Annotated in this window: 68 protein-coding genes and 1 pseudogene; 33 read left to right on the plus strand and 36 right to left on the minus strand. The window is 71.8% G+C overall.

What is annotated here, in order from left to right; genetic code table 11:
* Positions 1 to 1,081 precede the first annotated feature (1,081 nt).
* Positions 1,082 to 3,871, plus strand: a complete 2,790-nt coding sequence (locus ACWC91_RS29930; protein WP_225079501.1) for a SpoIIE family protein phosphatase — start codon at positions 1,082 to 1,084, stop codon at positions 3,869 to 3,871.
* Between the two features lie 135 nt (positions 3,872 to 4,006).
* Here the strand turns inward: ACWC91_RS29930 and ACWC91_RS29935 are convergent, their stop codons facing one another.
* The 3 genes from ACWC91_RS29935 to mdlC are packed head-to-tail and all read right to left on the minus strand — an operon-like array spanning position 4,007 to position 8,372.
* A complete protein-coding gene (locus ACWC91_RS29935; protein ID WP_450643883.1) occupies positions 4,007 to 5,257 on the minus strand; it encodes an MFS transporter in 1,251 nt (416 codons plus the stop codon).
* A gap of 49 nt (positions 5,258 to 5,306) precedes the next feature.
* Positions 5,307 to 6,761 carry a benzaldehyde dehydrogenase gene (locus ACWC91_RS29940; protein ID WP_376501136.1) on the minus strand — a complete coding sequence of 485 codons (1,455 nt, stop codon included), beginning with the start codon at positions 6,759 to 6,761 and terminating at the stop codon, positions 5,307 to 5,309.
* 30 nt (positions 6,762 to 6,791) lie between these two features.
* On the minus strand, positions 6,792 to 8,372 hold the full coding sequence (mdlC, locus tag ACWC91_RS29945) for a benzoylformate decarboxylase (RefSeq protein WP_450643884.1): 1,581 nt from the start codon (positions 8,370 to 8,372) through the stop codon (positions 6,792 to 6,794).
* Between the two features lie 94 nt (positions 8,373 to 8,466).
* On the opposite strand from mdlC, the gene ACWC91_RS29950 reads away from it, so the two are divergent.
* From ACWC91_RS29950 to ACWC91_RS29960, 3 genes are all read left to right on the plus strand, one after another.
* Positions 8,467 to 9,402 carry a LysR family transcriptional regulator gene (locus ACWC91_RS29950; protein WP_376501132.1) on the plus strand — a complete coding sequence of 312 codons (936 nt, stop codon included), beginning with the start codon at positions 8,467 to 8,469 and terminating at the stop codon, positions 9,400 to 9,402.
* A 212-nt stretch (positions 9,403 to 9,614) separates the two neighbouring features.
* Positions 9,615 to 11,294, plus strand: a complete 1,680-nt coding sequence (gene ctaD / locus ACWC91_RS29955; protein ID WP_376501130.1) for an aa3-type cytochrome oxidase subunit I — start codon at positions 9,615 to 9,617, stop codon at positions 11,292 to 11,294.
* Entirely contained in the window at positions 11,291 to 11,647 is a 357-nt protein-coding gene (locus ACWC91_RS29960; RefSeq protein ID WP_225079507.1) for a cytochrome C oxidase subunit I, read from the plus strand. The genes ctaD and ACWC91_RS29960 overlap by 4 nt, the downstream gene beginning before the upstream one ends.
* A gap of 117 nt (positions 11,648 to 11,764) precedes the next feature.
* On the opposite strand, the gene ACWC91_RS29965 is transcribed toward ACWC91_RS29960, so the two are convergent.
* The 3 genes and pseudogenes from ACWC91_RS29965 to ACWC91_RS29975 form a co-directional block, all read right to left on the minus strand.
* Positions 11,765 to 11,959 carry an antitoxin gene (locus ACWC91_RS29965; RefSeq protein WP_225079508.1) on the minus strand — a complete coding sequence of 65 codons (195 nt, stop codon included), beginning with the start codon at positions 11,957 to 11,959 and terminating at the stop codon, positions 11,765 to 11,767.
* Positions 11,960 to 12,065: 106 nt separating this feature from the next.
* The gene (locus ACWC91_RS29970) at positions 12,066 to 12,494 is read right to left on the minus strand and encodes a hypothetical protein (RefSeq protein ID WP_225079509.1); all 429 of its coding nucleotides are present in this window, start codon (positions 12,492 to 12,494) and stop codon (positions 12,066 to 12,068) included.
* A gap of 121 nt (positions 12,495 to 12,615) precedes the next feature.
* Positions 12,616 to 12,726 (minus strand): annotated as a pseudogene (locus ACWC91_RS29975) (IS982 family transposase); the annotation flags it as partial.
* A 70-nt stretch (positions 12,727 to 12,796) separates the two neighbouring features.
* Between ACWC91_RS29975 and ACWC91_RS29980 the strand changes: the two are divergent.
* Positions 12,797 to 13,186, plus strand: coding sequence for a hypothetical protein (locus tag ACWC91_RS29980; protein ID WP_376501126.1), 390 nt, complete (start codon positions 12,797 to 12,799; stop codon positions 13,184 to 13,186).
* A 115-nt stretch (positions 13,187 to 13,301) separates the two neighbouring features.
* Here the strand turns inward: ACWC91_RS29980 and ACWC91_RS29985 are convergent, their stop codons facing one another.
* A complete protein-coding gene (locus ACWC91_RS29985; protein ID WP_450643885.1) occupies positions 13,302 to 14,837 on the minus strand; it encodes an MFS transporter in 1,536 nt (511 codons plus the stop codon).
* A 236-nt stretch (positions 14,838 to 15,073) separates the two neighbouring features.
* On the opposite strand from ACWC91_RS29985, the gene pgm reads away from it, so the two are divergent.
* Both pgm and ACWC91_RS29995 read left to right on the plus strand, forming a co-directional pair.
* A complete protein-coding gene (gene pgm / locus ACWC91_RS29990) occupies positions 15,074 to 16,714 on the plus strand; it encodes a phosphoglucomutase (alpha-D-glucose-1,6-bisphosphate-dependent) (RefSeq protein ID WP_450643886.1) in 1,641 nt (546 codons plus the stop codon).
* 124 nt (positions 16,715 to 16,838) lie between these two features.
* Positions 16,839 to 20,213 (plus strand): pyruvate carboxylase, encoded by a 3,375-nt coding sequence (locus ACWC91_RS29995; protein ID WP_450643887.1) that lies wholly within the window; start codon positions 16,839 to 16,841, stop codon positions 20,211 to 20,213.
* Between the two features lie 899 nt (positions 20,214 to 21,112).
* On the opposite strand, the gene ACWC91_RS30000 is transcribed toward ACWC91_RS29995, so the two are convergent.
* Positions 21,113 to 22,159 (minus strand): LysR family transcriptional regulator, encoded by a 1,047-nt coding sequence (locus tag ACWC91_RS30000; RefSeq protein WP_450726108.1) that lies wholly within the window; start codon positions 22,157 to 22,159, stop codon positions 21,113 to 21,115.
* Between the two features lie 195 nt (positions 22,160 to 22,354).
* Here ACWC91_RS30000 and snpA point away from each other — a divergent pair, with 195 nt between their 5' ends.
* Positions 22,355 to 23,056 (plus strand): snapalysin, encoded by a 702-nt coding sequence (gene snpA / locus ACWC91_RS30005; RefSeq protein ID WP_225079515.1) that lies wholly within the window; start codon positions 22,355 to 22,357, stop codon positions 23,054 to 23,056.
* A 58-nt stretch (positions 23,057 to 23,114) separates the two neighbouring features.
* On the opposite strand, the gene ACWC91_RS30010 is transcribed toward snpA, so the two are convergent.
* A complete protein-coding gene (locus tag ACWC91_RS30010) occupies positions 23,115 to 24,521 on the minus strand; it encodes an amino acid permease (RefSeq protein ID WP_376501118.1) in 1,407 nt (468 codons plus the stop codon).
* A gap of 348 nt (positions 24,522 to 24,869) precedes the next feature.
* Here ACWC91_RS30010 and ACWC91_RS30015 point away from each other — a divergent pair, with 348 nt between their 5' ends.
* Positions 24,870 to 25,250, plus strand: a complete 381-nt coding sequence (locus ACWC91_RS30015) for a DUF2511 domain-containing protein (protein WP_225079517.1) — start codon at positions 24,870 to 24,872, stop codon at positions 25,248 to 25,250.
* 102 nt (positions 25,251 to 25,352) lie between these two features.
* Here the strand turns inward: ACWC91_RS30015 and ACWC91_RS30020 are convergent, their stop codons facing one another.
* Complete coding sequence (locus tag ACWC91_RS30020) at positions 25,353 to 26,114, minus strand: DeoR/GlpR family DNA-binding transcription regulator (protein ID WP_225079518.1); 762 nt, start codon at positions 26,112 to 26,114, stop codon at positions 25,353 to 25,355.
* 396 nt (positions 26,115 to 26,510) lie between these two features.
* On the opposite strand from ACWC91_RS30020, the gene ACWC91_RS30025 reads away from it, so the two are divergent.
* The 6 genes from ACWC91_RS30025 (at position 26,511) to ACWC91_RS30050 (ending at position 34,612) form a co-directional block, all read left to right on the plus strand.
* The gene (locus ACWC91_RS30025; protein ID WP_376501114.1) at positions 26,511 to 28,046 is read left to right on the plus strand and encodes an APC family permease; all 1,536 of its coding nucleotides are present in this window, start codon (positions 26,511 to 26,513) and stop codon (positions 28,044 to 28,046) included.
* A complete protein-coding gene (locus ACWC91_RS30030; protein WP_225079520.1) occupies positions 28,043 to 29,476 on the plus strand; it encodes an FGGY family carbohydrate kinase in 1,434 nt (477 codons plus the stop codon). Before ACWC91_RS30025 ends, ACWC91_RS30030 begins: the two co-directional genes overlap by 4 nt.
* Positions 29,473 to 30,909: an NAD(P)/FAD-dependent oxidoreductase gene (locus ACWC91_RS30035; RefSeq protein ID WP_376501112.1), complete on the plus strand. Its 1,437-nt coding sequence runs from the start codon at positions 29,473 to 29,475 to the stop codon at positions 30,907 to 30,909. The genes ACWC91_RS30030 and ACWC91_RS30035 overlap by 4 nt, the downstream gene beginning before the upstream one ends.
* Positions 30,906 to 32,159 carry an NAD(P)/FAD-dependent oxidoreductase gene (locus ACWC91_RS30040; RefSeq protein ID WP_450643771.1) on the plus strand — a complete coding sequence of 418 codons (1,254 nt, stop codon included), beginning with the start codon at positions 30,906 to 30,908 and terminating at the stop codon, positions 32,157 to 32,159. Before ACWC91_RS30035 ends, ACWC91_RS30040 begins: the two co-directional genes overlap by 4 nt.
* Before the next feature lie 153 nt (positions 32,160 to 32,312).
* Positions 32,313 to 33,821 (plus strand): glycine betaine/L-proline transporter ProP, encoded by a 1,509-nt coding sequence (proP, locus tag ACWC91_RS30045; RefSeq protein WP_450643770.1) that lies wholly within the window; start codon positions 32,313 to 32,315, stop codon positions 33,819 to 33,821.
* A gap of 107 nt (positions 33,822 to 33,928) precedes the next feature.
* The gene (locus ACWC91_RS30050; protein ID WP_450643769.1) at positions 33,929 to 34,612 is read left to right on the plus strand and encodes an adenosylcobinamide amidohydrolase; all 684 of its coding nucleotides are present in this window, start codon (positions 33,929 to 33,931) and stop codon (positions 34,610 to 34,612) included.
* A gap of 169 nt (positions 34,613 to 34,781) precedes the next feature.
* Here the strand turns inward: ACWC91_RS30050 and paaE are convergent, their stop codons facing one another.
* From paaE to paaN, 10 genes are all read right to left on the minus strand, one after another.
* Positions 34,782 to 35,903, minus strand: a complete 1,122-nt coding sequence (paaE, locus tag ACWC91_RS30055; protein WP_225080348.1) for a 1,2-phenylacetyl-CoA epoxidase subunit PaaE — start codon at positions 35,901 to 35,903, stop codon at positions 34,782 to 34,784.
* On the minus strand, positions 35,903 to 36,415 hold the full coding sequence (gene paaD / locus ACWC91_RS30060; RefSeq protein WP_141364782.1) for a 1,2-phenylacetyl-CoA epoxidase subunit PaaD: 513 nt from the start codon (positions 36,413 to 36,415) through the stop codon (positions 35,903 to 35,905). Before paaD ends, paaE begins: the two co-directional genes overlap by 1 nt.
* A complete protein-coding gene (gene paaC / locus ACWC91_RS30065) occupies positions 36,409 to 37,275 on the minus strand; it encodes a 1,2-phenylacetyl-CoA epoxidase subunit PaaC (RefSeq protein WP_376501104.1) in 867 nt (288 codons plus the stop codon). Before paaC ends, paaD begins: the two co-directional genes overlap by 7 nt.
* A gap of 13 nt (positions 37,276 to 37,288) precedes the next feature.
* The gene (paaB, locus tag ACWC91_RS30070) at positions 37,289 to 37,591 is read right to left on the minus strand and encodes a 1,2-phenylacetyl-CoA epoxidase subunit PaaB (RefSeq protein ID WP_225080350.1); all 303 of its coding nucleotides are present in this window, start codon (positions 37,589 to 37,591) and stop codon (positions 37,289 to 37,291) included.
* Positions 37,588 to 38,601, minus strand: coding sequence for a 1,2-phenylacetyl-CoA epoxidase subunit PaaA (paaA, locus tag ACWC91_RS30075; RefSeq protein WP_450643768.1), 1,014 nt, complete (start codon positions 38,599 to 38,601; stop codon positions 37,588 to 37,590). Before paaA ends, paaB begins: the two co-directional genes overlap by 4 nt.
* A 162-nt stretch (positions 38,602 to 38,763) precedes the next feature.
* Entirely contained in the window at positions 38,764 to 39,600 is an 837-nt protein-coding gene (locus ACWC91_RS30080) for an enoyl-CoA hydratase/isomerase family protein (protein WP_450643767.1), read from the minus strand.
* Positions 39,594 to 40,451: a 3-hydroxyacyl-CoA dehydrogenase family protein gene (locus ACWC91_RS30085; RefSeq protein WP_450726110.1), complete on the minus strand. Its 858-nt coding sequence runs from the start codon at positions 40,449 to 40,451 to the stop codon at positions 39,594 to 39,596. The genes ACWC91_RS30080 and ACWC91_RS30085 overlap by 7 nt, the downstream gene beginning before the upstream one ends.
* Complete coding sequence (locus ACWC91_RS30090; protein ID WP_225080354.1) at positions 40,448 to 41,203, minus strand: enoyl-CoA hydratase/isomerase family protein; 756 nt, start codon at positions 41,201 to 41,203, stop codon at positions 40,448 to 40,450. Before ACWC91_RS30090 ends, ACWC91_RS30085 begins: the two co-directional genes overlap by 4 nt.
* Positions 41,200 to 42,423, minus strand: a complete 1,224-nt coding sequence (locus ACWC91_RS30095; RefSeq protein ID WP_225080355.1) for a thiolase family protein — start codon at positions 42,421 to 42,423, stop codon at positions 41,200 to 41,202. The genes ACWC91_RS30090 and ACWC91_RS30095 overlap by 4 nt, the downstream gene beginning before the upstream one ends.
* A complete protein-coding gene (gene paaN, locus ACWC91_RS30100; RefSeq protein WP_450643983.1) occupies positions 42,416 to 44,128 on the minus strand; it encodes a phenylacetic acid degradation protein PaaN in 1,713 nt (570 codons plus the stop codon). The genes ACWC91_RS30095 and paaN overlap by 8 nt, the downstream gene beginning before the upstream one ends.
* Before the next feature lie 95 nt (positions 44,129 to 44,223).
* Between paaN and paaI the strand changes: the two genes are divergently transcribed.
* Together paaI and paaK are read left to right on the plus strand one after the other, a co-directional pair.
* A complete protein-coding gene (gene paaI / locus ACWC91_RS30105) occupies positions 44,224 to 44,655 on the plus strand; it encodes a hydroxyphenylacetyl-CoA thioesterase PaaI (RefSeq protein WP_225080357.1) in 432 nt (143 codons plus the stop codon).
* The gene (paaK, locus tag ACWC91_RS30110) at positions 44,652 to 45,998 is read left to right on the plus strand and encodes a phenylacetate--CoA ligase PaaK (protein ID WP_225080358.1); all 1,347 of its coding nucleotides are present in this window, start codon (positions 44,652 to 44,654) and stop codon (positions 45,996 to 45,998) included. The genes paaI and paaK overlap by 4 nt, the downstream gene beginning before the upstream one ends.
* A 55-nt stretch (positions 45,999 to 46,053) precedes the next feature.
* Here the strand turns inward: paaK and ACWC91_RS30115 are convergent, their stop codons facing one another.
* The 3 genes from ACWC91_RS30115 to ACWC91_RS30125 form a co-directional block, all read right to left on the minus strand.
* Entirely contained in the window at positions 46,054 to 48,396 is a 2,343-nt protein-coding gene (locus ACWC91_RS30115) for an FG-GAP-like repeat-containing protein (RefSeq protein WP_450643982.1), read from the minus strand.
* 261 nt (positions 48,397 to 48,657) lie between these two features.
* Entirely contained in the window at positions 48,658 to 48,855 is a 198-nt protein-coding gene (locus tag ACWC91_RS30120) for an antitoxin (RefSeq protein ID WP_225080360.1), read from the minus strand.
* A 117-nt stretch (positions 48,856 to 48,972) separates the two neighbouring features.
* Complete coding sequence (locus tag ACWC91_RS30125) at positions 48,973 to 51,396, minus strand: endonuclease/exonuclease/phosphatase family protein (RefSeq protein WP_376501089.1); 2,424 nt, start codon at positions 51,394 to 51,396, stop codon at positions 48,973 to 48,975.
* Between the two features lie 439 nt (positions 51,397 to 51,835).
* Here ACWC91_RS30125 and ACWC91_RS30130 point away from each other — a divergent pair, with 439 nt between their 5' ends.
* From ACWC91_RS30130 to ACWC91_RS30150, 5 genes are all read left to right on the plus strand, one after another.
* On the plus strand, positions 51,836 to 52,393 hold the full coding sequence (locus tag ACWC91_RS30130; RefSeq protein WP_225080362.1) for a DoxX family protein: 558 nt from the start codon (positions 51,836 to 51,838) through the stop codon (positions 52,391 to 52,393).
* Between the two features lie 390 nt (positions 52,394 to 52,783).
* Entirely contained in the window at positions 52,784 to 53,668 is an 885-nt protein-coding gene (ypfJ, locus tag ACWC91_RS30135) for a KPN_02809 family neutral zinc metallopeptidase (protein WP_225080363.1), read from the plus strand.
* A gap of 934 nt (positions 53,669 to 54,602) precedes the next feature.
* Positions 54,603 to 56,324, plus strand: coding sequence for a PHP domain-containing protein (locus ACWC91_RS30140; protein ID WP_225080364.1), 1,722 nt, complete (start codon positions 54,603 to 54,605; stop codon positions 56,322 to 56,324).
* A complete protein-coding gene (locus ACWC91_RS30145; protein WP_450645024.1) occupies positions 56,321 to 56,965 on the plus strand; it encodes a hypothetical protein in 645 nt (214 codons plus the stop codon). The genes ACWC91_RS30140 and ACWC91_RS30145 overlap by 4 nt, the downstream gene beginning before the upstream one ends.
* Positions 56,966 to 57,097: 132 nt before the next feature.
* Entirely contained in the window at positions 57,098 to 58,066 is a 969-nt protein-coding gene (locus ACWC91_RS30150) for a LysR family transcriptional regulator (RefSeq protein WP_225080366.1), read from the plus strand.
* Between the two features lie 41 nt (positions 58,067 to 58,107).
* On the opposite strand, the gene ACWC91_RS30155 is transcribed toward ACWC91_RS30150, so the two are convergent.
* The 3 genes from ACWC91_RS30155 to ACWC91_RS30165 form a co-directional block, all read right to left on the minus strand.
* Complete coding sequence (locus ACWC91_RS30155; RefSeq protein ID WP_450644343.1) at positions 58,108 to 59,403, minus strand: MFS transporter; 1,296 nt, start codon at positions 59,401 to 59,403, stop codon at positions 58,108 to 58,110.
* The gene (locus ACWC91_RS30160) at positions 59,400 to 60,020 is read right to left on the minus strand and encodes an isochorismatase family protein (RefSeq protein ID WP_450644347.1); all 621 of its coding nucleotides are present in this window, start codon (positions 60,018 to 60,020) and stop codon (positions 59,400 to 59,402) included. The genes ACWC91_RS30155 and ACWC91_RS30160 overlap by 4 nt, the downstream gene beginning before the upstream one ends.
* A 204-nt stretch (positions 60,021 to 60,224) precedes the next feature.
* Positions 60,225 to 61,430: a cytochrome P450 gene (locus tag ACWC91_RS30165; RefSeq protein WP_225080368.1), complete on the minus strand. Its 1,206-nt coding sequence runs from the start codon at positions 61,428 to 61,430 to the stop codon at positions 60,225 to 60,227.
* Between the two features lie 462 nt (positions 61,431 to 61,892).
* Between ACWC91_RS30165 and ACWC91_RS30170 the strand changes: the two genes are divergently transcribed.
* Both ACWC91_RS30170 and ACWC91_RS30175 read left to right on the plus strand, forming a co-directional pair.
* Complete coding sequence (locus ACWC91_RS30170; RefSeq protein WP_450644340.1) at positions 61,893 to 62,564, plus strand: GntR family transcriptional regulator; 672 nt, start codon at positions 61,893 to 61,895, stop codon at positions 62,562 to 62,564.
* A gap of 9 nt (positions 62,565 to 62,573) precedes the next feature.
* Positions 62,574 to 63,581 carry a 1-aminocyclopropane-1-carboxylate deaminase gene (locus tag ACWC91_RS30175; protein WP_376501079.1) on the plus strand — a complete coding sequence of 336 codons (1,008 nt, stop codon included), beginning with the start codon at positions 62,574 to 62,576 and terminating at the stop codon, positions 63,579 to 63,581.
* Positions 63,582 to 64,231: 650 nt separating this feature from the next.
* On the opposite strand, the gene ACWC91_RS30180 is transcribed toward ACWC91_RS30175, so the two are convergent.
* On the minus strand, positions 64,232 to 64,984 hold the full coding sequence (locus ACWC91_RS30180; RefSeq protein WP_450644338.1) for an SDR family NAD(P)-dependent oxidoreductase: 753 nt from the start codon (positions 64,982 to 64,984) through the stop codon (positions 64,232 to 64,234).
* A 301-nt stretch (positions 64,985 to 65,285) separates the two neighbouring features.
* Between ACWC91_RS30180 and ACWC91_RS30185 the strand changes: the two genes are divergently transcribed.
* Positions 65,286 to 65,651: a hypothetical protein gene (locus tag ACWC91_RS30185; RefSeq protein ID WP_376501074.1), complete on the plus strand. Its 366-nt coding sequence runs from the start codon at positions 65,286 to 65,288 to the stop codon at positions 65,649 to 65,651.
* A 44-nt stretch (positions 65,652 to 65,695) separates the two neighbouring features.
* Here ACWC91_RS30185 and ACWC91_RS30190 read toward each other — a convergent pair whose 3' ends face one another.
* From ACWC91_RS30190 to oxc, 5 genes are all read right to left on the minus strand, one after another.
* Positions 65,696 to 66,871 carry a CapA family protein gene (locus ACWC91_RS30190; protein ID WP_450644336.1) on the minus strand — a complete coding sequence of 392 codons (1,176 nt, stop codon included), beginning with the start codon at positions 66,869 to 66,871 and terminating at the stop codon, positions 65,696 to 65,698.
* 44 nt (positions 66,872 to 66,915) lie between these two features.
* Positions 66,916 to 67,377, minus strand: coding sequence for a hypothetical protein (locus tag ACWC91_RS30195; protein WP_225080373.1), 462 nt, complete (start codon positions 67,375 to 67,377; stop codon positions 66,916 to 66,918).
* A gap of 20 nt (positions 67,378 to 67,397) precedes the next feature.
* Positions 67,398 to 67,631, minus strand: a complete 234-nt coding sequence (locus ACWC91_RS30200) for a hypothetical protein (RefSeq protein ID WP_141364837.1) — start codon at positions 67,629 to 67,631, stop codon at positions 67,398 to 67,400.
* A gap of 175 nt (positions 67,632 to 67,806) precedes the next feature.
* Positions 67,807 to 68,679, minus strand: a complete 873-nt coding sequence (locus ACWC91_RS30205; protein WP_225080374.1) for an NAD(P)-dependent oxidoreductase — start codon at positions 68,677 to 68,679, stop codon at positions 67,807 to 67,809.
* A 555-nt stretch (positions 68,680 to 69,234) separates the two neighbouring features.
* Entirely contained in the window at positions 69,235 to 70,968 is a 1,734-nt protein-coding gene (gene oxc / locus ACWC91_RS30210; RefSeq protein ID WP_450643913.1) for an oxalyl-CoA decarboxylase, read from the minus strand.
* A 282-nt stretch (positions 70,969 to 71,250) separates the two neighbouring features.
* Here oxc and ACWC91_RS30215 point away from each other — a divergent pair, with 282 nt between their 5' ends.
* Positions 71,251 to 71,619: a hypothetical protein gene (locus ACWC91_RS30215; RefSeq protein ID WP_281156211.1), complete on the plus strand. Its 369-nt coding sequence runs from the start codon at positions 71,251 to 71,253 to the stop codon at positions 71,617 to 71,619.
* A gap of 152 nt (positions 71,620 to 71,771) precedes the next feature.
* On the opposite strand, the gene ACWC91_RS30220 is transcribed toward ACWC91_RS30215, so the two are convergent.
* Entirely contained in the window at positions 71,772 to 71,945 is a 174-nt protein-coding gene (locus ACWC91_RS30220; RefSeq protein ID WP_225080377.1) for a hypothetical protein, read from the minus strand.
* Positions 71,946 to 72,186: 241 nt separating this feature from the next.
* Between ACWC91_RS30220 and ACWC91_RS30225 the strand changes: the two genes are divergently transcribed.
* A complete protein-coding gene (locus tag ACWC91_RS30225; protein WP_225080378.1) occupies positions 72,187 to 72,870 on the plus strand; it encodes a GntR family transcriptional regulator in 684 nt (227 codons plus the stop codon).
* A gap of 118 nt (positions 72,871 to 72,988) precedes the next feature.
* Here ACWC91_RS30225 and ACWC91_RS30230 read toward each other — a convergent pair whose 3' ends face one another.
* On the minus strand, positions 72,989 to 75,145 hold the full coding sequence (locus ACWC91_RS30230; protein WP_450643914.1) for an acetate--CoA ligase family protein: 2,157 nt from the start codon (positions 75,143 to 75,145) through the stop codon (positions 72,989 to 72,991).
* A gap of 3 nt (positions 75,146 to 75,148) precedes the next feature.
* Complete coding sequence (gene frc, locus ACWC91_RS30235; RefSeq protein ID WP_141364847.1) at positions 75,149 to 76,378, minus strand: formyl-CoA transferase; 1,230 nt, start codon at positions 76,376 to 76,378, stop codon at positions 75,149 to 75,151.
* A 290-nt stretch (positions 76,379 to 76,668) separates the two neighbouring features.
* On the opposite strand from frc, the gene ACWC91_RS30240 reads away from it, so the two are divergent.
* From ACWC91_RS30240 to ACWC91_RS30260, 5 genes are all read left to right on the plus strand, one after another.
* Positions 76,669 to 77,421 carry an acyl-CoA dehydrogenase family protein gene (locus ACWC91_RS30240; RefSeq protein ID WP_450643915.1) on the plus strand — a complete coding sequence of 251 codons (753 nt, stop codon included), beginning with the start codon at positions 76,669 to 76,671 and terminating at the stop codon, positions 77,419 to 77,421.
* Positions 77,422 to 77,697: 276 nt separating this feature from the next.
* Entirely contained in the window at positions 77,698 to 78,168 is a 471-nt protein-coding gene (locus ACWC91_RS30245) for a formate dehydrogenase subunit gamma (RefSeq protein WP_450643916.1), read from the plus strand.
* A 2-nt stretch (positions 78,169 to 78,170) separates the two neighbouring features.
* Positions 78,171 to 79,778 (plus strand): formate dehydrogenase beta subunit, encoded by a 1,608-nt coding sequence (locus ACWC91_RS30250; protein WP_450643917.1) that lies wholly within the window; start codon positions 78,171 to 78,173, stop codon positions 79,776 to 79,778.
* Entirely contained in the window at positions 79,775 to 82,591 is a 2,817-nt protein-coding gene (gene fdhF / locus ACWC91_RS30255) for a formate dehydrogenase subunit alpha (protein WP_225080383.1), read from the plus strand. The genes ACWC91_RS30250 and fdhF overlap by 4 nt, the downstream gene beginning before the upstream one ends.
* Before the next feature lie 31 nt (positions 82,592 to 82,622).
* Entirely contained in the window at positions 82,623 to 82,829 is a 207-nt protein-coding gene (locus tag ACWC91_RS30260; protein WP_225080384.1) for a formate dehydrogenase subunit delta, read from the plus strand.
* Positions 82,830 to 82,937: 108 nt separating this feature from the next.
* On the opposite strand, the gene ACWC91_RS30265 is transcribed toward ACWC91_RS30260, so the two are convergent.
* Positions 82,938 to 83,954 carry a 2-dehydropantoate 2-reductase gene (locus ACWC91_RS30265; protein WP_225080385.1) on the minus strand — a complete coding sequence of 339 codons (1,017 nt, stop codon included), beginning with the start codon at positions 83,952 to 83,954 and terminating at the stop codon, positions 82,938 to 82,940.
* 188 nt (positions 83,955 to 84,142) lie between these two features.
* Here ACWC91_RS30265 and sucC point away from each other — a divergent pair.
* Positions 84,143 to 85,098 (plus strand): ADP-forming succinate--CoA ligase subunit beta (gene sucC / locus ACWC91_RS30270; protein WP_450643918.1); only part of this gene is annotated, 956 nt, incomplete at its 3' end.

An 85,098-nucleotide genomic window follows, 5' to 3' on the forward strand; every position in this document is an offset into this window, starting at 1 on the left:
CTCGTGTGGAGTTGACGTCCGCGCCGCCTGTCCGGGGATGTGGCTCGTGTGGAGTTGACGTCCGCGCCGCCTGTCCGGGGATGTGGCTCGTGTGGAGTTGACGTCCGCGCCGCCTGTCCGGGGATGTGGCTCGTGTGGAGCTGACGCCCGCCGCCACCTGCCCGGGGATGAGGCTCGTGTGGGGCTGGCGGGCCGTGACGACTGCCCGGGTTGTGCGGTGCGGTGAGTCGGACTGCCCGTACACGGCTGTGGCGCCTCCACGTCGGCTGCGGGTTGTCCCGCGGTCCGGGTCGCCTGTCGGGCTATGACGTCCGCAGGCCGCGTGCGGGTGGGCGCGCCTCTGGTGGCGGTCGTGCGGTGGAGCGGTGCGGCAGCCCGCCCCAGTGCGGCTGCGGCCGCGTATCCCGATGTGCCTGCACGCTGCCGTGCTGCAACGCGACCGTGCCGACTGACCGGTCGTGGGGTCCACGTGGGCCGCGTGCGGATGAACGCGCGTCCGGTGGCTGCCGTGCCTGCGGTCGCGCGTGGTGCGGTGAGTCCGCGTGTCCGCGCGCGGGTGCGGCGCGCATGGTCTGTGCGTTCGGGGTGCCGCGCGGCGGTCCGGCCCGTGCTTGACGCGGCGTTCGGTGCTCGCCCGCGATGACCCGAGTGCGGCCCCGGTCCCAGCTTGCCGGACGGTTGCCGTTCTGGGTCGTGGGCGGCCCCGCTGAGCCGGTGTTCTGGCCTCTGTACCGGCCCAAGGCCCAGCGCGCCTCCTCACGCACCGGACCATCGGCGACGGTGTCGACCTCGGCCGCTCGGCAGGTGCCGTCCACGCCGACCGGTCGCCCGGCCTGTCGGCGAGGGAGCGCGGACGCTACGCTCCGTTGCCGCGAGTGAACGTTCCGCAGCCGGTGCCGAGGTCCACCGTCGCGTCGGCGACCACCTCGCCGAATTCGTCTCCGCTGTCGCCGGACAGCGCTTTCACCTGCCGCAACGCTTGGGATTCGGGGGTTCCCCGCACGGTTCCCGCAGGGCTCCCGCTGAACGATCAATCGTGGAAGTCGTGACGATGAGGGAGGGCGGATGTTACAAATGCCGGATGGTCGACCGTTTTACCCGTCTTCGACGCATATCGCTGCGCTCGCTGCTGGGAAAGAGCCCGCGAAGCGTCGCCGGACAGGTGTTCGTTCTGCAGGTGGCGCTGGTGGCGCTGCTTGTGGCTTTCGCCGTCTTCTCCCTCGTCCTTCAGTCGCAGCGGGACGTCAACGCCGAGGCCAAGCGCCGTTCCGTGGCGGTGGCGCAGACCTTCGCGCACTCCCCGGGTGTCGTGAGCGCACTGCGGACGCCCGGCCCGTCGAAGGTGCTCCAGCCCCTCACGGAGGCGGCGCGCAGGTCCGCGGGGGTCGACTTCATCGTCGTCATGGACACGAACGGCATCCGTTACACCCACCCCCTGCCGGACCGCATCGGCCACCGTTTCGTCGGCGACATCGAGCCGTCGCTGGCCGGCAAGGTCTACACCGAGAGCGTCCACGGGCCGCTCGGCGAAGAGGTACAGGCCACCGTTCCCATCAGGGACGGCAACCGCGTGGTGGCGCTGGTCTCCGCAGGCCTCCAGGTCAAGCACGTGACCAGCCAGGTGAACCGGCAGATCCCGATCATCCTGGGCGCCGGGGCGGCGGCGCTGGGCCTGGCCACCGGCGTGACGGCGCTGGTCGGCAGGCGGCTGCGGCGGCAGACCCACAGCCTCGCCCCGGACGAGATGACCCGCATGTACGACCACCACGACGCGGTGCTGCACTCCGTACGCGAAGGTGTGCTCATCGTCGGTGACGACGGGCGGCTGCTACTGGCGAACGACGAGGCCAAGCGGCTGCTGGAGCTGCCGTCGGACGCCGAGGGCAGGCAGGTGGCGCAGTTCCCGGCGCTGGAACCGGAAACCGTCGAACTGCTCACCTCGGGCCGCATGGCCACCGACGAGGTGCACCTCGCCGGATCCCGGCTGCTGGCGGTCAACCAGCGGCCCACGCACAGCGACGGAGGCGGGCGGCGAACGGTGGTGACGCTCCGCGACTCCACCGAACTCCAGGCCATCTCCGGCCGGGCCCAGGTGGCCCGGGAACGGCTCGAACTGCTCTACGACGCCGGCCTGGGCATCGGCACCACCCTCGACGTGTCCCGCACCGCCGACGAACTCGCCCAGGTCGCCGTCCCCCGCTTCGCCGACTACGTCTCCGTGGACCTCGCCGAGGGCGTACTGCGGGGCGAGGAGCCCGCCGGTTCCGCGACGGGCCTGCGCCGCATCGCCGTACGCGGTGTCCAGGACGACGCGCCGCTCTACGAGAAGGGCCGGCTGATCGACTTCCTGCCGTCGACGCCCCAGGCCCGCAGCTACGGCACCGGCCACGTGGAACTGGTGACGGACCTGTCGTCGGCGTACGGCTGGCGGGCGCAGGATCCGGAGCGCACCGAGGCGATCGTCGACCACGGCATCCACTCGCTGATCTCGGCCCCGATCCAGGCCCGCGGTGTCGTGCTGGGCATGGCGAACTTCTGGCGCTGCAAGGAGCGCGGTCCGTTCGACGAGGAGGAGCTGTCCCTGGCCGAGGAGCTGGTGGCCCGGGCCGCGGTCAGCATCGACAACGCCCGCCGCTACGCCCGCGAGCACGCGCTCGCGGTCACCCTCCAGCGCAGCCTGCTGCCACGGGCCCTGCCCGAGCTGAGCGCGCTGGAGGTCGGCTACCGCTATCTGCCCGCCCAGTCGGGTGTGAGCGGTGACTGGTTCGACGTGATCCCGCTGCCCGGCGGACGGGTCGCCCTGGTCGTCGGGGACGTGGTCGGGCACGGCCTGCACGCCGCCGCCACCATGGGACGGCTGCGCACCGCAGTGCACAACTTCTCCACGCTCGACCTGCCCCCCGACGAGCTGCTGAGCCACCTGGACGACCTCGTCGGCCGCATCGACCAGGACGAGGCCTCCACCGGCGCCGGCGCGGCCGTCGTCGGAGCCACCTGTCTGTACGCGATCTACGATCCCGTGACGCGTCGCTGCGCCATGGCGCGCGCCGGTCATCTCGCGCCCGCGCTGGTCAGCCCGGACGGCAACGTCACCTTCCCGGACCTGCCGCACGGGCCGCCGCTCGGCCTGGGCGGCATGCCGTTCCGGACGGCCGAGCTGGAGCTCCCCGAAGGCACCCAGCTCGCCCTGTACACCGACGGTCTCATCGAGGACCGCCGGCGAGACCTGGACGTCGGCATGGAACTGCTGCGCGAGGCCCTCGCGGGCCACCCCGACCGCTCGCCGGAGCAGAGCTGCCAGGCGGTGCTGGACGCGCTGCTGCCCGCGCGTCCCAAGGACGACGTCGCCCTGCTGATCGCCCGGACCCGGGCGCTGCCGTGCGACCGGGTCGCCGAGTGGGACGTGCCGCCCGACCCGGCCGCCGTCGCCCGGGTCCGCGTCGCGGCCGCCCGCACACTCGACGAGTGGGGCCTGTCCGAGCTCGGCTTCAGCATGGAACTCGTGCTGAGCGAACTCGTCACCAACGCCATCCGCTACGGCGGTGAGCCGATCCATGTCCGGCTGATCCGCGACCGCACGCTGATCTGCGAGGTCTCCGACGGCACCAGCACCTCGCCGCACCTGCGCTACGCCGCGACGACCGAGGAGGGCGGCCGCGGTCTGTTCCTGGTGTCGCAGATGACCGAGCACTGGGGCACCCGCTACTCCCCGCACGGAAAGGTGATCTGGGCGGAACTCGCCCTGCCCGAGGGCGGCGAGAGCCCGGGTACGACCGTGTCCGGGACGATCGCGTCTCCCGTCGACGGCTGGCCCACCGTCCCGCGGACACCCGTGCTCCCCGGCCAGACGACGGGCGACCGGGCCGGATGACAGGTGATCCCCGCCCTGCCCCGGCGCCCGGCGTCATGCGCTCGGGCGCGGTCGATCGGCCCGGCCTCGAAGCGGTGACGGCGCGGGGCCGCCCGGTGGGCGGTCCCGCGCCGTCGCAAAGGGTGAACGGACGCGTCAGGCGGTGACCCCGGCGGCCTCCGGCCGCGGAGCGTGCCGCGGCAGGGTCAGCACGGCCAGGAAGCCGAGAACCGCGACCGAGGCGAAGAAGTAGAAGCCCCACGGGTGGCCGATGCCGGAGGCGACCAGGGCCCCGGTGATCGTCGGGCCGACGATCGAGCCGATCCGGCCGATGCCGGAGGCCGAGCCGAGGGCGGTCCCGCGCACCGCGGCCGGGTAGAAGTGCGTCACGTAGGCGTAGACGAGCACCATGGCGGAGAAGACGAACACGCCCGTGAGGAAGACGACGACGTTGAGCAGGAGGTCGCTGTTCATCTTGATGCTCAGGCAGCCGAGCATGACCACGGACACCGCGAACCAGCCGAGTATGGTCCCCTTGATGCCCCGCCGGTCGGCCACGAAGCCGCCGACGATCAGGCCGACGACGCCGCCGACGTTGAGCACCAGGAGCTGGGTGACGGCCGTGGGGACGGGGTAACCGGCGTCGTTCATCAGCTTGGGCAGCCAGGTGTTCAGGCCGTAGACCAGCAGCAGCCCCATGAACGAGGCGACCCAGATGCCGATGCCCGCGCGCAGGTAGGCCGGCTTGAGCAGCTCGGTGAACGGGACCCGCTGCGCCCCGGTCGCCTGCTTGGCCCGCATGAAGGCCTCCGACTCCGGCAGGCGGAACCACTGGATGACGGCGACGACGATCCCGGCCACGCCGAGGACGTAGAACAGGATCTGCCAGTTGTCGGTCACCTGGAGGGCCAGCAGGGAGGTGATCACGGCACCGGTGTGGTAGCCGGTCATGGTCAGGGTGCTGGCCCGGGCACGCCGACTGGCCGGCATGTGCTCGGCCATCATGGTGAGCGACACCGGCATGCAGGCGCCCAGGCCCAGACCGGCGATGAGCCGGAGGACGGCGAACATCGTCACGGAGCCGGCCAGCGGCACCACGATGGTGAACACCGAGAACACCACCACCGACGCGATGAGCAGCAGGCGGCGCCCCAGCCGGTCGGCCAGCGGGCCGACGCAGACGGCGCCGATGGCGACGCCGACGAGCGACAGTGTCGCGATCATGGTGGCGTCGCCCGCGGTCATGCCGAGGTGACGGGTCTTGAGGAGGGTCGGGATGATGGCGCCGAGGACGACGAGGTCATAGCCCTCCAGCATGACGGTGATCCAGCACAGGACCACGGTCCAGGTGCTTCTCCCGGCGGTGCCGGACTGCGCGGTCGTCGGGGACGAGACGGCGGATGACATAGGGACGTTCCCCCCTGGGGACGGGAGCGGACGGGCGAGGACGGGCGGGTCAGAACGGGTAGTCGGCGATGTCGGGCCGGACGGTGACCCACTGGGTCTCGGTGAAGGCCTCGACGTTGGCGGCGGCGCCCCCGAACCGGGACCCGGTGCCGGAGGCCTTGACCCCGCCGAAGGGGGCGTTGGGCTCGTCGCTGACGGTCTGCTCGTTGATGTGGACCTTGCCGGAGTCGATCCGGTCGGCGAGCTTCATCGCCGTCCCCACGTCGCCGAGGATCCCCACGGACAGCCCGTACTCGCAGTCGTTGACGATCCGCGCGGCCTCCTCCAGCGTCGAGAAGCCGATGACGGGCGCGACAGGCCCGAAGATCTCCTCGCGCCAGGCCGGCATGTCGGTCGTCAGGCCGCTCAGCACGGTGGCCCGGTAGCCCGCGCCGACGATCTCGCCGCCCGCGGCGAGGGTCGCCCCCGCGGCGACGCTGTCGGTGACGATGCCGTGCACCCGTTCGAGCTGGCGCCGGTCGATGATCGGGCCGAGCGCGACGTCCTCGCGGGCCGGATCGCCGACGGGCAGGGCCGCGGCCTTCGCGGCGAGCGCCGCGGTGTACTCCTCCAGCAGCGACTCGTGCACGATGTGGCGCCCGGTCGTCATGCAGATCTGGCCCTGGTGCAGATAGGAGCCGAAGGCGCCGGCCGAGGCCGCCTTCGGCACGTCCGCCCCGGGCAGCACGACCAGCGCGTTGTTCCCGCCCAGCTCCAGGTGGGCCCGCTTGAGCAGGCGTCCGGCCTGCTCGCCGATCGCCCGCCCCACCGGAGTCGAGCCGGTGAAGGAGACCACCCGGACCTCGGGCGCCTCGACGACGGCCCGGCCGACCGAGCCGTCGCCCGGCAGCAGGTGCAGCACCCCGGCCGGCAGGCCCGCCTCCTCGAAGACGCGCGCGATGACGACACCACCGCTCACCGCGGTGCGCGGGTCCGGCTTGAGCAGCACCGCGTTGCCCAGGGCGAGCGCCGGCGCCACCGAGCGCAGGCCCAGGACGAGCGGGAAGTTGAAGGGCGCGATGACACTGACGACACCGGCCGGGCGGCGTCGGGAGAGGGACCAGCGGGCGTCCTCGGAGGTGAGCACCTCGCCCTGCGGGTGTGTCGGCAGGCCCGCGCACTCGAAGCACTCGCCCACGGCGAGCTGGGCCTCGAAGGCCGCCTTGGCCCGTACGGACCCGGCCTCGCGCACCAGCCAGTCCTCGATCTCGGCGGCGTGCTCGGCCAGCAGCTCGCCCGCCCGGCGCAGTACGGCGGCCCGCCGCTGCGGCGAGGTCGCCGCCCAGTCGCGCTGCGCCTCGGCCGCGCGGGCGGACGCACGCCGTACGTCCTCGGCGGTGGCCAGGCCCGCCGTCGCGAGCTGTTCGCCGGTCGCGGGTTCGACGACCGGCTGCTCGCCGGAGGCGTCCCTCCAGCCGTCGCTGAAGAACTTCTTGGCCCAGACGTCGCTGTCCAGGAGTGCCATCGCGTTTCCTCTCTTCTGCACAGGGGCGGATCAGGACGGGGTGGTGAGCGCGGTGTCCACCTGGAGCAGCCGCGGGTGGTCCGGGCGCTCGGCGAGGGCGGCCCGCAGCTCCTCGGCGTCGCCGACGTGCCGGGCTCGGACGCCGTATCCCTCGGCGATACGGGTGAAGTCCAGGCCGGGGATGTCCAGGCCGGGGGCGTCCGGCACGCCCAGCAGTCCGCCGAACCAGCGCAGTGCCCCGTACGTGCCGTTGCGCAGCAGTACGACGGTCAGCGGGAGGCGGTGCTGGGCGGCCGTCCACAGGGCGGTGATGCCGTAGTTGGCCGAGCCGTCCCCGACGACGCCGACCACCGGCCGGCCCGGCTGCCCCATGGCTACCCCGACCGCGCCGGGCAGCCCGAACCCGAGTCCGCCTGCCGCCGGGAAGTAGTAGGAGCCGGGCCGGCGCAGGTCCATCTGGCGCCACCAGGAGGCGTTCGTCGACGTCGACTCGACCACGTAGGCGGTGTCCTCGGGCAGTTCGTCGCGCAGCGCGGCGAAGACCTGCTCGGGGTGCAGCCGGGAGCCGTCGCCCGTGGGCGGCTCGGGCGCGGGCCGGAAGGCGCCCGAGGGTGCCTCGCGGCCGTCGAGCAGCTTCAGGAGCAGGCCGATGACCGCTCCGGGGTCGGCGACCAGGGCCTCGCCCATCGGCGCCCGCGCGGCGGCGGAGGCGTCCTCGGTCACCTGGATCAGCCGGGTGCCCTCGGGCAGGTAACGGCCGGGGAGGTGCTCGTGGTAGCGGAACACCGGCGCGCCGAGCACCAGGACCAGGTCGTGGCCCTCGAAGGCCTCGCTGACCGGCGCGATCCCGGCGGGCAGTACCCCGCGGAAGAGGGGGTGCCGGTTGGGGAAGGGCAGCCGGAACTGCGAGGGGGCCGCCCACACCGGGCCGCCCAGGCGCTCGGCCAGCCGGACGGCGTCGTCGAACAGGCCGGCCGAGTCGATGTCCCCGCCCAGCACGAGCGCGGGCCGCCGGGCGGAGGCGACCTGCTCGGCCAGCCGGCGGCCCTGCTCCCCGTCGGGGACGGAGGCGCGGCCGACCCGCCGGTCGAGGACCGCCAGGGCGTTGTCGCCGGCGTCGGCCGCCCAGTCGTCGTAGGGGACGGACAGATACGTCGGGCGCCGCTGGAGCTGCGCCTCGAAGACGGCCTGCGCGAGGGCGCGCGGCACGTCCTGGGCGCACGCCGGCTCGGCCGCCCAGCCGACCAGCGGCCTCATCAGCGCCGGGGCGTCCACGTTGGACAGGTTGGCCTCCGGACCGACGGCGGAGCGCACCTGCTGGCCGGCGACGATCACGAGCGGGGTGCGGGAGGCCACGGCGTTCGTCAGCGCGCCCATCGCGTTCCCGGAGCCGGACGCCGCGTGCAGATTGACCAGGACGGGCCGGCCGGTCGCCTGCGCGTACCCGTCGGCCATGCCGACGACGGCGCCCTCGTGCAGGCCCAGGACGTAGCGGAAGCCGGCGGGGAGTTCGGCGAGGAAGGGCAGCTCGTTGGAGCCGGGGTTGCCGAACACGGTGGTGAGGGCCTGGCGCTCCAGGAACTCGTGGGAGAGGCGGCGTACGGAAGGCACAGACGTTCCTTTCGGAGTGACGCACGCCACGCTAGGGAAGCGCCGACATGAGCACCAATAAATCTTTTACCTTCGCGATATAGAGTGGTTCGATATGAGGACCTTCGACCTCAACCTCGCCCGCGTCTTCGTGCTGCTGTACGAGACCGGCAGCGTCACGGTCACCGCCGACACCCTCCACGTCACACAGCCCACCGTCAGCTACAGCCTGGGCAAGCTGCGCCGGCACTTCGGCGACGAGCTGTTCCGGCGCACCGGACGCGGACTGACGCCGACGGCCGGCGCCCTCCGGCTGTACGAGCCGTTGCAGCGCGCGCTGGCCGACATCGACAGCACGGTCCGCCAGGCCGACGTCTTCGATCCCGAGGTCATGTGCGGGCGGTTCACGCTGGCCCTGTCCGACCTGGGTGAGGTGACCCTGCTGCCGCGTCTGCTGGCCGCGGCCCGTGAACGGGCGCCCGGGGTGTCCTTCACCGTGCGGCCGCTGGACGTCGACGAGGCGGAGCACCAGCTGCGCCGCGGCGACCTCGACGCGTTCGTGGCCACCCCGGTGCTGACCTCCCACCGGACCGTGCGGATCCCGCTCTTCCACGAGCGCTACGTCGGCATGGTCGCCGCCGACCACCCGCGGGTGCGGGGCGAGTCGGTCACCCTGGCCGAGCTCGCGGCCGAATCCCACGCCACCGTCTTCGGCCCCAGCGGGCACGTCGTCCCGCGTGCCGTGCTCGCCGCGCACGGGCTCCTGGACCGGGTGGTGGTGGACGCCACCCGCTTCTCGATGCTGCCCTACCTGCTGGAGCAGACCGACCTGATCGCCATCGTCCCCGAGTACGTCGGCGAGGTCTTCGCCTCCTCCCACCAACTGCGCATGGTCCGGCTCCCGTTCGACACCGAGCCGATCGAGGTGGCGCTGTACGCCCGGCACGAGTCCTCGCGCAGCCCCTCCCAGCGGTGGCTGGTGCAGTTCATGTCCGAGGTCCTGGGGGAGCGGGTGAGCCCGGCCCAGCTGCCCCCGTCCGCCGCCCCGTAGGCCACGCCCGCGCGTCGTGCCCGCGCGCCGTGCCCGCCATCGGCGTGAGGCGCGTAGGCCAACCGGGTGCAATACGCCGGGCGTTACTCCGTCTCGGCGACGGCCGCGGGCCGGTTCGGCGGCGCGAGGCGGAAGGATGGAGCCGGGCCCTGCGGTTCACCGCGTGGACCTTCGCGTACCCATCTCCTGAGAGAAAGCGTGTCACGGGCCGCATGACAGACGTCCAGAACACCACGCGGGAAACCGCCGCTCCCCGTCGTCGACTGCGGCCCGGTGCCGTGGTGGTGAACTGGGTGACGACGACCGATCACAAGACGATCGGTTCGCTGTATCTGATCACCTCCTTCACGTTCTTCCTGATCGGCGGCATCATGGCGCTGCTGATGCGCGCCGAGCTGGCCCGGCCGGGCCTGCAACTGCTCTCGAACGAGCAGTTCAACCAGATGTTCACGATGCACGGCACGGTCATGCTGCTGATGTTCGCGACGCCGCTGTTCGCCGGGTTCACGAACTGGATCATGCCGCTTCAGATCGGCGCCCCGGACGTGGCCTTCCCGCGGCTGAACATGTTCGCCTACTGGCTGTACCTGTTCGGCTCGCTGATCGCGGTGGCCGGCTTCCTCACCCCGCAGGGCGCCGCCGACTTCGGCTGGTTCGCCTACGCCCCGCTGAACGACGTGATCCACACCCCGGGCCTGGGCGCGGACCTGTGGATCCTCGGCCTGGGCATGTCCGGCTTCGGCACCATCCTCGGCTCGGTCAACTTCATCACCACGGTCATCTGCATGCGCGCGCCGGGCATGACGATGTTCCGCATGCCGATCTTCACCTGGAACGTGCTGCTCACCAGCGTCCTGGTGCTGCTGGCCTTCCCGGTCCTGGCGGCCGCGCTGCTCAGCCTGGAGGTGGACCGCAAGTGGGGCGCCCACGTCTTCGAGGCGGCCAACGGCGGTTCGCTGCTGTGGCAGCACCTGTTCTGGTTCTTCGGCCATCCCGAGGTGTACATCATCGCGCTGCCGTTCTTCGGCATCGTCACTGAGATCATCCCGGTCTTCTCCCGCAAGCCGATCTTCGGCTACATGGGCCTGGTCGGCGCGACGATCTCGATCGCGGGTCTGTCCGTGACGGTGTGGGCGCACCACATGTTCGTCACCGGTGGTGTGCTGCTGCCGTTCTTCGCCTTCATGACCTTCCTGATCGCCGTCCCGACCGGTGTGAAGTTCTTCAACTGGGTCGGCACCATGTGGAACGGTGCGCTGTCGTTCGAGACGCCGATGCTGTGGTCGACCGGCTTCCTGGTCACCTTCCTCTTCGGTGGTCTGACCGGTGTCATCCTGGCCTCGCCGCCGCTGGACTTCCACGTCTCGGACTCGTACTTCGTGGTGGCCCACTTCCACTACGTCGTCTTCGGCACCGTGGTGTTCGCGATGTTCGCCGGCTTCCACTTCTGGTGGCCGAAGTGGACCGGCAAGATGCTCGACGAGCGCCTGGGGAAGATGACCTTCTGGACGCTGTTCGTCGGCTTCCACACCACGTTCCTGGTGCAGCACTGGCTGGGCGCGGAGGGCATGCCGCGCCGGTACGCCGACTACCTGGCGACCGACGGCTTCACCACGCTCAACGAGATCTCCAGCATCGGCTCGTTCCTGCTGGGACTGTCGATGCTGCCGTTCTTCTACAACGTCTGGAAGACGGCCAAGTACGGCAAGAAGGTCGAGACCGACGACCCCTGGGGCTACGGCCGCTCCCTGGAGTGGGCGACCTCCTGCCCGCCGCCGCGCCACAACTTCGTCACCCTGCCCGTGATCCGCAGTGAGTCCCCGGCCTTCGACCTGCACCACCCGGAGGTCTCGGTCACGGACAAGCGGGAGAACCTGGGCCTGCCCGGATGACCGACGCGGCGAAACGCCCGGAGGGACCCGCCGGACTGGTCGAGCAGGTCGAAGGCTATCTGCTGTGGCAGGCCCGCGTAGCCGAGGCCGAGCAGCGGGCCCGTGCCTTCACCGAGCCCATGCAGTGGCTGACCACGGCGCAGCGTGAGGAGATCGAGGAGCACTACGTCTCCGACTGCCTGCTGCGGGCCCGGGCGGACCTCCAGCGGGTCGCCGAGCGGTGCCGGGCGCTGCGCGGCGAGTACGAGGAGCGCTACCGCCAGTTGCGGGCGCGGTGCTTCGCGTTCGCCCTCACCGCCCTCGCGGTGCTCGCCGGGGCGGCGGTCCTGGTCCTGGCCTTCGCGCGGCCCTGAGACCCCGGATCCGTCCCGGCCGGCCCGTGCCGGAACGACTCGGGCCGCCCTCCTCGCGGGGGCGGCCCGAACTCCTCGCACCGGCCCACCGGGCCGGCGGTCGTGATCATTGGAGCGTCACTGCGGCGGCTGGTCCTGGCCCGGGTCCGGCCGGCCGAGCTGCTCCTTGAGCTTGTCCTGACCGGTGTCGACCTGGCTCCGGTACTTTCCCTGGGTCCGCTCGTCGGCGTAGTCACCGGCTTTGTCGATGCCCTTGCCGGCCTGCTCCTCGTGACCTTTCAGCAGTCCCTTGAGCTTGTCCAGCATGCTCATCGCATACTCCTTAACACCGTGGTTCCTCCCAGGATGGCCGACGGCGACAGGGACTGCATCCGCAACCGGAACGGCCGGGATCACCTGCGGAAACCTCGGTTCACCGTCAGCGTGCGCACAGGTTCTCGGCCGGTGGCACACCGTCGAGCAGCCGGCGGCCGTCCCGCTCGGTGATGTACCAGGCCGTGCACACGGAGTCGCCCTGCGCGGAGCGCAGCAGCAGGAAGTCGTGGCCGTCACGGTGCTCCACCCGGGCCTGCAACCGGGGGGCTTGCTCTCCCAGCCGGTCCAGGTAGTGCGCGGCGTAGTCGTCGGAGACGGTGTCCTCGTCGAACAAGGTCTGGAAGCCGTCCGCGTCCCGGTCGGCGGCGGCCTTCTGGACCCCGTCGGTCAGCGCGGCCACGCTCGGCGCGCCGGGCGGGGCCTCCGTCGCGATCGAATAGCACACAAAGCCCAGCCAGGTGCCCAGACCGACGATCAGCGCGATCACCGCGAGACGCGACTTGCTCGAACGCTTCGGGCGCCGTTCCGGCACTGCTCTTCCTCCCGACATGCCTTGTGTAGGGGACCACTCTCCCATGGCGGACGACCCCGGTGAGCACGAGGCCCTGGGTCCTGTCGTCACACGGCAGGCGGGAACGTGAGGACAGGGCCAGGGGCGTAATGCCGACCGGCGGGCGCCACGGCGCCAGGTCGGGATGCTCCTTCAGCATGTCGTCGGTCGTCGCATAGAGTGCTGTCGCGAGGGTGTCCACGTCGTTCGTCACAAAACGATCTTGGACAGCCTCGTTCTCGTCTCCGCAGGCACCCCTTGGACCACACCACCAGGAGGAACCAGTGGCATACCCGCAACTGCTCACCCCCGAGGAGAAGCTCGCCGACGCGAAGAAGCTGTTGAGCCTCCCGCGTATCATCGTGATCTGCGGCTCCACTCGCTTCATGACCGAGATGAACGAGGCCGATCTGCGGGAGACCAAAGCCGGAAAGATTGTCGTCAAACCGGGCTGTGACATGAAGTCGCCGCACGAACTTTGGTCCGATCCTGTCGAGGCCGAGGCGCTGAAGGTTCGACTCGACGATCTGCACCGGGCGAAGATCCGGCTCGCTGATGAGGTGCTCGTAGTCGGCGACTACATCGGAGACAGCACCCGAGCCGAAATCGCCTACGCCCGGTCGTTGGGCAAGCCCGTGCGGTTCACGCATCCCGAAGTCGACCCTGACTCCTGACCGCCCGCTGCCACCTCGACCACCAGGGCCGGCAGCCCGCCGCCTGACCGTCTCGTGGTGGCTTCGGCCGCCGCCCACCCCACACCCTCCGCAGGCATTTCGTGGAATTGATCATCTAGGGTCCGGACGTGTTCCGGGCGGCTTGGTACAGGGCCCGCGTGGTGGTGAGCAGTTCGCGCCGCTCCTGCGCGGAGCCCACCATCGGCCGGGAGCCGCTGAGCGGCACCTGGGCGCTCTCCGGCAGGAACCTCACGGTCACCAGGCCGATCACGCCGGCCAGCATGAGGTAGAGGGCGGGCATCATGTCGTTGCCCGTGACGTCGACCAGGGCCGCGGTCACCAACGGAGTGGTGCCGCCGAACGCGGCGACGGCGAAGTTGAAGCCGATGCCCATGGCGGCGTAGCGCACCGCGGTCGGGAAGAGCGCGGGCAGGGTGGCGGCGCTCGGCGCGGCGAAGCAGGCCAGCAGGGTGGACAGGATCAGCACGCCGCAGACCGGCGCCCAGGTCCCCTCCGCCTTGATCAGCAGGAACGAGGGGACCGCGAGGACGATCATCGCGGCGGCCGCGACCCCGTAGACCGGGCGGCGCCCGACGTGGTCGCTGAGCCGGCCGATGAAGGTGATCAGCAGCACGATCCACACCATGCCCAGGAGCACCAGCAGATCGGCGGAGCCGCTGGAGCGGTGCAGGGTCTCGGTCTGGTAGGTGGGCAGGTAGCCGGTGACCATGTAGTTGGTGACGTTGTAGAGCAGCACCAGGCCCATACAGATCAGCAGACCGCCCCAGTGGTCCTTGACGATGGTGCGCAGCTCGCTGCCCGCCGACTTCTGGGCCAGGCTGCGCTCGTGCTCGTCCAACTGCTGCTGGAAGGCGGGCGACTCCTCCAGCCGGAGCCGCATGTAGAGGCCGATCACGCCGAGGGGGCCGGCGATCAGGAACGGGACCCGCCAGCCCCAGGAGATCATCTGGGCGTCGGTGAGGAGCAGGTGCAGCGTGGTGACCAGGGCGGAGCCCAGCGCGTAGCCGACGAAGGTGCCGAAGTCGAGCCAGCTGGAGAGGAAGCCGCGGCGGCGGTCGGGGGAGTACTCGGCGACGAAGGTGGTGGCGCCGCCGTACTCGCCTCCGGTGGAGAAGCCCTGGACCATGCGGGCGAGCAGCAGGAGGACCGGGGCGGCGATGCCGATGGTTCCGTAGCCGGGGATCACGCCGATGGCGAACGTGCCCGCCGCCATCATGATCATCGTGGTGGCGAGCACCTTCTGCCGGCCGATCCGGTCCCCGAGCGGACCGAACACCAGGCCGCCCAGCGGCCGTACCACGAACGCCGCGGCGAAGGTCGCGAAGGAGGAGATCACCTGGGCGCCCGGGGAGGCGCCGGGGAAGAAGACCTTCCCGATGGTGGCGGCGAGGTAGCTGTAGACGCCGAAGTCGAACCACTCCATGCAGTTGCCGAGGGCGGAGGCGCCGACCGCGCGCCTGAGCAGCGGAGGCTCGACGATCTGCACGTCATCCTCGCGCAGGGCTCGCTGGTTGCGGCGCAGCCTGCGGGTCAGCTCCTGGCGGACCTGCCGCGGAAGCCGCGCGGCGGCCTCCCGCGGCCCGGGCGGGCCGGAGGAACCGGCCTGCCCGTCGGGTGTCACGTTCACCACCGCGTCACCTTGCCCTTTTGTGCGTATGTGCGAGGTATCGGCATTCTGCGGAGAACCGGCTCCGGGTGCGTGTTGGAGCGGCTGCCCCGAACGGCGTTCTTCACGCTTGCGGCCACCGGCCACCGGCCACCGGGGACCGGCGTGAGCCCGACTCGCGTCCCGCGTACGGGGGAAGATGACATCGCGAGCGGACAGTGGACAGCGGACGCACGACGACGCGGAGGAGCGTGGGTGCCATGCAGCACGAGCGAGCGGGCAAGCCGGCCGGACCCGAGGATCTGATCGACGTCGCCCGGCTGGTGACGGCGTACTACGCGCTGCACCCCGACCCGGCCGAGGTGGGACAGCGCGTGGCGTTCGGAACCTCCGGGCACCGCGGATCGTCACTGGCGACGGCGTTCAACGAGGACCACATCGCCGCGACCAGCCAGGCCATCTGCGAATACCGCGCACGACAGGGCACCGACGGCCCCCTCTTCCTGGGCGCGGACACCCACGCCCTCTCCGAGCCCGCGCGGATCACCGCGCTGGAGGTCTTCGCCGCCAACGACGTCACCGTCCTCATCGACACGGCGGACGGCTACACCCCCACCCCGGCCGTCTCCCACGCGATCCTGACGCACAACCGATCCCGCCCCTCGGGCCCCGCTGACGGTGTCGTCGTGACCCCGTCGCACAACCCGCCCGGCGACGGCGGCTTCAAGTACAACCCGCCCAGCGGCGGCCCGGCGGGCTCGGAGGCGACCTCCTGGATCCAGGACCGGGCCAACGAGATCATCGCGGGCGGCCTCAAGGACGTACGGCGCGTCCCGTACACCCGCGCACTGGCCGCGCCCGGCACCGGCCGTCACGACTTCCTCGGCGCCTACGTCACCGACCTGCCGAGCGTGCTCGACCTCGACGCGGTCCGGGCCGCCGGCGTGCGGATCGGCGCCGACCCGCTGGGCGGAGCCTCCGTCGCCTACTGGGGCCGCATCGCCGAGCAGCACCGTCTCGACCTGACCGTGGTCAATCCGCTCACCGACCCCACCTGGCGCTTCATGACGCTGGACTGGGACGGCAAGATCCGTATGGACTGCTCCTCGCCGTACGCGATGGCCTCGCTCATCGGGCAGCGCGACCGCTTCCGGATCGCCACGGGCAACGACGCCGACGCCGACCGGCACGGCATCGTCACCCCGGACGCCGGGCTGATGAACCCCAACCACTACCTCGCCGTGGCCATCTCCTACCTCTACGCCCACCGCACCCGGTGGCCCGCCGAGGCGGGCGTGGGCAAGACGCTGGTCTCCTCAGGCATGATCGACCGGGTCGCCGCCGACCTCGGCCGCCGGCTGGTCGAAGTGCCCGTGGGCTTCAAGTGGTTCGTGGACGGGCTGATCGACTCCTCGCTCGGCTTCGGCGGCGAGGAGTCCGCCGGGGCGTCGTTCCTGCGCAGGGACGGCTCGGTGTGGACCACCGACAAGGACGGCATCGTCCTGGCCCTGCTCGCCTCCGAGATCACCGCCGTCACCGACCGGACGCCGTCCCAGCACTACGCGGAACTCACCGCCCGCTTCGGCGAACCCGCCTACGCCCGCGTCGACGCGCCGGCCTCCCGCGAGGAGAAGGGACGCCTGGCCAAGCTGTCCCCGGCCCAGGTCACCGCCGACACCCTCGCCGGGGAGCCGGTCACCGCCGTCCTCACCGAAGCGCCCGGCAACGGCGCGCCCATCGGTGGCATCAAGGTGACCACCGAGAACGCCTGGTTCGCGGCCCGCCCCTCGGGCACCGAGGACGTCTACAAGATCTACGCCGAGTCGTTCCGGGGCCCCGACCACCTCTCCCAGGTCCAGGAGGAGGCCGAACGCGTCGTCCACGCGGCACTCGGCGGTTGACGACGGCGCCACGACAGCGGCGGGAGCACGGGAGACAATCGGGATGAGTGGCCCGGCTCACATGGCATGACGAGGGCATGCCCGACACCATGGTCCTTTCACCGGCAGGCCGAAGGGATAGAGCATGTTCCGCAAGGTGCTGGTCGCCAACCGCGGCGAGATCGCGATCCGCGCGTTCCGCGCCGGCTACGAACTGGGCGCGCGAACCGTGGCCGTCTTCCCGTACGAGGACCGCAATTCGCTGCACCGGTTGAAAGCCGATGAGGCCTACCAGATCGGCCAGCCGGGACACCCGGTCCGCGCCTACCTCTCCGTCGAGGAGATCGTCCGCGCGGCACGCCGGGCGGGCGCGGACGCCGTCTACCCCGGCTACGGTTTCCTCTCCGAGAATCCCGAACTCGCCCGCGCCTGCCATGAGTCGGGCATCACCTTCGTCGGACCGGACGCCGGCACGCTGGAACTGACGGGGAACAAGGCCCGCGCGGTGGCGGCCGCCCGCGCCGCCGGCGTGCCGGTGCTCGGCTCCTCCGCGCCCTCCACCGACGTCGGCGAACTGGTGTGCGCCGCCGGGGACATCGGCTTCCCCCTCTTCGTCAAGGCGGTCGCGGGCGGGGGAGGGCGCGGCATGCGCCGGGTGGAGGACCCCGCCGCGCTGCGCGAGTCCATCGAGGCGGCGTCCCGGGAGGCGGCGTCCGCGTTCGGCGACCCGACCGTCTTCCTGGAGAAGGCCGTCGTCGACCCCCGCCACATCGAGGTGCAGATCCTCGCCGACGGCCAGGGCGACGTCATCCACCTGTTCGAGCGCGACTGCTCGCTCCAGCGCCGCCACCAGAAGGTCATCGAACTCGCCCCCGCGCCGAACCTCGACCCCGCGCTGCGCGAGCGCATCTGCGCCGACGCGGTGCGCTTCGCCCGGGAGATCGGCTACCGCAACGCGGGCACCGTGGAGTTCCTGCTCGACCGCGACGGCAACCACGTCTTCATCGAGATGAACCCGCGCATCCAGGTCGAGCACACGGTGACCGAGGAGGTCACCGACGTCGACCTGGTCCAGGCCCAGCTCCGCATCGCCGCCGGCGAGACCCTGGCCGACCTCGGGCTCTCCCAGGACACCGTCACCCTGCGCGGCGCCGCTCTCCAGTGCCGGATCACCACCGAGGACCCGGCCAACGGCTTCCGCCCGGACACCGGCCGCATCAGCGCCTACCGCTCCCCGGGCGGCTCCGGCATCCGCCTCGACGGCGGAACCACCCACGCGGGTACCGAGATCAGCGCGCACTTCGACTCCATGCTCGTCAAACTCACCTGCCGCGGAAGGGACTTCAAGGCCGCGATCGGCCGGGCCCGGCGCGCCGTGGCCGAGTTCCGCATCCGCGGGGTCGCCACGAACATCCCGTTCCTCCAAGCCGTACTGGACGACCCCGACTTCCAGGCCGGGCGGATCACGACGTCGTTCATCGAACAGCGCCCGCACCTGCTCACCTCACGCTCCTCCGCCGACCGCGGAACCAAGCTGCTCACCTACCTCGCCGACGTCACCGTGAACAAGCCCCACGGCGAACGGCCCGAGGTGATCGACCCCGTCACCAAGCTGCCGCCGCTGCCCTCGGGCGAGCCGCCCGCCGGCTCCCGGCAGAAGCTCGTCGAACTCGGCCCGGACGGCTTCGCCCGCCTCCTGCGCGAGTCGCCGACCATCGGCGTCACCGACACCACCTTCCGCGACGCGCACCAGTCGCTGCTCGCCACCCGGGTGCGCACCAAGGACCTCCTCGCCGCCGCCCCGGTCGTGGCGCGGACCCTGCCCCAGCTGCTGTCCCTGGAGTGCTGGGGCGGCGCCACCTACGACGTCGCGCTGCGCTTCCTCGCCGAGGACCCCTGGGAACGCCTGGCCGCCCTGCGCGAGGCGGTGCCCAACATCTGCCTCCAGATGCTGCTGCGGGGCCGCAACACCGTGGGCTACACCCCGTACCCGACCGAGGTGACCGACGCCTTCGTCCAGGAGGCCGCCGCCACCGGCATCGACATCTTCCGCGTCTTCGACGCCCTGAACGACGTCGGTCAGATGCGGCCGGCCATCGACGCCGTACGCGAGACCGGGACGGCGATCGCCGAGGTGGCCCTGTGCTACACGGGGGACCTGTCCGACCCCGCCGAGCGCCTGTACACCCTGGACTACTACCTGCGCCTGGCCGAGCAGATCGTGGCCGCCGGAGCACACGTCCTGGCCGTGAAGGACATGGCCGGGCTGCTGCGGGCGCCCGCCGCGGCCCGGCTCGTCTCGGCGCTGCGCCGCGAGTTCGACCTGCCGGTCCACCTGCACACCCACGACACCGCCGGCGGCCAGCTCGCCACCTACCTCGCCGCCGTCCAGGCCGGCGCCGACGCCGTGGACGGCGCGGTCGCCTCCATGGCCGGCACCACCTCCCAGCCGTCGCTGTCGGCGATCGTCGCCGCCACCGACCACTCCGACCGGCCCACCGGCCTGGACCTGAAGGCGGTCGGCGACCTGGAGCCGTACTGGGAGAGCGTCCGCAAGATCTACGCCCCGTTCGAGGCGGGACTGGCCTCGCCGACCGGACGCGTCTACCACCACGAGATCCCCGGCGGTCAGCTGTCCAACCTGCGCACCCAGGCGGTCGCGCTCGGCCTCGGCGACCGCTTCGAGGACATCGAGGCGATGTACGCCGCCGCCGATCGCATCCTGGGCCGCCTGGTCAAGGTCACCCCCTCGTCCAAGGTGGTCGGTGACCTCGCCCTGCACCTGGTCGGCGCCGGTGTGGCGCCGGAAAACTTCGAGGCGGCGCCGGACCGGTTCGACATCCCCGACTCCGTGATCGGCTTCCTGCGCGGTGACCTGGGCACGCCCCCCGGCGGCTGGCCGGAGCCGTTCCGCACCAAGGCGCTCAACGGCCGCGCGGACGCCAGGCCCGTCACCGAACTCACCGCCGAGGACCACGCCGGCCTGGAGAAGTCCCGTCGCGCCACGCTCAACCGGCTGCTCTTCCCCGGTCCGACACGGGACTTCGAGGCCCACCGCCAGGCCTACGGCGACACCAGCGTGCTGGACAGCAAGGACTTCTTCTACGGGCTGCGCCCCGCCGACGAGTACGCCGTCGACCTGGAGCCCGGCGTACGGCTCCTCATCGAGCTCCAGGCCATCGGCGAGGCGGACGAACGCGGTATGCGCACCGTGATGTCCACGCTGAACGGCCAGTTGCGCCCGATCCAGGTGCGCGACGCCGCGGCGGCCTCCGACGTTCCCGTGACCGAGAAGGCCGACCGGGCCAACCCCGGCCATGTGGCGGCGCCGTTCGCGGGTGTGGTGACCCTCGCGGTCGCCGAGGGCGACGAGGTGGCGGCCGGTGCGACCGTGGCCACCATCGAGGCGATGAAGATGGAGGCCGCCATCACGGCCCCCAGGGCGGGCCGGGTGACCAGGCTGGCCATCAACCGCATCCAGCAGGTGGAGGGCGGCGACCTGCTTGTCGAGGTGGGCTGAGCCGACCCGCCGCGTCGCCCCCGCACCGCCGGCCCCAAGCCGCCGGCGGCGCGGGGCCGGCGCGCCAAGTACGGCGCGCCAAGTACGGCGCGCCAAGTACGGCGCGCCAAGTACGGCGCGCCAAGTACGGCGCGCCAAGTACGGCGCGCCAAGTACGGCGGGTCAGGCACGGCGGGTCAGGCACGGCGGGTCAGGCACGGCGGGTCAGGCACGGCGGGTCAGGCACGGCGGGTCAGGCACGGCGGGTCAGGCACGGCGCGCCAAGCACGGCGGGTCAGGCACGGCGCGCCAAGCACGGCGGGTCAGGCACGGCGCGCCACCGGCCCGGCCGGTTCCGGCGCCAGGCGCCCGGGCGGGAGGCCGCCGCCCGCGCCGGGTGGCGTCCGGTACGCGCGGCTGAGTACCGGGCGTCGGGACCGGCATCTTGTTGACGTCGGGCGTGGGTGGTTGTGCATCGGGCGTCGGGACCGGCGCTGGGGGCGTCGGGCGTGGGTGGCTGAGCCATGTGCGTTTGGACCGGCGCTGGGTGGCGGGCGGCATGGGTGGTTGTGTACAGGGCGTCGGGACCCGCACCGGGCGGTGAGGGCGCGGTTGGCTGAGCACCACGTGCCTGGACCCGCACCGGGTGGCTGAGTACCGGGCGTCGGGACCGGCACCTTGTCGACGTCGCGCGGGTGGCTGAGTACTGGGCGTCGGGACGGGTGCCTTGTCGGCGTCGCGCAGGCGGCAGGGCACCGCGTGCGAGGACCTCGGCGGAGCACCGCGTGCGCGAACCGCGTGCTGGGACCATGCGCGCGTCCCCGCCGTGTGCCCGGACCGTGTGCCCGGACCACGTGCTCGGACCGGGCGTCCCGGCCGTGCGTCCGGGGCGGTTGGGCCGTTCGTCGTGCCGGGATCGACTACGGGCCGACCGTCACCGGTCGTCTGCGGCGGAGGGCGTCCGCGTGCGTGTCCGCGCGGGACGGCTGTGCGACGCGGGCGGACTGAGGTCGAGGCGTGCCGCGCGGGTGAGCGGTCGCGCCGGAACGGGCCAGCCACTCCTGGTAGGCCGGCGCCTGATGGGCCGCCTCCCAGTAGGCCTCCTCCAACTCCTCGTAGGCGTGGTCGAGTTCGTCCTCGGTGCGGGCCGCGAGCAGCAGCCGTACCCCTATCGGATCACCCTCCAACGGGCGGATGGCGAGTTCGGCGCGTGGGCGCGCCGTGGGCTGACTGACCGTCACCACCTCGCCGGTGGCGGCCAGTGAGTACGCGGTGAGGTAGTCGCCGTGCAGCATGTCGGCCTCGATCCCCGCCTCGCGCAGCACGCGGCACAGGGCGTCCCATTCCCCGTCGACCGTGGAATCCACCATCCATCGGTCGCCCGCGAGGTCGGCGAGCCGCACCTCGGGCAGCGCGGCGGCCGGATGGTCGGCGGCGAGGGAGACGAACTGCGGTTCGCGCTCGACCAGTACGCGCAGACAGAGCCCGGGCGGGATGCGCAGCGGGCTGCCCTCGACCTCGTGCACGAAGGCCATGTCCAGCCGCCCCGCGGCGACCAGGCGCAGCAGGAAGTTCGCGGACGCGTCCATCTGGAGGGTGGGTTCGGTCCGCGGCACGCGGGTGCGCAGCAGGCGTAGCCAGCCCGGCAGGGCCCGGCTCGCGGTGGCGCCGATGCGCAGCCGTGTGCCGCCGGCGGCCCGGGCCGCGGCCGCCCGCGCCTCGGTGACGAGGGCGGCCAGTTCGGCTACGAGGGGTCTGGCCCGGCCCAGTACCGCGTGTCCCAGCGGCGTGGGGCGGCAGCCCGCACGGGTGCGCAGGAAGAGCTGCCCGCCGAGCGCGCGCTCGATGCGGCGCAGCTGGGTGCTCAACGAAGGCTGCGCCATGCCGAGTTGCCGAGCCGCCTGGTGCAGACTGCCGTGGTCGGCGATGGCGCACAGCACACGAAGGTGCCTCACCTCGAGCTCCATGGGAGGGAGCGTAGGGGGGCCCGTGACGCCGCACCAGACGTTCAAATCCCAACGGAACCAGCGGAATCGTACGAGTCGGCCCCGATAGCTCGGCGCTATCCCCGGTTGCCATCATCCGCAGGCCCGTTGGTGTGCCCGAAACTCCTGCGTGACCGATCGTTCACCACCCCACACGAACGAGTAGGAGCCCCCCACATGAAGGCGTCCCGCATGGCCTCCACGTCCACGAAGACCTCCAGGAGGCTGCTGGCCCTCGCGCTCGGCCTGGGTCTGGCCTCCGCCGCCCTGGGCACCGCGAGCCCGGCGAGCGCCAGGACCGACGACTCCGCGCCGTCCGCCTCCGCAGCCGCGTACGCGCGGTACGCCGGTTCCGCGGAGAGCGCCGCCAACAACAAGGCGTTCTTCGACGCCGTGCTGAAGTCGGTCGCCGAGAAGCAGGCCGCCCATCCGAGCCTCCAGGCGGTGACCGTCTCCTACAACGCGTCCCAGGCGCCGAGTTTCGCCTCGCAGATATCGAACGCGGCCTCCATATGGAACAGTTCCGTGTCCAACGTCAAGCTCCAGGCGACCTCGGGCAGCGCCGACTTCGCGTACTACGAGGGCAACGACTCGCGGGGCTCCTACGCCTCCACGAACGGCCACGGCAAGGGCTACATCTTCCTCGACTACGCGCAGAACCGGCAGTACGACTCGATCCGCGTCACCGCCCACGAGACCGGCCACGTGCTGGGCCTGCCGGACCACTACAGCGGCCCGTGCAGCGAGCTGATGTCGGGCGGCGGTCCCGGCACGTCCTGCACCAACCGCTACCCGGACGCCAACGAGCGCGCCCGCGTCAACCAGCTGTGGGCCAACGGCCTCGCGAAGGCCCTGAAGGAGCTGGCCAAGACGAACTGACGTCCCGCCCCCCACTGATGCGGGCCGCCCACCCCACAGGGCGGCCCGCATCGCGGGATCAGGCCGCCGCCCTGCTCCGGCGGGCGGCCATCACCGCGTAGACGAGGACGCCCGCGAAGAGGAACAGGACGCCCTGGTAGACCGCCGCGTACCCGGCGCCCGCGACGAGCCACAGCGAGAAGGCGGCCGCGCCGCCCGCCACCACGGCGTCGCGCACCAGCCGTGCCCGGTCGACCCGTTCGCGCCGCCCCGAGACGAGGTGGAAGATCTGCGCGGCGGTGGCCAGCAGGTACGGCACGGTCGCGGTGAACGTGGTGACGAGGACCAGGACCTCGAAGACCTTGGCCGAACCCGAGGTGTAGTTGTAGACGGTGAGCAGCGAGGCGAGGACGACGGTGACGGCGACGCCGAAGGTAGGGACGCCGCGCCGCCGGCGCGCGAACGCGGCGGGGAACAGTCCGTCCCGGGCGGCGGCGTACGGGGTCTGCGCGCTCAGCAGGGTCCAGCCGTTGAGGCAGCCGGTCATCGACACCAGCGCGGCGAGCGCGACGGCCCATCCGCCCCAGGAACCGCCGAACATGGCGTTCACGGCGTCCGAGAAGGGCGCGGTGGACTTCACCAGGCGATCGTGCGCCACCGTGCCGAACACCGAGAGCGTGCCCAGCAGATAGACGAGCGCCGCGCCCGTGGTCCCGATGACGGTGGCCCGTCCCACGTTGCGCCGGGCGTCCTCGACCTCGCCCGCGCTGACGGCCGCGGACTCCACGCCGAGATAGGAGAAGAGCAGGATCGCGGCGGCGGCGGACACCGCGCCGATCGTGCTGCCGCCGCCCTCGTGGAACGGTCCGAGGTTCTTCGGGTCGAAGAAGAACAGCCCGCCGACGGCGACGAGCAGCAGCGGCACGAACTTCAGCACGGTGGCGACGATCTGTACGGCGCCCACGTACCGGGTGCCCGCGAAGTTGGCGAGCGCGGGCAGCCATTGGAGGGTGAGCGCGGCCAGACACGCCGTCCAGCGGTGGCCGTTGACCGGGATCAGTACGTCGAGGTAGCCGACGGCGGCCACGGCGAGCGCCGCGTTCGACACCCAGGTGGTGATCCAGTACGCCCACGCGGCGAGGAAGCCGGCGAAGTCGCCGAAGGCCTCGCGGGCGTAGACGTAGGGTCCGCCGGTGCTCGGGTTGCGCTCGGCGAGGCGGCCGAAGACCAGCGCCAGGGCGATGGCGCCGAGGGTCAGGACACCGAAGGCGACCAGGCTGACCGTGCCGTACGGGGCGACGGAGGCCGGGAGCAGGAAGATCCCGCCGCCGATGATGTTGCCCATGACCAGGGCGGTGGCGACGGGCAGCCCGAAGCGCCGGGCGTGCCGGCCGGAGTTCCCGGTGGGGTCCTCGGCGGGGGTGTGGGCCGCGGGGGTCTCCCGCGGTGCCGGAGCCGACGGGGGGACGGTTCCGGTGACGTGCATGGGGTGGTGCGCCTCTCTTCGAACTGGTGCCCGGGATGGCCGGGGCGGACCCCATGGTCGGCCATGGTCCGACACGGCTCCAAATCGCACACTTTTGTCCTGTATCGACTGGTGCGGCACCGCAAAAGATGAGCCACCGTGGGCCCCTGGCCGCCAATTGTTTCGCGTCGTCCCCGCCCTCCGGCGGAACCGCCGCCCCCTGTCCGGCCGGACCGCGGACCCCCTGCCCATGGCCGCCGCTTCAACCGACCGTCACGATCCCATCACAGAGCCGACATCACATCCGCCATTGTTGTTAACCGGCCAGATGATGTTGTTTCCAGCCCCACGACATGTCCAAGGGGGATCATGCGCATCCGTGTCACCGCCGTTGCGGCCGCAGTCTTCGGTTGTCTCGCCCTGACCGGCTGCACCGACGGCACCGGCACCGCCGACCGCAAAACCACCGACAACGCCGAGTCCGCCACCACCCAGGGCGACGACGACTCGACGGGCTACATCACCGAACGGACCATCACCCCTTGGCCGTTCACCGTCGCCTCCGGCAACCTCGCCTGCGCCGGCGAGGCCGTCACCTTCATCACCGCCGAAGGTACCTACGGTCTCAACAGCCGTGCCCGGCAGAAGCACCCCGGCCCCGACCCCATCTGGGCCGGCGACCCCAACAACCCCGGCAAGAACATCTCCCTGGACGCGGTCATCAACCGCGGCCTGGAGCTCTGCAAGTAGTCCGGCCCCGCCTTCCGCTCCGGGCGCCCCACCCCTGGCGCCCGTGGCGGCGGCCCGGGCTCGCCGGCCCCTGCCGTGCGGGCCGGCCGGAGTCCGGGCGGATCAGCCCACGACGACCGTCGCCCCGGCCCGGGTGAGGGCGGTGCGCAGATCGGCCGGGCAGGGCTGGTCGGTGATGAGGGTGTCGAAGCCGTCCAGCTCGCACACGCGATGGGCGGCCGTGCGGCCAAACTTGCTCGAGTCGGCCAGCACATAGCGGTGGGAGGCGTTGGCGAGCATGGTCCGCTTGGTGGCGACCTCGTCGAGGTGGAAGTCGGTGAGGCCGTAGGGGGCTATCCCGCCGGACCCGAGGAAGACGGCGTCCGCGCGCAGGTTGCCGAAGAACTCCACCGCCTGGGCGTTCGAGCAGGCGAGGTCGCCCGCCCTGAGTCGACCGCCGCTGACCAGGACCTCCACCCGGGGGCGTGTGCTGACCTCCGCGGCCACGAGCAGGGACGGGGTCGCGATGACCCCGGCGTGGTCGGCGGGCAGTGCGCGGGCCACCTCCAGGGCCGTGGTGCCGACGTCGATGACGACGGTCTGGTTCGGCTCGATGAGCGCCGCCGCCGCCCGGCCGATGTTCTCCTTCTCCAGGGCGAGGCTGCCGCTGCGTTCACTGAAGGGCGCCTCCTCCCCGACCGGTGCCTGGGTGCTGGTGGCGCCGCCGTGAACCCGGGAGAGCTCACCGCGCCGCTCGAGCAGGGCGAGGTCCCTGCGGACCGTTTCGTGGGAGACGCCGAGCAGCGTGGTCAGGTCGTCGGTGGTGACGAACTTCAGCCGGGCGATCTCGGCGACGATTCTGCGGTGGCGCTCGGCGGCGAGCACGTCCCACCTCCTTGGGCGAGTGACCGTTTCTGTGGATCTGTGACTGCATTCTACGGGCGGCAGGCGCCGGGTCGAGCCGAGCTCCCCCCGCCTTCGTGCATGCCTGCATGCCTCCGCCGTCGCTGTGCACGGTGAACAACCCTTGACGAGAGACGGGCAAGGGTCCACACTTCCGGTAACGCGCGGTCAAGGATCCACAAAACCGGTCACGTGGTGGGTTGCCGAGACCGCTTCGGCCGCGGCCCTGTGCACCATCGCGGGCCCCGCCGCCGCACAGCGGACAGGCCCCGGCAGACCCCGCGCGGGGCGTGTCCGCACAGCCGACCGAGTTCGGTTGCTCACGTTCACTGGCTCTCGCACTCCACGGCGGGGCACTCTGAAGCAGGGAAAAGAGTCATGGCACACGCAGAATCAGGTCCCCACAGATCAGGAACGGGCGCCCCGGTCGAGGGCGAGCCCAAGCCGCGGATGGCGCGGGAGCTCGGCTGGTACGCCTCGTTCTCCGTGGCCTTCGGGTTCGTCTCCATCGCCACCGGCATCTTCACCACCTACGGCTCGGTGCTCGCGACCTCCGGCCCGCGGGGCATCTGGGCATGGCCGATCTCCGTGGTCGGCCAGCTCTCCATCGCCCTGGTCTTCGGCGCCCTCGCCGCACGCATCCCGATCAGCGGCTACTCGTACCAGTGGGTGTCACGGATCGTGGGCCCGGTATGGGGCTGGATCATGGGATGGATCTCGTTCGCCTTCCTGGGCGTGGTCCTGGTCGCCGTCGACTACACGATCGCCTCCACCATCCTTCCGGAGCTGTTCCGCTACGTCGGCACCACACAGAACGCCTGGGTGATCACCGCCGGCGTCGTACTGCTCCAGGCCCTCCTCGTCGCCGCCTCCACCCGCACCACCCACCGGGTCAACAGCGTGGCCGTGACGGTGCAGCTCGTCGGCATGATCGCCCTGACCGTGCTGCTGTTCGTGGTGGGCGCCTTCACCGGCAAGCTCGACCTCGGGCACCTCTTCGACACCGGGACCGTCCCCGAGAGCGGCTACTACGCCCTGGGCGGCGGCACCACGGCCGGACCGTTCGCCCTGGCGTTCCTGCTCGGCGCGTTCACCATCGTCGGCTTCGAGTCGGCGGCCAACCTCGCCGAGGAGACCAAGAACCCGGCCCGGGTCATCCCCAAGGCCATGGTCCAGGCCGTGCTCTCGCTGGGCGTGCTCGGCTTCCTGTTCCTGGTCGCGGTCACCGCGGCGGCCGGCCGGGTCGACGGTGTCGGCGCGTCGGCCACTCCCGTGGCCACCGTCATCACCGCCGTGCTCGGCTCGGTCGTCGGCAAGATCCTGCTGGTCCTGGTCGTCGTGTCGATCTTCTCCTGCGGACTGGTGATCACCCTCAGCGGCACCCGGCTGGTCTACGCGATGTCCCGCGACGAGCGCTTCCCCGGCTGGCGGCTGCTGCGGCGCCTCGACCGGCGTACCGCCACGCCCCTGAACGCCTCACTGTTCATGATGCTCATCGCGCAGATCATCCTCGCGGTCTTCTCCCGCTCCACCGACGCGCTGTTCCAGTTGTTCTCCGCCGGCACCCTGCTGCCCGCCCTCATCTACGCCGGAACCGTCGCGATGTACGCCGTCAAGCGCCGTTCCCTGCCCGCGTCCCAGGGCTTCTCGCTGGGCCGCTGGGAAGTGCCGGTGCTGGTCGTCGCGGGCATCTGGCTGGTGTACGAGCTGCTGATCTTCCGGGATGCTTCCTTCCGTGCCCCATGGACCTACGTTCTCGTGCTGTTCGCGATCGGTGCCGTCTACTTCACGGGTCTGCTGATGCGGCGCGGGCGGGACGGGCTGACCATGCCGGACATGGCCGACGTCGACCGCGCCCTGGACGCCGTCGACGGCACGTCCGCGGACGCCGCCGCGGAAGGGAGCGCACGATGACCGCGATCCTCGCCATCGACCAGGGCACCTCGGGCACGAAGGCCATCGTGGTCGACCCCGAGGAGGGCACCGTCGCCATCGCCGAGGAGACCGTCCGCCCCACCTATCTGAACGGCGGCGGGGTCGAGCAGAACCCGCACGAGCTGCTCGACTCCGTCCTCAACGCCGGCCGCCGCGCCGTGAGCGCGGCCGGCCGTCCGATCGCCTGCGTGGCCCTCGCCAACCAGGGCGAGACGGTCCTGGCCTGGGACCCGGCCACCGGAACACCCCTGACCCAGGCGCTCGTGTGGCAGGACCGGCGCGCGCAGACCGTCTGCGACGAACTGGCCGAGCACGCCGAGAGCGTCGCCCGGCGCACCGGCCTCGTCCTCGACCCGTACTTCTCCGCGCCCAAGATGGCCTGGCTGCGGCGCAACCTCACCCGCGACGGGGTGGTGACGACCACCGACACCTGGCTGGTGCACCACCTCACGGGGGAGTTCGTCACCGACGCCTCCACCGCCAGCCGCTCACTCGTCCTCGACCTGGACACCGCCGCCTGGGACGAGGGACTCCTGGACCTGTTCGGCCTCGGCGGCGAACGGCTGCCCCGCATCGCCGCCTGCGACGAGGTCGTCGGCACCACCCGGGCCTTCGGCCAGGAGGTGCCGGTGGCCGGGCTGATCGTCGACCAGCAGGCGGCCCTGGTCGCGGAGCGCTGCCTGGAGCCGGGCACCGCGAAATGCACGTACGGCACCGGCGCGTTCCTGCTGGCGAACACCGGCCTGAACCCGGTGCGCTCCAGCGCCGGACTGACCACCTCGGTGGCCTGGCGGGCGGCCGGACGGACGCCGTACTGCGTGGACGGCCAGGTCTACACCGTCGCCTCGGCGGTGCGCTGGCTCCAGGACCTCGGCCTCATCCAGTCCGCGACCGACCTGGACACGCTGGCGGCGGCCGACGCCGAAGGGGTGCTGTGCGTGCCCGCGTTCGCCGGCCTCGCCGCCCCCTGGTGGGCACCGGAGGCCACCGCCTCCTTCACCGGCATGACCCTGGCCAGCCGACGCGAACACCTCGTCCTCGCCGTGCTCCAGGGAATCGCCGCGCAGGTCGCCGAGCTGGGCAGCCTGGTCGCCAAGGACCTCGGCCGGCCCCTGACCCGGCTGCGCGCGGACGGCGGACTGACCAACTCCGCCGTGCTCATGCAGGCCCAGGCCGACATCGCGCAGATGCCGGTCGACATCTACCCCCACGCCCACGCCACCCCCCTGGGGGCGGCCGCACTGGCCCGCTGCGCCCTCGATCCGGCGCTCGGGCTCGAAGAAGCCGTCGGCGACTGGCAGCCGACCACCGTTTACGAACCCCGCTGGTCCGCCGACCGGGCCGAGGAGTTCCGCACCGCATGGGCGCAGGCCGCGACGGCCCGCGCCACCGAGGGAGACCATTCATGACCGCCACCCCGCACCGCCCCCACGACGACGTCTTCGACGTCGCGGTGATCGGCGGAGGCATCGTCGGCGCGGCGATCGCACGCGAACTGTCCGGCTACGACGTCCGCGTCGCGCTGCTCGACGCCCGCGACGACGTCGGCGACGCCACCAGCAAGGCGAACACCGCGATCCTGCACACCGGCTTCGACGCCAAACCCGGCACACTCGAATCCCGCCTGGTCGCCCGCGGCTACCACCTGCTGAGCGCCTACGCCGAAGCCACCGGCATCCCCGTCGAACACACCGGTGCCGTCCTGGTGGCCTGGACCGACGAAGAACTCGGCGCGCTGCCCGGACTGAAGGAGAAGGCCGAGGCCAACGGCTACACACACTGCCGGATCATCGACGCCGACGACGTCTACCGGCTGATCCCCGACCTCGGCGAGGGAGTCCTGGGCGGGCTGACCGTGCCGGACGAGTCCATCATCTGCACCTGGACCACGAACCTCGCCCTGGCCACCGACGCCCGGCAGCGCGGCACCGCGATCCTGCTCGAACACGCGGTGACAGGCGTCGACGAAGGGGACGAGACGACCACCCTGCACACCTCGGCCGGTGACGTACGGACCCGCTGGGTGGTGAACGCCGCCGGTCTCGGCGCCGACCACGTCGACCGGCTCTTCGGCCACGACCGCTTCACCGTCACTCCCCGCCGCGGTGAACTCTTCGTCTTCGACAAGCTCACCCGCCCCATGGTGAACAAGATCGTGCTCCCGGTGCCCACCTCCCGGGGCAAGGGCGTACTGATCTCCCCGACCATCTACGGCAACGTCATGCTCGGCCCCACCGCCGAGGACCTCACCGACCGCACCGACACCGCCACCTCCGAGGACGGTTTCGACTTCCTGCTCACCAAGGGCGAACGCCTCATGCCGCGCCTGCTGGCCGAAGAGGTCACCGCCAGCTACGCCGGGCTGCGCGCCGCGATCGACCACCCCGACTACCTCATCGAGGCCACCCCCCGGCAGCGCTACCTCCTCATCGGCGGGATCCGCTCCACCGGCCTGACCGCCGGCATCGCCATCGCCGAACACGCCCGCACCCTGCTGGAGGAGGCCGGCCTGGCCCTGCGCCCGCGCGCAGACCTGCCCGAGCCGCCGCGGATGCCCAACATCGGCGAAGCCACCCAGCGCCCCTACCAGGACGCCGGCCTCATCGCCCGCGACCCCGCCTACGGCACCATCGTCTGCTTCTGCGAGCGGGTCACCGAGGGCGAGATCCGCGACGCCTGCCACGCCCCGGTACCCGCCCGCAGCCTGGAGGGACTGCGCCGCCGCACCCGCGCGATGAACGGCCGCTGCCAGGGCTTCTTCTGCGGCGCGGCCGTCGCAGCCCTGCGCGAGAAGCACCACACCCACGACGGCTGCCGCAGCCAGCACAAGGACAACCGATGACCCACCAGCCGCCCCTGACCACGCCCGACGTCCTCATCATCGGCGGCGGGCCCGCGGGCCTGACCGCCGCGGCCGAACTGGCCGGACGCCGGGCCGGCCGTGTCCTCGTCGTCGACCGGGAGCAGGACGCCGGCGGCATCCCCCGGCACAGCGACCACACCGGCTACGGCGTGCGCGACCTGCGCCGCGTGATGACCGGACCCGCCTACGCCCGCCACCTCGTGCGGCAGGCCACCCTGGCCGGAGCGGAGATCCGCACCCGCACCATGGTCACCGGCTGGGCCGACGAGGACACCGTCGACGTCACCAGCCCCGACGGCCGCTACCGCATCCGGCCGCGGGCCATCGTGCTGGCCACCGGCGCCCGCGAACGGCCCCGCACAGCACGCCGCATCCCCGGCGATCGCCCCCACGGCGTCTACACCACCGGCCAGTTGCAGAACCTCGTCCACCTGCACCACCAGCCCGTCGGCGAGCGGGCCGTCATCGTCGGCGGCGAACTCGTCAGCTGGTCCGCGGCCGTCACCCTGCGCGAGGCCGGCTGCACCCCCGCCCTCATGGTCAGCCAGTACCCGAAGGCGGAGTCCTACGCCGCCTTCAACGCGGCCGGACGCACCGTGCTGCGCGTCCCCGTCGCCACCCGCGCCCGTGTCACCCGCGTCATCGGCAAGGGCCGTTGCCAGGCCGTGGAGATCGAGCACCTCGACACCGGGCGGCGCCGCACGGTCGCCTGCGACACCGTCGTCTTCACCGGCGACTGGATCCCCGACCACGAACTCGCCCGCTCCGCCGGCATCACCCTCGACGAAGGCACCCTCGGCCCGCTCACCGACACGGCGCTGCGCACCAGCCGCCCCGGCGTCTTCGCCGCCGGCAATCTGCTGCACCCAGTCGACACCGCCGACGTCGCCGCCCTCGACGGCAGGCACGTCGCCCAGCAGGTCGTCCACCACCTGAACGGCGAGGACCGGCCGGCCGAGGGCGTCCGGCTGACCGCCGACGCCCCCTTCCGCTGGGTCGCCCCGCAGATCCTGCGGCCGAACGACCCCGCGCCCGCCAGGGGGCGCCTGCTGCTGTGGACCGACGAGTTCGTCCGCTTCCCCAAGGTGACCGTCCGTCAGGACCGACGAACCCTCGCCCGCCGAACCCTCGCCTGGCCGGCCGCGCCCGGCCGCGTCTTCCGCGTCCCCGCCGGCCTGCTCGACGGCGTCTCGCCCACCGGAGGCCCGGTCCACATCGGTCTGCACTGATCCCGGGACCGTCGCTCGCGGGCACACCCGGTGCCCGTGTGGGGAAAGTCGCTCTCTCCCGGGTGAACCGTTTGCTGCCGGCATGAGTGAGCAAGCGGACCCATGGACGTCTGCTCGCCCAGGAGACGCCCGGGAGAGAGGAGAAGACCCCAGATGGTGGACAAGGAAGCCGGGGCCGCCGCGGCGGATGCCGATCCCGAGGCCCTCAAACGCCACCGCACGCTGTTCAGGGCCGTCAGACGGCGCCGGAACCCTCCACTGCGGCGCACCGACATCACCGTCACCGACGAGGCCGCCGTCCAGCGGGCCGTGAAGGCCGCCTCGCTCGGCAACGCCATGGAGTGGTTCGACTTCGGCATCTACAGCTACCTGGCGGTCACCATCGGGCACGTGTTCTTCCCGTCCGGGAACGGCACCGTCCAGCTGCTGTCGTCGTTCGCGACCTTCGCGGTGTCCTTCCTGGTGCGTCCCCTGGGCGGCATGGTCTTCGGCCCGATGGGCGACAGGATCGGCCGCAAGAAGGTCCTCGCCCTGACCATGATCATGATGGCCGTCGGCACGTTCGCCATCGGCCTGATCCCGTCCTACGCCACCATCGGCTTCTGGGCCCCGGTCCTGCTGATCCTCTTCCGGCTGGTGCAGGGCTTCTCCACGGGCGGTGAGTACGGAGGCGCGTCCACGTTCATCGCCGAGTACGCGCCGGACCGGCGGCGAGGCTTCTTCGGGAGCTTCCTCGAACTCGGCACGCTGGCCGGTTACGTCGGCGCGGCCGGCCTGGTGACGCTCCTGACCGCGCTGCTCGGCAATGACGGCATGGACTCCTGGGGCTGGCGCGTACCGTTCCTCGTCGCCGGCCCGATCGGGCTGATCGGCCTGTACCTGCGGCTGCGACTGGACGAGACGCCCGCATTCCGGAAACTGGAGGACGACTCCGTGCACCGGGCGTCCGAGGCGGCCTCCACCGTCGAGGCGACCGCCAGGGGAGACGTGGCGAGGATCTTCCGGAACCACTGGCCGACGCTCGTCCTGTGCGTCTGCCTGGTCGGCGCCTACAACATCACCGACTACATGCTGCTGTCGTACATGCCGACCTACCTGTCGGACCGGATGGGGTACTCCGAGACGCACGGCCTGCAGATCCTCATCGCCACCATGGTGGTGCTGATGCTGCTGATCAACCAGGTCGGCAGGCTGTCGGACCGGCTCGGCCGGAAACCGGTCCTGATGACCGGCATGCTCGGCTTCCTGCTGCTCTCCGTCCCGGCGTTCCTGCTCGTCGAGCAGGGCAGCCTGGTCGCGGTGTCCGCGGGGATGCTGATGCTGGGCCTGTCGCTGGTGTGCCTGCTCGGGACGATGTCCGCGGCGCTGCCCGCCCTGTTCCCCACCCAGGTGCGCTACGGCTCGCTGTCCATCGGCTACAACCTCTCCGCCTCCCTCTTCGGCGGGACGACCCCTCTGGTGATCACCGCACTGATCTCGCTCACGGGCAGCGACCTGATGCCCGCGTACTACTCCATGGCCGCGGCGCTCGTCGGCGTGATCTCGGTGGCGTGCATGAAGGAGACGGCCCGCCGACCGCTGGAGGGCTCCCCGCCGTCCGTCGCGACCCCGGAGGAGGCCGCGGAACTGGTCGAGAGCCGGGCACCGCTGCCCAAGTTCTGACCGGCCGCCGCGAGAGTGCGGGCGGGCAGCCGGACCCGGGCCGTAGGCCCCGGGTCCCTCCGCGTACGATCAGCGGGCCCGTTCCGTCAGCAAGGAGTGCCGAGTCCGTGACCTCCGTCGTCGCGCCGTCCACGGCTGCCGGCCTGCCGGCCCCGCGGTGGCTGACCCGCACCGAGGACGGGCTGCGGCTGCCCGCGCTGCTGTGGCACGCCGGCCCGGGATGGCGGATGATCAGCAACGCCGTGCTCGGCGGCGGCATCGGAGAGCGCGGCTGGATCCTCAACGCGCAGGTGGCCCACGGCTATCGGCGCACCGACCCCGAACGCCACCTGGCCGGCCTGGCCGACGCGGCCGGCCTGCACGGCCCCGGCGTCGGCCTCATGACCGCCGCCGACATCGCGGCTCACGGCAGCGCGGGCGACGGCGGAGCCACCGCGGTCGCCACCGCGGGCGTCCGGGTACGTGGTTGGGCCGCTTCCCCGGCCGCGGGAACGACCGGCCCGAACGCGCCCGGCACCATCAACGTCGTCGCCGCGCTCCCGGCCGCCCTGTCGGACGCCGCACTGGTCAACGCCGTGGTCACCGCGACCGAGGCCAAGGTCCAGGCGCTGCTGGAGGCGGGCTACGACTGCTCCGGCACCCCCACCGACGCCGTGTGCGTGGCCGCCCGTACGCCGGGCGCCGGCGACGAACTCCACACCTTCGCCGGACCACGCTCGCTCTGGGGCGCCCGCCTGGCGCGCGCCGTGCACCGGGCGGTGAGTGAGGCCCTGCCGACTCCCGGGGAGTGAGGAGCGGAGCACGCCGCGACTGCCCCCGGATGCCGGGTTCCGGCGTGGAGGGCGCCTCACCGAGAGCAACGCGGCCGCCGAACCGACGAGTTCGAACCCGTACGGGACGCCCGGCTGACAGGCGGCCGCCACCGCGCCTCCGGCGCCGCCCACGACGCTCAGGTGGGTCTCAGCTGTCGAAGTCGACGGTCAGGGAGTCGGACACGGGGAACGTCTGGCAGGTCAGGACGTAGCCGGCGTCGACCTCGGAGGGCTCCAGCGCGTAGTTGCGGCGCATGTCGGCCTCGCCGTCGGTGACCAGCGCGCGGCAGGTGCCGCACACGCCGCCCTTGCAGGCGAAGGGCATGTCGGGGCGTACCCGCGTCGCCCCGTCCAGGATCGTCGTCTCGCGGGAGAGCGGGGACGTGGTGGAGCGGCCGTCGAGTGTGATGGTGACCTGGCTGACCGGGCCGTCGCCCGTGGCGTCCTCGTGGCGGACCGTGCGGATCGGCTCGTCGTCGGCGAAGAACAGTTCCTGGTGGACGCGGTCCGCCGGGACGCCGAGGTCCCCGAGCAGCTTCTGCGCGTCGCGGACCATGCCGTGCGGGCCGCACAGCCACCAGTGGTCGGCGCTCTTCACGTCGACGAGCCCGTCGATGAGCGCGGCCAGGCGCTCGGCGTCCAGGCGCCCCGAGAGGATTTCGGCCTCGCGCGGTTCGCGGGACAGGACGTGCCCGAGCTGGAAGCGGGTGGGGTAGAGGTCCTTCAGGTCGGCGAGCTCGTCGGCGAACATCACCGTGTCGGTACGGCGGTTGCCGTAGAAGAGGGTGACCCGGGAGCGGGAGTCGGCGGCCAGCACGGACTCGGCGATGGACATCATCGGGGTGATGCCGGAGCCGGCGGCGATCAGGACGTGGTGGCCCGGTTCGGCGAGGTCGGGGGTGAAGGCGCCGGTGGGGGCCATCACCTCGATGGTGTCGCCGGGGCGGACCTCCTCCACCAGCCAGGAGGAGAACAGGCCGCCGGGCACCACGCGCACGCCGATGCGGGGGCGGGCGCCGACGGGGGAGCAGATGGAGTACGACCGGCGCTCGTCGCGCCCGTCGACCTCGCGGCGCAGCGTGAGCGACTGGCCGGGCCGGTAGGCGAACTCCTGCGCCAGCTCCTCGGGTACGTCGAAGCTGACGGCGACCGCGTCTGCGCACAGCGGCTGCACCGCGGCGACCCGCAGCGGATGGAAGGCCGGACGGCGGCGCCGCCGCGCGGGGGCGGCGGACGCGTCGGTCTCCGTCGTCGTGGTGGTCGGAGCCATCAGATCTCCTTGACGTACTCGAACGGCTCAAGACAGCTGCGGCAGCGCCACAGTGCCTTGCAGGAGGTGGCGGCGAAGCGGGACGTCTCCTCGGTGTCCGACGACCCGCAGCGGGGGCACGCCACCGCCCGCCGGATGGCGGACAGCTCCAGCGGCACGGGGCCGCCGGAGCGGCGGGGCGCGCTGCCGGGAGGCGCGATGCCCGCCTCGGTGAGCTTGCGCCGGCCCTCGGCGGTGATCCAGTCCGTCGTCCACGGCGGGTCGAGGACGGTACGGATCTCCACCCGCGCGAACCCGGCCGCACGCAGCCGCGCGGCCACGTCGGCGCGCATCTCCGCCATCGCGGGACAGCCGGAGTAGGTGGGGGTCAGCCCGGCGACCACCGTGCCGTCCGGCCGCAGCTCGACGGCGCGCAGCACGCCGAGGTCGGCCAGGGTGAGCATGGGCAGCTCCGGGTCCGGGACCTGCTCGGCCACGTGCCGCGCACGCCGCTCGTCCAGTGCCGTCACCATGTCGCCTCCGGGTGCGCGCGGGCCACGCCCTGCAACTCCTCCAGCAGCGGAGCCAGATGCTCGGTGTGGTCGCCTTCCCGGCCCTGACCGGGCAGCGCCTCGGCCTCGGGCAACTCCAGTCCGGCGGCGTCGAGGACCTGCCCGAGCACGGCCGCCGTCTCCTCCCGCACGTCCGCCGGGTCGACGCCGAAGTCCGGTCGCGGTGCGAAGAGTTCGGCCGTGTACGGGGTGACGGCGGCCAGCGCCGCCCGCATCCGCCGGTGGGACTCCTCCGTGCCGTCGCCCAGGCGCACCACCCAGTCCGCCGCGAACTGCCGGTGGTAGGCGAGCTCGTTGACGCCCTTGGCGGCGATCGCCCTCAGGACCGGGTCCTGCGTGGTGGCGGCGAGCCGCTGGAAGACGGCCAGGCGCCAGCAGGACAGGACCAGCAGCCGGGTGACGGAGAACGCGAAGTCCCCGTTGGGGAGTTCGGCGAGCCGGACGTTGCGGAAGTCCGCCGCGTCCCGGAAGTAGGCGTAGGCGTCCTCGTCCCGGCCGGTGCCGTCGGCCTGGCCGGCGCGTGCGTACAGCAGCCGTGCCTGGCCGAGCAGGTCGAGGCCGATGTTGGCAAGGGCGACCTCCTCCTCCAGCTCCGGGGCCCGGGTGCACCACTGGGCCAGGCGCTGCGCACCGACCAGGGCGTCGTCGCCGAGGGCGAGGCAGTACGCGGCCAGCTCGGCGGCCTCGACCGAGTCCGGCACGGTGGTGTCGACGCCGTGCAGCGGGTCCTCGAAACCGGTGCCGAAGGCCCAGCGGGCGTCCGACTCCCCGTGGTCCTCGGCCAGGGACAGGTAGACGTGGTCGTCGGTGACGTCGCTCATGTCCGTCCTGCTCCTAGATGTGCGGGACATCGTCGGGGATGTCGTAGAAGGTGGGGTGCCGGTAGACCTTGTCGGCGCTGGGCGCGAAGAAGGGGTCCTTCTCGTCGCGGGTGGAGGCGGCTATGTGCTCCGAGCGCACCACCCAGATGCTCACGCCCTCGTTGCGCCGGGTGTACAGGTCGCGGGCGTGGCTGAGCGCCATGGCGTCGTCGGCCGCGTGCAGCGAGCCGACGTGCACGTGGTTCAGGCCGCGCTTGCCGCGGACGAACACCTCGTACAGCGGCCAGCTGTCCTTCGTCCCCTCGGTGTTGCTCATGCCGCCGTTCCTTCCTCGTTGTTCCGGGCGTCCCGGGTGGCCCCGGACCGGGCGTCCCGCTTGGCCGCGTGCGCGGACGCCGCCTCACGCACCCAGGCACCGTCCTCGTGCGCGGCCTTCCGCCGTGCCACACGTTCCTCGTTGCACGGCCCGTCGCCGCTGATCACACGCTTGAGCTCGGACCAGTCGGGGGTGCCGAAGTCGTGGCGGCCGCGCTCCTCGTTCCAGCGCAGTTCGGGGTCCGGCAGAGTGACGCCCAGCTTGGCGGCCTGCGGGACGGTCATGTCGACGAAGCGCTGGCGCAGTTCGTCGTTGCTGTGCCGCTTGATCTTCCAGGCCATCGAGGCGGCTGAGTTGGGGGAGTCGCCGTCGGGCGGGCCGAACATCATCAGGGACGGCCACCACCACCGGTCCACCGCGTCCTGCACCATCTCGCGCTGGGCGTCGGTGCCGCGCATCATCGTCATCAGCAGTTCGTAGCCCTGCCGCTGGTGGAACGACTCCTCCTTGCAGATCCGCACCATGGAGCGGGCGTAGGGGCCGTACGAACTGCGGCACAGCGGCACCTGGTTGCAGATCGCCGCGCCGTCGACGAACCAGCCGATCACGCCGACGTCGGCGAAGGTCGGCGTCGGGTAGTTGAAGATCGACGAGTACTTCTGCCGGCCCTCGATGAGGCGGTCGGTGAGGTCGGCGCGGTCGGCGCCCAGGGTCTCGGCCGCCGAGTACAGGTACAGGCCGTGCCCGGCCTCGTCCTGGACCTTCGCGAGGAGGATGGCCTTGCGGCGCAGCGAGGGGGCCCTGGTGATCCATTCGCCCTCGGGCTGCATCCCGATGATCTCCGAGTGGGCGTGCTGCGCGATCTGCCGGATCAGCGTCCTGCGGTAGCCCTCGGGCATCCAGTCCCGGGGCTCGATCCGCTGGTCCTTCGCGATCGTCGCGTCGAACTGCTCCTGGAGCCGCTGCTCCGCGCTGTCGCCGCTCGACACTGCGCCGTGTGACGTGGTCATCGATACCAGCTTCCCTACCGACCATTCGTTCGGGTAATAGTCTGTCGAATTTTCCCGGCCCCGGCAACCCCTGAATCCGGGATCGCCCCGACCGCGCACGGCCGCCCGGCGGTGCGAGGGCCGCCGCCGCGTGCGGCGGCCCTCGCTTCGGCTGCCTTCTGCTCAGCGGCCCTCGAAGGACGGCTTCTCCTTGGCGAGGAAGGACCGCACGGCGCCGCGGTGGTCGTCGGTGGCGCCGAGACGCTCCTGGGCCGCCGCCTCACGCTCCAGTGCCGCGCTCAGCCCCGCCCCGGCCGCCGCGTACCGCAGCAGCGCCTTGACCTCGCCGTACGCGGCGGTGGGCCCCGCCGCCAGCCGCCGGGCCAGCGCCAGCCCCTCGGCCGCCGCCTGCCCGGCGGGCACGACCTGGTGCACCAGTCCCCAAAGCTGTGCGTCCCCGGCGTCGAAGCGGTCGCCGAGCAGCATGAGGGCGGCGGCGCGCGACGGGCCGACCGCCTGGGCCAGCGACAGGCTCAGACCGCTGTCCGCGGCCAGCCCGATCCCGGTGAACGCGGTCGAGAAACGCGCGCCGTCCGACGCCACCCGCACGTCGGCGCACAGCGCGAGACCCAGTCCGGCCCCGACGCACGCGCCCTCCACCGCCACGACCACCGGCTGAGGCAGCGCGTGCAGCGCTTCCACCAGCGGGTTGTACTCGGCGCGCACCACGGCGAACGCCGACGCCGGGTCGCGCTCCAGGGCCTCGGCGTGCTCCTTGAGGTCCTGTCCGACGCAGAAGTTCCGGCCCTGGGCGGTCAGCAGCACCGCGCGGACCGGCTCGCCGCCCCCGTCGCCGGCCACCCGGCGGACGGCGGCCAGCAGCCCGGACCGCAGGGCCGCGTCGAGCGCGTTGCCCGCGGCGGGCCTGCGCAGTTCGACGACCGCGACGCCGTCCTCGACGCGGTAGCCGACTCCCCGCGCCGCCGCGTCGGGCGAGGCCACTTCCGGCGGCGTCACCATGTGTAGAACCCCTGTCCCGACTTGCGGCCCAGTTCGCCCCGGGCGACCTTGTCGCGCAGCAGCTGCGGCGGGGCGAACCGATCCCCGAGCGTGGCGTGCAGGTACTCGGCGATGGCCAGGCGGACGTCGAGCCCGACCAGGTCGGTCAGGCGCAGCGGGCCCATGGGGTGCTTGTAGCCGAGGCTCATCGCGTCGTCGATCGCCTCCGGCTCCGCCACCCCCTCCTCGACCATGCGGATCGCCTCCAGGCCGAGCGCCAGGCCGAGACGGCTGCTGGCGAAGCCGGGGGAGTCCTTGACGACGACGTCCTTCTTGCCCAGCGCCCGGGTCCAGTCCAGGGCGGCCCGAACGACCTCGGGCGAGGTCTCCGGCGCCACGACGATCTCGATCAGTTCGGAGGCGGGCACGGGGTTGAAGAAGTGCATGCCCAGGAAGCGGCCCGGCGCCTTCAGAGCCGCGGCCAGTTCGGTGACCGACAGGGAGCTGGTGTTGGTGGCCAGCACGGTCGTGTCGTCCACCGCCGCCTCGGCCGCGGCGAGCAGCCCGGCCTTCAGCGCCGCGTTCTCGGGCACGGCCTCGACGACCAGCCCGGTGCCCGGCGCCAGCCCGTCCGCGGACTCGGCGGTCGTGACCCGGGCGAGCACCTGCTCGGCGGGCTCGGCCAGGCGGCCGCGCTCGGCGGCCCGCCGCAGCCCGGTGGCGATCCGGTCCACGGCGGCGGCCGCGGCCTGCGCGCCGCTCTCCACGACGGTCACCGACGAGCCGGCGGCCGCGAACGACTGCGCGATGCCGGCCCCCATCCGGCCGCCGCCGATCACACCGACGACGGCGGGCACGGTCGGACTGTTCATGCCTTGCTCCCGTTCTTCCTCGCCAGAAAACGCGTCATGCGCTCCTGCTTGTCCTGGCCCTCGAAGAGCACGGCCTGCGCCAGGTCGTCGGCGACCGGGTGCGCGCCGGGCGCGTCGACGACGAGCTTGGTCAGGCGCAGCGCGGTGGCCGAGGACCGCGCCATGCGGTCCAGCAGCGCGTGCGCCTCGTCCAGCAGCTTCTCCGCCGGTACGACGTCGATGACCAGACCCGCGGCCAGGGCCGCCCGGGCGTCCAGGTTCCGCCCGGCGAGCAGCACCTGCTTGGCGACCGACTCGCCGACCAGCTCCGGGAGCCGCCAGCACGCCCCGGCCGCCGCCAGGATGCCGAGCCCCGGCTCCGGATTGCCGAAGACGGCGTCGGGTCCCGCGATACGGATGTCGCAGGCGTACGACAGCTCCGCCCCGCCGCCCAGAGCCCAGCCGTCGACGGCGGCCACGGTCGGCATGGGCAGCCTGCGCACCCGCTCGAACAGGCGGCTGTTGATTCCCTGAAGCGCCTCGTCCCGGCCCCGCCGCAGCAGCTCCGCGATGTCCGCGCCGCCGGCGAACACGTTGCCGTGGCCGGTGAGCAGCAGCAGCTTCGGATCGTCCTCCAACAGGTCGCACACCGCGTGCAGTTCACGGATCATGAGCCCGCTGATCGCGTTGCGCGCCTCGGGGCGATGCAGGGTCACCACGACCCGGTCCTCGCGCTCCTCGACGAGCAGCGTCTCGTACGCGTCCCGGCTCATACCCGCTCCACCAGCATCGCCACGCCCTGTCCCACGCCCACGCACAGCGTCGCCAGGCCCCGGCGGGCGTCCTCGCGCTCCAGGCGGCCGAGCAGCGTGAGCAGGATGCGGGCGCCCGAGCAGCCCAGCGGGTGGCCGAGCGCGATGGCGCCGCCGTCGGCGTTGACCCTGTCCTCGTCGAGCTTGAGCCGGCGTACGACGGCCAGCGCCTGCGCGGCGAAGGCCTCGTTGAGCTCGACGGCGTCCAGGTCGGCGGTCTGCCAGCCGGCCCGGCCCAGCGCCTTCTGCGTGGCGGGAACCGGGCCCAGGCCCATGAGGTTGGGCTGCACGCCGGCCGAGGCGGAGGTGACGACACGGGCGCGCGGGGTGAGCCCGTACCGGTCGACGGCCGCCGCGCTCGCCACGACCAGGGCCGCCGCCCCGTCGGACAGCGGGGAGGCCGAGCCCGCGGTGACGATGCCGTCCTTGCGGAAGATGGTGCGCAGGGAGCCCAGCTTCTCCAGCGTCGTCGACGGGCGCGGCCCCTCGTCGCGCTCCACCTGGCCGTCCTTCACCGGGACCGGGACGATCTCGCGGTCGAAGTGCCCTGCCTCCCACGCGGCGACGGCCCGCCGGTGGCTGCGCAGCGCGAAGGCGTCGGAGTCGGCGCGGGTGATGCCGTCGAGGGCGGCGACCTCCTCGGCCGTCTCACCCATGGACAGGGTCGTCCTCACCGTCTCCGGACCGGCCCCGGCGGGCACCGCGCGGTCGGCGGCGGCGAAGCGCGGGTTGGTGAAGCGCCAGCCCAGGGACGTGTCGTGCACCTCGCCCGGCTTGGCCCACGGGGTGCCCGGCTTCTCCATCACCCACGGGGCGCGGGTCATCGACTCCACGCCGCCCGCGACGACGAGGTCGGCCTCGCCGGAACGGATCGCCTGGGCCGCCGAGGCGACCGCGGTCAGGCCCGAGGCGCACAGCCGGTTGACCGTGTAGCCGGGCACGGTGTGCGGGAGCCCGGCGAGCAGGACGGCCATGCGCGCCACGTCGCGGTTGTCCTCGCCGGCCTGGTTGGCCGCGCCCAGGATCACCTCGTCCACGGCCTCGGCCGGGATCGCGGCGCGGCGCACGGCCTCACCGACCACCAGCGCCGCCAGGTCGTCGGGGCGTACGGAGGCCAGGGCGCCGCCGTAGCGGCCCTGCGGGGTGCGTGCCCCGTCGATCAGATAGACCTCGTCAGGCATGGGTGCTCTCCTCGATGACGACGGGGCGGCGTGACTGGACCGTCGCGAAACGACCGGTGACGAACGCGGGGTCGGACAGGGTGGCGCTGGCCGCGGGGTTGGCGGCGCTGCCGTGGAAGTCGCTGAACGCGGCGGACTGGTTGACGAAGACCTGGCCCGTGAGGTTCTCCGACAGGTGCACTCCCGCCTCCAGGGCCGCCGACTCGGCGGCGGCGAGGACCTCTTCGCTCGTGGAGTGCACGGCGGCGGTCAGCGCGCCGTGGGCGCGCACCGTCTCACGGAAGATCCGCAGGCTGTGCTCGGTGGAGTCGGTGGCGATCACGAAGGAGACGGGCCCGAACCACTCGCGGGTGTACGTCTCCTCGTCCGGCCCCGCGTCCAGGCGTGCCACCAGCGGCGTGCGGACGGTGGCCTCCGGGTGCTCGGGGTGCTCCACCGGCCGCGAGGCGTGCACCGTGGTGCCCACTGCCGCCGCCTTCTCCAGCCGGTCGAGGACGCCGTCGTTGACGATGGCGCCGAGCGTGCCGGCCGCCCGGTCCGGGTCGCCGAGCAGCTTGTCCAGCGCGGCGCCCAGGTCCGCGGCGAACTCGTCGGCGGTCCTGACTCCCTGGTCGGTGGCGATGCCGGCGCGGGGGATCAGCAGGTTCTGCGGGGTGGTGCACATCTGGCCGCTGTAGAGGGACAGCGAGAAGGCGAGATTGCGCAGCAGCCCGCGGTAGTCGTCGGTGGAGTCCAGGACGACCGTGTTCAGGCCCGCCTTCTCGGTGTACACGGCGGCCTGGCGGGCGTTGGTCTCCAGCCAGTCGCCGAACTCCGTGGAGCCGGTGAAGTCGATGATGCGGACGTCCGGGTGGAGCGCGAGGAGGCCCGCGGTGCGCTCGCCGGGCTCCTCGGCGGCGAGGATCACGAGATCGGGGTCGAAGCCTGCCTCGGCGAGGACCTCGCGGGCGGTGCGCACGGTGAGCGCCAGCGGCAGCACGGCGCCCGGGTGCGGCTTGATCACCACGGGGTTGCCGGTGACCAGGCTGGCGAACAGACCCGGATAGCCGTTCCAGGTGGGGAAGGTGTTGCAGGCGATCAGCAGGGAGACACCGCGTCCGACCGGCGTGAACTTCTTGTCCATCACCAGCGCCCCGCCCTTGCGCTGGGGCTTGGTCCAGCGCGCCGCGCGCGGGTGCCGCTTCTGCTCCGCCCAGGCGTAGGCGGCGGCTTCCAGGCCGCGGTCCTGAGCATGCGGGCCGCCCGCCTGGAACGCCATGACGAAGGCCTGTCCGGTGGTGTGCTGCACGGCGTGCGCGTTCTCGAAACTGGCCGCGTTCAGCCGGGCCAGGATCTCGGCGGCGACACCGGCGCGTACATCGGGGCCCGCGTCGCGCCAGGGGCCCGTGGCGGCCTTGGCGGCGGCCACCGCCTCCTCGGGCGAGACCCGGGGGTAGCCGATGCCGAGGCCGAAGCCGTAGGGGGAGGTCTCGGCGGCCTGCACGGTCCCCTCCCCGGGGTGCCCGGGCAGCGCGAACGGCTTGCCCAACTGGTCCCGGAAAGCGGCCTCACCGAGCTTCGGCGCCTCCTCGCCGTACACCGACTTGCTGGGCGACTCCGGGTACGGAGACCAGTGGTCCCGGCTCTCGGTGGCCGCGACCGCCGCCTCCAGCAGCTCTCGGTGGCGGGCGAAGAAGTCGACGGGCTCGGGAGTGGTGTGGGGCATGCGGTCCACCTCTTGACAGGCAGCGGTGATGCTTGATTACTTGGCTTTGCCGACGCTAACCGAATGTTCGGTCGGTACACAAGGTGGTGGAAAACGTGACGCAGGCCACTGACGTCGAGCCCGGTCCGGTCGAGACGATGTTCGCCGCGGACCTGGCTTCCCGGAATCTCGGCATCGAGCTGACGCACCACGGCGAAGGGACCGCCGAGGTGCGGATGACCGTGACGCCGGCGATGGTCAACGGACATCGGATCGCCCACGGCGGCTATCTCTTCCTGCTCGCCGACACCGCGTTCGCCTGCGCCTGCAACAGCCACGGACCCGTGACGGTCGCGGCGGCGGCCGACATCGTCTTCATCGCCCCGGCCCATGAGGGCGACGTCCTCGTGGCGACGGCCAGCGAGCGCACGCGGTACGGCCGCAGCGGGATCTACGACGTGAGTGTCCGGCGGGGCGACGAGGTGATCGCGGAGTTCCGCGGGCGCAGCCGCAGCCTACGAAGCGAGAAGACGAAGGAGTCGCAATGAGCAGCGAAGTGACGGCCCCGGTGGATCAGGGGCCCCGGCTGGGACAGCCCCTCCCGGACGAGCTGCTGGACAGCGGCGAGCGCATGACCCCCGAGCAGCTCCGCGATGTGCAGCTCAGCCGGCTCCGCGCGACCCTCCGCCACGCCTACGACAACGTCGAGCTCTACCGGAAGAAGTTCGACGAGGCAGGCGTCACCCCCGACGACTGCCGCTCCCTCGAGGACCTGGCCCGCTTCCCCTTCACCACCAAGGCCGACCTGCGCGACACCTACCCCTTCGGCATGTTCGCCGTCCCCATGTCCGAGGTCCGGCGCATCCACGCCTCCAGCGGCACCACCGGCCGCCCCACCGTGGTCGGCTACACCGAGAACGACCTGTCGACCTGGGCCGACCTCATCGCCCGCTCCATCCGCGCCGCGGGCGGCCGGCGCGGCCACAAGGTCCACATCTCCTACGGCTACGGCCTGTTCACCGGCGGCCTCGGCGCGCACTACGGCGCCGAGCGCGCCGGATGCACCGTCATCCCCGCGTCCGGCGGCATGACCGCGCGCCAGGTGCAGATCATCCGGGACTTCGAGCCCGAGATCATCATGGTCACGCCCTCCTACATGCTGACCCTGCTCGACGAGTTCGAGCGGCAGGGCGTGGACCCGCGCACCAGCTCCCTCAAGGTCGGCATCTTCGGCGCCGAGCCCTGGACGGAGGCGATGCGCCGCGAGATAGAGGAGCGCATGGACATCCACGCCGTCGACATCTACGGACTGTCCGAGGTCATGGGCCCGGGCGTGGCGCAGGAGTGCGTGGAGACCAAGGACGGACTGCACGTCTGGGAGGACCACTTCTGTCCCGAGGTCGTCGACCCGATCACCGGTGAGGTGCTGCCCGACGGCGAGAGCGGCGAGCTGGTGTTCACCTCGCTGACGAAGGAAGCCCTGCCGATCATCCGCTACCGCACGCGTGACCTCACCCGCCTGCTGCCCGGCACCGCACGGCCCGCCTTCCGCCGTATCGAGAAGATCACCGGCCGCAGCGACGACATGATCATCCTGCGGGGTGTGAACGTCTTCCCGAGCCAGATCGAGGAGGTCGTGCTGCGGGTGCCCGACGTCGCCCCGCACTTCCAGATCCAGTTGACCCAGCGCGGCCGCATGGACCACATGACGGTCCACATCGAGGCCCGCCCCGGCGCGGGGCCTGAGCAGCGCGAGGCGGCCGCCCGGACGATCAGCAAGGGCGTGAAGGACTCGGTCGGCATCAGCGTCGAGGTGTGCGTGGTCGATCCGGAGACCCTGGAGCGTTCGGTGGGCAAGATCCGCCGGGTCCGGGATCTGCGCCGGGGATGAGGTCCGGCCCGGCCGCCGCGGCCGGTGGACACGACCACCGGCCGCGGCGTGAGGGTCAGGGCGCCAGGTTCTGCCCGAGATGGGCGCCGGCGGGTGTGCCCAGGGCGGTGTCGCGCAGGGCGACGGTCCGGGCGAGGCCGAAGCCGCTGCCGCTGACGGGCGTGTACAGCAGGAGGCCGTTGCCCCCGTCCTCGCCTTCCGCGCCGAAGACGAGCCCCGCGTACCCGTGGCCGGTCATGTCCGTCAGGGCGACGGAGGAACCGAACCGGTCGCCCGTCTCCGCCTCGTCCAGGATCCCGGGGGTGTCCTGGTTGAGGGCGAAGGAGCCGGTGGCGGTCAGACCGGCCGCGGAACCCCGGAGCAGGGTGGCCTGCCCGGCGTCGCGGTGGTGGACTCCGTCACGGGTGAGGCCTTCTCCGGGGGCGCCTACCAGGACGTCCGCGTAGCCGTCGGCGTCGTGGTCCCCGACGGAGACCGCCTCGCCGAAGCCGTCACCGGCCCGGTCGGTGCCCGCCACGCCCACACCGTCCTGGTGGATGACCTTCATACCGGTGGTGGTGAGCCCGTTCACCGCACCGCGGACCACGGTGACCTGGCCTCCCGCCGCGCCGCCGGATTCAGTGGGGTGGGGCCGGCCGACGACGAGGTCGTCGTAGCCGTCGCCGTTGATGTCGCCCGCGGCGACGCAGCGGCCGCCCCGCACCGGGAGGACGCCCCGCTTCGTCAGTCCGCGCGCGGAGCCCGCGAACCACACCACGCGCCCGATGCCGCCGGCGTCGGTGTAGGCGAGGGCGACGTCCGCGTAGCCGTCCCCGTTGAAGTCGCCGGTCGTGGCGTCCGGATGGGAGACCGGGCCCTTGGCGGTGGTCAGCGGTCCGGAGGTGGTGGCGCTCGCGGTCAGCCGCACGCTCCACATGCCGCCGTTGCCGGTGCCGGCCGCGAAGACGTCCGCGCGGCCGTCGCCGTCGAAGTCGCCGACGGCGACCGCCGAGCCGAACCGCGCCCCGGCCGGTGTTCCGCCGGAGGCGGTGTAGGAGAACCCGGAGTCCAGACCGGGCCCGTACAGGACGGTGACCGAGCCCCGGTCGGCGTGCCCGTGACCGTCGTCCTTGCCGGGCACACCGATCGCGAGGTCGGCGTAGCCGTCGCCGTTGACGTCGCCCCACGCGGTCGCGGCGCCGAAGTTGTCGCCGGGCGCGGAGGAGCCGGGGACCCCGGGGTTGTCCTGAGTGATCGTCATCTTCGAGGCCGAGGCCGGGCCGTCGAGGCCGCCCGGGATCACCGTCACGCCGCCGGCGCCGCCCGACACCCTGGGCGTACCGGCCGCCAGGTCACCGGTGCCGTCGCGGTTGAAGTCGGAGGTGGGCGGCGCGTGCGAGATCCCCGGTCTCCCGGCCAGCTCGGCGATCCGGGCGGCCTCCCCGGCGGTCCCGCCGCCGGTGGCACGGGCACCGCTGCCGGAACCCAGCGCGACCTTGCCGGCCGGGTCGATACCGTACATTCCGAACTTCCACGCCACGATCCGCGCGATGGCGTTCCGCGCGGCCGGGCTCGGCTTTGCGGTCGTGAAGTCGCCGATGAAGGAGATTCCGACCGTGCCGGTGTTGGAACCGCGCTCGTGCGCGCCGACCACCGGCAGGTCCGCGCCGCCGCCCCGGCCCTCGAAGACCTGACCGCAGCGGTCGACGACGAAGTTGTAGCCGATGTCGTCGTAGCCGCGCGCGAGGTGACCCTGCTGGAGGGTGCGGAGCCGGGCGCGTGACTGGGCGCAGGAGAGCTCGTTGTCGCTGCCGGCCCCGGTGTCGTGGACGATCGCGGCCCGGATCCGCGTTCCGTACCTCGGCGTGCTGCCGTGCCCGGTCCAGGCTCCCCACTCCGCCTGGGTGATGACCGGCGGACGCACCACCGTCGACGGACGCGCGGCCGGGACGGTGCGCGGTGCGCCGCCCGGCGCGGACCCGGTGACCGGGGCGGACCTGTCGGCCGGGGCGGACTCGGTGGACGCGGCGTCCTCGGACGCGGTCGTGCTCCCGGACCCCGTGCCGGGGTCCAGCAGCTTGACGTCCAGCCCTGCGGGGAGCCCGGTGGCGGGCGTGCCGTCGCCCCTGAGGACGCGCACCTCCACACCGTCCGAGTCGCCGGTCCACACGGAGGCGGTGCCGCCCCGGACCCCGGCCCGCCGGGCCTCCGCCCCGTCGGCGGTCAGCGGGTCGTCCGGCAGCCTCCGCCAGTCCGACCACTCGCCGGTCTCCGCCGAGCGGGAGCGCAGTTCGGCGGTGCCGCCCAGTTCGGCGCGCGGGTCGTCCCAGGTCAGCAGCGCGGCGCTGAACCGGTCCGTGTCCCACTGCGGCAGTCCCTCGTGCCCCTCGCCCAGGTCTGCCGGCCGCAGCGTCTGCACGGACGGTATCCGCCCGTGACCCCGCGGCTGTTCGGGCGGGGACGCCACCGCGAAGGTGACGACTCCGGCCCCTGTCAGCACGGCGGCCCCGCCCGTCAGCCACACTCGCCGGTTCAGGCTCCGTAACGCGTTCGCCCGCCCAGTTCGGCGACCCACCATCCCACCCCAAGAAAGTCCCACGTTCGGCACGCGTGTCACAGCTGTCACTAGCCAAGCGCACGGACCTCACCGGGTGTCACACCCGCGGGTGCCGCCGTGCACTCAGCTCTTGTGCTTGCCCAGCTTGTCCACGGCGTCCTGTGCCTTGTCGACGACGGTGTCGATCGTGCTGCTGTGCTTGCCGCCGGTCTTGCCGTCGATGAACTCGCCGGCCTTCTCCAGTCCGTCGGAGATCTTGTCGCCGTGGGCCTCGGCGATGTCCTCGACCTTGCCCTTCAGGTTCTTCAGCTGGTCGAACATGCGTGTGCCGCTCCTCTACGGGGCTGTAGTAGCTCGGGACGCCATGATCTCACGACGCGGCCCGGCACCTCGCCTCGAGGTGCCGGGCCCGTGACCCGAACGTGCCGGGGGGAGCGGTTACTTGAACCGGACCACCTGCGGGTCGTGGTCGCTCATCTGGTCGTAGAACTCGGCGTTGATGTGGACGACCTCGTAGGAGGGCTTCTTGATGTTGGACGAGACCAGGATGTGGTCCAGCGTCTGCGAGTTGCCGTCGTACACGTAGCTGTACCGCTCGTTCGCCGGCAGGGTGTTGATCAGATCCGTGAGGATCTTGCCGGAGGTCAGCGTGGCCAGCGGCTTGGAGAACTGGTAGTCGTTCAGGTCGCCCAGGACGACGACCTTGGCCTTCTTGTCCTTGGACAGCAGGTCGGAGACGAAGGCGTTGACCTCCTTGGCCTGCTTCGTGCGCTGGACCTCGGAGCTCAGCGTCGGCGGCTGGAAGACGCCGTGCGACGGCTGGTCGCCGCCCTTGGAGTTGAAGTGGTTGGCCACGACGAAGACCTGCTCACCGCGGAAGGTGAACTCGCCGACCAGCGGCTTGCGGCTGCTCTTCCAGGCGTCGGAGGTCGGGTTGATGCGGCCCGGCGACACCGAGAGGCGGACGCCCTTCTTGCCGTCGGCGACCGCCTGGACGCCGGTCGTGGAGTCGCCGCCCGGCCGGTCCACGAAGGTCACGCGCGCGGGGTTGAAGAGGTAGACGATGCGGATGTTGCCGCCGGGCTGGCCGCCGTCCTGGTCGTTGACCGGGTCGATGGAGCGCCAGTCGTACGCCGGGCCCCCCGCCGCCTTGATGGCGTCGACGAACTTGGCGATGGTCTTGTCCGCCGCGACCGTTCCGTCGTCCGTGGCGCCGCTGTTGTCCTGGATCTCCTCCAGGCTCAGGATGTCCGGGGTGGCCAGGTTCTTGACGACGGCCTGGGCCAGCCGGTCGAACTTGCGCTGCGGGTCCGACGGGGCGAGGTTCTCGACGTTGTAGGTGGCGACGGACAGCTCCTCCGCCTTGCCCGGCTTCGCCACGTCCGGGGTCAGCCCGCCGGAGACGGTCTTGCCGAGCTTGGTGGCCTGGATGCTGTAGCCGCCGTAGTTGCCGTAGTCCAGCGGGCCGGAGGTCGTGCCGGTGAGGGTGTCACCGACATTCGCCTGGAGCTTGTCACCGGTCAGCGAGGTGAGGAGCAGACGCCCGGAGTTGGGGTTGGCGTAGCCGGTGAGGACGGTGCCGCCGTGGTACGACGGGTTCTGCTTGGGCTTGGTGGTGATCCACGTCTCGTTGTAGTCGTTGCTGGCGCCCACCACGCGGGAGTCGCCGACCTGCACCAGCATGCCCTCACGGGATTCCAGCCAGTCCAGGGCGTACTTGTCGGGCTTCAGCTCCAGGGACTCGATGCTTCCGCCCGGGACCTGCGGGGCGTAGGCCTCGGCCAGCGTCGTCGAGTTGATGACCTCCGCCGCGGGCAGCGGGTTGCCGGAGGACAGGACGACGGCCTTGGGGCCGGTCAGTTCGGTGACGGACTGCGCACCGCTGCTCTGGCCGCCGGGGTAGTACTCGCTGACCTTGCCCGACACCAGCACCGAGTCGCCGACCTTGACGATGGGGGTGGCGGAGCCCGTGTACACGAAGATGGCCTCGCTGGTGGCCGGGTTCGCGTCCGCTTCGGGGTCCTGGATCCAGTAGCCCTTCGTGCCGGTGCTGCGCACGCCGGTCACCACGCCGGGCACGTTGGTCACGGACTCGCCGTTGTGCGGGGAGATCCGGGTGGTGCCCTGGATGTCGTGGACGCGCAGGCTGCCGGGCGCGGTGTCGGTGGGCGACGGGGTGGGGGAGGGCGACGGGTCGCCGGAGCCCTCTCCGGTGCTGTTGCGCGGGCTGGGCGCGGAGCCGGTGAAGTCGGCCGAGTTGTCGTCCGTGTCGGTGAAGGAGGCGTCGCGCGAGACGGAGGTGGTGTTGCCCGCACCGGTGGCGGGGTTGCCCTCGCGCACCACGGCGGTGCCGAAGCCCGCCAGGTCCTTGATGCGGCCGTCGGCCGCGCAGTCCTCGGCGGTCAGGCAGGTGAGCGCGGTGGTGGAGTGGACCAGCGCGATGGTCCCGCTGGTCGCCGACATGCTGATGGTGCCGGTCGCGTCGGGCGTCGGCAGGGGGGCGTCGCCCGCGGTGCCCTTGGCCTCCTGGATCAGGTAGGTGCCGCCCGCGGGAATCGCCCCGGTGAGCGGGGTGACCTGCCACTTGGTGGTGGCCGAGGGCGAGCCGCTGAGGTACTGGACGGACCAGCCGCTCAGGTCGAACGATCCGGAACCGGCGTTGCCCAGCTCGACGAAGTCGTGGGTGAAGGGCGCGCCGGAGTTGCCACCGCCGCCGTAGACCTCGGAGATGACGGCGTCCGGGGACGCCGCCTGGGCGGTGAGAGGCAGCGCGATCAGTGAGCCGGCGATACCGAGGGGAAGCGCGACGAGGCCGACCTTGGCAGCTCTGCCGCGCAGGGACAGCGGTATGTGTGAAGACACGTGGGGCTCTTTCGTGGAGTTGAGAAAAAAGACGCGACTGAACCGTGGGAGGTGACAGGAGACTCGTGGGTCGGCAGGAAAGATACGCGCGTAGATTCCCCCGCAACAAGATGTAGGACGGACCAACGGGCAAGCGTTTCCACGGTTGTTGGCCGGAAAGTCACCGGAACGACCGTCTTGCCACCCGGGACAGCCGGGGCGTACGGCGACGAATCACCGCACGGTGGCAGTTGGAGAAGCCCGTCCCGGCCCATCCAGGTCCGGACGGGCCCGGCTGGATCCGGCCGGGCCCAGATGCACGACCGCGCGGGCTGCGGAAGGATCGATACCGAGGGGTGAGAGCGGGCGCGCGCCGCCGCGCGGCTCACCCCCGACCGGTGCCTCGGCGTGTCCGAGCTGGGGGCAAGACCCGTTCCGGCGCTCCTACCGGAGCACTCCCATGGTGTCGAAGCGAATTCTGTACCGGGCCCCTCGTCCCACGGAGCCGGTGGCACGGCACGCGGCCGCGGTCACGGCGACCGCCGCCGACTGCGGTCTGCTGCTCATCAGACTCACCTTCGGCCTCCTGATGGCCGGGCACGGCGCGCAGAAGCTGTTCGGGCTCTTCGGAGGGCGCGGCCTGACCGCGACCGGTCAGGGGTTCGCGGCTCTCGGCTACCGCCCGGGAAAGCTGTTCGCCGCGATCGGCGGTCTGTCGGAGTTCCTGGGCGGCCTCGGTCTGGCCTTGGGGCTGCTGACCCCGCTCGCGGCCGCCGCCCTGATCGGAGTCATGATCAACGCGATGGCGACCGTCACCGGCGTACACGGCCTGTGGGAGACGGACGGCGGAGTGGAATACAACGTGTGCATCGCCGTCGTCGCCCTGGGTATCACCGCCGTCGGCCCGGGCCGGCTGGCCGTCGACCGGTTCTTCCGATGGGGCGCGGGCGGCTGGAGCGAGGCGGCCCTCGCCCTGGCCCTGGGCGGCGCGGGCGCCGCGGTCACGCTCAGTCTCTAGTGCTGTGACCGGTGAGGTGTGCCGGGAAGCTCGCGGCGTCCGGGGCTGGGGGTACCTCCCACGCCGTTCAGGCTGTGGGGGGCATCGCAAGGCGGAGCATTGCCCGCGTACTGGATGTACTCGGGTGATGCGACGACGCGGCGAGGTGCCGTGCCGGGCGTCGCGAGCCGGTGAACCTTTCCGGTCGCAGCGCTATCCCGTCCCGCGGCGCCGGCGGACACGCCGAAGACCCCGCGGCGCGCGCGGCCCCGGGTTTCTGGGCCGCCTGCGCGCCGCGGAAGTGACGGTCTGTGAGGTGTCCGTGGAGCGTTGCCGTCCACCCTCACACGACCAGTCCACGACACCGGGCAGAATGGGGGTGATCACCAACCCCCGGGAGACGAACGACCCATGGAATTCCGCGATGACGTGGATCTTGATGCTTCTCAGGTCGAAGACCGAGGCAGCGGCGGCGGTGGCATTCCCGGAGGCGGGCTCACCATCGGCGGCGGCGTCATCGGCGTCGTCGTCCTGGTCGTCGCACTGCTTTTGGGCGTCAACCCGGCGGGCCTCCTGAACGGCGGCGGCTCGAACTCCGCCACCCGGCAGCAGGGAGAGGACCTGATCGCGAAGTGCCGGAAGGGCGCCGACGCCAACCAATCGGAGAAGTGCCACGTGGTGGGTGTCGTCAACAGCATCCAGCGCTACTGGCAGGGTGCTCTCCCCGAGCACTTCCAGCAGTCCTACACCAAGGCTGGAACCCAACTGGTCTCCGGCGCGTGGAGCACGGGGTGCGGCAGGGCCACCTCCGCCATGGGCCCCTTCTACTGCCCGGCCGACCGCGGTGTCTACCTCGACCTCGGTTTCTTCCGTGAGCTGGAGGACAGGTTCGGCGCCAAGGGCGGCCCCTTCGCGCAGGCGTACGTCATCGGCCACGAGTACGGGCATCACGTGCAGAACCTGCTGGGCACCATGAACCGCGCCGGCCGGGACCGCAAGGGAGCCGACAGCGGCTCGGTCCGGCTGGAGCTCCAGGCCGACTGCTACGCCGGGGCCTGGGCCAAGAACGCCGTCACCACCGGCTTCTTCGACAAGCCGTTCACCGACTCCGACATCCGCGAGGCCCTCGACGCCGCGGAAGCCATCGGCGACGACCGCATCCAGGAACGCACCCAGGGCCGCGTCGACCCGGAAGGCTGGACCCACGGCAGCTCGCAGCAGCGGGTCCACTGGTTCACCACCGGGTACACCACGGGCTCCCCGGCCCGGTGCGACACCTTCACCGGCGCCATCTGACCATGTGAAGGCCCAGCCGGGTTTCCCGGTCTGGGCCTTCGCCGTCCGTGCGGTGCTGTCGGGCCGGTCCAGCAGGAAGCCGAACACCGCCTGGCGGCGCCTGTCCTGGCCGTCCTGCTCTGCCCCGAGGGCGCCGCGCCCGGCACCAACACGACCTCGGCCCGCGGCGTCAGCCCCTTCTGGTCGTGAAGCCATTCCAGCGGGGTCGACACGTCCCGGCCCCCGCCGAGCAACAGGACCGGCACGCCCGGCAGCCTGCGGTGCTCCGGAGGCAGCGGCGGCACCGGCGTGCGCGGCCGGTGCGGACGGCTCGGCATCGAGCCGAGGCCGGTCGCCGTGGCGGCGTCGAAGGGGCCGTAGCCGGCCGAGTCGGCTCCGCACCGGCCTTCTCCAGCGCCCCCCTGCGTCCGGCCGGCGGAGCATCCGCCCTGTCCCGGGGGCAATGTCCGTCCAGGCACAACGTGGAGGCGTGCAGCCCCTGGCCGAGCTCCTCGGCGCTCGCCGCGCTTCTCTCCCGCACACCCGCGATCGGGCCCCGCGGCAGCCCGGGTACGCCGTCACTTCGTCAGTCCCGCCACGATCTCGTAACACCGGGGCGTACTGCGCACATCGGGTCTCGTCACCCGTGCCCGCTCCGGTCGCGCGGTGCTCCACCACCGCACCCCGGCGGGTTCCCGTCCGGCGCGCACCCGATGGGCCCGGGCGCCGGCCGTCACGCGAGCGCCGTGCTCACGCGACTCCCGAAGTGGCTTGTTCCGCCCGGTCCGGCAGCGTCGGCGCGCGTGCCGAAACCGCGGGTGGCTCCGTGCCGCGTTCGGGCGCCGCCTGCCGTACCCGCCGTTGTCACCAGCCGTTCCCGCCGTGTTGGCGGCAGGGGCCCAGCATGGGCGCCGCTCGAACACGCTTTTAACGTACAGACGGCAGGAGTTCGGACATGGGCCACGGCCACAGTCACGCCCGCGGGCACCACCATCACGACCACGGCACGGGTGGCGGGTCCCTGCCGCCGGCGCTCGACCTGGAGGTCCCGGACACCGAGTTGACGCCCGATCAGCTGTCCCGCCGGTCCATGCTGCGCCGTACCGGCCTGCTCGGCGCCGGACTTGCGGCGGGCAGCGTGCTCGCCGGCGCCGGACAGGCGGCCGCGTCCCAGGGCCAGAACCAGGGGCAGAACCAGAACCAGCAGTCCCCGCAGTCCTCCCGCTCCGGGGGATACCTGTGGCTGGCCGGCGACCACCACATCCACACCCAGTACAGCTCCGACGGCAAGTACCGGGTCGTCGACCACGTGCGCCAGGCCAACGCGCACGGCCTGGACTGGATGGTCATCACCGACCACGGCAGCGAGCAGCACGCCAAGATCGGTGTGGAGAAGGTCAACCCGGACATCGTCGCCGCCCGCGGGCAGATCTCCGACACGCTGGTCTTCCAGGGCCTGGAGTGGAACATCCCGGCCGCCGAACACGGCACCGTGTTCGTCCACCCCGGCACCAACGAGGTCGCCGTGCTGAAGGAGTTCGAGAACTCCTTCGACGGGTCCGTGAAGAAGGCCACCGCCGCCACCCCCGCCAACGAGGCGCTCGCCATCGCGGGCGTCAACTTCCTCGCCGAGCAGGTCCAGCGCCGCAAGGTCAAGGACGCCCTGTTCCTGGCCAACCACCCCGCCCGCAAGGGCATCGACTCCCCGCACGAGATCCGTGCCTGGCGCGACGCGCAGCCGACGATCGCCGTCGGCATGGAGGGCGCCCCCGGCCACCAGGCCGCCGGACTGCCCGCGCCGGGCGGCCCCGGCTCGGGCCGGGGTTACTACGACGGCAGCCCCGGCGCCGACTCCTTCTCCGGCTACCCGCTGGAGAGCTACCGCACCTGGGGCGGCTTCGACTGGATGACCGCGACCGTGGGCGGTCTGTGGGACAGCCTGCTGGCCGAGGGCAAGCCCTGGTGGATCACCGCCAACTCCGACTCCCACAGCGTCTACGCCGACTCCTCCGTCCGCGGGCCGGGCAGCGACTTCAACGCCAACGGCCGTTACGAGGACCCCGTCCACGGCGGCGCGCTGAACCTGGGCGACGGCGACTTCTGGCCCGGCCAGTACTCCCGCACCCACGTCGGTGCCGCCTCCTTCTCCTACCAGGCGGTCATGGACGGCATCCGCGCCGGCCGCGTCTGGGTCGACCACGGCGGGCTGATCAGCGGCCTCAACGCCCAACTGCGCTCCGGCGGCAAGACCGTCACCCTCGGCGACGTGCTGCACGTGCGCCGCGGCAGCCAGGTCGACCTGGTCGTCGAGATCAGCCTCGCCAACGGCCCGAACTGGGCGCAGTTCGTGCCGAAGCTGGCCCGGGTCGACGTGATCCAGGGCGACGTCACCGGCCGGGTCTCCGACAAGGACGTCTTCACCACCCCGGACACCAAGGTCGTGAAGTCCTTCGAGGTGAACAAGTCCACCGGCTCGGTGCGTCTGACGTACTCCCTCGGCCGCGTGGACAGGCCGGTGTACGTGCGGCTGCGCGGCACGGACGGCAACCGCACCGGCGTCGGTCTGCGCGGTGCCGCCGTGGACCCGGCCGGACCGGCGATGGACGTGGTCGGCGACGCCGACCCGTGGAAGGACCTGTGGTTCTACTCCAACCCGATGTGGGTCCTGCCCGCATGACCGGTACGCCCGGCGGACCCGGCGTCCCCACCGTGATCGGTGTGGACGCCGGGTCGGCGGACCTGCGCGGCGCCGATCACCTCGCCCAGGACCTGGTGGCGCGGCTCGGCCTGCCGGACGCCACCGTCGCCTGCACGCACCCGGTCCGCAGCGGCGAACGGCCGCACATCGCCGTCTCCCTGGCGCTGCCGGACGCGGACACCGCGGCCTCGGCATGGCACCGGCTCGTCGCCCTCCTCCCGCTCCTCGCGGACGAGGGGCGGCCGCCGTCCGGCGCGGCCCTCGGCGCGCTGCGGCACGGCCCGGCGCCGTACGCGGACGGCGCCGCCCTGGCGGCGGCCGAGCAGCAGACCCGCGAGCAGGGACGTGCCGTCGTCTACCCCGGAGTCCAGCGTCTCGTCGGCACGGTCCCGGTGAGCTTCCTCCTTCGGCACACCGCGATCGACCGGGTCACCGTCGTCGGGGCGCCGTCCGGCCCCGGTGGCGGCCCGGAACCGGACACCTCGGTGACGACTCGCGATCACGTGCGCCCCCTGTGGCAGGGCGGACAGCTTGTGCTGCCGCTCGTGCCCGCCGCGGGCGGCCTCCTCGCGCCCTTCGAGGTGCCCGACCCGACGCCCTGCTGCGCCGATCACGCCTGACGCCCGCCCCGGCCGGCGGCATGCGCCGGAAGAAGTCCCTCCGCCTCGCGGTCCCAGCAGGTCACAACGGGTCCGCGGGGCAGTAGGGTCCGATCCATCGAGCCCAGTGTCGTGGCCGGAGGAGGGGCAACCGTGGATCTTGAGGCGCTTCGTTCTTTCCTGGCGGTGGCCAAGCACCGCAGTATCTCCAAGGCCGCCGCCGGCTCGTACGTCACACAGCCGACGATGAGCCAGCGGCTGCGGCGCCTGGAGGAGAGTCTCGGGTTCGCGTTGTTCGAGCGGGGCTGGAAGGGCGCGGTGCTGACCCCGCAGGGCGCGTACTTCCTGCCGTACGCCGCCCAGCTCATCCGGGATCTGTCCAACGCCTCCGCGGTTCTGGGCAAGAAGGACCCGTCCCGGCCACGGAGCTTCGCCGAGGTGGCCGGTCATCCGCACAAGGTCGTCTTCGGCGTGGACAACTGGCTGTCGGAGAGGTCCGTACGGGCCGTGGTGAGCAGCGCGCTGGACGTGTACGGCGCGGACGAGTTCCGGGTGACCAGCCGGCCTGCCACGACGGTGATCGACCTGCTGGAACTCAACCAGCTGGACGCCGGGCTGTTCTACTCGACGGAAGCGGACCACCCGTTCCACACCGATGTCGTCGGCGTCGAGGACATGGCGCTCGTCCATCCACCGGGGGCGGTTCTGGAGGAGGTCAGCGCCCCGGCCCTGAAGGACCTGCTGTCCCGCTACCGGTTCGTGCTGTTCGACAATCCGGTGCTGACGCATCATGCGAGGATCACGACCACGCTGATCGAGACGTACGAGATCTCCCGCTTCCACGTGGTGGACGACTACCGGACCATGCACGCGCTGATCCGGCTGGGGGAGTGCATCACCGTGGTTCCCGCCGGTGTCGTCCTCGGCGACCGGGGGCAGCGGGCGACGGACCTTCCCTCGGCCCGGCTGCCCGGACTGCTTCCGCAGATCAGCGTCACGGTGGGGGTCAGTGACGCGGGCCGGGACCACGGGGTGACCGAGGCGTTCGCGGCGTCCGTCGGGCGGTTCCTCGACGAGGACCCGCCCGGTGCCCCGGACAGTGATCTGCCCGGGACGGGGTGACCCGCGCCGACGCGCGGGTCGTCCGCCTCCCGGGCAGGTCCTCAGCGCGTGGCGGGACCGGGTTCCGGCCGGACGCCCGCGGCCGTCGTGACGGCGGCGTCCTCGTCGCCGGTACGGCCGGTCTTCTTCGGCGCCGTCTCCTGGAGGAAGGACGCGGCCACCACGCACAGCAGCAGTCCGCCGAGTGCCAGGTAGAGGACGGTGTGGATGCCGTGGTGCTGGGCCAGGTATCCGGCGACGGACGGGGCCACGCCACCGCCGAAGATCTCCGCGACGCCCATCACGGTGCCCGCCGCGGCGGCCATCAGACCGGCGGGGACGGACTCCACGGTGACGGTTCCGGCGAGCAGGGCCAGACAGCCGTTGGCGCCGAAGGCGACGAAGAACAGCAGCAGGAACAGCAGCGGCACCACCGGCCCCTGGAGGATGAAGCCGACCAGCATGCACATCGCCATGAGCAGCGCGACGACGACCACGGGCTTGCGGCCGAACCTGTCGGACAGACCCGGAATGACCAGCTGGCCCGCGAAGGCGCCGAACCCGATGCCGGAGGCGATGACACCCATCTGGCTGGTCCCGATGCCCTGGTGGTCGACCAGGTAGCTCGGCACCATCGCGCTCAGCACGAAGATGCAGGTCATCGCGCCGCACAGGGCGAGGATGGCCAGCCGGATGTTCCGGTAGCGGAAGACGTCCAGCCAGCGGGTCTCGTCCTGGGTGGCGGGGGCGACGGCGGATTCGAAGGCCGGCAGCTGGTGGGGCTCCCGCATGGTCCGGAAGACGAACCAGGCCAGGACCAGGCCGGGGACCAGCATGAGACCGAAGACCCAGTGCCAGCTCGGCAGGACCCGTAGCAGCTGGGTGGCGATGATCGGGCCGAGGCCGATGCCGAACAGGGCGAAGGTGCTCTGCTGCATGCCCATGTTCAGTCCGCGGCGCTCCGGCCGGGACGCCTCCGCCGTGGCGGCCACCGCGGTCGGGGTGAAGGCGCCCTCGGTGACGCCCATGACGACCCGCACCATCAGGAGGCTGAGGAGTCCGCCGACGAGCCCCGTCAGCAATGAGCAGACCGAGAAGAACACGATCGAGCCGACCAGGATCCTGCGCCGGCCCAGCCGGTCGGAGAGGCCGCCCATGAGAAGGGAGGAACATCCCCAGGCCAGACCGAGAACCCCGATGATGTTCCCGAGGTCCTGATAGTCGAGCCCGAGTTCCTTCATCATCGAGGGGAACAGCGGGCTGATGATCCAGCGGTCCAGACCGACGAGGCCGAATCCGAGGGAGAGCAGCACGACCGCCGAGCGTTCGTAGCGGACGTCGTATTCTCTGGGTCTCATGCCGCTCTCCCCTCGCGGTTCGCGCGGATTTCCGTGACCAGTTCCCCGGTGGTGAGTACCCGGCCGAAGAATGTGCTGATGGTCTTCTCCGTGGCCGCCTGGGCCTCCTCGCTGAGCGCCCCGGTGGCGTCGCCGACGAAAGCCACCTTGAAGTCCCGCATGTAGGCCCCCCGTGCGGTGGAGTCGCAGCAGACCTCGGTGAGGGTGCCGACGATGATCACGGTGTCCACCTCGCGCAGACCGGAGATGCTGGTCAGCACGTTCTCCAGTTGCGTGTTGTGGAAGGCGTCGTAGCGGTGCTTGACGACGACGACGTCCTGTTCCTCCGGCTTCAGGTCGTCGACGACCTGAGAACCGAAAGTCCCCTCGCGCATTCCAGCGCTCAGCAGTGCCGGGTTGTAGGTGGATTCCAGCGGAGACACATTGAATGTGTCCAGCAGAATGTGCCGGGTGTAGACGGCCGGAATACCGGCCGCCCGGCACTCGGCGATGACCTCCTGCATCCTGGGTATCCGCCGGCGCGCCATCGGCACTTCCATCGGATATCCCTCGAGAACAAAGTCGTTCTGCATGTCGATCACGAGCAGAGCCGTCTTCTGCGGATTCACGCGCCACATCGCGTTCAACGGATGAACTCCTCTTGCGTTTCGAATACGGAAGGCCGGAGAGCATGGCCCGAGGATTGGGCCAGAGCCTAACCGTGAAACGCACCCTCCCAGTCATAGGAATTCTTTATACCGTCGCGGGGGCGGTACCGAGTGTCCGCGGTCCGATCAGCCGGGGCCGTGCGGCGTCCGAAATGCTCTGCCCGGCGGGCGTCCCTACCAGGCCACCGGCAGCTCCAGGGGGAACCGCCTGATCGTCTGCTGGTCCCAGCGCACCTCCTCCGGCGGCACCGCGAGCCGCAGCCCGGGGAAGCGCTCCATGAGCCGTCCGACGGCCACTTCGAGCTCTGCCATGGCCAGAGGCATCGCGATGCACCGGTGCCCGCCCCAGCCGAACGTCATATGGGGGGAGTTCGGCCGGTCGACGTCGATGTCGTGCGGGTCCGTGTAGCGCTCCGGGTCGCGGTTCGCCGTCAGGTACGACACGTGGACGTAGTCGCCCGCCCGGATCAGCACACCACCCAGTTCCACGTCCTCGAGAGCCACCCGGGGGATGCCGACCCCCTTGCGGAACGGGATGTGGCGGAGCAACTCGTGCAGCACGTCGGTCAGGGTCTCGGGCCGGCTCCTGACACGTTCCGCCAGCTCGGGCCGGGTCAGGAGCAGATACACGATGTCGCTGATCTCGCAGGTCGCCGTGTCCTGGCCGCTGAGCGCCAGCATGAGCGTCATGACCGCCAGCTCCCGGTCGTCCAGCTGCTCCTTGCCGTCCCGCGCCGCGGCCATCGCGCTGATGATGTCGTCGCCGGGCGACTTCCGCCGCTGCGCGACGAGCTCGCCGAAGTAATCCGTCAGGTCCTTCTTGGCGCGCGCCGCGGCCTCCTTGGTGTCCGCGCCGACGACGAGCAGCTGGTGCACGGCCTTCTGGATCCGGGGCCATTCCGCCCGCTCGATGCCGAGGAGGTCCAGGACGGTGTGCTGGGGAAGCGGGTCGGACAGGTGCCGGATCAGGTCCGCCGGCGGGCCCTGCTTCTCCATGCGGTCCAGCAGATCGTCCGCGAGCCGGACGATCCGGGGACGCATGGCCTCCACCTGAGGCTGGGTGAACGCCTGTGAGGCCAGGTGACGGACGCGGCTGCTGTACGGCGGGTCCATCACGTTGATCGACTCGGGCGACACGATGGGCTCCGGCGTCATCCGGGGGTAGTCGCGGCCGATGATGCCCGCCCGGCTGAACCGCTGGTCGGTGGTCACCTGCTTCACGGCGTCGAAGCCGGTGACCAGCCAGGCGTCCGCGTCGCCGTAGCTCAGCCGGATCCGGGTGGGGGCGTCATGACGCATCAGGTCCGCGAGGGAGGGGTCGAACTCCAGGGCTTCGCTGAAGTCGAACGGGCAGACGGCCGTCTCGTTGTCCGTGGTCATCAGTCGGTTCCTTCTGGCATGGGGACGACGTCGGTGGTGTCCACGGCCCGGCGAGGGTTTCCGGCGAGCCTCGACGGCGCCGCCGACCGCAGAGCAGGCCGAGGCGGGCCGTCCCTCGTTGGCGATCGACACCGGGCCACCGCTGAGCGCGGCGGCCCATCCGCCGCCGAGCGGTGGGAAGGTGACGGAGGCGGTGGCATCCGGCCCCCGAGGTGCGCACGATCCTCCGGGACGGCGGACGGAGCGCGCGCCGGGCCGGCACCCCGGTGAGTGCGGGCGCCAGGGCCGCCGCGGCCCCATGTCGTTGCCTCCTTGCTGATGGAAACACGCGAGCCGGTGACCCGCTCCGTCAGTGCAGCCAGGTGGGCTAACAAGCCTCTGAGCGACGGCGGCGCCGATATCGGAAGCCCACCGCCGGCGCATCCTTGACAGCTGTCTGTCATGCAGCGTGCAATATATTGCATGCCAGTGCCACAGAGCCGGGGGCTCGTCTCCAGGTCACTCCTTCGCGACAACGCCTACCGGGCCATCCGGGACGCCATCGTCGACGGCACCCTCGCACCGGGGGAGCGCCTCAACGACAGCGACCTGGTGGAGTGGCTGGGCGTCAGCCGCACACCGGTGCGGGAGGCCCTGGCACGTCTGGAGCAGGCCGGTCTGGTGCGGACGAAGCCCGGCCGCTACACCATGGTCAGCCCCCTGGACGTCCGGGCGGCGCGCGCGGCCCAGTCGGTGACGGCGGCCATGCACGACCTCGCCGTCCGCGAGGCTATGCCCAACCTGTCCGCCGCCGAGCTGGACGCCATGCGCGAGGCCAACGCGCGCTTCGCCGACGCTCTGCGCCGCAACGACGTCGACGCGGCGATCGACGCCGACGACGCCTTCCACGGCGTCGCCGTCACCGCCTGCGCCAATCCGGCCGTCCGCTCGGTCCTGGAGCAGTTCACGCCGGTACTGCGGCGCGTGGAGAGACTGCGCTTCTCCTCACTGTGCGGCCGCGGCTCGGTCGCCCAGCACGACCGGATCGTCGCGTTGTGCGAGGCCGGAGACGTCGAGGGGGCCGTGGCCGCCACCCGCACCAACTGGCAGACGCTGCTGCCGCTGCTCGACACCCTGCTCCCCGACACCGACTAGGAGCCACAGATGTCCCTTGAGTCCTTCGAGCGCACCCCCCTGCTGTTCGGCCCCAGCCCCGTCCACCCGCTGGACCGGCTCAGTGACCATCTCGGCGGTGCCCGTATCTGGGCCAAGCGGGAGGACTGCAACAGCGGGCTGGCCTTCGGCGGCAACAAGACCCGCAAACTCGAGTACCTGGTCCCCGACGCGCTCCGCAAGGGCGCGGACACCCTGGTCAGCATCGGCGGCGTCCAGTCCAACCACACCCGGCAGGTGGCCGCGGTCGCCGCGAAGATGGGCCTGAAGGCCGTCCTGGTCCAGGAGAGCTGGGTCGACTGGCCGGACGCGGTCAACGACAAGGTCGGCAACATCCTGCTGTCCCGCCTCATGGGCGCCGACGTACGCCTGGTCCAGGCGGACTTCGGCATCGGGTTCAAGGACAGCTGGCACCAGGCACTGGAGGACGTCCACGCCGCCGGCGGCACTCCGTACGCCATCCCCGCCGGAGGCTCCGACCATCCCCTGGGCGGCCTCGGCTTCGCCAACTGGGCCTACGAGGTCCAGCGGCAGGAACGGGAACTCGGCGTCTTCTTCGACACGATCGTGGTGTGCAGCGTCACCGGCAGCACGCACGCGGGCATGATCGCCGGCTTCGCGGGCCAGGACCGGCCGCGCCGCGTGCTGGGCATCGACGCCTCGGCCAAGATCGACGAGACCCGCGCCCAGGTGGAGAAGATCGCCCGCAACACCGCCGAACTCATCGGTCTCGGCCGGGAGTTGCGTGACGACGAGATCATCGTCCTGGAGGGCTGGGCCGGCGACTTCTACGGCATCCCCGTCCAGTCCACCCTGGACGCCATCCGCCTCACCGGCCGCCTCGAAGGCATGATCATCGACCCCGTCTACGAGGGAAAGTCCATGGCCGGACTGATCGACCTCGTCCGACGCGGAGACATCCCCAAGGACTCCAACGTCCTGTACGCCCACCTGGGCGGCCAGCCCGCACTCAACGCCTACAGCGGCGCCTTCCACTGACCCGGGAAGGCACCCGGTTCCACCGCGGAACCTGATCGGGTGACACCCCGCCACCGACGCATGGTCCCGGGGCCGACGACGGCCTGGCCCGGGGCCATGGGGCAGGCGGAGGTGAGGCTCTGGGGGCAGTGGGTCAGGCAGCGGTGCGGTTTCGGTGGGCTGAGGGGGCTGAGGGGGCTGAGGGGGCAGAGGGGGCTGTGGGCCCCGCGGGCCGGGGATCGGACGGGCGATGCGGCCTCGGCGGGCCCGGGGAGTCGGACGGCGGTCCGGCTTCGGCGGGTCATGGGTCAGGCGGTGCCGGGGCCCCTCCCCGCCCGAGACCAGACGGGCGATGCAGCCTTGGCGGGGGTCGGACGGCGGTGAGGTTCCGGCGGGCCATGGGCCACATGGTGCTGCGGGCCCCTGAGGGCTGGGGATCGCACGGGCAGTGCGGCCCCGGTGGGCCGAGGCAGACGGCGGTGTGGCTCCGGCGGGCCATGGGCCAGAGGGTGCTGCGGGCCCCTGTGGGTGGGGGGTTGGGGGCGTTGCGAGCCCCCAGCGGGCCGGGACAGATGGGCGGTGCGGCTGCGGCGGGCTGAGGGGGTCAGACGGTGCTGCGGGCCCACCGAGCCCGGGGCCGGAGCGGCGATGCGGGCTCGGTGGGCCGGGGGTCAGACGGCTGTGCGGCCGCCGTCCGCGGGCAGCACCGCGCCCTGGACGAAGCTCGCGGCATCGCTGGCCAGGTAGGCGATCGCCTCGGCGATCTCCTCCGGTGCGGCCGGGCGCCCGGCCGGGGCTTCCGCGGCCAGGGCGTCGAGGGCCTCGCCCATTCCCACGGTGCTCTCCGTACGGGTCGGACCGGGCTCCACGGCGTTGACCCGCACCCCGCGGGGGCCGAACTCGGCGGCCCACGCCTTGGTCAGCAGGTTCAGCGCCGCCTTGCTCGACCCGTACAGCGCCATCCCGGAGACGCCGTACTCCGCGACCATGGTGCTGACGTTCACGATCGCGCCGTGTCCGCGTGCCGCCATCGCCGGGGCGAGGGCCGCCACCAGGTGGAACGGCGCCTTCACGTTCAGGTCGTAGACGGTGTCGACCTCGTCCTGCGGCGTCTGCTCCGTGGGGCCGAACGGGTACACGCCGGCGTTGTTGACGAGGATGTCCACCCGGCCACCGCCCGCGCCGACGGCTTCCCCGGCCAGTTGCCGCACCGACTCCGCGGTGCTCAGGTCGGCGGCGACGAAGTCGGCTCTGCCGCCGCGGTCGCGGATGCCGGCGACCACGGCCTCGCCGCGGGTGCGGTCCCGGCCCGCGACCAGGACGTGCGCGCCCCGCTCGGCGAGCAGCGCCGCGGTGGCGGCTCCGATGCCGCTGGTCGCTCCGGTCACCAGGGCTACGCGTCCGGTCAGTTCAAAAGGACCCATGAGTGTCGTTCTCCGCGGTGAGACAAGTCCGGCACGAGATTCCGTTCCGCCTCATCGGCACTTCCGCCGCCCGACATGAGGCCGGGCGCCGGTGGCGCGTGCGGCCAATGGTGGGACTGCGCCTCACGACGAGCCGCCACAAAGCGAGGTACCGATGACCGAAACACGCGAGAACCGGGAAACGCCACGTACGACGTGCTCGTGCTGGGGGCCGGTCCGGTCGGCCAGAAAGCCGCCGCCCGCGCCGGCGCTGCCGGCCTCACCCCGTGGCCACCGTGGAGCGGGAACTCGTCGGCGGCGAATGCTCGTACCGGGCGAGTGTCCCCAGCAAGGCGCCGCTGCGGCCGGTCGTCGCAGTCGCCAACCCCCGCCGCGTGGAGGGCGCCGTCAAGCCGTCACCAGCCGGCTCGACACCGACCAAGTCTTCGCCCGCCGCGACCACTACGTCGCCGACTGGGACGACAGCGGGCAGGCCGAGTGGTTCAAGCCGATCGGCGCGGACCTGTTCCGTGGGCGGGGCCGGATCGACGGTCCCCGCCAGGTCACCGTCACCCGCGACGACGGTGCGTGGCAGACCCTCACCGTCCGGCACGCGGTGGCCGTCGCCACCGGCAGCCGGCCACGGCCGGACCCCCGCACCTGCCGCCGACTGGGCGGACACGCTTGACCGGCGCCCGGTCGCGGCCGGGCGGCGCGGACGCCGGCCGGCAGTCAGGGGGCTTGGCGTGTGCCCGGCAGCGGTCCAGCGCGGCACGGGCCTTGCGGCTCCTGTGCGCTGGTCGTCGTGCGTGCGGCTCTGAGGGTGCCGTCCGGCCCCGCGGTGATGGCCACGCCCGTACTGATCCGGCCGAGGGTCGCCCGCAGCCATGCGCTGTCCTCCCCGCTGGCGGGTTCCAGCCGCATCCGCCGGGCCCGCAGCGGCACCATGCGCAGGTCCGCGAGCCGTCCCGTGGCAGCCGTGAGCGAGGCGAAGTAGGCGATCCGCAGGTCGTCGCGGTACTGCTCGTAGCCGGAGATGCCCTCGTAGTCGTCGATGAAGTCGCCGCAGCCGTACAGGATCAGCCGGTCGCGGTACACCTCGACGGGACGGGGGTGGTGCGAGGAGTGCCCGTGGACGACGTCGACACCGCCGTCGACCAGCGCGCGGGCGAAGCGGATCTGCTCCCGGGGGACGTGGTAGCCCCAGTTGGACCCCCAGTGCACCGAGACGACCACGAGGTCACCCGGAGACCGCACCCGCCGGACGCGCTCGACGACCGCCGCGGCCGCCTCCGCAGTCGCCGCGGGGACGTACGCGACACCGGCGAGGTCCGCCGTCGCCGCCCAGCTCCCCGGTATGCCGCTGGACGTCATCCCCAGGGCGAACACCAGCACGCGGACCCCGTCCGCGACCGGGCACTCCGCGGGCGCGTACGCCGACTCCGCGTCCCGGCCGGCGCCCGCCACCGGCAGTCCCGCACCCGTCAGGGAGTCCAGCGTCTCCAGCAGCCCCGCACGGCCGAAGTCCAGCGTGTGGTTGTTGGCCAGGACGCAGACGTCGGGCCGGGCCGCCTCCAGGGCGGGCAGGTTGGCCGGGTGCATCCGGTAGTGGACCTCTTTCTCCGGCGCGAACGCGTCGCCGCGGGTCACGGACGTCTCCAGATTCACGATCCGTACGTCCGGGGCGGCGGCCGCCAGCACCGGCAGGGCCTCGCCCCACGGCCAGGCCGGTGGGACCGGGGCCGGAATCGGGCCGCTCGCCGTCTCCGCCAGCTCCACGTAGGACCGGGCGTCGTGGACCCAGGCCTCCCGCAGGGCCGGATCGCCGGGGCACGGGAGGATCTGGTCGACGCCGCGGCCGAGCATCACGTCGCCGCACAGGAACAGCGTCACCACGCCGCCGCGCATACCCCCACAGTAGTGGCCGGACGGCACGTCACCGTCCGGTGCGGCTACCTGCGGCGGCCGCACCGCCGCCGGCCGGCGGGGCGTGGACACGGCCAGGACGCGCGGTCGGTGACCAGGCCCAGCCCGATGGCGAGCAGCCAGGAGTCCTTCGCGAGCGGGATGCCCTGCTGGGTGGGCAGCGGGCTGCCCTTGGCGTGGGTGCCGGGCGTGCGCAGGTAGAGCCCGACCAGGCCCGAGGAGAACGCCGTCAGCCCCGCCCCGGCGATGCCGCTGGGCACCAGCGGTGTCAGCAGCGCCGCGCCCAGTGTCACCTCCGCGGTGCCGAGAAGCCGGGTGAAGCGGTGAGGGGAAAGCCTGCGCAGGAACGGATAGGCGTGGGTGGCCATCGCGTGCAGGCCCTCCTCCGTCTGCTCGTCCGCCGAGAGCTTGCCCAGTCCCGAATGGAGAATGAACACCCCGGTCGCCAGCCGTGGAGCGATGTGGTGGGCCTTCAGTGGCAGTTCCATGGGTTCCTCCCGTCGAGAGGTCAGGCGTGGTCGACGAGTTGCGCGAATCCGCGCCGGCGTGCGCAGTTGGCGCAGCAGAAGAAGCGTCCGTCGGCCTGGAGACCGTGGCCGAGGATGCGGCACTCGCAGTTGTCACAGGTCGGGGCGATCCGCTGGGCCGCGCACTCGAGGCTGTCGAAGATGTGGACGGCGTCGCCCGCGCGGACCTCGAACGCCATCTCGTAGTCGTTGTCGCAGACCTCGCACACTGCCATGAGCCTTCACTCCTCGCTGTACCGGACCGGTGCCCCGGCGTCGGATCGGGCCGCGGATCCCTGGAGTCGGGTCGCGTATCCCGAGCCGTATTCCACCAACGGCACCTGCCGGACCGGCCGCCGCGGCACAACCACTCCGACGGACCTCACGCCCCACAAGCCCGGCCGGTGCGTATCAGCGTCCCGCCCTTCGCCGGGCGACCTCGGCGAGCGTGGCCCAGTCGCGCTCGGACCAGCCCGCCGCGACGGCTTCGAGCAGCGCGTCCCGTACGAGGCTGCCGGTGGGCAGGGCCATGTCGCGCCGATGCGCCGCCGACAGGGCGAGGCCCACGTCCTTGAGCCCGAGCCGGGTGGTGAACCCCGGTGGCTCGTAGCGCTGTTCGGCCATGAGCCCGCCGTAGGTGCCGTAGACCGGTCCGGGGAACAGCGTCCCGCTGATCAGCTCGACGAACGCGGCGGCGTCGACGCCGTACGACTCCACCAGCGACGTCGCCTCCGCCGTGGCCTCGATCGCGGCGGCCAGCAGGAAGTTGACCGCGATCTTGACGACGTTGGCCCGTGCCGGGTCGTCCCCCAGTTCCCAGATCCGCCCGGCCAGCGGTGCGAGCACGGGCCTTGCCAGGTCCAGTGCCTCGGGGGCGCCGGCGGCCAGGACGTTCAGCTTCCCGGCCGCCGCCACGTCGGCCCGGCCCAGCACCGGCGCCGCCACGTATCCGATGCCCCGCCGCGTGTGCCGCTGTTCCGCCTCGGAGGCGAAGCCCGCCGACACCGTCGCCAGGTTCACGTGCACACGGCACTCGGCGCCGTCCAGCACCCCACTGTCCAGGATGAGCGACCGGACGCCGGCGTCGTCGGACAGCATGCTCATCACCACGGGGAGCCCGAACACCTCCACGAGGTCCGCCGCGGCCTCCGCTCCGTCCTCGCGCAGTTCCTCGACGGCGGGCCGCGATCTGTTCCACACCACCACGCGGTGCCCGGCGGCCAGCAGCCTGCGCGCCATCGGACGGCCCATCGTGCCGAGCCCGACGAACCCGATCCCATCCATCCCTGTCGCTCCTCTCCCGTCCCCGGTCGCTCCGTGCGGACCCTTGGTCACGCCGGGTGACGATCATCTTGCTCCCGGTGTGCTCCGGCGTGCCGTCATGACCGCCCACGCGCAACCGAACGGAGCAGTGGGGACTGCGTCGCCCGACGCTCAGGGGTCGTCATCCGCGCGGCCCGCTCGTGCGGTCGGGCGCGAACCGGGTCGAAGCCGTCGGCGAGATCACGCGCGCACACGGCGCGAAGGCGTGGCGGAGGAGGGCGGAGGGCGTCCGCACGCGGAGGCGGTGCGCCGGCGCCCTCACACTCGGCGGGTCCGGGCCCTTCGTGGGGCGGCTGCACCGCGCCGCCGCGCGGATGGGCGGGCTGCGGCGGACGCCGGCGGTGCGCATCCGGGGCGCCTGGGCGTGGGCCGGGCGCCGAGCGGGGCGTCCGAGCATGGAGGATCCCCGTGCTGACCCGCGAGGGCGCGGGTCAGCACGGGGTGCGGCGGCATTTCTTGTTCGGCGTCCCGGAAGGCCGCGACGGGACTGTGTGTGCGGGCAGTCGCCGGGTTCGGTCAGCGCTGGACCGTGATGCCCTTCGGGTTGAGGTGGGAGATGTTGCCGCTCTCGGTCCCGTCCGAGGGGTCGATCACGCAGTCGATGAGCGCCGGGGTGCCCGAGGCCAGGGCTTCCCGCAGGGCGGTGGCGACCTCGTCGGGTGTCGTCGCCTGGTAGCCCTTGCCGCCGAACGCCTCGATCATGAGGTCGTGGCGGGCCTTGAGGGCGGTCGGCGCGGGGTCCGCGGAGGTGGAGGCCTCGTCACCGCGGTAGACGCCGCTGTTGTTGAGGACGACGGTGACGATGGGCAGGTTGTAGCGGCAGACGGCCTCGATCTCCATGCCGCTGAACCCGAAGGCGCTGTCGCCCTCGATGGCGACCACGGGGTCTCCGGTCTCGACGGCGGCGGCGATGGCGTAGCCCATGCCGATGCCCATGACGCCCCAGGTACCGCTGTCCAGCCGGTGGCGCGGTATCCGCATGCCGATCGTGTTGCGGGCCAGGTCGAGCGCGTTGGCGCCCTCGTTGACGACGTAGGCACGGGGGTTCTCCGCCAGGACGTCGCGGATCACCTGGAGCGCGCCGAGGAACTTCATCGGGTGTGCGGTCTTCGCGGCGTCGAGGCGCTTGGCCATCTTGGCCGCGTTCTGCGCGGAGCGCGCCGCGAGTTCCTCCCGCCACTTCTGCGCGGCCGGGATCCGGCCGGGCTTGCTCCGCTCGACCAGGGCCTCCATCACCGACGCGACGTCGCCGACGAGCGGGGCCGCGATGGGCTGGTTGCTGTCCATCTCGGTGGCCGCGATGTCCACCTGGATGAACTTGGCCGACGGGTCCCACTGGGGTGCCTCGCCGTGCCCGAGCAGCCAGTTCAGGCGCGCGCCGACGAGCATCACGACGTCCGCCCTGCGCAGGGCCAGTGACCGGGCGGTGGCCGCCGACTGCGGGTGGTCGTCGGGCAGCAGGCCCTTGGCCATCGACATGGGCAGGTAGGGCACGCCGGTCGTCTCGACGAACTCCCGGATCTGCTCGTCCGCCTGCGCGTACGCCGCGCCCTTGCCGAGGACGACCAGAGGCCGCTCCGCGCCGGCGAGCAGGTCGATCGCGCGGTCCACGGCCGCGGGTTCGGGCAGCTGGCGCGGCGCCGGGTCCACGACCTCCCACAGCGACGCGGTCGCCTGCTCCTTGTCGACGACCTCTCCGAGCACCGCGGCCGGGATGTCGAGGTAGACCCCTCCGGGACGCCCGGAGACCGCGGTGCGGATCGCGCGGGCCACCCCGCGGCCGATGTCCTCGGCCCGGTGGACCCGGTAGGCGGCCTTGACGAAGGGCTTCGCCGCCGCCAGCTGGTCCATCTCCTCGTAGTCGCCGCGCTGGAGGTCGACCAGGTGCCGCTCGCTGGATCCGGAGATCTGGACCATGGGGAAGCAGTTCGTGGTGGCGTTGGCGAGGGCCACGAGTCCGTTGAGGAAGCCGGGGGCGGAGACCGTCAGGCAGATGCCCGGCCGCTTCGTGAGGAATCCGGCCGCCGCCGCCGCGTGCCCGGCGTCGCTCTCGTGGCGGAAGCCGATGTAACGCATGCCCGACGCCTGCGCGACGCGCGCCAGGTCGGTGATCGGGATGCCGACGACGCCGTAGACGTTCTTGACGCCGTTGCGCCTGAGCGCTTCGACGACCAGGTGGATCCCGTCGGTGAGAGCGGCCGGACCGTCAGTGTCCCCCAGCCCTGTTTCCGGCAAGGAAGCGTTGGTCATGGTCGGGATCCTCCCTGAATGTCACGAATGGCTTCGGGAATACTGTATTCAGTATCCCCGAGGTTGGATGCGCTAGCAAGGATTCGCGTGGGGCGGTGTTCCCGGTCCGCGTGCCGCGGGGGCCGTCGCGAGGTCGCGAGCCGCGGCGGATCGGACGCCAGTGCGGCGTGTCGCCGCCGCGTTGTCAGTGACATGCTGGAAAATGCCGCGGGAAAGAGAGATCAACATCGCCCGAGCTGGGTAAGTGATCTTCAGTCCCAGCATCGAGGAAGGCCCCCGCTGATGCAGTCCATACCCGGCCCGGCCCGCGCCGTCGTCCTGCACCACCACAGCCGTGCCGGTGCCGCCCTCAGCCCCACGGGTGCTGACCTGCTGCGCATCGTCTCCGACCCGGCCACGCTCGTGTTCCTCACCGTGCACGCGGGCGGACGCCGCAGGTACAGCTACTGGCAGCCGTTCGACCCCCGCACCGGCCGGGGAAGCTGCTACGTCGCGCTGCCCACGGACGTGTGCGACATGCTGCACTCCAGCGGACGGATCACGCTCGGCGAGCCCCTCGTCGACTCCACCAGGACCACCTACCGCGTCGGACTCGCGGACACCCCGGCCGCGCCGCGCCGCCCCCTGCGGACGAGCGTCCTCGCGGCGTGACCGAGGGGGCCGGCGGTATGGGCTGCCGGCCCCCTCGGTCCTGCCGTCGCGTCGGACGGCGTCGTGTCGTGGATCCTGTCCGGTTCATCGCGTCGCGCTCCGTCCGGCGGGCCGGATCCGCGGTGGCGCGCCGCGCCTCCGTGCGCGCGTGCTCAGTGTCCGAGGCCGCTCTTCGGCCGCTCCTTGGCGGCGCGGGCCTTGCCCCGCGCCTCCAGTGCGGCACCCTTGGCCGCCGTGGTCTCGTTGCCGAGCGCGTGCGCCATCTTCCTCACGGCCTTCCCGACCACCTGCTCGGCCGTGGCCCTGGCCTTCTCTCCGGCGCTCATGTCGGTCCTTTCCCTGGCGCTCACCCACCCGCCTGCCCGCGACCCCGGGGCGGAAACCGTCCGTCGCGAGGGTGGGGGCCCGGTGGCGCCGGCGCCGTCCGCGGTCCACGCGGCCCCTGGGTTATGTGAACTGGGTCACAGCCGGTGTGCGTCCTGTGCGGGGCGGTGCGTCGGTAGACTGTAGACGAAAGTCAATCTCACTCCCAGGCTCGGTCGGGCCGCTGATCAGGGGATGGAAGCCATGCTCTCCGCGGGTTTGCCGAGCGGAACCGTGCCGAAGCTGGAGCGGCCGGGACCGCTGCGCGAGCGGGTCTACGAGGCCCTCCTCGAACTCATCATCACCAGGGTGCTCAAGCCCGGTCAGCACTTGATCGAGACCGAGCTCGCCGGGCAGCTCGGCGTCTCCCGCCAGCCCGTGCGTGAGGCGCTCCAGCGGCTCAACACCGAGGGATGGGTCGATCTGCGCCCGGCCCAGGGCGCGTTCGTGCACGAGCCCACCGAGGACGAGGCCGACCAACTGCTCGTCGTACGCGGCCTGTTGGAGGCCGAGGCGGCGCGGCTGGCGGCGGCCGGGGCCGGAGGCGAGGCACCGGCGCGGCTGCGCGAGCTGTGCGAGGAGGGCGAGCGGGCCCTGCGGTCGGACGACGTCGACGCGGTGGTCGCCGCCAACGCCGCCTTCCACGCGTACGTCATGGAACTCGCGGCGAACTCCGTGCTCGCCGAACTGTCCGCTCAGGTGGACCGCCGCATGCGCTGGTTCTACACGCCCATCGCGCGGACCCGCGGCGAGCACTCCTGGCGCGAGCACCGCGAGTTGATCGACGCGATCGAGGCCGGGGACGAGCAGCGCGCCCAGCAGCTGATGCGGGCGCACACGGAGCAGACCCGCGTCACCTACCACGAGCGCGCCGGCTCCGGGGAGTGACAGCGGCACCGCGCGGCGCGGGCCAGGTGCCCGCACCGCCCGGCGGCAACGGTCGGGGGGCGCCACCGCGAAGGTGGCGCCCCCTCAACGTCGGATCAAACCGTGGATCGCCGGGCGGTCACCCGTCGGCCGGAAGCAGTCCGGCGGCCCTGGCCCAGCGGTACTTCGCGCCGAGAGCGGCCACCGGCTGTTCGGTGGTGTAGGGATAGGCGACGACCCCGCGCTCGAACAGGTAGGCGCTGGCCGCCTCCACCTCGGTGTCCCCGGCGAGTGAGGCCACCACCGGCTTGTGGATCCCCTTGGCCCGCGCCTCGGCGACCACCCGCGCGGTCAGTTCGGCGAAGACCATCGGCGGGGTGACGATGGTGTGCCAGTAACCGAGGATCAGGGCGTGCACCCGCGGGTCCGCGAGACCGAGACGGATCGTCGCCTCGTAGGTGGAGGGAGGCTCGCCACCCGTGATGTCGATCGGGTTGCCGGCCGCGCCGAACGGCGGGATGTACCGCATGAACGCCTCGTCGAGGTCGTCCGGGATCTCCATCAGCCTCAGCCCGTTGTCCACGCAGGCGTCGGAGAGCAGCACGCCGGAGCCGCCGGCGCCGGTGATGATGACGACGTTCTCGCCCTGCGGGGTGGGCAGGACGGGCAGCGCCCGCGCGTACTCGAGCATCTCGTTCAGGCCCGGGGCGCGGATCACGCCGGCCTGCCGCAGGATGTCGTCGTACACGGCGTCGTCGCCGGCCAGGGCTCCGGTGTGGGAGCCGGCGGCCTTCGCTCCGGCCGAGGTGCGCCCGGCCTTGAGCACCACGATCGGCTTCTTCGGCACGGTCTCGCGGGCGGCCTCGACGAACGCCCGGCCGTCCTTGAGGTCCTCCAGGTGCATCGCGATGCACTTGGTGTTCGGGTCCTCTCCGAAGTAGGTGAGCAGGTCGTCCTCGTCGATGTCCGACTTGTTGCCGAGGCCCACGATCGCGGAGACGCCGGTCTTGGTGGTGCGGGCGAAGCCGAGGATCGCCATGCCGATGCCACCGGACTGGGAGGTCAGCGCCACCGGGCCCTTGACGTCGTACGGGGTGCAGAACGTGGCGCACAGATCCTGCCACGGCGAGTAGTAGCCGTAGATGTTCGGTCCCAGCAGCCGTACGCCGTGCTCCCGGGCGATGGCGACGATCCGGTCCTGGAGTTCGTGCTCGCCGGTCTCGGCGAATCCGGACGGGATCAGTACGGCGTTGGGTATGCCCTTGGCGCCGACCTCCTCCAGCGCGGTGGGCACGAACTTCGCCGGGATCGCGAAGACGGCCACATCCACCTCGCCCGGGATGTCCAGGACGGACGCGTGCGCCTTGCGACCCTCGATCTCGTCGGCCTTCGGGTTGACCGGGTGGATGTCGCCCGCGAACCCGCCGTCGATGAGGTTGCGCATCACCGAGTTGCCGATCTTGCCGGCCTCGGAGGAGGCGCCGATCACCGCCACCGACCGGGGCTGCATCAGCCGTGTCATCGCCGTCAGGATCTCCTCACGGCTGTACTTCGGCCGCGGGGCCGGCGCGTTCTCGGCGAGGATCACGCGGATGTCGGCCGCGAGCGCGCCCTCGGGCGTGGCGATCACCGGGTTGAGGTCCACCTCGGCGATCTCCGGGAAGTCCGTGACGAGTTGGGAGACCCTGCGGATCTGCTCGGCCAGCGCCTCGCGGTCCACCGCGGCCGCGCCGCGCACGCCGCGCAGGATCTCGGCCGCCCCGATCGAATCCAGCATGGAGGCCGCCTCGTCCTCGGCGACCGGCGCCAGCCGGAAGGTCACGTCCTTGAGGACCTCGACCAGCACCCCGCCCAGACCGAAGGCGACGACCTTGCCGAAGGTGGGGTCGGTGACCGCCCCGATGATGACCTCCTGGCCCGGCGGCAGCATCTGCTGCACCTGCACGCCGGTGATCCGGGCCTCGGGGTCGTACTCCTTGGCGTTGCCGATGATCCGGTCGAACGCCGCACGCACCTCTTCCGCCGTGTGCAGACCGACGACCACCCCGCCGGCGTCGGTCTTGTGCAGGATGTCGGGGGAGACGATCTTCAGGACGACCGGCCCGTCGAAGGCGTCGGCGTGGGCCACCGCCTCGTCCGCGTCGCGCGCCAGGGCCTCGCCGGGGGTGGCGATGCCGTACGCTTCGGCGATCCGCTTGCCTTCGGGCGCGGTCAGGGCGCTGCGGCCCTCGGCGCGCACGGTGGCGAGCACCCTCGCCACGGTGTCGCGGTCGGCTGAGGCATGGTTCAGGGGCATCGCTCAGATCACTCCGTTCGTCTTGAGGAGCTTCAGTTCCTCGTCGTCGAGGCCCAGTTCGCCCGCGTAGACCTCTTCGTTGTGCTCGCCGAGCAGCGGGGAGCTGGTGATGGTCACGGGGGAGTCGGACAGCTTCAGGGGCGAGCCGACGGTCTTGAAGGTGCCGCGCTCGGGGTGCTCGACCGGGACGATCATCTCGTTGGCGGCCAGCGACCGGTCCTCGATGATCTCCTTGGTGGACAGGATCGGGCCGCAGGGGATGCCGTGGGAGTTGAGGGCCTCCAGCACCTCCCACTTGGGCAGGGTGCTGCTCCACTCCTCGATCAGCTGGAACATCTTGTCCAGCTTGGGCAGCCGGGCCTCGGGGGTGGCCCAGTCGGGGTCCTCGGCCAGTTCCGGGCGGTTGATCAGCTCGGTGATGGGCTTCCAGCCGGGCGGCTGCACCACGATGTACACGTAGTCGTTGGGGCCTCCCGGCGCGCACTTGACCGCCCAGCCGGGCTGGCCGCCGCCGGAGGCGTTCCCCGAGCGCGGCACCTCCTCGCCGAAGTCCTCGTTCGGGTACTCGGCGAGCGGGCCGTGCGTCAGGCGCTGCTGGTCGCGCAGCTTCACCCGGCAGAGGTTGAGCACCGCGTGCTGCATGGCCACGTTGACCCGCTGGCCGCGCCCGGTGCGCTCGCGCTGGAAGAGCGCCGCGAGGATGCCGGCGACGAGGTGGACCCCGGTCCCCGAGTCGCCTATCTGCGCGCCGGTGGCCGTCGGCGGGCCGTCCTCGAAGCCCGTGGTCGCCATCGAGCCGCCCATGGCCTGCGCGACGACCTCGTACGCCTTGAAGGTGGTGTACGGGCCTTCGCCGAACCCCTTGATGGAGGCGTACACGATCCGCGGGTTGATCTCCTGGATGCGGTCCCAGGTGAAGCCCATGCGGTCGACGGCGCCCGGTCCGAAGTTCTCGACCATGACGTCGGAGCGCCGGATCAGCTCGGTGAGCAGTTCCTTGCCGCGTTCGGTCTTGGTGTTGAGGGTGATGCTCCTCTTGTTGCAGTTGAGCATCGTGAAGTAGAGGGAGTCGGCGTCGGGGAGGTCCCGCAGCTGCCTGCGGGTGATGTCGCCGGTCGGCGCCTCCAGCTTGACGACGTCCGCACCGAGCCAGGCGAGCAACTGGGTGGCGGAGGGGCCTGACTGGACGTGTGTCATGTCGAGGACGCGCACGCCCTCAAGAGCCCTGGTCATGGGGATCACCTCACTTGTACACGGTTTGGTGCGTCTGGCCGTACGGGAGTCGCCGAGCCCTCCCCTCCTGAATGCCGGCGTTCTGCACACGGACGGCCTGAATCAGACGCGTCCTGCATACAGGCAACGAATACTGTATGCAATCATCGGCCGACCGGACGCCGGCTGTCCAGTCGCCTGCAGCGATTTTGCTCGGTCGGTGGATTCGTGCGCTCAGGGGTGGTCGGCGCTCCGGGTGGAGAGCATACTGTATGCAATCCGCGTCGGAAGTGACTTCAAGGGGCCGCCCCATGTCGTACCGCACCGCTCTCTCCCACGCCGTGAGCAGCGTCATCGAGCCCGGGGCCGAACGGGTCCGCACGCACGGCGTGTTCCCCCGGGCCTCGGTCGCCGCGCTGGGGCACTCCGGACTGCTGGCGCTCACCGTCTCCGACGATCTCGGCGGCCAGGGGCTCGGTCTGGCGGAGGCCGCCGAGGTGGTGGCCGAGGTGTCCCGGGCCTGCCCGGCCACCGGTGCCGTGCTCAGGTCCCACTACGCCGCCGTCGCGGTCATCGAGGCCCACGGCATCCACTGGGTGCGCCGGAAGATCGCCACCGGGCACCACCTGAGCACCCTCGCCCTGGCGGAGGCCGTCGAGTCCGGTGAGCACGGCGCGCCGCCCGGTCCGCCCTCGACGGCGACGCGCACGGGCGACGTGGTGGCGCTGCGCGCCCGGAAGCACAACGTGGTCGGGGCGGGGGAGGCCGACAGCTACGTGTGGTCCTCCCGGCCGGCCGACGGGCGCGACGGGCTGACGCTCTGGCTGGTGCCGGCCGACGCCCAAGGGCTGTTCGTGCCCGCACGGCCGGACGGGGAGGGCCCGCGCGGCAGCGCGTCGTCCACCGTCCGAGCCGACCCCGTCCTGGTGCCGGCGGGCGCGATGCTCGGGCCGAGCGGCGGCGGGATCAGCACCGTGCTGGACGCGGTGCTGCCGTGGCTGGCGGCACTGCCGGCCCCGGGTGCGGCGGTCGCCCGGCCGGTCGCGGCAGAGGTGCGTGTGTAGCCGCCGCCTCACGGTGTCGTGGAGCCTGGAACGGCACGCTCCATGAGTCTGAACACTGTATACAAACTGCAAGCAGGCGATTATGCTGCGGGAGCGTTGTCCGTGCACCGACCAGGTCGGCGGAAGCGGCTGTGCCGCTGGTCACCGCCTCTGCGCATCCGCAGACGAGGGGCAAGGGTTCATGTGTTCGCGAAACCAAACTCGTACGACAGCGGCGAGGGCCTCGCGCTCGACCTCCGCGCATGCCGGTGACTGGGGGCGATCATGACCGCAAGCGTGAGTGACGTACCGGTGCGAGCCGCGATCAGCGCGATCGTGGCCGCCCATCGCGGCCAACGCGGCGCGCTGCTGCCGATACTGCACGCCATCCAGTCGGAACTCGGCCATGTGCCGCAGGAGTGCGTCGCGCAGCTCGCCGACGAACTCAACCTGTCCCGGGCGGACGTGCACGGGGTGGTCTCCTTCTACCACGACTTCCGCCGCGAACCGGCGGGCCGCACCACCGTGCGCATCTGCCGGGCCGAAGCCTGTCAGGCCCTCGGCGCGGACGCCCTGGTGGCCTGTGCCCGCGACCGGGTCGGCCTCGCACCGGGGGAGACGGCGGCAGACGGCTCGGTCACCGTGGAACAGGTCTTCTGCCTCGGCAACTGCGCGCTGGGGCCGTCCATCCAGGTGAACGACGCCCTGTACGGGCGAGTGGGCGTGGACCGTCTGCGCTCGATCCTCGACGAGGCGGTGTCGCCGTGACCATGGCTTCCAACTCTCCGGTGACGGTGTACGTCCCCCGCGACTCGGCGGCACGGTCCGTGGGAGCCGACGCGGTCGCGGACGCCCTCCGACAGGCCGCCGCCGGCCAGGACCGGCCGGTCGAAGTGGTGCGCAACGGCTCCCGCGGCATGCTCTGGCTGGAGCCGCTCGTCGAGGTGGTGACACCCGTCGGCCGGATCGGCTACGGACCGGTGGCCCCGTCGGACGTGGAGGGCCTGCTCGCCGCGGGCCTCCTCGACGGCGGGGACCATCCGCTGCGGCGCGGCGTCGTGGACGAACTGCCCTGGCTGGCCCGGCAGAAGCGGGTCACGTTCGCCAGGATCGGGATCACCGACCCCCTCTGCACCGAGGACTACCTGCGGCACGGCGGCCTCGCCGGGCTGCGTCGCGCGCTGGGGCTGCCGCGCGCCGAGGTGATCGCCGAGGTCACCGAGTCCGGCCTGCGCGGCCGGGGCGGCGCGGGATTCCCGGCCGGCGTCAAGTGGAAGACCGTCTCCGAGTGCTCCGACGAGCTGAAGTTCGTCTGCTGCAACGCCGACGAGGGCGACAGCGGGACCTTCGCGGACCGCATGGTCATGGAGGGCGACCCGTTCATGCTGATCGAGGGCATGACGATCGCCGCGCACGCGGTCGGGGCACGTGAGGGCTACGTCTACATCCGCTCGGAATACCCCGACGCCGTGGCCACGATGCGCGCCGCGATCGGGATCGCGCGCGGGAACAACTGGCTCGGAGAGCGGATCCTCGGCTCCGACCTCACCTTCGACCTGCACGTCCGGGTCGGCGCCGGCGCGTACATCTGCGGCGAGGAGACCTCCATGCTGGAGAGCCTGGAGGGCAAGCGGGGCATGGTCCGCTCCAAGCCGCCCATCCCCGCGCTGGAGGGACTCTTCGGCAAGCCGACCGTGGTCAACAACGTCCTCACCCTCGCCACCGTGCCGGTGATCATGGCGCGCGGCGCGCAGGCCTACCAGGAACTCGGCGTGCAGCGCTCGCGCGGCACCCAGGTCTTCCAGCTCGGCGGCAACATCGCGCGCGGTGGCATCGTGGAGACGGCGTTCGGCGTGACCCTGCGCGAGCTGGTCGAGGACTACGGCGGCGGCACCCTCTCCGGACGCCCGGTGCGCACGGTGCAGGTCGGCGGCCCACTGGGCGCCTACCTGCCCGCCTCGATGTTCGACCTGCCGATGGACTACGAGGCGTTCGCCGAGGCCGGCGCGATGCTCGGCCACGGCGGCGTCGTGGTCTTCGACGACACCGTGGACATGGCCGCGCAGGCCCGCTTCGCGATGGAGTTCTGCGCCGCCGAGTCGTGCGGCAAGTGCACGCCCTGCCGCGTCGGTTCGGTACGGGGGGTCGAGGTGATCGACCGGATCGTGGCGGGCGAGGACCGCGACGGCAACCTCGCCCTGCTCGAAGACCTCTGCGAGCTGATGACCGACGGTTCGCTGTGCGCCATGGGCGGGTTGACGCCGATGCCGGTGCGCAGCGCCATCACACACTTCTCTGACGACTTCCTCGCCCGCGACGCACACGCGGCGGCGCGCACCACGCGGACGAGCGGCGCGAGGACGGAGGACACGGCATGACCCTTCTCAAGGAACCCGACTTCGGAACCCCCGACAGGCCCGGGGAGCCGACCGTGTCGGTCGAAGTGGACGGACTGCCCGTCACGGTCCCCGAGGGCACGTCGGTGATGCGCGCGGCGGCGCTCGCCGGCATCGACATACCCAAGCTGTGCGCCACCGACAGCCTCGACGCGTTCGGATCCTGCCGGCTCTGTGTCGTGGAGATCGACGGCCGCAGGGGCACCCCGGCGTCCTGCACCACGCCGGTCGCCGACGGCATGCGGGTGCGCACCCAGACGCCCAAGGTGGAGAAGCTGCGCCAGGGCGTCATGGAGCTGTACATCTCCGACCACCCGCTGGACTGCCTGACCTGCCCGGCCAACGGCGACTGCGAGTTGCAGGACATGGCCGGCGTCGTCGGGCTGCGCCAGGTCCGGTACGGGTACGAGGGCGAGAACCACCTGGACGCCGAGGCCGACCGGAGCAACCCGTACTTCGACTTCGACCCGTCCAAGTGCATCGTCTGCTCCCGCTGCGTGCGGGCCTGCGGCGAGGTGCAGGGCACCTTCGCGCTGACCATCGAGGGCCGCGGCTTCGACTCCAAGGTCTCGCCCGGCGCGGGCGAGCTGTTCATGGACTCCGAGTGCGTCTCGTGCGGGGCGTGCGTCCAGGCCTGCCCGACGTCGACGCTCCAGGAGCGGTCGGTCGTCGAACTCGGCATGCCGACCCGCTCGGTCGTCACGACCTGCGCGTACTGCGGCGTCGGCTGCTCGTTCAAGGCAGAGCTGCGCGGTGACGAACTGGTCCGGATGGTGCCCTACAAGGACGGCGGGGCGAACGAGGGGCACTCCTGTGTGAAGGGCCGTTTCGCCTTCGGCTACGCGACCCACCCCGACCGGATCCTCAAGCCCATGGTCCGGGAGAGGATCACCGACCCGTGGCGCGAGGTCGAGTGGGACGAGGCCATCCGCACGGTCGCCCGGGGGATGCGCTCCATCCAGGAGCGCCACGGCTCCGGCGCGATCGGCGCCATCACCTCCTCGCGCTGCACCAACGAGGAGGTCTACGTCGTCCAGAAGATGGTGCGCGCGGCCTTCGGCAACAACAACGTCGACACCTGCGCCCGGGTCTGCCACTCCCCGACGGGATACGGACTGAAGCAGACCTTCGGCGAGTCGGCCGGCACACAGGACTTCCGCTCGGTGGCCCAGGCCGACGTGATCGTGGTGATCGGCGCCAACCCCACCGACGGCCATCCGGTCTTCGCCTCGCGGATGAAGCGCCGACTGCGCGAGGGCGCCCAACTCGTCGTGATCGACCCGCGCCGCATCGACCTGGTGCGCTCGCCGCACATCGAGGCGGCACACCACCTCCAGCTCACCCCGAGCACCAACGTCGCCGTCATCAACGCCATGGCGCACGTGGTGGTCACCGAGGACCTGGTCGACAAGTCCTTCGTGGCGGACCGCTGCGAAGGGTTCGACGAGTGGGCGGAGTTCGTCTCCCGCCCGGAGAACAGCCCGGAGGCCACCGAGTCCATCACCGGTGTGCCCTCCGAGGAGCTGAGGGCCGCCGCCCGGCTGTACGCGCGGGCGCCCAACGGGGCCATCTACTACGGGCTCGGCGTCACCGAGCACAGCCAGGGCTCCACCATGGTCATGGGGATGGCGAACCTGGCGATGGCGTGCGGCAACATCGGCCGCGACGGCGTCGGCGTCAACCCGCTGCGCGGGCAGAACAACGTGCAGGGCTCGTGCGACATGGGTTCCTTCCCGCACGAGTTCACCGGCTACCGCCATGTCTCCGACGACGCGGTCCGCACCGTCTTCGAGGACCTGTGGGGCCGCACGATCCTCGCCGAGCCCGGACTGCGGATCCCCAACATGTTCGACGCGGCGATCGACGGCTCCTTCCGCGGTCTGTTCGTGCACGGCGAGGACATCGCCCAGTCCGACCCGAACCTCAAGCACGTCACCGCCGCGCTCGAGGCCATGGAGCTCGTCGTGGTGCAGGACCTCTTCCTCAACGAGACGGCCAAGTTCGCCCATGTCTTCCTGCCGGGCGCCTCGTTCCTGGAGAAGGACGGCACGTTCACCAACGCCGAACGCCGGGTCAACCGGGTGCGCGCGGTGATGAAGCCGAAGACCGGCAAGCACGAGTGGCAGATCGTCTGCGAGATCGCCGCCGCCATGGGCTACCCCATGGAGTACGACCACCCGGGCCGGATCATGGACGAGATCGCCCAGGTCACTCCGACCTTCCGCGGTATCTCCTACGCCTCCCTGGACAAGCTCGGCAGCATCCAGTGGCCGTGCAACGAGGAGGCGCCGGAGGGCACGCCGACCATGCACGTGGACGAATTCGTCCGCGGCAAGGGGAAGTTCGTGGTCACTACCTATCTGCCGACCAACGAACGGACCACCTCCCGCTTCCCGCTCGTCCTGACCACGGGGCGCATCCTGAGCCAGTACAACGTCGGGGCGCAGACCCGCCGTACCGGGAACGTGGCCTGGCACCCCGAGGACCTGCTGGAACTGCACCCGCACGACGCCGAGGTGCGTGGCATCGGCGACGGCGACATGGTGACGCTGACCAGCCGCGTCGGGGAGACGACCCTGCGGGCGCGGGTGTCCGACCGGATGCCGCCGGGGGTCGTCTACACGACCTTCCACCATCCGGTGACCGGCGCCAACGTGGTGACCACGGAGAACTCGGACTGGGCGACCAACTGCCCGGAGTACAAGGTGACCGCCGTGCAGGTCGGACTCGCCCACCCGATCGCCGGGCGCGCCGCCGACCGGGTCCGGGACGACCGGCACGCGGTGGTGGACTGAGATGGCGGGCGCCGTGCCACCGGAACAGCGGATGGCGAACGACATCGCCGCGGCCTTCGGGCATCTGCCGGACGAGCAGGCCGCCGAGGCGGTCGCGGGACACATCCAGCGGTTCTGGGACCCGAGGATGCGCGCGAGGCTGGCCGAGTTCGTCGACGGGGGAGCGGAGGGACTGTCCCCCGTGATCGTCGCCGCGCTGAGGCCGGCCGGACGGACGGACGGGAACGCCGGCGACTGACCGGTCCGTTCCCCGCACCACCGCCTCATCTCCCCTCGTGGCGACGGGGAGATGAGGCGGTGGTCCGTGCGCGGCGCCGCGGGACGGAGCCGGTGACGGCGGCCCGGCTCAGGCGGGTACGGCTCCCGGAGTGGCGCCGTTCCGTGCGGGGCTGCCCTGTGTACCGCACTGTGCCAGCAGGTCGGTGGCCGCGTGGACGGCGCGCAGCGTGGGCGCCTCCGCGCCGGTGATGTCGGCGAGTTCCACCACCGCCGTCACGATGGCGTCGAGTTCGAGCGGTTTGCCGGCCTCCAGGTCCTGGAGCATCGAGGTCTTGTGGTGCCCGACCCCCTCGGCGCCGCGCAGCCGCTTCTCGATCGATATGTCCGGCGTGCTGCCCACCCGTGCCGCGATGTCGAGGGTCTCCTCCATCAACTGGACGACCAGTCGCCGGGTTTGGGTGTGTCGGCAGATCTCGGCCATCGTCGCCCTGGTGAGCGCGCTGAGCGGGTTGAACACGACGTTGCCCATCAGCTTGATCCAGATGTCGTCGCGCAGGTTCGGCTCGACCGGGGCCTTCAGCCCGCCGGCGATCAGGGCCTGGCTCAACGCCGTGCAGCGCTCGGAGACTTGGCCGCCGGGCTCGCCGAGGGAGAACCGGGTGCCCTCCAGATGCCGGATCACTCCGGGGGATTCGACGACGGTCGCCGGATAGACGACGCAGCCGATGGCCCTCTCCGGCGGCAGGACGGCACTGGTGGCGCCGTCCGGGTCGACCGCCTCCACCCGCCGGCCCTCGTAGGGCCCGGCGAGCTGGTGGAAGTACCACCACGGAATGCCGTTCTGACCGGCCACGACGGCCGTGTGGTCGGCGAGCAGAGGCTTGATGAGCCGCCCGCACGACGGGTAGGAGTGGGCCTTCAGCCCGAGGAAGACGTAGTCGACCGGACCGATCTCGGCCGGGTCGTCCGTGGCGTGCGGCCGGGCGACGAAGTCACCTCGGGGGCTCAGCACCCGTACCCCGTCGGCCCGCATGGCCCGCAGATGATCACCGCGGGCGATCAGATGCACCTCGGCACCGCCCCGGTGCAGAGCCGCCCCGACGTACGCACCGATCGCACCGGCTCCGAGGACTGCGATCTTCACGATGGACTCCTCTCAGTAGGAGACTGGATACTGTATGCAATATCGTCGCATGGTGTCCATAGTTCGAGCGGGGCGACGGGGCGGCGGGGCGGGAAGTCTCACGCTCAGCTATTGCATACAGTATTCAGTTGACTTTATGCTCGCAGTGCCGCCGACGCTTCCGTGAGCGGCTTTGGGAGGCCACGTCAATGGACCTGTTCGAGTACCAAGCACGAGATCTCTTCGCCAAGCACGGTGTGCCGGTACCGGCCGGCGAGGTCGTCGACACGCCCGAGGCCGCACGCGCGGCGGCCGAGCGCCTGGGTGGCCGGGCGGTCGTCAAGGCTCAGGTGAAGGTCGGTGGCCGCGGCAAGGCCGGTGGTGTCAAGCCGGCCGCCACCCCGGACGAGGCCGTCGCCCGCGCGACGGACATCCTCGGCATGGACATCAAGGGCCACACGGTCCAGAAGGTGATGCTGGCCCCCGCGGCCGACATCCGGGACGAGTACTACGTCTCGTTCCTCCTCGACCGCACCCACCGCACCTTCCTGGCCATGGCCTCCGTCGAGGGCGGCATGGACATCGAGGAGGTCGCCGCGACCAAGCCCGCGGCCCTGGCGAAGGTCCCGGTGGACGCGAACGAGGGCGTGACGGAGAAGAAGGCCCGCGAGATCGTCGAGAAGGCCGCCTTCCCGGCCGACGTCGCCGGCCAGGTGGCCGAGGTCCTGCGGCTGCTGTGGCAGGCCTTCGTCGCCTCCGACGCGCTGCTGGTCGAGGTCAATCCGCTGGTCAGGTCCGGCGAGGGCGAGATCGTCGCCCTCGACGGGAAGGTGTCGCTGGACGACAACGCGGAGTTCCGTCACCCCGAGTTCGAGGAGCTTCACGACAAGGCTGCCGCCAACCCGCTGGAGGCGGCTGCCAAGGAGAAGAACCTCAACTACGTCAAGCTCGACGGTGAGGTCGGCATCATCGGCAACGGCGCGGGTCTGGTCATGTCGACCCTGGACGTCGTCGCGTACGCCGGTGAGGCCCACAAGGGCGTCAAGCCGGCCAACTTCCTCGACATCGGTGGCGGCGCCTCCGCCGAGGTGATGGCGAACGGCCTGGAGATCATCCTGGGCGACCCGGACGTGAAGTCCGTGTTCGTCAACGTCTTCGGCGGCAT

Source organism: Streptomyces sp. NPDC001204 (genome assembly GCF_053598035.1).

What these genes read in the sequence shown, in the direction of transcription:
- ACWC91_RS29930 (WP_225079501.1), top strand. Translation starts at nt 1,082, where the DNA reads ATGGTCGACCGTTTTACCCGTCTTCGACGCATATCGCTGCGCTCGCTG.
- ACWC91_RS29935 (WP_450643883.1), bottom strand. Translation starts at nt 5,257, where the DNA reads ATGTCATCCGCCGTCTCGTCCCCGACGACCGCGCAGTCCGGCACCGCC.
- ACWC91_RS29940 (WP_376501136.1), bottom strand. Translation starts at nt 6,761, where the DNA reads ATGGCACTCCTGGACAGCGACGTCTGGGCCAAGAAGTTCTTCAGCGAC.
- ACWC91_RS29950 (WP_376501132.1), top strand. Translation starts at nt 8,467, where the DNA reads ATGAGGACCTTCGACCTCAACCTCGCCCGCGTCTTCGTGCTGCTGTAC.
- ctaD (WP_376501130.1), top strand. Translation starts at nt 9,615, where the DNA reads ATGACAGACGTCCAGAACACCACGCGGGAAACCGCCGCTCCCCGTCGT.
- ACWC91_RS29960 (WP_225079507.1), top strand. Translation starts at nt 11,291, where the DNA reads ATGACCGACGCGGCGAAACGCCCGGAGGGACCCGCCGGACTGGTCGAG.
- ACWC91_RS29965 (WP_225079508.1), bottom strand. Translation starts at nt 11,959, where the DNA reads ATGAGCATGCTGGACAAGCTCAAGGGACTGCTGAAAGGTCACGAGGAG.
- pgm (WP_450643886.1), top strand. Translation starts at nt 15,074, where the DNA reads ATGCAGCACGAGCGAGCGGGCAAGCCGGCCGGACCCGAGGATCTGATC.
- ACWC91_RS29995 (WP_450643887.1), top strand. Translation starts at nt 16,839, where the DNA reads ATGTTCCGCAAGGTGCTGGTCGCCAACCGCGGCGAGATCGCGATCCGC.
- ACWC91_RS30000 (WP_450726108.1), bottom strand. Translation starts at nt 22,159, where the DNA reads ATGGAGCTCGAGGTGAGGCACCTTCGTGTGCTGTGCGCCATCGCCGAC.
- snpA (WP_225079515.1), top strand. Translation starts at nt 22,355, where the DNA reads ATGAAGGCGTCCCGCATGGCCTCCACGTCCACGAAGACCTCCAGGAGG.
- ACWC91_RS30010 (WP_376501118.1), bottom strand. Translation starts at nt 24,521, where the DNA reads ATGCACGTCACCGGAACCGTCCCCCCGTCGGCTCCGGCACCGCGGGAG.
- ACWC91_RS30015 (WP_225079517.1), top strand. Translation starts at nt 24,870, where the DNA reads ATGCGCATCCGTGTCACCGCCGTTGCGGCCGCAGTCTTCGGTTGTCTC.
- ACWC91_RS30025 (WP_376501114.1), top strand. Translation starts at nt 26,511, where the DNA reads ATGGCACACGCAGAATCAGGTCCCCACAGATCAGGAACGGGCGCCCCG.
- ACWC91_RS30030 (WP_225079520.1), top strand. Translation starts at nt 28,043, where the DNA reads ATGACCGCGATCCTCGCCATCGACCAGGGCACCTCGGGCACGAAGGCC.
- ACWC91_RS30035 (WP_376501112.1), top strand. Translation starts at nt 29,473, where the DNA reads ATGACCGCCACCCCGCACCGCCCCCACGACGACGTCTTCGACGTCGCG.
- ACWC91_RS30040 (WP_450643771.1), top strand. Translation starts at nt 30,906, where the DNA reads ATGACCCACCAGCCGCCCCTGACCACGCCCGACGTCCTCATCATCGGC.
- proP (WP_450643770.1), top strand. Translation starts at nt 32,313, where the DNA reads ATGGTGGACAAGGAAGCCGGGGCCGCCGCGGCGGATGCCGATCCCGAG.
- paaE (WP_225080348.1), bottom strand. Translation starts at nt 35,903, where the DNA reads ATGGCTCCGACCACCACGACGACGGAGACCGACGCGTCCGCCGCCCCC.
- paaD (WP_141364782.1), bottom strand. Translation starts at nt 36,415, where the DNA reads ATGGTGACGGCACTGGACGAGCGGCGTGCGCGGCACGTGGCCGAGCAG.
- paaC (WP_376501104.1), bottom strand. Translation starts at nt 37,275, where the DNA reads ATGAGCGACGTCACCGACGACCACGTCTACCTGTCCCTGGCCGAGGAC.
- paaB (WP_225080350.1), bottom strand. Translation starts at nt 37,591, where the DNA reads ATGAGCAACACCGAGGGGACGAAGGACAGCTGGCCGCTGTACGAGGTG.
- paaA (WP_450643768.1), bottom strand. Translation starts at nt 38,601, where the DNA reads ATGACCACGTCACACGGCGCAGTGTCGAGCGGCGACAGCGCGGAGCAG.
- ACWC91_RS30080 (WP_450643767.1), bottom strand. Translation starts at nt 39,600, where the DNA reads ATGGTGACGCCGCCGGAAGTGGCCTCGCCCGACGCGGCGGCGCGGGGA.
- ACWC91_RS30085 (WP_450726110.1), bottom strand. Translation starts at nt 40,451, where the DNA reads ATGAACAGTCCGACCGTGCCCGCCGTCGTCGGTGTGATCGGCGGCGGC.
- ACWC91_RS30090 (WP_225080354.1), bottom strand. Translation starts at nt 41,203, where the DNA reads ATGAGCCGGGACGCGTACGAGACGCTGCTCGTCGAGGAGCGCGAGGAC.
- ACWC91_RS30095 (WP_225080355.1), bottom strand. Translation starts at nt 42,423, where the DNA reads ATGCCTGACGAGGTCTATCTGATCGACGGGGCACGCACCCCGCAGGGC.
- paaN (WP_450643983.1), bottom strand. Translation starts at nt 44,128, where the DNA reads ATGCCCCACACCACTCCCGAGCCCGTCGACTTCTTCGCCCGCCACCGA.
- paaK (WP_225080358.1), top strand. Translation starts at nt 44,652, where the DNA reads ATGAGCAGCGAAGTGACGGCCCCGGTGGATCAGGGGCCCCGGCTGGGA.
- ACWC91_RS30120 (WP_225080360.1), bottom strand. Translation starts at nt 48,855, where the DNA reads ATGTTCGACCAGCTGAAGAACCTGAAGGGCAAGGTCGAGGACATCGCC.
- ACWC91_RS30130 (WP_225080362.1), top strand. Translation starts at nt 51,836, where the DNA reads ATGGTGTCGAAGCGAATTCTGTACCGGGCCCCTCGTCCCACGGAGCCG.
- ypfJ (WP_225080363.1), top strand. Translation starts at nt 52,784, where the DNA reads ATGGAATTCCGCGATGACGTGGATCTTGATGCTTCTCAGGTCGAAGAC.
- ACWC91_RS30140 (WP_225080364.1), top strand. Translation starts at nt 54,603, where the DNA reads ATGGGCCACGGCCACAGTCACGCCCGCGGGCACCACCATCACGACCAC.
- ACWC91_RS30145 (WP_450645024.1), top strand. Translation starts at nt 56,321, where the DNA reads ATGACCGGTACGCCCGGCGGACCCGGCGTCCCCACCGTGATCGGTGTG.
- ACWC91_RS30155 (WP_450644343.1), bottom strand. Translation starts at nt 59,403, where the DNA reads ATGAGACCCAGAGAATACGACGTCCGCTACGAACGCTCGGCGGTCGTG.
- ACWC91_RS30160 (WP_450644347.1), bottom strand. Translation starts at nt 60,020, where the DNA reads ATGTGGCGCGTGAATCCGCAGAAGACGGCTCTGCTCGTGATCGACATG.
- ACWC91_RS30165 (WP_225080368.1), bottom strand. Translation starts at nt 61,430, where the DNA reads ATGACCACGGACAACGAGACGGCCGTCTGCCCGTTCGACTTCAGCGAA.
- ACWC91_RS30170 (WP_450644340.1), top strand. Translation starts at nt 61,893, where the DNA reads ATGCCAGTGCCACAGAGCCGGGGGCTCGTCTCCAGGTCACTCCTTCGC.
- ACWC91_RS30175 (WP_376501079.1), top strand. Translation starts at nt 62,574, where the DNA reads ATGTCCCTTGAGTCCTTCGAGCGCACCCCCCTGCTGTTCGGCCCCAGC.
- ACWC91_RS30180 (WP_450644338.1), bottom strand. Translation starts at nt 64,984, where the DNA reads ATGGGTCCTTTTGAACTGACCGGACGCGTAGCCCTGGTGACCGGAGCG.
- ACWC91_RS30185 (WP_376501074.1), top strand. Translation starts at nt 65,286, where the DNA reads ATGCTCGTACCGGGCGAGTGTCCCCAGCAAGGCGCCGCTGCGGCCGGT.
- ACWC91_RS30190 (WP_450644336.1), bottom strand. Translation starts at nt 66,871, where the DNA reads ATGCGCGGCGGCGTGGTGACGCTGTTCCTGTGCGGCGACGTGATGCTC.
- ACWC91_RS30195 (WP_225080373.1), bottom strand. Translation starts at nt 67,377, where the DNA reads ATGGAACTGCCACTGAAGGCCCACCACATCGCTCCACGGCTGGCGACC.
- ACWC91_RS30200 (WP_141364837.1), bottom strand. Translation starts at nt 67,631, where the DNA reads ATGGCAGTGTGCGAGGTCTGCGACAACGACTACGAGATGGCGTTCGAG.
- ACWC91_RS30205 (WP_225080374.1), bottom strand. Translation starts at nt 68,679, where the DNA reads ATGGATGGGATCGGGTTCGTCGGGCTCGGCACGATGGGCCGTCCGATG.
- oxc (WP_450643913.1), bottom strand. Translation starts at nt 70,968, where the DNA reads ATGACCAACGCTTCCTTGCCGGAAACAGGGCTGGGGGACACTGACGGT.
- ACWC91_RS30215 (WP_281156211.1), top strand. Translation starts at nt 71,251, where the DNA reads ATGCAGTCCATACCCGGCCCGGCCCGCGCCGTCGTCCTGCACCACCAC.
- ACWC91_RS30220 (WP_225080377.1), bottom strand. Translation starts at nt 71,945, where the DNA reads ATGAGCGCCGGAGAGAAGGCCAGGGCCACGGCCGAGCAGGTGGTCGGG.
- ACWC91_RS30225 (WP_225080378.1), top strand. Translation starts at nt 72,187, where the DNA reads ATGCTCTCCGCGGGTTTGCCGAGCGGAACCGTGCCGAAGCTGGAGCGG.
- ACWC91_RS30230 (WP_450643914.1), bottom strand. Translation starts at nt 75,145, where the DNA reads ATGCCCCTGAACCATGCCTCAGCCGACCGCGACACCGTGGCGAGGGTG.
- frc (WP_141364847.1), bottom strand. Translation starts at nt 76,378, where the DNA reads ATGACCAGGGCTCTTGAGGGCGTGCGCGTCCTCGACATGACACACGTC.
- ACWC91_RS30240 (WP_450643915.1), top strand. Translation starts at nt 76,669, where the DNA reads ATGTCGTACCGCACCGCTCTCTCCCACGCCGTGAGCAGCGTCATCGAG.
- ACWC91_RS30250 (WP_450643917.1), top strand. Translation starts at nt 78,171, where the DNA reads ATGGCTTCCAACTCTCCGGTGACGGTGTACGTCCCCCGCGACTCGGCG.
- fdhF (WP_225080383.1), top strand. Translation starts at nt 79,775, where the DNA reads ATGACCCTTCTCAAGGAACCCGACTTCGGAACCCCCGACAGGCCCGGG.
- ACWC91_RS30260 (WP_225080384.1), top strand. Translation starts at nt 82,623, where the DNA reads ATGGCGAACGACATCGCCGCGGCCTTCGGGCATCTGCCGGACGAGCAG.